The following is a 115,343-nucleotide window of genomic DNA, read 5'->3' on the forward strand; positions in this document are numbered from 1 at the left end:
GAAGTTCGCGAGATTCGCGAGAAGTGCGATGTCGATTTGGAAATGTTTATGCATGGCGCAATGTGCATTTCGTATTCGGGGCGGTGCCTGTTGTCGAATTACTTCACGGGCAGGGATTCGAACCGCGGCAGCTGCGCGCAATCCTGCCGTTGGAAATATGCGCTGGTTGAGGAGACCCGTCCGGGACAGTATTTCCCGATTGAGGAGGACGAGCGCGGCACGTATATCATGAATTCCAAGGATATGTGCCTGATGCCGAATATCCGCGATGTCATCGAAAGCGGTGTCGACAGCCTGAAAATCGAAGGGCGCATGAAGAGCGTTCATTATGCGGCCAGCGTCGTCAAAGCTTACCGCCTAGCGATTGACGCTTATTTTGCTGACCCGGAACATTTTACGGTTAAGCAGGAATGGCTCGACGAGTTAGAAAAAGTTTCCCATAGAACCTATACGACGGGATTTTATTATCATCAGCCGACTGCGGAGGATCAGATCTATGGCAAGACGTCCTATGATCAAACGTCGGAGTTCGTTGGTCTTGTCCGCTCCTATGATGCTGCGACTGGCTGGGCCGTAGTGGAACAGCGCAACAATATGAAACTCGGGCAGGAGATCGAAGTCTTCCAGCCAACGGGGCCGCTTTACCGCCAGACCATTACGGCAATGGAAAATGAGGACGGCGAAGCAATTGAGGTGGCGCCGCATCCGCAGATGATTCTGCGCATGAAGATGGAGCAGCCGGTAGAACCTTATACGATTTTGCGCCGCGATGTAACATCTGTGAAGCAGTGACCCACATTTTTTAAAAATTATTGTAAAGTTCAATACGTTTATGATATGATGAAGTAGATGTTGTTTATACTATGAAAAAATGAGAAAGTGGTGTTGATTTTGGCTATTCGTTATTTTGGTACCGCTGCCGGACGCGTTCAGGGCGTCGGCTTTCGTATGTTTGTTCAACAGCATGCTATGGATCTTCATGTTACCGGCTGGATAAGAAACATGGAAGATGGAACGGTTCAAATGGAGCTTCAGGGAGAACCGGAAGCAATTGACAAGCTGGAAGGTTTCATTCGTGAAGGTAATTACTTCATCAAAGTGGAGAGCTTCAGCCTCGAAGAACGGCCGGTTGTCGACGGTGAGAAGCGTTTTGATGTCCGCTACTAAAACGGACGGGAGGAAATCAGATGGCAAAAGTCCTTGTGCTCAATGGCCCCAATCTCAATCTGCTGGGGACGCGTGAGCCGGAAATCTATGGCAGCACGACGCTCAAAGACATCGAGCAGATGATGGCTGCCCGTGCGAAGGAAGCCGGCATTGGGATTGACTTTTATCAGTCCAATCATGAAGGCTGCCTTGTCGATAAGGTGCAGGAAGCCAATCATCATTACGATTACATCATTTTTAATGCGGCTGCTTTTACGCATTACAGCATCGCGCTGCGTGATGCGATTGCTGCGATTGATGTTCCGCTTATTGAGGTTCATATATCCAATATCCATAAGCGGGAGGAGTTCCGCCATTCGTCAGTATTGGCGCCCGTTGCCATGGGGCAGATATGCGGACTGGGCATCGAGAGTTATATGGCCGCCCTTGAGGCCATTATTTACAAGTTGAAAAAGTAAGACCTTAGCCTTTCTCTAAGGAGGAGGGCTAATTTTATTGTTAGGAGTTGACCCATTATGAAAGAGAGCCGATTACAGGCAATCCGTGCGCTTATGGAAGAAAAGGGACTGGACGCGATGGTGGTGACGAAGTATGTGAACCTGCATTACTTCAGCGGCTTCCGTGGCGATGATACAACGTTGGTCATCAGCCGGGATAAGGCAATGCTCATTACGGACAACCGTTATACCGAGCAGGCCAGCCAGCAGGCACCATTGTTTGAGATTGTGGAGCAGCATGACGGCCTCTGGAAAAAGACGGCGGAATGCGTGAAAAAAGTCGGGGCAAAGAAAGCCGGCTTTGAAGGCAACGCCATGATTTATGCAGATTTTGTGACGCTGACGAAACTCTTGGATGGCGTGGATTTCACGACGGCTGTTTCGCTTGATGCCCTGCGTCAGGTAAAGGACGAAGAGGAAATCGCCTATATCCGCAAGGCGTGCGAAATTGCCGACATTGGCTTTAAAGATATCCTGACGTATGTGCGTCCGGGCATGACTGAAGTGCAGGTAGCCGCTCATCTGGAAAACTGCATGCGGGAAAATGGTTCGGAAGGTCCGTCGTTTACGACGATTATGGCTTCGGGCATCCGCGGCGTTCTGCCCCATGGCATTGCCACCGATAAAGTCATCGAAGAAGGCGAGTTCTTGACGATGGATTACGGTGCTATTTACGCCGGCTACGATTCGGATATTACGCGCACGATTTGCGTGGGACAGGCCGATGAAAAACAGCGCCGTATCTACAATGCTGTGCTCGAATCGCAAAAGCTGGCGCTCACTTTGATCAAGCCTGGCGTTTCCGGCAAAGCTGTCCACATTGCGGTACAGGATAATCTTGCCAGATATGATTTAAAACAGTATTTTGGCCACGGCCTTGGCCACAGCCTTGGCCTTGAGATTCACGAGGAACCGCGTATGTCGCCGAAAAAGGATTACACCCTTGCGGAAAATATGCTGATTACCGATGAGCCGGGCGTTTATATTCCGGGATGGGGCGGCCTGCGCATCGAAGATACGGTCCTCGTCACGAAAAATGGCTGCGAGCCGCTGACAAAATCCAGCAAAGAATTCATTGAGGTAATCTGACCGCATAAAGATAGCAACGAACCCTTTTCAAAAAGTAGAAAATATGCTATTATAGATTCGTTACATTGAAATTAATGCCGTAAAGGCAATATATTGGAGGGCGTAAGTTAATGATTAATAGTACTGATTTCCGCACGGGTCTCACGATTGAGATTGATGGTGGCGTATGGCAGATTGTTGATTTCCAGCATGTAAAACCGGGTAAAGGCGCTGCATTCGTTCGCACGAAAATCAAAAACGTTGAGACGGGTGCTGTTGTTGAGCGCACGTTCAACCCGAACGAGAAGATGCCGGCAGCACATCTTGAGACGCAGAACATGCAGTTCCTTTATGAGGCTGATGGCATGTACACGTTCATGAATACGGAAACGTACGAGCAGGTTGAGCTGAACAAAGAGCAGCTTGGTGATGCGCTGAACTACCTGATGGAGAACATGGAAGTATCCATCCAGATGTTCAAGGGCCGTATCATTGGCATTCAGCTCCCGAACTCCGTTAACCTCAAAGTTATCGAGTGCGAGCCGAGCGTTAAAGGCAACACGGCTACGGGCGCTACGAAGATGGCTAAGGTTGAGACGGGCTATGAAGTTCGCGTACCGCTGTTCATCAACGAAGGCGAAGTTCTGCGCATCGATACCCGCACGGGCAACTACATCGAGCGTGCTTGATTCTGTTGGGATTTGATGCTTTGGACTGCCGCATCATGGAAAAATGGTGCGGCAGTTTTTTGATGATTTTTTCGTAATTATTTCCGGGTTGGCAGGAATCCCAGAGCTGTTTCGCGAAAGTATATACAAATATAACAATTCGAGTAAGGGCATCTGTCATAAAAATGGAGGGATTCGTAATGGAAAAAGAAAAAGAAATCAAACAGGCTGGTACGTTGGGGTCTATCCGCATTGCCGATGAAGTCGTCAGTATCATCGCAGGACTTGCCGCTACGGAGGTAGATGGCATTGCCGGCATGAGTGGCGGCATTGCTGGCGGTATTGCGGAAATGCTTGGCCGTAAGAATTTTGCAAAGGGCGTAAAAGTCGAAGTTGGCGAGAAAGAAGCTGCGGTCGACCTTTATATTATTGTAAAATACGGCGTACGCATTCCGGATATTGCCCTGGCTGCTCAGGAAAATGTCAAGCAGGCAATTGAGACGATGACCGGACTTTCGGTTGTTGAGGTCAATGTTCATGTTCAGGGCGTTGGTTTCCCCGAAGATGATAAGCATGAAGATGAGGTTCGTGTCCGTTAAAAGAGGCTGATGATATGGGAATAATCAATCGATTTCTTCTCTTATTGCTGTCTCTTTTGACGTTGGCGCTGTCCATTTCGGTTTTGGGTGCAGTCTTTGGATGGCTGCCTGAGTCCGTATGGTTGGATTCCCTTCACTATGCGATGGCGCGGCAGGAAACGATTGCCGCTTCCGTTGTGGTGTTTTTGGTGAGTTTGAAACTGCTCGGGCAGGTTTTTTGCTGTTCGAAAGATAAGACGACCAGCAAGGGCGAATACGTCATCGAAAGCGGTCCGCGGGGAGAAGTACGTGTGGCACTGGATGCAGTGCGCAATTTTACTGACAGGCTGGCACGCGAGGCGCACGGAGTCCGTGATGTCCGCGTGGTGGTAAAAGCCAGGAACCGCAAGGAAGGCGCAACACTGGCCTTGCAGCTTGAGCTGGTGGTCGGCCGTGAGGCTGAAGTGACGAAGCTGTCGGAGAAACTCACGACAACAATCCAGCAGCAGCTTGAGCAGACGATGGCACTGACGGAAGTGCCGGTTAATATTGTGATAAAAGATGTCTCCGATGCGCAGCCGTCGAAAAAGCATCGTGTCGTGTAAGGCGGTGACTAGTTGATGAAAGAGGAATTTAAGTCAATTTGTCAGGCGTTGTGGCAGGAGCATCGCGGGAAGACCGTGGGGGCTGTGGCAGGAATCGTCCTCGGCACAGCTATCCTCTGTTTTGGCTTTTGGCATACATTCTTTGTGCTCTGCTGCGGGTTGATAGGCCTTTATATTGGCGCGCAGATGGACCAGGGGGAGAATGTTCTCGGAACCATTGGGGACAGAGTCCTGCATTTGTCGGAGCGTTTTCGGAACTAAGATTGGAATAAGAGGAAGGTAAGTAATGAGTCGTAGACAAGCAAGGGAAGCTGCCCTGCAGGCGCTTTTCCAGTTGGATTTGAATCAGGCAGATACGGAAGAGCAGCAGGGGATGTTTGAAACCCTGGCTATTGATACCGCACTAGGCGAGGGGGAGAAAATGTCCGCCCGCGACCGTTCGTATGTGCAGACGCTTGTTCGTGGCACTCGTGAGAATCTCGAGGCTATCGATGCCTTGATTACGGAGAGCTCGAAGGATTGGAAGATTGAGCGTATGGCAGCTGTTGACCGCAATTTGGTCCGCATTGCCATCTACGAGATTCATTTCTCGGAGGAGAAGCTTACGCCAAATATCGCAATCAACGAGGCTGTGGAACTGGCGAAGAAGTACGGTACGGATGATTCCAGCCGCTATGTCAATGGAATCCTGGGCGCGATGATGAAGCTTTCGCGCTAATGAAACGAACTGCCAGACCCAAAGAATGGTCTGGCTTTTTCGTATGTCTGGAGGGAATTGCGTGGCAATACATTCTGTCAGTCAGGTAAACAAATTCATAAAGAGTATGTTTGAGCGGGAAAATGTGCTGCGCGGCATTATGATTCGCGGAGAAATCTCGAACTTTAAATGCTATCCGTCCGGCCATTGTTATTTTACCTTGAAGGATGCCGGTGGCGCCTTAAAGGCGGTAATGTTTAAAAGCCGTGCGCAGCATTTGCGGTTTCAGCCCGTCAACGGATTGAAAGTGGTGGCGTCAGGAACGATTTCCGTTTATGAGCGGGACGGGGCCTATCAGCTTTATGTGGATTCGCTGGCCCCAGAGGGAACTGGCGATTTGCAATTGGCTTTTGAACAGTTAAAGGCAAAACTCACTGAGGAAGGTTTGTTTGACCAGTCCTGGAAAAAGCCATTGCCGGTGTTCCCAAAGCGCATTGGTATCGTTACCTCGCTGGCGGGGGCCGTATTGCGCGATATCTATCACGTGTCGAAACATCGCTGGCCGCATATCCAGCTGCTGCTTCATCCCGTGCAGGTACAGGGCGAGGGGTCAGCCGAGCAGATCGCAGCTGCCATTGCGTTTTTCAACGAAAAATGTCCGGTCGATGTTTTGATTGTTGGCCGTGGCGGTGGTTCGATGGAGGACCTTTGGTCGTTTAATGAAGAATGTGTCGTTCGGGCAATTTTTGCCTCTAAGATTCCGGTCATTTCGGCCGTGGGGCATGAGACGGATTTTACGCTGGCGGATTTTGCGGCCGATGTCCGGGCGGCAACGCCGTCGAATGCCGCAGAACTTGCCGTACCCGACTGCCGTGAAGTGGCACGTCATATCGTAAATCTTAAGGCGCGTTTGACAAGTCAGGTGAAAAAAGGCATCGAAAGCCGCAGGCTGCGGCTTAATGCCTGCCTTAAAAGTCCGGTCCTTGCCAGTCCCCAGACTATGCTGGCGGCACGGCGTCAGCGGCTGGATTATTTGCTGGGCGATTTGCAACGATTGACGGAAAAAAGCGTTACCACCAAAAAACACCGCCTGAATCTTTTGCTCGAGCGGCTCGATGGTATGAATCCTGCGGGGGTACTCCGCCGTGGCTATGCTGTGGCGGAAAAGCGCGGCAAGCTGGTGACTCGTGTGGCGGAGGTAAAACCAAAGGACAAACTGCAGCTTATCCTTCAGGATGGACGGGTTCCCGTTGAGGTCCTGAGTGTGCCGGAAGCTGAGGCAGTCAAGGCGGGAAAGGAAGGACAATAAGATGCCAAGAAAAAAGGAATTATCGTTTGAAGAATCGCTGGAGAAGCTGGAGCAGATTGTTGCTTCCATGGAATCGGGCGACAGCAGCTTGAAAGACCTTATGGCAAATTATTCCGAAGGAGTCCAGCTGGGAAATAATTGCCTCAAGGCACTTGAAGATGCCGAAAAGACTATGGACCTTTTGGTTCGCGAAGACAACAAGAAAGTAATCAAACAAGAATTGCAGATAGAGGGAGAATAAACGATGAAGCTCAAGGAACTCTGGAAAGAAAGACAGCAAATGGTTGAGTCTGCTTTGGCTGGCGAACTCAATAAGAAATCGCCAATTGACAAGACGCTGACAGAATCCATGGAGTACAGTCTGATGGCTGGCGGCAAGCGCCTGCGTCCCGTACTTTTGATGGCGGCCGCCGATGCCCTGGGCGCTGATGGCACGAAATTCCTCAAAACGGGAATTGCCATTGAGATGATTCATACGTATTCTCTGATTCACGATGATTTGCCGGCTATGGATGATGATGACTATCGCCGTGGCAAACTCACCAATCACAAAGTTTACGGTGCTGGTATGGCAACATTGGCCGGTGATGCGCTGCTGACGCTTGCCTTTGAGGTAATGCTTCGTCAGGATGGTGTTGATGCGGATACGCTGGTTAAGGTTGTGCGCGAAATGAGCGTTGCCGCTGGTCCGGATGGCATGGTTGGCGGTCAGGCCCTTGACGTGGAGTCGGAAAACAAACAGATTGATATGGACACCATGCGGCTCGTTCACATGGGAAAAACCGGTGCGTTATTCCGCGCCGCCATTCGCAGTGGTGCGACCCTGGCCGGAGCAACGGAAGCCCAGCTGGCCGCGCTGACGGAATATGCGGATAAATTCGGGTTGGCCTTCCAGATTACCGATGACATATTGGACGTCATTGGCGATGAAGCCGTAATTGGCAAGCCGGTTGGCAGTGATGAGAAAAATCATAAATCCACTTATGTAACCCTGACTTCCCTCGAAGAAGCCAAGAAACTGGCCCAGGAAACGGCTGATGAAGCGGTGGCCGCTCTGAAGGATTTTGGTCCGGAGGCAGACTTCCTGCGTGAACTGGTTTCTTATCTGGTAGACCGTAATAAATGATTGGGAGTGCTTGGCATGAATGCATATCCACTGCTGGATAAAATCAATAATCCGGAAGACATAAAGAAGTATAGTCTCTCGGAACTCGAAGAACTGGCGCGTGAGCTGCGCAGTTTTATCATCGATACCGTAGCGGCCAATGGCGGGCATCTGGCACCAAGCCTCGGAACCGTGGAACTCACTCTGGCCCTATATAGTGTATTCCGCTTTCCGCAGGATAAGCTGGTTTGGGATGTAGGCCATCAGGCGTATTCCCATAAAATCCTGACGGGCCGCCGGGAACGCTTTCATACCCTGCGCCAGCTCGGGGGCATAACGGGGTTCCCAAACCGCTTTGAGTCAAAATACGATGCGTTTGGTGTTGGTCATGCCAGCACCTCAATTTCGGCGGCGCTTGGCATGGCGGTTTCCCGTGACCTCTGTGGCCGCAACAATGAAGTCATTGCGGTTATCGGCGACGGTGCTTTGACCGGCGGCGAGTCCTTTGAAGCCTTGAATCAGGCCGGCGACCTTGGGAAAAAACTCATTGTAATCTTAAACGACAATGAGATGTCCATCGACAAGAATGTCGGCGGCATGAGCGAGTATCTTTCCCGTATCCGCATGGCGCCGCAGTATAACAAGGCCAAAAAAGATGTGGGCAATCTGCTCATGAGTATTCCGCACATTGGCGACAAGGCCTATCGGACGGCGCAGATTGTGAAAGACAGCGTTCGCTCGGCCTTGGTGCCGGGCAGCGTGTTTGAGGAAATCGGCTTCCACTACATCGGACCGATTGATGGCCACGATATATCCTTATTGCAGGAAATGTTCTGCCGGGCTAAAGAGCTCGAAGGGCCGGTGCTCATTCACATTCATACGAAAAAGGGCAAGGGCTTCCTGCCAGCTGAGAAGAACCCCAACAAGTTCCATGGTATTGGCGTTTTTGACCGCCATACCGGCGAATGTCCGAAAAAGCAGGGCGGTGCACCGAGCTATACGTCGGTGTTCAGCAAGGCTTTAATCGAATTGGCCGATAAGAATACCGATATTACGGCCATCACGGCGGCCATGCCGTCGGGAACCGGACTTAAAGCCTTTGGCGAAGTCTATCCGGCCCGCTTCTTTGATGTGGGCATTGCCGAGGAGCATGCCGTAACGCTAGCGGCAGGCATGGCGGCCGATGGGCGTCATCCGGTAGTGGCGCTGTATTCGACGTTTGCCCAGCGGGCTTATGACCAGTTGATGCACGATGTCTGCCTGCAGAATCTGCCGGTGACGCTTTGTCTTGACCGTGCCGGTCTTGTCGGTGCCGATGGCCCGACGCATCACGGTGCTTTTGACTTGTCCTATCTTCGTCATATGCCGAATATGACAATCTTTGTGCCTAAAGACGAAGCGGAACTCCGGGATATGCTGGCAACCGCTGTGTCGATGGATTCGCCAACGGCAGTCCGTTATCCGCGCGGCGCTGGCTTTGGCGTGCCAATGAGGGAAGAGTTTTCTGAGGTTCCTGTTGGTAAAGCGGAGATTCTCAAGGCTTCGGACGAAGATACCGTAGCCTTTTTGGCCGTCGGTCCGATGGTTCATCGGGCAGAACAGGCAGCTGCTATTTTAACTGATGAGGGAATTTCAGCATCGGTTGTCAACATGCGCTTTGTCAAACCGCTCGATACCGGAGTTATTGAGCAGATGGCTTCCCGCTGTCTGCTGGTTACCGTTGAAGAAAACTCACTGGTTGGCGGTTTTGGCTCAGGTGTCGCAGAATATCTGATGGATAAGGGGCTTTCGGATAAAGTGAAGCTTCTTCGCCTGGGGATTCCGGATAAATTTATTGAACAGGGGACGCCAAACGAACTGCTCGAGCTCTGTGGCCTTACCCCGGAGCAGATGGCAGCAGCAGTAAAGGAACGATTGAAATAATGGCAAAACAACGATTAGATATTTTATTAGTGGAAAAGGGATTAGCCGGCAGCCGGGAGCGTGCGAAACGCATGATTATGGCTGGTGAGGTCCTGGTCGATAATCAGAAAGTTGATAAGGCAGGGGCCACGGTAAAACCGGAAGCGGAAATCCGCCTGCTCGGCAACGATATTCCTTATGTCAGCCGTGGCGGCTTGAAGCTGGAAAAAGCGATGAAGGAATTTGGCGTTGCCCTCGAAGGCCGCCGTTGTGCCGATATCGGTGCATCGACTGGCGGTTTTACGGACTGCATGCTGCAAAATGGTGCGGTTCAGGTGTTTGCCATCGATGTTGGGTACGGTCAGCTGGCTTGGAAGCTCCGCACCGATGACCGCGTTGTCAATATGGAACGGACGAACATCCGCAACGTTACCTCGGATGATATCGGAACGCTCCTGGATTTTGCTTCGATTGACGTTGCGTTCATTTCGCTTGAGAAAGTCCTGCCCGTGGCGTTTTCTCTGCTAAAACCCGAGGGAGAGCTCGTGGCCCTTATCAAGCCGCAGTTTGAAGCCGGCCGTGAATTTGTCGGCAAGAAGGGCGTCGTCCGCGATGCGTCGGTTCACGAATCGGTTATCCGGAAAGTCACGGCCTTTGCCCGTGACCTCGGTTTTGTGCCGATGGCGCTTACCTTTTCACCGGTAAAGGGGCCGGAGGGAAACATTGAGTATCTTATCCGGCTGACAAAAGACAAGGACCAGCGGGATACCGTGACCGAAGAACGGCTCGTAACGGTTGTAGCCGAGGCGCATGGGGCGCTGGATAAATAAGGAGTATGTGATGTAATGCTGACGATCGCCATTTTTCCGAATGTGGATAAACCTCAGGCTCCTGAAGTACTGAGCCGTATTATGGATTTTTACCGGGATAAGGACGTGAAGCTCGTCATGCCGATTGATGAGTCGCGTTTCTTTGGCTTCGAAGAATACGGTGTACCGAATATTGAGCAAATTGACGCCGACATTGCGCTGAGTATTGGCGGCGATGGGACATTGCTCGGGGTGTGCCGCCGTTACGGAGCCAGGTCCGTGCCGGTTTGCGGCATTAATATTGGCACGCTTGGCTTTATGGCCGATATTGAGCTAAGCGAGCTGGAGACGAAACTCCAGAAAATCCTCGAGGGAGATTACCAGATTGAACATCGCCTGCTGCTAGCTGGTTTTGTGAAATCGAGTGGACAGGAACGCTTCCTTGGCCATGCCATCAACGATGTCGTTGTGACCAAGGGCGGGGTAGCCCGCATGCTTCATTTGGGGCTCAGCATTAACGAATCACATTTAATTGATTACAAGGCCGATGGAGTTATTGTATCATCGCCAACGGGGTCAACGGCTTATTCGCTTTCGGCCGGCGGCCCGATTATGAATCCGAATATTCGGGCCTTGCTGATTACACCGATTTGTGCGCATACGTTTAATATGCGGCCGTTGGTGGTTGGCGAGGATGATGTGGTTCACATTCAGATTGCGGCAATCCATCAGGATATCATCGTGACATTCGATGGACAGGAAAGTTTCCGCCTGCTGCCGGGAGATGAAGTGACCGTTATGAAATCAAATGTACAGGCTGGCATTGTGAAGTTTGAAGACAAGGATTATTACCAAATTCTGCGGACGAAACTTTGGAAAGACGCCTGATATCGTTAGACAAGGAGAGGTGGACAGATGAAAAGTGTACGTCATGCCGTAATCAAAAATATCATTGACAATCAAGTTATCGAGACGCAGGAGGATTTGGCCGAAGCGCTGCGGGAACGCCGCATTCAGGTAACCCAGGCTACGGTTTCCCGTGATATCAAAGAATTGATGCTCATTAAGGTGCCGACTGGTGACGGACGCTACCGGTATGCGTCGCCGATGCAGAACGCCATTTTGTTCACGGAAGAGCGCATGCATCGGCTGTTTGCTGATACGGTTACCGCTTGCGATTACAGTGAGAACATCATTGTGGTCAAAACGCTGCCGGGCGGAGCTAATACTGTAGCATCGGCCTTGGATCATGCCAATTGGACGGAAGTCATCGGCACGGTTGCCGGCGACGATAACATCATCATGGTCATCAAACCAAAAGAGGCTACGGAAAAAATTCTGCACCGTCTGCAGTCTTATTTGAAATGATGCACACTAAAGGAGATTTTCTTCGATGCTGAAAACTTTGACCGTTTGGAATTTTGCTTTGCTGGAACATGTTCAGGTGGAGTTTGGTCCAGGGCTCAATATCCTGACCGGTGAGACCGGTGCAGGTAAATCCATATTGATTGATTCTTTGGGCGCAATCTTAGGACAGCGCATCTCGTCGGATTCCATCCGCACGGGGTGTGATTGGCTGCGCGTCGAGGCTGTTTTTTCACTGGAACAGGAATTGCCGGAACTGCACGCGTTTCTAACGTCACAGGCGATTGATGATTCTGAGGGGATGCTCATTATCACGCGTCAGGTGACCCGCGGCGGCCGCAGTATGGTTCTCGTAAATGGCTGCCATGTTACGCTGGCGGTTTTAAAGCAGATTGGTTCTTTTTTAGTGGATGTCCATGGTCAAAATGAAAATCTGGCCTTGTTAAAGGAAGAAAGCCAGTTTAATTTGCTGGATGGTTACGACCCAAAACTTTCGGAAGCGCTGGCCGCTTACCGGCAGGTCTATGACAATTGGCGCAGCTGTTCCCAGCAGTACGCCGAAAAGGAGCAGGCTTCGCGTGAATACGCGCAGCGTCTTGACATGCTTCGCTGGCAGGATAAGGAAATCGAAGGCGCTCAGTTAAAAGCGCGGGAAGATGAAGAGCTCGAGGCACAGATTCGGAAGCTTTCGCATGCCGAAAAGATTGCGGGCTTTGTCGAAGAATCGTACAACCTGCTCGAAAATGGTTCCAAAGAAGGCGGAAGCGTTCTGGCCGCACTTTCGCGGGTCAAGAAGAATCTCATGGATATGAGCCGTTTTGACGAGTCAATGGCTAACGCGCAGAAGATGGTCGAAGAGGCATTTATTTCCCTGCAGGAAGCTGCCTATGAGCTTCGCGACTATGGCGAGGGCATGGAGTTCAGCCCCGAAAAACTGGACAAGCTTCAGCGCCGCATGGATGTCATCTACAAGCTTCGCAAAAAGTATGGGGCTACGATTGAAGATATCCTGGCCCATCAGGAAAAAGTCCGGCAGGAGCTGCAGGATATCGAAAACTATGACGACGACATGCAGGAACTGGCCAAGCAAATTGAAAAACTGCAACAGGAGCTTGAGGCAAAGGCCGAAGCCGTGACGAAGCTTCGCGTCCAGGCAGCCAAAGAGCTCGGAACAGCTATTGGGAAACAGCTTTTGGCATTGGGGATGCCCAAGGCAGTATTTCGCATTGCCGTCACGCGGGCGGGCAAGTTCCAGCCGAGAGGGGCGGATGCCGTCGCTATGTACTTTTCCGCTAACCCTGGCGAAGCGGAAAAGCCCTTGCAGAAAGTTGCTTCGGGCGGTGAGCTCTCGCGTATTGCCTTGGCCATCAAAACGGTGGCTGCCGCACGCGATGCGTCGGTTCCGAGTATGGTATTTGATGAGATTGACACAGGAATCGGCGGCCGCACAGCCCAGATGGTTGCCGAGCGCATTGCGCTGGTGGCCAAGAATAAACAGGTCCTTTGTATTACGCATCTGCCGCAGATTGCCTGCATGGCCGATATTCATCTCTACATTTCCAAATCGACAACAGATGGGGCGACAAATACGCAGGTGCATCAGCTTACCGAACGGGAGCGCATCAGCGAAGTGGCCCGCATGGCTTCTGGTGTCGATGTCACGACCGCATCCCTTGACAATGCCAAAGAAATGGTAAGTCATGCGATGGTATTCAAGAACAATTTACGCTGATATTTTTGTAAAAAATTATATGGACTTTTTTTCAAAGCATGATATCCTTATAAAGGATTGTAAAGGATTTGGAAAGAAGGAAAAAAGTGAAAGAATATGTACCAACTGGTCATCGCGTATTCCGTGGTGGCTGGAGCATCAGCTACGAAGTCGTAGCAGTGGAAGTGACCGAGGATTCGATGCCGGTGTCTGAGATGGTCGTGGAGGACCACTCGGATATCGAAATGGAGAATGTAGCCATAATCCGGGTATAAGATTTCGGATGAAATGAGAGAAGAGCCTTTTGTTTTGCGACAAGAGGCTCTTCTTTTGTAAAAAAGAACTTATGATGGCAGGAGTTTGCCGATTGAAGTAGAAATATAATAAAGTGGATTGTTGATTGAAGTCCTCGATAGGGAGGAGAACTGGATTTTGGACAAGCAGTTTGGAAAGATTACCGTTTTGGAATCGACCGGGCGCAAGGATAAATTCGGCAGCGAGTACTATTGGTGCCGTTGTGCCTGTGGTAATTTCACGATTTTTTCCCAGGAAGAACTCGAAAGCAATTACATCCAGGATTGTGGTTGTGGCTGTGCCAAAGTTTCGGAGCAGGAAGAAAAACAAGTGGTAAATGTATCGAACCTTGTAGTGGTTGATTCCCGGAATGGCAAAACGAAAAAAAGGAAAGCATCTATCGAATCGTTTTCGTCTCGATGGTGTGGACTCGACGGAGTAGCTACGAATCCAAAACATATTCATCCATGGCCGGAAGTCAAACGCCGCCGTTAAATGGAGGAAGGAGTGCCTCATTGCAGTTGCAATGGGGCGCTTTGCTTTGTATACTTATGGATGGATATCAGTAACAGGAGGAGTATAATATGTTAGGAATTCAATGTTATGCGATTTTTTGGCTGCTGATAAGCGGCTATGCTTTGCAGACATTGCTGGCCCATACCGGCCCCGATATCGATGAAGAAGAGCGGAAGCAGTGGCAGGATGAGATTGAGTCCATGGGAAAATTTTTCTCGGGAAAAAGCATTGGCCGGGTGTTTTTGCTGATGTCTGTGACGCTGCTGGCAATTGACGGGCTCGGATTCTTTTTCACGTATCAATACGCGGAGCTTCGCCCTTGGCAGCAGTGGGCGTTTTATTTTGTGGCCGGGGCGCTGATTGTCGATTCGCTGGTGGATTTTTATCGCATGCGCAAAATCATGGCGGCAGATGAGCCGGACGAAATCGCGGACCGCATGACCGAATATATGGATGCAACATCGGCCTGGATGAGTTTGTCGATGATTGTTGTCAGCGGGAAGTGCCTGCTTGCCGTGGTGCTGGTTTTGTGGACCGTTTTCCGCTAAGCACTGGGAAGGCTTGAAATCATTGAAATCCCATAGTAAAATAAATAAGATATGAACAAATAGGGGGCGCTATGATGGGCGAAGAATTAATCGAGAAGAAAGTCAGCAGTGAAGATATTTTTGATGGTACGTTGCTTCATGTCAAGCGCGACACGGTTACGCTTCCCAATGGCAATCAAGCAACGCGCGAATGGATTTCGCATCCGGGAGCATCGTCGATACTTCCGCTTACACCGGAGGGCGAAGTGATTCTGGTTCGTCAGTATCGTTATCCTATCGGCAAGATTACGTTGGAGGTTCCGGCAGGGAAACTTGATGCGCCGGACGAAGATCCGTTAGTTTGTGCCAAGCGCGAGCTTTCGGAGGAAACCGGCTACGAAGCCAAAACGATTACTAAGCTTTCGACGATTGCGACGACGGTTGGTTTTTCGAATGAATACATTCACATGTATATGGCTGAAGGTCTTACGCCGGGAAAACAGCATCCCGATGAAGATGAGTTCATCAATGTGGTGAAGATGCCCCTCAAAGAGGCTGTGGCGATGGTGCTTGACGGAAGGATTTGTGATGCCAAGTCGGCCGCATCAATTCTATTGGTGGAACGCCGCCTGCGAGAGAAACAGGAAAAATAAAACCCATAATTATGGAGGAATGAGATGTTTGATTTTAATCTGATGTATATTGTGGCTGGACTGCCAGGTCTGATTATTGCCATGGTCGTTCATGAGTATGCTCATGCGCAGGTAGCCGTTTGGTTGGGCGATTTTACGCCGCGTATGATGGGACGGTTGACGCTTGACCCGCGTGCCCATGTCGATCCAATCGGTATGATTATGTTGTTAGTAGCTCATTTTGGCTGGGCTAAGCCGGTTATGATAAACCCTCATAATTTTAAAGAGCCGCGCCGTGATGATATCTTGGTGTCATTGGCTGGCCCGGTGGCTAATCTTATAACAGCGTTTATAGCTTTGCTTTTTTTGTGTATTTTGAGCAGTCAGATACATGACAAAGGGGGGATACTCGTCTTCAAGCTTATAACTGAGTATAACATCTGTTTTGCCATTTTCAATCTGATCCCGCTGCCACCGCTGGATGGTTCCCATGTTTTAAAACAGCTTTTGCCTCGTGACTTAGCTTATCATTTTGAATCTTTGGAACGATATAGTTTTATCCTATTGATTCTAATTTTGATACTGCCAATACCTAGGTTGATTTTGCTACCTATGATGCAATATATATTGGATTTCTTCTATTCCATTATAGTTTTTTTATTTTAAGGATTTATTTTGGATATGGAGGATTACAAAGTAAAGATAGATGCCTTTGAAGGCCCGATGGACCTTTTGATGCATCTGATTGAAAAGAATAAGATTGATATTTATGACATACCGATTGCCGAGCTTACGCGGCAGTATGTTGAATATCTTGATCGTTTCCGCGAATTCAATATCGAGATTGCCAGTTCATTTTTGGTCATGGCCGCAACGCTTCTGCAGATCAAGTCGCGGATGATGCTGCCAAAACCGGAGAAAAACGAGGAAGGGGAAGAAGAAGACCCGCGCCTCGAACTGGTTGCGCGCATTTTGGAATACCGCAAGTTTAAACAGGTCAGCGGTGTCTTAGGCGATATGGCAGGCGTACAGGAGCGATTTGTGAGCCGTGAGCCCATGGAGCTTCCGGTTCATCATCTGCCGCCCGGAAATCTGTCGCTAAAACTTTTAGTCGAAGCGTTTCACACGGTTTTATCGGTCAAACAGGAATTATCGATTCCGAAGGCTTTGGTAACACCGGAGACGTTTAGCATCAAGGACAAGATGGCCGATATCCTGTCCTTGCTTGCGCGAAGCCATGGCCGGCTGTTATTTTCCGAAGCGTTTGAGACGGGCACGCGCAATGAACTCATCGTAACGTTTTTGGCACTGCTTGAGCTTATGAAGTTAAAGACTGTTACCGTGAAACAGCAGCGCGCGTTTGCGGAAATCTATATATGTACCCGGGAGGAAAAAGAAGATGACTGAACCGGCACAGCGGCTGGATATTACGGAACTCGGCATGCTTGAGGCCGTTCTTTTTGCCGCAGGCAATCCGATGTCGGCGGCGGAACTTGCCCGCATCCTGCAGCTTGATGTTTTGGGAACGCAAAATCTGCTGCAGGAGCTTTCGCAGGCACTCGATGCCAGACGAAGCGGACTGACCATACGGCAGGTCGCCGGCGGCTATCAGATGGCGACGCGTCCCGAAGCGTTTACCGTAGTAGAACGCCTGACCGAAGTCGTGGACCGTAAAATTTCGGCACCGACGATGGAGACACTTTCCATCATCGCGTTCAAGCAGCCGATAACCAAGGCCGAAGTCGAGCAGATCCGCGGCGTTCGCGTCGAACGTGCCCTGCAAAAGCTCATGGAACTTGAGCTCATTGCCGAAGTGGGGCGCAAGGCGGTAATCGGCCGGCCTATCCTGTATGGAACGACGGATACATTCCTTCGTTGTTTCGGCATTAATTCCCTGGAGGATTTGCCGGACCTGCCTACGACCGAAGAGGCAGCAGCTGGCCTTGATGCCGAGCAGATGGAATTATTTAACGAAGTCCGTCAGCTGCAGGAAACAGAGCAGACAGAAGACAGCGATTCAACAGAGAATCAGGAAGAGTCCTAAACTCTTTTCAGGAGGAAATGGAATTGGTAGAATTATTGGCACCGGCAGGCAGCCGCGAAGCGCTTATTGCGGCTGTCGAAAGTGGTGCGAATGCAGTATATCTGGCGGGGAACATGTTTGGTGCCCGCGCCTATGCAAATAATTTTGATGAGGATGGCCTGCGCTGGGCCATCCGTTTTGCACACCTGCGGGGTGTGCTTATTAATGTTACCGTAAATACGATTGTCAGCGATGAAGAAATCCCGGCAGTTCGTGACTATCTGCGCTTCCTTTACGAAGCAGGGGCTGATGCGATACTGGTACAGGATTTGGGCGTGGCGAAACTCGCGCGGGAGACTGTGCCGGATTTGCCGCTTCATTCGAGCACACAAATGACCGTTCATAGTCTGGAAGGCGTTTTGGCGCTGCAAAGCCTGGGCTTTACGCGAGTCGTGCTGTCGCGTGAATTATCGCTCAAGGAAATACGTCACATCTGTGCGAACTGCAGCGTGGAGATTGAAGTCTTCATGCATGGCGCGCTCTGTGTCTGCTATTCTGGCCAGTGCCTCATGAGCAGCATGATTGGCGGCCGCAGCGGCAATCGTGGCCGTTGTGCGCAGCCCTGCCGTCTGCCCTATACGCTGGTCGACGAAAACGGAGACGATGTGCTCGGAAGCCAGGCGGGAAACTATCTGCTTTCGCCGCGTGACCTCAATACGATTGATATTATTCCCGAACTTATCGATGCCGGTGTGGCGTCGCTTAAAATCGAAGGCCGCATGAAGCGCCCCGAATATGTTGCGACTGTAGTCGGAACGTATCGCGGTGCCATCGACACCTATTATGCGGGCGAGGGCTATAAGGTATCGGAACAGTCGCGCGACAATCTGGCGCAGATTTTCAACCGCGACTTTACGACGGCGTTCTTGCTCAATCGTCCGGGCAAAAATATGATGAGCGACCGGCGTCCGAACAACCGCGGGCTGCTCATTGGCCGCGTCAGCGGTTATGATTGGGACAAACGGATTGTGACGGTAAAGCTCAGTGGCACGCTAAGCCTTGGCGACCAGGTGGATTTCTGGGTAAAAGTTGGCGGACGCGTTACGGCAACGATTCAGGAACTTTGGGATGCCAAAGGCAGGAATATCGAAAGCGGCGCAGCTGGCGATACGGTATCCTTTGCGATTCCTTCGGCAGTCCGTGACCACGACCGCGTATTTAAGGTCTATGATGCGAGTCTCATGGAAGCCGGCAAGGAAATGTATGCTTCGGGGGCGCCCGTGCGCCGCATTCCGATTTCGGCCACGGTTACCGCGGCGATTGGCAAACCGCTGACCATCCTGCTCGATGATGGCAAGGGGCACAAGACCAGTGCGTCAACAGAATTTATTGGTGAACTGGCGCGGAAACGGCCGCTTACGGAAGAGACGGTTCAAAAGCAAATCAATCGGCTCGGTACTTCGGTTTACGAGCTCGAATCGCTTACGATTACGATTGATGGCGAAGTCATGATTCCCATGAGTGAAATCAACGAAGCCCGCCGTAAAGCGGTGGAACAGCTTGACGAACTTCGCCTGGCGGAGTTCCGTTATCCAAAACGCCAGCTGGAAGCCTTACAGGAAACACGGCCGCTGCCGGCGAAAACGGCCAGCTTGATGGTTGCCGTTGATTCCGTCGCGAAGCTGAAAGCTGCGATTGACAGCGGTGCCGATGGCATTCTCTTTGGCGGTGAATCCTACGCGCATAAGGCGATTGCCCTTGAAGATTACCAGCAGGCCTGGAACCTTGCGAAAGCGGCCAAGGTGCGCATCGACTTTAACCTTCCGCGCATCATCAAAGAGAATCATCAAAAATCCATCGAAAAACTGCTTGTGGCATGGCAGGAGACGTGTCCGCCCGATGCGGTTCATGTTCATAATATCGGTGCATTGGCGCTGGTAAAACGCCTGACTAAGCTTCCGGTTCATGCGGATTATTCATTGATTTCCTATAATAAAAATACGCTGGCATTTCTCAGGGAATACGGAGTGGCGGAAGCTACGCTTTCGCCCGAGCTCAATCTCAAGCAAATCCAGGAGATTGCCAAGGAAAGTGCATTGCCGCTTACCTGCATTGTCCACGGACGGCTGGAACTTATGATTTCGGAATACTGTGTGACGGGCAGTTTCTTGGGCGGCGTCGATGGCGGCGCTTGCACTCAGCCATGCACGAAAGGGCATTACGCTTTAAAGGACCGCAAAGAAGCCAGATTCCCCTTAGTCATGGATCAGTACTGCCACATGCACGTACTGAACAGCAAGTGCCTGTCGATGTTGCCCCATGCCATGAAATTTGCGCCCATGGGCATAGCGATGCGCATAGAGGCCAAAGCCATGACTGAAGGCGAAATTCGCCATATCGTCAAAGCCTATCGCAAAGCCATGAAACTTCCGTCTGAACTTGACGAAGCGCAGGAGGCCTGGGTAAAAGAACAGGAAGGCAGCGAAATCACACGAGGTCACTATTACCGGGGAGTTCTTTGATAAATGGAAAACGAATCGTTTAAAATATTAGAATACGAAAAAATCACGGAGATGCTGGCGGAGCGGGCAGGGTCTTCGCTGGGGAAGGAAAAGGCACGGGATCTTTACCCGAGCTCGGATTTTAGCGAAATCAGCGAATGGCTGCAGGAGACGGAGGAAGCCGTTACGGTCTATGCGATGACGGCGCCGCCACTCGGCGGGATTCGTGATATCCGCCCCATGCTGGCGAAGTCGGGAAAAGGTGCCGTGCTGGATTTAGCCGAATTGCAGGAGGTCATGAGTACCCTTTATGCCATGCGCACGGTAAAGCGTTTCTTCCGCGACTTGGAGATGGAAGTACCCGTGCTCAAAGAATGGGCGCATTCCATCGAAATCCTCGGCCAGCTCGAGCGCAATCTTTCGCTGACAATTGATGAGCACGGCAATATGCGCGAAGATGCCAGTGTGGAACTTCGCCGCATCCGCCGGGAACTCAAGAGTTCGCAGGTGCGCATCAAAGACAAGATTAACGGCATTCTTCATGACGCGCAGTATCAGAAGATGTTTCAGGATGCGATTGTCACCGTTCGCGATGAGCGTTATGTAATTCCGGTTAAGGCGGAATACCGCACGCATTTCCCTGGCCTTATCCATGATCAGTCAGCCAGCGGGTCAACACTTTTCATCGAACCGATGGCTGTGGTCGAACTCAACAACGATGTAAAACAGCTGATGCTGGCTGAGCAGCAGGAAGTACAGCGCATCCTGCGCCAATTGTCGCAGGAAATCAGCCGCGAAAGCGAGCCGCTCACGGCCAATTGTGAAATTCTCCGCGATATTGACTTTGCCTTTGCCAAGGCAAAGCTTGCGCGTGATATGGAGGCGGTAAAGCCGCTTATCAATGAAGAGGGGCGCACGGTGCTGAAGAACGCGCGTCATCCGCTGATCCCGCGGGACAAGGTCGTGCCGACGAGCATTACGCTCGGCGAAGATTATCGCATGCTGCTCATAACGGGACCAAATACCGGCGGTAAGACCGTCAGCATGAAGACGCTCGGCCTCATGGTCCTGATGGCCCAATCAGGCTGTTATCTGCCAGTCGATGCGGATTCAGAGATTGCCGTTTACCAGAATCTTTATGCCGATATCGGCGATGAGCAGAGTATCGAGCAAAGTCTTTCGACGTTTTCAGCGCACATGACGCATATCGTCCGGATTCTCGATAAGGTCGAGAGCGACGATTTGCTGCTGCTCGATGAGCTTGGTGCTGGAACGGACCCGGAAGAAGGTGCGGCTCTGGCAATGTCGATATTGGAACGGCTGCTTGATGTCAAGGCAACGACCGTAGCTACGACGCATTACTCGGAACTCAAGACGTTTGCCTACACGCGGGAGGGGATTGAAAACGCCTGCGTGGAATTTGATGTTGAGACGCTGCGGCCCACATACCGGCTGCTCATCGGCATCCCAGGCGCCAGCAATGCCTTTGCCATCAGCCAGCGGTTGGGGCTTTCGGAGTCGCTCATCTTGCGGGCAAAGCAGCTCGTCAAGGCGGACCATGCGCAGTTTGAACATGTCATCAATCAGCTCGAAAGCGAAAAGATGATGTATGAGCAGATGAATGCCGAGATTCGCGAGCGCCAGCAGCGGGTTACGCAATTGGAACTGAAGCTGCAAAATGCCAAGAGTGAACTTTCAAAGCAAAAGGGCGAAATCATTCGCAAGGCCAAGGAAAAGAGTGCGGCGATGATCCGCCAGACGCGCCGCGAGTCGGAAGCAGTCATCAAGGACCTCAAGGAGCAGTTTGATGATCAGGGCATTCGCGCCCGTCAGCAGGCAATTGCCGAAGCCCGCGCGAAAATCAATGAGGCATCGGAGAAGGCAAGACCTGGCATTATGGCCCAGAAGGGCGTTGGCCAGAAAATTGATGTCAAAAAACTTCTGCCAGGGGATGTAATCTATGTCAAGAAGCTGGACCAGAAGGGAACGGTCATCGAAGTGCAGGGCAAAGAACTGACCGTTCAGCTCGGCAGCCTTCGCACTAAAGTCAAGGCTTCGGGCTGCACGTTCCTGTCTCATGCCGAAAAGGAAAAGCCGCAGCCGATGATGAGCGGCAAGAAGCGAAGCACACAGTCGGGGTCGTTTCTGCAGAAGACGCAGAACATCGGCCGGGATATTGACATCCGTGGCATGATGGTCGACGAAGCCGAAATGACGCTGGGAAAATTCATTGACGATGCGGTGATTGCGGGGCTTACTCAGGTTCTCATCATTCACGGCAAGGGAACGGGTGCCCTTCGCAAAGGGGTTCATGCGTATCTGAAACGTCATCGCAACGTTTCAAGTTTCCAGTTTGCCGATATTAATGAAGGCGGAACCGGTGCTACGGTGGTAGCGTTGAAATAAGGATATTTTTTCGGGCTGTTGATTTCATAGACGATGCATTCGTTTTGTGTTAAAATGAAACAGTATAAATTTAAGGAGGCAGCTCATGGATAGACATTCAAATACGAGCCGTCAAAAACGTCCCACACAAAAAGGCAGCAGCACCGCGAAACGCGTGTTTCTGGGATTAGGATTGGTTTTACTGGTCATGGTTACCGGAATTGGCTGTGGTTTTTTGACTGCCAGTATGAATACGAAGCCGGATTTAGCAAATGATATTCTGCCACCGGCATCATCGCAGATTTATGATATTAATGGCAACGAGATTGCCAATGTTCACGCGGCGGAGAACCGGCGCCCCGTTAAGATTCAGCAGGTTCCTAAGGACCTTCAGAATGCTTTCGTGGCCGTCGAGGACAATCGCTTCTATGAACATAATGGCGTAGACCCGCGCGGTATCTTGCGTGCACTTTACGCCAATATTCGCGGCCGCGGCGTATCAGAGGGTGGTTCGACAATCACCCAGCAGCTTGCGAAGAACGCGTACCTCACGCAGGAACGTACGATGACGCGCAAAATCCAGGAAGTATTTCTGGCAATCCAGCTCGAGCGTCAGTACACGAAACAGGAAATCCTGGAAATGTACATGAACCAGATTTACTTTGGTCAGGGTGCTTACGGCGTTCAGGCGGCGGCACAGACCTATTTCGGCAAAAATGTCGAAGACCTGACGCTTAGCGAATGCGCAATACTGGCTGGTATTCCGAAGAGCCCGAATTATTATTCGCCGATGAATAATATGGAGGCGGCTATGGAGCGCAAGGCAGTTGTACTCGACCAGCTCGAAAAATACGGCTATATCAATAGCAGCGCAGCCGCTAAAGCTAAAAAGGAAAAACTCAACATTGTCAAACCGGTCAAGAAGAAAGAGACTTCGGAGGCGTCCTATTTCATTGAATATGTGACGCAGGTTCTCATCGATAAATACGGTGCGGATGCAGTCTACAAAGAAGGTTTGAAAATCTATACGACCATCGACATGGATATGCAGCGGGCAGCGGAAGCCGCTATGAAGAACTTGCCGGATATCAAGGTCGATGCCAATAAGATTCAGCAGCCGCAGGGTGCATTGGTGGCAATTGACCCGCACAATGGTTATGTGAAGGCCATGGTGGGCGGCCGCGGTACGGATCAGTTCAATCGTGCGACGATGGCTGTCCGTCAGCCGGGTTCGGCCTTTAAACCGTTTGTCTTCGCTGCTGCGCTCGAGGATAAATTCACGCCGAGCACCATCATCGATGACAGCCCGATTAACATCGATGGCTGGCGTCCGCAGAATGACAGCGGCCATTTCAGTGGCAAAGTCACCATGCGTGATGTTGCCCGCTTCTCGATGAACGTACCGACGGTTAAGATTGCGCAGAAACTCGGTATCGATAAGCCGATTTACTATGCACAGGAAATGGGTATCTCGACGTTTGTACTTGATGGCCCGCAAAACGACCGCACGCTGTCGACGGCTTTGGGCGGTTTGACCAAGGGCGTAACGCCGATGGAGCTTACGAGCGCTTACTGCACGTTTGCCAATAAGGGCGTTCATGTCGACCCGGTTGTCATTGTCAAGGTATTGGACCGCAATGGCAAGGTGCTCGAGCAGGCTGAGGTAAAACAGCGCAGCGTAATCAGTGAAAGCAGTGCATCCGAACTTACGGATATGCTCGAAGGCGTTATCAAAAAGGGCGGTACGGGTTCTCGTGCCAATATCGGCCGCCCGGCAGCTGGTAAGACTGGTACGACCAGCAATTATCACGATGCCTGGTTCGTCGGCTACACGCCAGATTTGGTTTGCGGTGTCTGGGTCGGCAACGATGATAACACGGCCATGAACGGTGTTATGGGTGGCCAGCTGCCAGCGCAAATTTGGAAAAACTTTATGGAAAAGGCACTGGCACAGACCCCTGCCAAGAATTTTGACGGTTCGGCCGCTAGTAAACACGATAGCATCGGCGAACTGGAAAACGACAAGAAGACGGAAGTCAAGAAGAAAGGCGAGAACAAGAAAGACGCCAAGGATGCCAAGAATGGCAAGCAGAATCCGAGCAAAGCAGTCCCGGGACCGGGCGGTGCAAATGGCGGCGATTCGCAGTCGATGCCGGACGCAGTTGCTCCTGAGCCGGGCGGCGGCATCTCCAAATCCCGCAACTAATTGATATTTCGTTTACAGGTGACCTCAAAGGAGAGAGTTTGTTGGCAAATGTATTTGACACTTTAAAAGAACGTGGATTTATTGCGCAGTGCACGAACGAAGCAGAACTGCGTGAACTATTTGATAAAGAGAAGGTCACATTCTATATTGGTTTTGACCCGACGGCTGACAGCCTGCATGCCGGTCATTTTATCGCCTTGATGGCGATGGCCCACATGCAGCGTGCCGGACATCGTCCCATTTGTTTGGTCGGTGGCGGCACCGGCACGATTGGCGACCCGACGGGCCGCACGGATATGCGCAAAATGCTGACGGATGAAGACATCGAGCATAACTGCGAATGCTTTAAGAAGCAGATTGCCCGCTTCATCGACTTCAGCGATGGCAAGGCCATCATGGTCAACAATGGCGATTGGCTTCGCAAGCTCAACTACATCGACTTGCTTCGCGATGTCGGTGCCTGCTTTACGGTCAACCGCATGCTGGCAGCAGAATGCTATAAGCAGCGTTGGGAAAAGGGCCTGACGTTCCTCGAGTTCAACTATATGGTCATGCAGGGCTATGATTTCCTCGAACTCAACCGCCGTTATGGCTGCAAACTCGAGATGGGTGGCGATGACCAGTGGTCGAACATCATTGCCGGTGTCGAGCTCAACCGCCGCAAGAACAACACGGCTGTCTATGGCTTGACGAATAAGCTCTTAACCAAGAGCGATGGCAAGAAGATGGGCAAGACGGCTGGCGGTGCTCTCTGGCTTGATGCGGAAAAGACGAGCCCGTACGAGTTCTATCAGTACTGGCGCAATGTCGATGACGCTGACGTTGAAAAGTGCCTGTCACTTTTGACGTTCCTGCCGATGGACGAAGTACGCCGTCTCGGTGCACTGCAGGATTCGGCTATCAATGAAGCCAAGAAAGTCCTGGCCTATGAAGTCACAAAGATTGTTCATGGCGAACAGGCCGCAGAAGATGCCAAGAAAGCTGCTGAGGCTATGTTTGGTGGTTCGGGTGCTGGCGCCAACATTCCAGAAGTTCCGGCATCTGTTGGTACGAAACTGCTTGATGTCATGGCAGCTGGCAAAATCGTTGCTTCCAAGAGCGAGGGCCGCCGCCTGATTCAGCAGAATGGTGTGGCGCTCAACGATGTCAAAGTTTCCGATGTTGATTATGTATTGACAGATGAAGACTTTAAGGATGGCGAGGCTATTCTCAAGAAGGGCAAGAAAAAATATTATAAGCTCGTAAAATAATTCATATCCTGTCGGTTTAATGCAATTAATGCGCTAAGCCGGCAGGAATTTTTTTTCTGGCAGCGAATACGAAAGTAAGATGTTTTGACAACAGGTTGGCCAGACGGTTACATAAGTAACGGTTGTTGTCAAGAAAAATATTGCTTGTTTGCTTATTTTCATTTATAATATAAGTAGCAAGAGATATTCTAAAACTTAATAGCGGAATCGAAAGCGTTACAGTCATGCGATGGCTGAGCCAGCAAGGGAACACCTTAATCCTATCCAGGGATTAGGGATTCGCTGGTTTGTAGTGGATTTTGAATCTTCCCTGCCTATGGCAGGAGGGTGCGAAGCGTGGAAACTTGGTACTCATAAGAGGATAATGAAGCGACAAACGAAAGAGGCGAGAAAAATGAAAAGCTGGCGGCGGATGGTTTCCCTGCTGGCATTCGCGCTCCTCGTTTTCGCAGTTTCGCCGGCGTCGGCAGCAAATCTCGATAGCGAGATTTTGCATTATGTGAACGCAGTTCGCATCAGTGCAGGTGTAGCCCCGATGACGTTGGATAATGAGCTTACGGCAGCATCGGTTGTTCGTGCCGAAGAGTCGATGGTTCGTTTTGCTCATCAGCGTCCAGATGGCCGCGAAGTTAAATCGGTTTTAGAGAATAGCGCATCTTATTCCTGGTTCGGTGAGAACCTGGCAGTTAGCAAATCGGATGATGCAGAAGCAATCGTTCGTGCATGGATGAATTCGCCGACGCATCGTGCCAACTTACTCAATCGCCATTATACGAAAATGGGCGTTTCCTGCAAAAAAGCAGCCGATGGCCGCTATTATGTAGCACAGGAGATGGCATGCAATTAATGGGATGAGTTTGCTGACGAAATCTATATCTACGGGAATGTTTTGGCCAACGGCTGGGACATTCCTTTTTTGTTTACGTAAAGTGAGGGATGACTGATGGCAGGAAAAGTATTGACTGGCAGGAAAGCCGCTGTGGGAATAATAATAGCGCTCACTGCCTGGAGTGAGACGGCTATGGGAGCACCAGCCGTAGTTCCTCCGCTCGATGCGGGTACCTTGTCCAGCGACGAACGAAACAACGCGGTAGAACTCCCAGGTTTGGGCGATGGCAGTGCTGCGATAGCGGTCCCCGAACAGGAAAAGCCGGAGCTCTCCATGGCGGGCGAGGTAAAGATTAATGTCACTGGCTTTCGGATAACCGGCCAGGACATTTATGCGGAAAAGGATTTGCAGCAGCTGTTAAAAGAATATCAGGGACGCATGGTGGCGTTTAAAGAGCTGCAGGCGGGGGCCGACAAACTCACGGCGTATTTTCGCCAGCATGGTTATTTGATGGCGCGGGCCTATTTGCCCGCGCAAAAAATCAATAACGGCATTGTAGAGTACACAATTGTCGTGGGCAGGCTCGGAACGGTCAAAGTCGAGAACAAAACCAAAATTCACGATTACATCGTGAACCGGGAGCTTGGTTTCATGAAACCAGGCGAATATTTGAACCGGAAAAAATTGGAACGGGCGGTTTGGCTTTTATCGGATTTGGCGGGCGCTAATGCGCGCGCCAAATTATCTCCAGGCGAGCAGTACGGTACGGTCAACGTGCAGATTGAATTGGCGCCGCACAAAGGAAAATGCGGCGCAATAACTGGCGATAATTATGGCAATCGCTATACCAATTACAATACCTATGGCCTGTCGTATGATATTTTAAATCCCGAACACGAAGGCGGGCAGCTGGCAGTGGCTGGCAATATGACGGGTGAGGAATTGTACAGCTATAATGTCAACTATTCGCTGCCCGTGCTGCACGATGGCTGGAAAGCATCACTGGGGTATAACATGTTATCGTATCATCTGGGGGATATCTATCGCCCGCTGGAGGCCTATGGAACATCGCGGACGCTTACGGCGGGCTTGGAATATGCGATGGTGCGGAGCCAGTACCGGAATGTTTATGCCGGGCTTCATTATGAACATACTACGCTGGCCGATGAAATCCGGGTTACGGATTCCTGTGTCCGCAAGTACAGCCATGGCGTGGTGGCGTCGCTATACGGCGAGCAGCCAGTGAGCAGAGGCGTTTCCAGCTGGCGTATGGATTACAAATGGGGAACTTTGGGGTTCCGCGATGAAGCTGGACGGACGCAGGATAAGCTGGCACAAACTGCTGGGACATTCCATAAAATGCGGCTGAATTGGCAGCACTTTGAGCGGCTGCCCCATAAATTCAATTTGCTGTTATCGGCCCGGGGGCAAGTGGCAAGCCATAATCTCGATTCTTCGGAACACTTTTCGCTGGGCGGGGCAACGGGCGTGCGGGCTTATCCGGCCAGTGAAGCTTCTGGCGATACAGGGTATTTACTGCGGGCAGAACTTCGTTACCCGGTATGGCAAAAGGATAAAAATCAAGTTCAGCTGGCGGGATTCTTCGACCATGGCGGCGTAAAGATAGAACGTCATCATCAGGGCAATGGAGAAAATTACCGGTGCTTGCAGGGGGCTGGCATCGGCGCGTTGCTTACGCGTTCGGATGAGTGTTTCCTGCGGGTTGATTACGCTTGGCCAATCGGTGCTGAGCAGCCGCGTAACGACCGTCATAATTCCAGCGGTCATCTTTGGCTTCGCGGCGGTATTTATTTTTAAGAAAACTCTTATAATAGAATTAGAAAGAAATTAAAACGCTTCGATTTCAGAAAATAGACTTAACTTTTGGATGGTTTTTACGATATAATATATGTAGTAGGATACTTTATCGACTTATGGTGAAGGAGGGGAGGGCCTATGAAAACTTCACGGAGGAAGACATGGCATTTGGCATTAGCTGTGGGGCTTACGGTTTCTACTTTTTCGTTTGCTAATGTAGAAGCGGCTCCGGAAGGCGGTAAAGTTCGGTCGGGTAAGGCCGAAATCAGCAGGGATGATCACACATTAGTTGTGGACCAGCAGACGCGGCATGTGGCCTTGGATTGGCAGAAATTTGACATCGACCAAGGAGAAACGGTGGAATTTCGGCAGCAGGCCCATGATATTGCCGTAAATCGCGTGATAAGCAACAAGGCTTCGGAGATTTATGGCAACTTAAAAGCCGGTGGCAGTGTCTTTTTGATTAATCCCAACGGAATCCTATTTGGCCAAGGGGCACAAATTGACACGGGCAGTCTGGTGGCTTCAACGGCTAAGGTAGATGACCGTTTCATGACGAGCTTTGGTGAGGGCGTGGAGGCAATCACCTTGAAGCTCGATGAAACATCGACGGGACACATTGTTAATGCTGCGGATATCAAGGCCCAGGGTGGTTTAGTGGCCTTGCATGCATCCGTAGTGCAGAACACGGGAAGCATTGAAAATGCAGGCGGCCAGGTGGCATTAAGTGCGGTGAAAAATCTGGATCTTTCTATCGACACCGCGGGAAAACTGAACTTTACTGCTAGTGGGGAAGCAGCTCAGGCCCATGTCCTCAATAGTGGAACCATTAATGCTGCAGGTGGACGGGTGATTATGACGGCTAAGAGCGCTGGCGATATGCTCAGCGAAGTGGTCAATCATTCGGGAATTGTTGAGGCAAAGAACCTTAGTGTCAATGACCGCGGCGAGATAATCTTAGATGGTGGCAGCCATGGTCAGGTAAATGTTTCCGGTACCCTTGACGTGTCGGGATTGGAAAAAGGAGCAAACGGCGGCATCATTCGCGTACTTGGTGAGGATACCAATATCGAAGCTGCGGCTGTGCTGAAAGCTGTTGGTCAGGGCAATGGCGGCTTGATTGAAACCTCTGGCGATGTTTTGCGTGTGGATACGCAGGCGGTAATCGATGCGGCGGGCCTTACGGGAAAGGCAGGCGAGTGGTTTATTGATCCGGTAGATATCATTATCAGCAACGAGGCCCCAGCGGGTTACACCGATATCACCCCTGGAAGCAGTGACGTAGTTTCCACGGTGCAAAACTATAACAGCGAAAGTGAAGCGGATGAGGAAAAACACAGTTATCTTAGTGCCGATTATATCAGCTGGCGATTGAGCAATGGAACCAGTGTTAGAATTCAGGCCTTGGACGCCAATCATAATGATCCTAAGGGGCAGATTTATTCGCTGGGGATTTCCAATATTGCGGTAAATGCACCCATTGAGAAATCCGTTTCGAAAATGAATGGCATTGCGGCTGCCTATGGTTTGGAAAACAGTGAGGCAACCCTAACCTTGCAGGCACAGCAAAATGTCATAGTCAACGCTCCGATTACGGCGACGGCGGGCAAGCTGAATGTTAATCTGCATGCTGATACTGACGGTGATGCCAAAGGTATGGTTATCATTAACCGCGATATTACGACCAATGGCGGCGACTTCACTGCTGGCTGCGGCGAGACGATAGACGCTGGCCGCGTGGGAACTTATTTTGGACATGCCAATGATGAAAAAGATGCTGAGGGAAATTACCCCGTGGATGGGGACCGCAGAATCGTAACCAATGGCGGTAAAGCATCCCTTTATGGAGATGTGGCGCTAGGCCTTAACAAAGGAAAATTGGTAATCGACACGACTACCGTGGATGGCAGTGGTGGCGATATCCATATTGGCGGCAACGTGGATTCAGCAAATTCCTACCGGTTATTTGCCAACCCTATCGTAGGACCAACATTGCAAAATTCGGTGAAGAATGACCCGGAACTCAAGCGTATTGCAGGGATTTACTATGAAAATTACTTAAAGAGTTACGTTTGGAAATCCTTTGAACAGCTGACGCCTGAAGAACGCGCCGAAATCGAAGCAAGATGCTTTATGGATTATGAAAAAATCAATAATGCTCCCCTGCCTACAGGGGATGCTGCTACTGAATTGGTAAGGACATATTATAAAGATCACGTGAAACTTGGCCTGAATGGCGCGGTTAACGATATAACCTATGAAGCAAAAGATTTTAATCAGTTGAACGATAAAGAATATACTCAGTTAGCAAAGCATATTCTCACGAACTGGGCCTATAACAGAACGATAAATCATGAATCCATCCTGACGCGTTGGGAATTGGCGGAGATAGCTGCCCGCGAAGGCACTGCTGGTGGTTCGGCGATTGGCGATAAATATTTGGCGACGATTACCACCGAACTAGAAAACTGGATTGTTGGCTCGCTTATGGCGGGCAATCCAAATGAAGCATTAATCGGTGGCAAGACGGATGTCGTTGGCCAAGAGGTCACAGCAGGGCGAGAATTTTACTGGGTAACGGGGCCGGAAGGCGAAGCCAATGATGGAAAGGGTACGCTGTTCTTTACGACAACTGGTAAGGGACAGGGTATCGTAGCGGAAAATATGTACCAGGGCTGGTCCCACGATCCGAAGCATGGCAATAAACCCTTTAATGAACCGAATAACGATAGCGTTATTGACCAGCCGTTTGTGGGTGTAAACTGGAAAGCAGACGCCGGTTGGGCCGATGTCAACAATCAGTGCAGCAACGTCATCGGTTTCATTCAGGAAACCAATACGGAGCATTCGGCTATGTCGCTTCAGGGCGGCAGTGGCGCGGTAAATATTGGTGGCAATATCGGCAAATCGGTACATTTAAGCGATTTGCAGGTGACTACCGCGGGAAAAGTCACCGTTGGTGGTGGTGTCAACCTGTCGGCTGGTGCCAATGCGAACGCTGACCCGACACTAATAAATTCGGACCGTTATACGGGTTTGGTGAATACCGATAACACGGTAACCCTACAAGGCGGTGCGGGGGTGACCATCGGGGACCGCATTACGACAACCAGTGGCGATGTGCAGGTAGATTCGGCCGGTGTGGTTAAACTAGCTGGCATAACCGCTGGTGGAAAAGTCAAGGTAGCAACCGATGGGATTGCAAGCAGCATTAATCTTAGCCATAACATTCAGTCGGCATCGGCGGCAACGGATGCCGTAATCCTCGATGCAGGCAGTGGCAGCTTTGTGAACACATCTACGGAAGCTGCGGGCATTGTCACGGGAACAGGTGGTAAATGGAAGGTTTACTCTGGTTCGCCGGCAGCAAATGACTTTGGCAGCAACTTAAACAGCGATACCTATGCCCTTTGGAATCGCGGTTCTGATGCCTATAGTTACACTCAAGTGGAAGATGAAGCCGAGACGGGACGCTATATCTTCAAGTATCAGCCCACCGTTACCTTAACGGCGGCGAATATGGAGAAAATATATGGCGAGACCCTAAGTGGTGCTTCGGAGTGGCAGGCAGAGGCAGAGACGACGCAGTATGCAGCCTTCACAGAAAATGCCGTGATAAACACGGCCAAGGTTGCTGGCGTGGCTTCAAGTATCGGCTTTGCCGCCACGGCTGACCGCACGAGTGGTGTGGCCGCTGCTGCGGATGGCTATAACGCCATTTATGCCATTAACCTGGATGTGAATGACAGTTCCTTTGTCAATACCAATGCCTATCAAAATGGTTATCAGGCGGCTGCGGGAAATGGAGCAACGCTTACCATCAACAAGCGCAGTGTACCCATTTGGGTAAATCTTTCGACCACCTATGGTTCGGCGGATTATGCCGTTTCCCTTGAGGCGGTTGCCGATGATGGTCAGGGGCATGGTTTGGTGAATGGGGCATCCTTGAGCAATCCAACCTTTCACTTCGATGAGGATTACGCGGATCAAATTCCAGCAGGGGGCACGACTCCTGCTGTGGGGACTTATACGGATGTAGTCCATTTTACTGGCGCAGCCTATGAGAACCCCAACGATGCGGCCAATTATGAATTTGAACCAGAGCTTGGCAAGACCACCGTTGCTCCTCATGAAATCGTGTTGAATTTGACCGGTCAAGGAGAAAGTTTTGACTCGTCAAATGTTGAGGTACTAGGACAGGATTACAGCGGTCAGTGGGTAAATGGCGATACGGCAACTACCATGCCAACTTTGGCTTATTTGCTAGGGACAGCGAAAAGTGAAGATACCTATTCCATTTATCTTTCCGCAGATGATACGGTGCTCAATTCGGGGGATGTAGTGGGAAATTATCGCTTTAAGTATGACGGCGTATACAAAATCACGCCGCCAACGGTGATTAATTCCCAGCCAGCAGCCGAAGTCGATACGGTAGTCGTTGACCCCAATGAGACGCTGCCAATCGATTTAAACGGGCTTGATGAGATGAAGATGGTGGTAAATCCCCAAGTGATTCCTGAGGATGAAGTAACCAATCCACCGATTCTGCCAGATTTGGAGGAACTCGTAACGGAACCGGCGGATACCAAAGTAGAGCGGCCGCAGCTAGACTATGCAGAAGGCGCTTTGCAGGCGGGTACAGCAGGTTATGAGTCTGTACCAGCAAATAAAGCAAATCCGGTGGAGCAAGTCCTCGGTTTGACCACGGCCCAACTGCCGGTGGGAAAAGTCAAGAATGGACAAGTGATCCCGGACGGTACTTATGCCTTGGATGTACAACCGAATAGCGTAACCATGAGCCCGGTAGAGCGACAACTGGCAATTCCCAAGACTAGTGTTGCCAAACAGAAGCGTGAATATACCAAGGCGATTCCGCTAACCGATGATAGCGCAACCTTTACGATTTGCTATGATGGTTCGATTTTGGGAATCCATCCGGCTGACAGCCGCGCGGAGCAGGCAGTGCAGCGAGGCGAAGCAAGTCATAATGTGGATGTTATGGCAAAAGCTTTGCATGTTGCCTTTAGTGAAATGGGATTGGAACTTGAGGATTTGGATGCGATTTATGTGTATCTTTCCTAAATAGTACTGCTTTGCGTACGTAGAGCTCCACCAATGATGGTGGAGCTCTATTATTTGACGAAGACTTTGAAACGTAGTATACTAAACCAGTTAGTACAGAATCAATTCCTCCTGTACCCAGGAGGAAAAACATAAGAAAAAGGAGCGGTGTTCCTCATGTCAGGACATTCTAAATGGGCAAATATCAAACGTAAAAAGGGCGCAAACGACGCAATCCGCGGTGCACTCACGACGAAAATCGGCCGTGAGATCACGATTGCAGTTCGCATGGGCGGCAGCGACCCGACGGGCAACATGCGTCTGAAACTTGCTCTTTCGAAGGCAAAAGCCAACAACATCCCGAAAGACAACATCAAACGTGCTATCCAGAAGGGCGAGGGCACGACGGAAGGTGCAAACTACGAAGAGCTGACTTATGAGGGCTATGGCCCGGCTGGTACGGCTGTCATGCTCGATATCCTCACGGATAACCGCAACCGTACGGCTGCAGATGTCCGCCACCTGTTCTCGAAACACGGCGGCAACTTGGGCCAGGATGGCTGCGTTGGCTGGATGTTCCAGAAGAAGGCCATCTTCGTGGTGGAAAAAGAGACCTTTGCAGATGAAGATGCCTTGATGGAAATCGTTCTCGAGGCCGGCGCTGATGACATGAAGGACGAAGGCGAAGTCTTTGAGATTACGGCTGAGCCGGATGCTTACGATGATATTGAGGCAGCACTTGAGGCCAAAGGTATCGAGACGGCATCGTCGGAAATCACGATGGTTCCGGACAACACAGTCAAACTCTCGGGCGAAGATGCAGAGAAGATGCAGAAACTCGAGGATGCTCTCGAAGAGAATGACGACGTTCAGAACGTCTACAGCAACTACGAAATCGAAGAGTAATCGATACACGGATAAAAATGGGCTCAAACGATGAGCCCATTTTCTTATCGCGAGAGGAGAACTTATGTTAGCTTTAGGCATTGACCCGGGAACGGCAATCTGCGGTTATGGCTTTGTCGAATCAAAAGGCAGCCGCCTGATTCCGCACGCCTATGGTTCAATCTTTACAACGCCGAATATGAAGATGGAAGACCGGCTGCTCAAGATTCATACCGAACTTGATGCGTTGATAAAAAAATATAAACCGGACGTCATGGGCGTCGAGAAACTCTTCTTCAACCGCAACGTCACGACGGCAATCCCCGTCGGTCAGGCGCGCGGCGTGGTACTCTTGGCGGCGGCGCAGAACAACCTGCGGCTCGTCGAGCGGACGCCAATGCAAATCAAGCAGGACGTCACGGGCTATGGCAAAGCGACGAAACAGCAAGTCATCTACATGGTAACCAAGCTCCTGCATCTGCCCGAGCCGCCGAAACCAGATGACACGGCCGATGCCCTGGCCATCGCTATCTGTACGACCTATTGCATGAATGACGCCGTCTGGCGGAACCAGTTATAACGAAGCGGACAACATCATAATTCATAACGCGGAAGAAGATGTCTCCCACCTCTATAGGTGGCGAGTTCCTTGTTTACTAACAGGCGGTGAGCCAATATCTCCCGCCTCGTTGAAACGCCGTTGTTCCTTTTTATGATAAAATTACGGCAGGAGGTGCTGGCATGAAGAAGGTGCGGATAACTGTCATGCGGAAGGCTTGTTACCCGGATTTGATGGAGAAGTATGAAAATCCTATTGAGCATGCCTGCGATATTGAGGCAGGAGCCGTGTTCATTGCCAATGGCTGGCAAAGGCCCGAGGGGTTGTGTGTGAGTGCCTGGGAGACCATGTCTCCTTTTGTCATGGGATTGGCACATGGAGCGGAGAATTTATACGATGGCTGGATGAAGAATCCACGGTCAGCGATGATTTCCTGTAATGACGGCTTCCGGCCGGTAAGTTTTCTGCTTGAAACAATGGATGAGGATGCAAACTGAGCATTGGTTGGACGCGAATGGGAAACGCTGGATAAGTATGGGAGGAATAAAATGAAAGCAGCCATAGTTTTTGATTCGAGGACGCATACGACTGAGAAGGCCGCAGCCTTTATCGCTGAGGGACTGAAATCCATTGGCGAAATCGAGGTAAGATGCTTCAATATCGATGATGCAGATTTTGCGTATATCCAGCAGTCTCAGCTGGTAGTTTTTGGCTCGCCAACGTATATGGCTTCTGTTACCGCGAAAATGAAAAGCTGGCTGGAGAGCAATGCAGGCAAGCTGAAACTGGCAGGCAAGCTCGGTGGCGCTTATGCCACGGAGCAGTATATCCACGGAGGCGCGGAAAATGCCATCCAGGAAATGCTGGTATTCATGATGGTCATGGGGATGATGACCTACTCTGGCGGCTCTGCCTGCGGCAAGCCCGTAATTCATCTGGGGCCGGTGGGAATGAGCCAGGATATTGAGAGTTTCAAGGAATTGTTTATGACTTATGGTCAGCGGATGGGGGAGCAGTTGCTTAAACTATTATAAAACTAACGGCGTCTCGTACTTGTAGAAGTATGAGACGCCGTTTAGTTATCGTTTATTTAGTGAATGGCCTTTAAAATCCAAAGGATGAAGTAGGTAAGGCCGCCTGCAATCAACGGACCGACCGCTACGCCGTGAAATAATAGGACGCCTGCCATCGTGCCGATAATCAGCGCGGGGATGACATCGGGACTGTTCTGCAAAAGTTCAACGCCGCCGCCGCCAGCCACCGCTGCCAAAAGACCTGCTACGATAGCGATGATTCCCGCATGGGTGCGGAATGCATCGAGCATGGACTGAATCGTAATCGTACCATTGGCAATCGGCACCAGAATCGCCGCCGTCAAAATGATGATACCCCAGTTGAGTCCCTGCGAGCCCAAAGCGTTCAGTGCCGTTGTAAGACCGAGAATCTTCAGACCTAATACAATCGCTGTCGCATAAAATACCGTCATATTATGGCCGATATAACTAAGCAGCAGCACCGCGCCTAAGGTGATATATTCGATATACAAATCGTTCAGCTCCTTTTGTGAATTACTATATCATTATACACGGAGATGGGGGATATGGAAACCATTAGAGGAAACTTCCTAATTTGAAAATAAAATAGTATAATTAGTTTCAAGAGATGAGTGTGGAGGCAACAATTGTAAATGTATACGATAGATTATAGATTTTGGAAAGAAATACTGGAGAAGAAGATTATCATCGCGTTTTGACGCGTTTGCAAGCGGCACTTTCGAAAGAACCAGATGCTGATGATATGTATTTAGATGCTACGATTCAGCGGTTTGAGTTTTGTTTTGAACTAGCTTGGAAACTGATGAAGGCTTGTTTGGATTATGAAGGTATAGAAGTTAGCAGCCCTCGTTCTAGTATCCGCGAAGGCTGGAAACAGGGGATGATATCTGATGCGGAAGCTTGGCTGGATATGCAGGAGAAAAGAAATTTATCGTCGCATACCTACAATGAATCGACAGCTTTGGAGGTTTATCGGCTGATAAAAGATAAATATGTGGCGTTATTGCTGGCTTGGGATGAGGAGGCTCAGCGACGTTTGGAATTTGACATGTCAATTTGACTTGTCAAGAATGGGGCTGACCGGTCAAATTTGACTGGTCAGCTTCTTGCGTTTCGTGCTATACTAATAAGGTTACAAGTTTTCTTTTATTGGAGTGAACCTTTCGATGATTGGATTTTTGCGAGGGCAGGTGGCGGCGCTTAAGGCGGACTATTGCTTGCTCGATGTGAATGGCGTGGGGTACCGGGTCTTTGTGGCTGGTTCTACGCGCAGTAAGCTGCGGCTGAATGAGGAGACGCAGCTCTTTACCTATATGAATGTCTATCAGGATGGCATTACGCTCTATGGGTTTGCCAGCGAGGATGAGTACGATATTTTCCAGCTGCTCATCGGTGTGTCGGGCATTGGCCCGAAGGTGGCGCTCGGCATCTTGTCGTCCATCACGGTCGATGGCCTGTGCAAGGCGATCCAGAATAAGCAGGCGACGGTTTTGACGAAACTGCCGGGCATCGGCAAAAAATCGGCGGAGCGTTTGATTTTGGAGCTCAAGGATAAGGTCGGTTTTGCGACAAGTGCAGATGAGGAAATCCTGACGCTCGATATGGAGGGCGCGGTTGGCGACGATATCGTAAGTGAAGCGCAGGCGGCGCTCGTGGCCCTTGGCTACAGCCAGGCGGAAATCGCGCCGGTGCTCAAGCAGGCCGCCAAGTGCAAGACGACGGAAGAAATCATCAAGCTGGCACTCAAGCAGCTGAATAAATTTTAAAGGGGGGCTGAGGCTTGGCAGAAGAAGATTTTTACAATATGGATATTGACGATGGCCGCATCGTGGCAATGGATGAACAGCGCGCCGATGATTGGCAGTACAGCCTCCGCCCGCGCAAATTAAGTGAGTACATCGGCCAGGACAAGGCCAAGAAGAATCTCGACATCTTCATCAAAGCGGCGATGAACCGCGGCGATGCGCTGGACCATGTCCTGCTCTACGGCCCGCCAGGTCTTGGCAAGACGACGCTGGCGGGGATTATCGCCAACGAGATGGGCGTCAATTTCCGCCAGACTTCGGGGCCGGCGATTGAACGGCAGGGGGATTTGGCGGCGCTGCTCACGAATCTTCAGGAACACGATGTATTATTTATTGATGAGATTCATCGTTTGTCGCGCAGTGTCGAGGAGGTTCTCTACTCGGCGATGGAGGATTTTGCGCTCGATATCATCATCGGCAAGGGGCCCAGCGCGCGCTCGATTCGCCTGGACATTGCGCCGTTTACGCTGATTGGTGCGACGACGAAGGCGGGTTCCTTGGCGGCACCATTGCGCGACCGCTTTGGCATCATTTCGCGGCTCGAATACTATACGCCTGAGGCGCTTGTTAATATCATCAAGCGCGCGGCGGAGATTTTGGAAATCCCCATCGAGGATCGCGGGGCGCTCGAGATTGCGCGCCGTTCGCGCGGGACGCCGCGTATTGCCAACCGACTGCTAAAGCGCGTGCGTGACGTGGCGCAGTACGAGGGGCAGGATGTCATCACCGATGCGCTGGCCGACAAGGCGTTGTCGCTTTTAGAAGTCGATAAGGCTGGCCTTGACCATACGGATCGGCGCATGCTTTCGACGATGATCAAGAAGTTTGGTGGCGGGCCGGTGGGCCTTGATACGCTGGCGGCGGCTATCAGCGAGAGCACGGATACGATTGAGGACGTTTATGAGCCGTTCCTCATCCAGCTCGGCTTTGTCAACCGCACGCCGCGCGGCCGTGTTGTCACGCGCGCAGGTTATGAACATATGGGGATTGCTTATCCCGAATAATCGGGCTTTTTGCTAAAGGAGTAGGGAAATGAAACTGCTTTTACATATGTGCTGCGGGCCGTGTTCGTGTTATCCGGTCAAGAAATTACGGGAAGATGGCATTGAGCCGGTCGGGTACTTTTTCAATCCGAATATCCATCCGTATACGGAGTGGGACAACCGCCTAAAGACCGCGAAGGAATTTGCCGAAAAGGTCAAAATGGAATTCTATGCCGATGAAAACTACCGCCTGCGCGACTTTTTGAAAAAGGCTTTGCCAGCGGAAGCACTTCCCAATGGCCGCTGCACGATGTGCTACACCTGGCGGCTTGAGGAGGCGGCGCGCTTTGCGGCCGAACATGGCTTTGATGCGTTTACTTCGACGCTTTTTTACAGCATTTACCAGCAGCACGAGTTGATGAAGCGCACGGCCGAGCGTTTTGCCGAAACGTACGGTGTGCAGTTCTACTATGAGGACTTCCGCCCTGGCTGGCAGGAGGGCATCGACATTAGCCATGAGCTCGAGCTTTACCGCCAGCCGTACTGCGGCTGTATCTTCAGTGAGGAGGAGCGGTACAGCAAGGCAATCCGCAAACAGCGGCGCAAGGAGAACAAGGCCAAGAAGCGGGCCCGGCTTGAGGCTGAGGCCAAAAGAGAAAAGGAGCAGGAAAATGGGAAGTAAAAAATCGTTTCTGCGCTATTTGCTGCGCCAGCTCGTGCTCGTCATGCTGGCTTTTCCGCTGCTGGCTGTTGGTTCTTCGGCTGAAGCTGCCTGGCAGCCGGAGCTGCTGGTGGGCCTGCAAAAGGGCGCAGCGTCCGTACAGCTCTCTTCGGATTCGCCCCTCGTTATCCGCGATGTGGCCTCGGGCAAAATCCTGGCGAAAAAACCGGCCAGGGATAGTTTTTCCGTGACCTTTAGCCAGGGCGCGTTTCTCGTCGCCGGTAAAAAGGTGATGGCTGGCACGGCCGGCATTGATTTTGTCGTTGAGGATGCACGCCAGCTCGCCGCGCAGGTCAGCCGCATTGACGGCAAGGCTTATCGTGGTGCGGTGCGCCTTTTGCCTGGGGAAACTGGCTTTACCGTTATCAATCGCGTGACGACTGAGGAGTATCTAAAGGGCGTTGTACCCGAGGAAATGCCGCCCGAGTGGAATATGGAGGCCGTCAAGGCACAGGCCATTGCTGCTAGGAGTTTTGCACTCAGTCATCGCAAGCGCCACAGCAAGGATGGCTATGACCTTTGCGCGACGACGCACTGCCAGCAGTATCAGGGAATCCGCGCCGAGCGGGCCCGCAGTTCGGAAGCCATTAAGGCAACTTATGGCGAAGTGCTCACGTTCCAAGGCCGGCCCATTGAGGCCCTTTTCCATACGGATTCCGGTGGTATGACTGAAAACAGTGAAGATGTATGGGGGAGTAGGATTCCCTATCTGCGCTCCGTCAAGGAACTGCATGCTAAGTCGTATCCTTGGGATAAGAATATTTCGGCTGAACAGTTTACGGCAGTCCTGGCCAAGCATGGGAAAACGATTGGCACGCTCAAATCGATAACGCTGCCGCCAATTTCGTTTGGCAAGGCGTCGGCGGGCAGAACGTCAGCTGGACGCGCCGCGCAGGTGCGCTTTGCGGGCACGAAGGGGACGGCAGTTGTCAGCGGCAATGACCTTCGGAATTGGTTTGGCCTTAAAAGCACGTTGTTTGAAATGACGTATAAGGGCAATGTCGTAATGATTCACGGCTACGGCTGGGGGCATGGCTTAGGGCTTTCCCAGTGGGGCGCAAAGGCGCTGGCAGATGAGAAGGAGTATAAGTACCCGGCGATTCTGGCCCATTATTATCAAGGCACGGAGCGAAAGAAATTATATTAAGATAGATTGAAGGAAAAAGTTATGTTATTACTCTCAGATTTTGATTATGATTTACCAGAAGAACGCATCGCGCAGGTTCCTATCGAGCCGCGCAACGCTTCGCGGCTGATGGTGCTCGACCCGGTGGAAAAGACCATTGAGCACAAGCACTTTTATGACCTCAAGGAATATCTTGAGCCGGGCGATACGCTTATCTTCAACGATACGCGCGTTATGCCGGCCCGCCTTATCGGCCATCGCGACCAAACGGGCGGCAAGGTCGAAGTCTTCCTGCTGCGCCGTCTCGATGCTACGCATTGGGAGACGCTCGTAAAACCGGGCAAGAAGGCCAAGCCGGGCAATGTCATCAACTTCAGTGATGAGCTTTCCTGCACGGTCACGGACCACACGGATTTTGGCGGCCGTATCGTTGAGTTCAAGTTCGACGGCGTATTCGAGGAAATCCTCGACCGTCTCGGTGAGACGCCGCTGCCGCCGTACATCCATGAGAAACTCGAGGATAAGGAGCGCTATCAGACCGTCTACAACCGCGAGGAAGGTTCGGCCGCGGCGCCGACGGCTGGCCTGCATTTCACCAAGGAGCAGATGCAGGAACTCAAGGACATGGGCGTAAACCTCGGTTTTGTCACGCTGCATGTCGGCCTGGGCACTTTCCGTCCGGTAAACTGCGAGGACATCGAAAAGCACGATATGCACAAGGAGTTCTACCGCATTTCGGACGAGACGGCCAAGCTCATCCTCGATACGAAAAAAGCTGGCCATCGCGTCATTGCCGTCGGCACGACGAGCATCCGCACGCTGGAGTCGGCCGCAACGGGCAAAAATGAAATCAGCAGCAAGAGCGGCTGGACTCAGATTTTCATCTATCCGGGTTATGATTTCAAGATTGTCGATGGTATTGTGACGAATTTCCATCTGCCGAAATCGACGCTGATCATGCTGATCAGTGCGTTCGGCGGCCGCAATTTCGTACTCGATGCCTATAAGACGGCAGTGGAGCTGAAATACCGTTTCTTCAGCTTTGGCGACGCGATGTTCTTGTCGCGGCGTCAGCTGGATGCTGAACGGGATAAGGAATTGGCAGACCTTGAGGCCAGCCATCAAGCGGAAGAATAAAAAGGAAAGGCCCTGGCGTTGTGCTGGGGCCTTTTGAACAACAGAAGGGAGGTGCTGGTGATGGAGGCGTTTGAAATGGATACTTTGGCGGGGCTCAACAAGGCGCAGCTTGAGGCGGTTACCGAAACGGAAGGTTTTGTGCGGGTGCTGGCAGGGGCCGGTTCGGGCAAGACCCGCGCGCTTAGCCAGCGTTTTGCTTATCTTGTCAATGAGATTGGCATCATGCCGGGCAATATTCTCTGCGTGACGTTTACGAATAAATCGGCGACGGAGATGCGCAAGCGAATCCACTTGCTGACGGGCGACAATGATACGGGCTATATCAATACGTTCCATGGCTTTTGCGTGTCGGTGTTGCAGGAGGACAGCCATGCCGTACAGTATCCGAAAAGCTTTCTGGTGCTCGACAACAGCGATATCGATGCGATGCTCAAGATTATCTACGAGGAGCGGCACTTGTCCCTGCGCGATATGACCTTTGCCAAGGCCCGCGATATGATTGAGATGCGCAAAATCTTTACCGAGCCCGAATATTACGAGGATATGATTGCGATGTCGCTCGACGGCATCAAGGCCAAATACGAGCGCGCCGTTGAGCCTGCCGATATCATTTTCTATGGCTATTTGTACCAGGAAAAGAAATGCTTTGGCCTTGATTACAACGACCTCATCAAGTTTACGCTCTATATTTTCGAGCAAAAGGAAGAACTGCGGCTCAAATGGCAAAAACGACTCGAATACATCATGATTGATGAGTTTCAGGACATCGATGAGCTCCAATACCGGCTCATGAAGATACTCTGCGGTTATCATAAGAATCTCTTTGTCGTCGGCGATCCCGACCAGACCATCTACACCTGGCGCGGGGCCAACATCCGCTATCTGCTCGATTTTGACCAGAATTTCCCGCCGACAAAGACCATCTACATGATGGAAAACTATCGCTCGACGCCCGAAATCCTGGCCGTGGCCAATGACCTCATTGCGCATAACCGCAACCGCATTGAGAAAAATCTCTGTGCGATCTTGCCACATGGGGGAAACGTGCTCTGTGCGAGCAATGATTCGCCCGAACAGGAGGCAAAGTGGATTGCGCAGGAGATTGCAAAGCTCCACGAAAAGGGCGTGCCCTACCGGCAGATAGCCGTACTTTACCGCGCGCATTATCTGACGCGTTCGCTCGAAGAAGTCTTCTTGCAGGCGGAGCTTCCCTATACGCTTTATAGTGGCGTCCATTTTTTTGACCGCCGGGAAATCAAGGATGCGCTCTCATACTTGCGCATGATTGCCTACCGTGACGATTTGTCGTTCCTGCGCATTGCTAATGTCCCTAAGCGAAATCTTGGCGAGCGCCGTATGGCGTTCCTGCAGGAGTATGCGGCGCAAAATGGCTGCAGTCTCTACGAGGCGTTGAAGAAAAATCTTGACCACGAGCTTTTTAAGCGGACGAAGGCCGGGGCCTTTGTCGGGCTCGTCGAGGAGTTTTCGGCGTCATTTAGCGGCCGCCCTGTGTCAGAGGTGCTGGCGGCACTACTCGATGCGAGCGGCTATGAGGCCATGCTGCGCACCGAGGGCAGTCAGGAGCGGCTCGACAATCTGGCCGAGCTCAAGCAGGCCGTCTACGAATACGAGACGTCCTGCGGCGAAGAGGCAATGCTCGAAGATTATCTGTCGCGCGTGGCGCTCCTTACCAACAGCGATACGGCCGAGCAAGGCGATAAGGTAAAGCTTATGACCGTTCATGCGGCTAAGGGGCTGGAGTTTCCGTATGTGTTTCTCTGCGGGCTCAACGAAGGCATCTTCCCTTCGCGCAAGACGCGGACGCAGCCGGCGATGGAGGAGGAACGGCGGCTGGCGTTTGTTGCCGTGACGCGCGCGCAAAAGCGGCTCTATCTGTCGGCAGCTTCGGGCCTGAACTTTGATGCCTCGCTGCGGTATCCGTCGCGGTTCCTGCTCGAAATCGACGACAAACTGCTGGAATATGCGCGGCCCATTGCCGAGCATACGCGACAGGATGCCAGGGATTACATCCGCGATATGGATAGGCGCATGGCGCAGGCGAATGCCCCAAAACAGGCGGCCTTTGCCAAGGGCGACAAAGTCCTGCACCGCATCATGGGGGAAGGCGAAATCCTGGCCGTAAATGCGGACAAGGGGGCCTATTTGATAAAGTTTGCCGACATCGATACCCCGCGGGAAATCTCGTTTAAGGCTAAGCTGGAAAAGATTTCCTAAGCGCATTATAATAAATGTATGCAATAATAAGTGACTATAAGTGTTTACCAGCCGAAGGAGGAAATATTATGGCTATGTTGATTGGCGTGATGATTCTCAATCTGGTCATCAGCTTTTTGAATGCCCGCAACGTCGGGCGCATTTGGGCGGAGTCCAAGGCTGTGGGTGGTTGGGTCCGCCTGCTCGCTTGGTGCGGTGCGATTCAGTCGGCCGTTGGTTTTACGTTCGTCTATGCGATTGTCGTTTCGTACATCGCCGTATCGACGGGGTATCTGCCGGCCAGCATGCTCGGTGTATTGTCGAGCCTCATCTATCTGATGATTATCGTGCCGGCAATTGGTTCGGGCATCATCATCACGATTCAGTCGTGGATAAATTTCGCGCGCGAAAAATCGCTGATGAATCTTGGCGTTGCGGGTTGGAATACGTTCGCACAGGCTTACAACACGTATAACGCCATCCAGAGTTTTGGTCCGGCACTCGACACGGTGCAGGAAGGCTTGGGCGGCCTGTTCGATGGCGACAGCGATTCGGATAATTCGACGATGCGCGTTATCCTGCTCGCAGCCATCATCTTGCTCGCCGGTGTCATGACGACGACGGTTATCGTCCGCCGCTATGAGGCCAGCCTGCCGGTATCGGAAGCCGTCCGAAGCGGCAACCGCGATCTGGAATATCGCTAAAAAAACATCCAGCTCATACGGGCTGGATGCGGACAATATGGATAAGCTCGATGCGCGTATTATCCTGCAGCACTAGCTGCCGGCGCGCTGTATCGAGACGTTTGATGACGGCGGTTCGCGTTTCATAGCGGCCGCCGTCTTTGTATGCGTCGGCCACGAAATAAGTGATGGCGGCCTTACGCGTTGGCGAGGCAAGAATTTGCTGGAGCCTGCGGTTTAAAAGTTCCTGCTCGTCCTCGGCAAGGTTCGGCGGCGGCAGAGTGAGCCGGGCACTTTCGCGCACGGCTTCTTCGTAGCCCGTGAGCGCGGCAAAGGGCGAAAACTGCGCGGCCCGTTTGCTAAGCGGCATCGGCGGGTGGCGCTTGGATACGTGACGGGGCAGGTCGATGATATCATCATAGTTCATGATAGGATTCTCCTTTATGCGCGATGGCCGCCTATCTGATTGTTGCGGCTGATCGCCGTGGCACCTTCCTGTAAATTGGCGCCCTTTAAGATAGCATTTTTGCCAAAGCGTTTCTTGAGCGCGACGATGGTCTGCTGGATGGAGGCCTCTTTGCTATTTGACTTGTCAATTCCTGACATTTCCGGTTCGGCGAACAAGTCAAGTTCGGCAGGTGGCGGCGCGGCCTGATAGCTTTCCTGGGAAATCGTATCGCCAAAGGTGATGGTCAGACGCCGCACGAGCAGGTCTTTGTTGACAATTTCGGCAAACAACTCGCGGACGGCTTTTAGCAGCAGTGAGGATGAGGAGGTTGGCGCAGCAAATTGCCTGCTGCCATGGGCGGGCTTTGGCACCATGCGGCCATAGTGGTCGCGGTGGAGCGGTCCATGATAGCTTTGGTGCGTGTTTTCGATGTCATAGCCGACGTCGAGGATGAGCTGACTTGTCAATAATTTCTTATCGACGAGCTCCAGTGCCAGCAAATCCGTCATTTCCCAGGCTGCGAGCATGGCCTGGTCGTAGGGATAGGGGCATTGGAGCACCTGGCCGGAACCGATGCTCGTAGCCGCAGGCTTATAAGCTTTGATGGCGGCCATCGTGCAGGGCTCATAGCCCCAGGCGTGGTCGATAAGGAGTTCGGCATTGACGCCAAACAGGCGGTAGAGCAGTTCTTCGTTATGGAAATCCGTGGCTTTGCCCAGGGAGCAGCGCGCGATATCGCCCATCGTGTAGAGTCCGTGCTGTTCGAGTTTTTTCGCATAGCCGCGGCCGACGCGCCAGAAATCGGTCAGCGGGCGATGGGCCCAGAGCAGCTGGCGGTAGCTCATTTCGTCAAGCTCGGCAATGCGGACGCCGTTGCGGTCAGCTGGCAGGTGCTTGGCGACGATATCCATGGCTGCTTTGCAAAGATAGAGATTCGGGGCGATGCCAGCGGTGGCCGTGATGCCGGTTTCGGCATAGACTTCCCCAATTAGCTTTTGGATAAGTTCGCGGGCGGTCAGCCTATAGGTCTTCAAATAATGCGTTACGTCGATAAAAACTTCGTCGATGGAATAGACATGGATATCTTCGGGGGCGATGTAGCGCAGATAGATTTGATAGATTTTGGTGCTGATTTCCATATAACGGGCCATGCGCGGGACGGCGGTGTGATAGCCAATGGCAAGTTCCGGATGAGTGGCCAGTTCTTTGGCACTGGCCGACTGGCCGCAAAAGCGATGATGTGGCGCAAAGGCCAGCCGTTTTTGATTGGCCGCGGCTACGGCCTGAACGACTTCAAACAGCCGGGCCCGCCCGGGAATCCCGTAGGCTTTTAACGATGGCGATACGGCCAGACAAATGGTTTTATTCGTGCGCGCGGCATCGGCCACGACGAGATTCGTATCGAGCGGGTCGAGCTCGCGGTCATGACATTCTACCGATGCATAGAATGACTTGAGGTCAATGGCGGCAAAAGTCGATGGCGAAACCATACGAAGCCTCCTTTCTTTTTCTTTGCTCGTTACAATCTTAGCAGAAAAACAAATCGAATACAAGTTCTGTAAAACTGAACAGGAACCTATGTACTTGAAAAGTAGGATGAGCTGTGGTAATATCTAATACTTATAGGAGGGAATCGTATGAATCATCTAAAAAAAATCCTTGTCTTGAACGCCGTTGGCATCGCGCTGTTTTTGAGCTGGTATTTGCCGGGCAACAGCGGCTTTTGGTTTGAACTCGATAAAGGCGTGTTCTTTTTCTTTAATCACCTGCTCGGCCAGAGCCAGGCATTTCTCTATTTCGTCGCCTTTACCAATCTGCGTCCGTTTGATGTCGTGGCCTTTTTGTTCATGCTCGGCATTTTTTACAGCTATTACCGGAAGCAGGACATCAAAGGCAAGCGCTGGATGCTGGCCATGGGAGCGACGATGCTCGTTACGGCTGTAATCGCCAAGCAGTTTGACCTGTTCCTCAACATGGAGCGGCCGAGTGCCTCGAAATTCTTTACGCTGATGGGCGATAGTGTGCTGCGCGTATCGGAGCTTTCGGGCTGGCCGGCTAAGGACTGGTCGTCGTCGAGCTTCCCCGGAGACCACGGCATGTTTTTGCTTATCTTTTCGTTTTTCATGTTCCGCTATTTTGGCTGGCGGGCGTTTGCCAAGAGTGCGGCCGTCGTGCTGGTCTTTTCGCTGCCGCGCATCATGTCCGGCGCGCATTGGGTTACCGATATTGCGGTGGGAGCAGCTTCGGTCAACTTTATCGTGCTGAGCTGGATGCTTATGACGCCGGCATCGGATTATGTCATCCGCGTCATTTTGAATCATTGGCCCAAGAAGCTCTTGAAGGACGACGTTTCGATAAATTGTTAGAAAAATGTTGACAAGTCAAAAAAAGAGGCGTATAGTATTATTTGTCCTTGAGGGACGGGGCCAATTGGTCCATTCGTAGCGATGACTCACTAGCTCAACTGGCAGAGCAACTGACTCTTAATCAGTAGGTTCACGGTTCGATTCCGTGGTGGGTCACCATTGAGATTTATAGCTGTCCGGTTGGGCAGCTTTTTTGTTTTATAAGGGGGAAAGACTTTTGCGTATCCTTTTATCCAACGATGACGGCATTGAAGCTCAGGGCATTGAGGCTTTGGTGTGTGCCCTTCATAAAGACCATGAAGTAATCGTTTCGGCACCGATGTATCAGCAGAGCGGCATGGCCCATGCGCTGACTGTAGGCACCCCGATGGAAGTGAAACACAATAGCCGTCTCGAAGAGACTTATGGGATTACGGCCATCGCCGTAGATGGTACGCCCACCGACAGCGTCAAGATTTACCTTGAAGCGATGGCTGGCGATAATAAGCCGGATTTGGTGGTTTCGGGCATCAATCACGGGGCAAATCTGGCAACGGACATCCTCTACTCGGGAACGGTGGGCGCGGCGATGGAAGGCTTCCTGCATGATATTTCCGCCATTGCGTTGTCGCTCGATATTGACAGCAGCCTGTCCTATGATGAAGTCGCTGAGATTTTTGCCGCTGACTTGTCAAAGTTCTTCGGTCAAAACGACAAGCCGCTTTTTTACAATGTCAATTTCCCGAAGAAGCTTAAAGGCAATAAGCCGCAGTATGTATTCGGGCGCCAGGGTAAGCGCGATTACATCAACGCCTTCAACCGTGAGGAAAAGGACGGTCATGTTTTCTATACGATTTCGGGGGAAATCTACGACACTGATAAGGGGAATGCGACGGACCTTTTCGCCATTGAGTCGGGCTATATTTCCATCACGCCACTGATTACCGATCTCACCGATTATGTGAAGCTTGATGAACGGCTGGAAAAATAAGTAGCCGCAAACAGGTTTTCGTGATAAAATGAATTAGATTAACGTGCTATTTGGGGAGGTATTTCTATGGAATCCATGATTCGTGATATCAAGCTGGCTCCGTCGGGCCATGACAAGATTGAGTGGGTAAAGAATTTCATGCCGGTTATGGCGGCGATTGATGAAGAGTTTTCGAAATCGAAACCCTTTGCCGGTAAAAAGATGGTTATAACCCTGCACCTCGAAGCAAAGACGGCCTATATGGCAGAGATTTTCAAACATGCCGGCGCGGAAGTTGCCATCACGGGCAGCAATCCGCTGTCAACCCAGGATGACATTGCAGCGGCACTCGTGGAAGACGGCCTCAATGTCTTTGCCTGGCATGGATGTACTGAAGAGGAATACTTCACGTTTATCGATAAAGCCCTCGATATCGAGCCGGATATCATCATCGACGATGGCGGCGACCTCGTTCACCTGCTGCACACGAAGCGCCGCGAGCTCTTAGGCAACATCATCGGCGGTTCGGAGGAGACGACGACGGGTGTTCATCGCCTGCGCGGCTTGGCCAAGGAAGGGAAGCTCGAATTCCCGATGATTGCGGCCAACGATGCCTATATGAAGTTCCTGTTTGACAACCGCTATGGCACGGGCCAGAGCACCTGGGACGGCATCATGCGCACGACAAACCTCGTCATTGCGGGCAAGAACGTCGTCATTTCCGGTTATGGCTGGTGCGGCAAGGGCGGCGCTATGCGCGCCCGTGGTCTCGGTGCCAATGTTATCATCACGGAAGTTGACCCCATTAAGGCCATCGAGGCAGTCTTTGACGGCTTCCGCGTCATGCCAATGGATGAGGCCGCTAAGATTGGCGATATCTTTCTGACGCTGACTGGCGATAAAGACGTCATTCGCGACCGTCATTTTGCCGTTATGAAAAATGGCGCGATGATGGCAAATTCCGGTCATTTCGACTGCGAAATCAATATACCAGAGTTTGAGGCGGCTTCGGTATCGCGCCGCACGGTCCGCAACAACATCGAAGAGTTCACAATGGCCGATGGCCGCAAGCTCTATCTGCTGGCCGAAGGCCGTCTGGTCAATCTGGCCGCTGGCGACGGTCATCCGGCCGAAATCATGGACCTCTCGTTTGCCGTACAGTTCTTCTCGGCCATGCATCTGTTAACACATGGCAAAGAGATGAAACCCGATGTCTATCTGATGCCGGAGGAAATCAACACGAAGATTGCCGAGCTCAAGCTCAAGGCATTAGGCGTGACGATTGATGTCCTGACGCCTGAACAGCGGGCATATCTGAATTTGGAATAAGGCCTTGTCATAAGGATTATAGGAGTGGATAAGAGACATGAAGATGCTCATCAAAAATGTTACGGCGGTATTGCCTGATGGCAGCACGCCGGTAACCAACATCATGATTGATAAAAACAAGATTGCCGGTATCGGCGAAGTCCCTGAGGATTTTCGTCCGGCCAAGGTAATTGACGGAACGAATCATCTGGCAATTCCGGGATTTGTCAATGCGCATACTCACGCTTCGATGACGCTGCTGCGGAGCTATGCGGATGATATGGCACTGATGGACTGGCTCAACAAGGAAATTTGGCCAGCTGAAGCCAAGATGAATGATGAAGATATTTATTGGGGTGCGATGCTGGCCATGCTCGAAATGGTCCGCACGGGTACGACGACGTATGCCGATATGTATGGGCCTTGGATGGAACGCGTAGCTGAGGCCACGATTGACGCCGGCCTTCGCGGCGTTCTTTCGCGCGGAATTATCGGCGTTGCTCCCGATGGTGAGCAGAAAATCCAGGAAAACGCCGATCTGTTCCGTCAATTTAACGGTGCAGCAGACGGCCGCCTGAAGGTAATGTTTGGCCCGCACGCACCGTATACCTGCCCGCCGAAATTCCTCGAGAAGGTGGCCGCAGCCGCCCAGGACCTCGGCGCTGAAATCCATATTCACATGCATGAGACGATGGACGAAATCAACGGCTCGCTGAAGGAATATGGCGAGCGTCCGTTTACCTGGGTTGAGAAGACGGGCCTCTTTGATGGCAAAGGGACGCTTGCGGCTCATTGCGTCCATCTTGATGACAGCGATTTTGCTATCCTCAAGAAACACAACATCCGCGTAGCCCACAACCCAGGCAGCAACATGAAGCTAGCCAGCGGCGTGGCTCCGGTACCGCGGTTGTTGCAGGAGGGCATTGTAACGGCATTAGGCACTGACGGCACATCCTCCAACAACAATCTCGACATGCTCGAGGAAGTAAACTTAGCGGCTATGCTCCACAAGGTAAATGAGGCGGACCCGTTGGCGGTCCCGGCGTTTACGGCCCTTCAGATGGGGACGGAGTTCGGCGGCAAGGCTGTGGGTATCGAAGACATCGGCCGCCTCGAAAAGGGCTATAAGGCTGACATTACCCTCTTAAACATGCAGGGTCCGGCCTGGTGCCCACGCAATAATCCGGTGTCGCTGCTGGTTTATTCGGCCAATGCCAGCTCGGTGGATACGGTCATCGTCGATGGTAATGTTCTCATGGAAAAGAATGAGCTCAAAACCCTCGACGAGGAACGCATTCTCTTTGAAGCACAGCGCTGCGCTGACCGCATCACAAAATAATAATGTCAGGAGCTGCCTTCTCTTTTGGGAAGGCATTCCTTTTGTTTTTAGTTTCTCAAAGAAAGAGGTGATCCCTTGAAAAAGAAGACAACGGAACGGAAGACGACGCGCCGCCGTAAAACTGCGAGTAAAAAGCAGGCAGCTAGCGCCAATCCGGGCCGTAAGTACGAACTGGCGGGCCTTGCCTTTGTGGCGGTGGGCCTTATCTCTCTGTGTGGCCTGTTCGGGCTAAATGTCGGCTTTGTCGGGGTTTATTTTGCCAAAGTCCTGCATTACCTGTTTGGAGTGGGGGCAAGTATCATATCGCTGATAATCCTGCTTATCGGCTATCAGTACATGGCCAAGCATCATGGCCTCGTGTATTCGCCGCGCTTTTTTGGCCTGGGGCTCTTGTTTTTATCGCTGCTGGCAATTTGGCATCACTGTGTCATTCCCGTGGGGCAGGAAATCATGCCGGATAGTCTGACGCGTGGCGGCGGATTAGCTGGCGGCGGTTTCCTGTTTGTTCTGCGTAAATTTTTCGGCGTCGACGGCTCGATTATCCTGCTCGGCGCAGGTACTATAGGTTCGGTGCTGTTATCGACGACCTGGTCGCTGGCAACTGGCCTGCTCAAGACGCAGGAAACAGCGGCCAAAGGTGCCAATGCGGCAGGTGAAGCCGTATCGGTTGCCTACGAGAAGGTTGCCGACGTCAGCGGACGCGTGGAAGAACGCGTTGTCGATGCCGTAAAGGAAAAGGTAAAAAATTCCTTCTACAATCAGGAAAATGACAAGCGTTTTGCTGAGTTAAAGGAAGCGGCCCAGGCGCCAGAGTCGGCCCCAGAACCAGCTATGGAAGTTCGTTACGGGCTGGAACCAGAGGTGGTACCGGAGGTAAAAAACGCTGAGCCCGAGACAAAGCCAAGCTTTACGATTGAATACGGCCGTGCCAACGATGATGAACCAGAGGTACCGGCCAATCATGTGGTCGTACCGAAAACGGCTCCGGTGGTGGCGCCGTCGCCCAAGCCGATGAAGAAAAATCCCGTTGCCATGCCGGACTACGGCGAGATTGCGCCGATTATGCCGGCAGCTGCCGTTCTTGACGGGTCAGAAGCAGCGGCCAAAGCCGCGGCCGAGGCTGAAAAGCCCGCGGTAAAACCTTATGAAATGCCAAAGATTACCGAGCTGCTTTCCAAACATGCGAAGAAGAAGAACGCGGCGCTCGAGCGCGAGATTGCCGATAATGCTGTAACGCTTCAGCAGACGCTGGCCGACTTCAAGGTCAAGGCCAATATCATCAACGCCTGCCATGGCCCGGCCGTAACCCGCTATGAACTCGAGCCGGCGCCGGGCGTAAAAGTCAGCAAGATTACCAATCTGGCAGACGATATTGCCCTGCGGCTCGCGGCCTCGTCGGTCCGCATTGAGCAGATTCCGGGCAAATCGGCCATCGGCATTGAGGTGCCGAACAAGGAACTCGAGGGCGTACAGCTTCGCGAGGTACTCGAAAGCCCGAAGTTTGATTCGGCCAAATCCCGTCTGACGGTTGGCCTTGGCATGGACATCGGCGGGCAGGCGATTTTCGCCGACCTGGGCAAGATGCCCCATCTGCTGGTGGCTGGTGCCACGGGCTCTGGTAAATCGGTCTGCATCAATACGCTGATTACGAGTATCCTTTTCAAGGCGAAACCCGATGAGGTCAAATTTATCCTCGTCGATCCGAAGATGGTTGAGCTTTCGGGTTATAACGGCATTCCGCATCTGATGGTGCCCGTTGTCACCGACCCGAAAAAAGCGGCGTCGGTCCTCAACTGGTCCGTGCAGGAAATGGAAAAACGCTATTCGCGGTTCGCCGAAAACAACGTCCGCAATATGGAAACGTATAACAAAAAGTTCCCGGACGATAAAATGCCGGCCATTGTCATCATCATCGACGAGCTTGCGGACCTCATGATGGTCGCGCCTCATGACGTCGAGGACGCTATCTGCCGCTTGGCCCAGAAGGCCCGCGCGGCTGGTATCCACATGGTTCTCGCGACTCAGCGGCCTTCGGTCGATGTCATCACGGGCATTATCAAGGCCAATATCCCGTCGCGAATCTCGTTTGCCGTATCGAGCCAGATTGACTCGCGGACGATTCTTGACCGCAGCGGAGCCGAAAAACTGCTTGGCAAGGGCGATATGCTCTTTTTCCCGGTCGGTGCCTCAAAACCCCGCCGCGTACAGGGCGCCTTTGTCAGTGATGACGAAGTCGAAGGTCTCTTAGACTTTATCCGCTCCCAAGGGCAGGAAATGGAGACCAATGAAGAAATTGTCGCCTTTACGGAGAAGGCTATGGCTGAGCAGGCGGCTGAGGAAGAAGGCGGCGGCAACAAAGCGCCGAAAGTCGATGAATTGCTCATGGATGCCGTCAATCTCGTCATGTCGACGGGGCAGGCCTCATCTTCGAGCATCCAGCGCCGGTTCCATATCGGCTACACCCGGGCAGCCCGCCTTATCGATACGATGGAGGAACTCCATATCGTTGGGCCCAATATGGGCAGTAAGCCGCGGGAAATCCTCATGACGACGGAGCAGGCCAAAGAGGCGGCTGCCAGCCTGCAGTAAAACAATTAAAAGTAAGGAATGAATGGTAATACATGTTTTTTAAGGGAAACTATTCCAAACGGTTTCGAAACGTACTGATATTGACAGGCCTCGGTGCCAGCCTGTCGGCACCAATTGCCCTGGCTGCAGCAATCCCGGCCGATTCGCCCAATATTCAATACTTTGGGCGTTGGGATAAACAGGGTAATTCGGTCGTCACGGGGCAGGGGGCTGTCTACCTCAAGGCCAACTTTACGGGTACGAGTCTCAAGGCTGACCTTGGCGGCAGTCCGGATGTCTGGTGGCGTGTCAGTATTGACGATGGGGAATTTCGCCGCTTTAAGCCAGCGGGAAATGAAACCGTGCTGGCAGAGCATCTTTCGAAGGGAGACCATAAGGTGCTCTTGGTCCGCTCGACCGAAGGAGAGGCAGGGCTTAGCACCTTTGGCGGCTTTACGCTCGACAAAAAAGCCAAGCTGTTAAAACCGGACCGCCTGAAGACAAGGCGGCTTGAGTTCGTCGGCGATTCAATTACGGCCGGGGCTTTTAATGACCGCTGGCAGCCCGGGAAATATCACGACAAGGAAGATAACGACCAGGCCTATGGGCCGCTCTTGTCGCGGATGCTTGGGGCTGACTACAGTGTGCTCGCGCGCTCGGGAGAAGGCGTAGTCCTCAATTACCGGGAGCAGGACCACGCTGCCGAAATGCACACGGCCGACCGCTATTGGCGCACCTTCTGTGAGACTGAAAATCCCGCGGATTACAATCCCGTTTGGGATTCGCGGAAATTCCCGGTGGACGCTGTCATCGTTTCGATTGGCACCAACGATTTTTCGCTGAATCATGAGCCGCCAGGGCGGTATTATTTTGAAGCGGGCTTCCGGAATCTGCTGCAGGAGATTCGCAGCGTCAATCCCGGCAAGCCGATTATCTGTGTGGCGCCGATTCCATCGATTATTGGCACGAATTGTGCCAAATGGGAAGCCAATGCGGTTCGCGAGTTAAAGGAAAGCGGGGAAGAGGACCTCTATTTCATCCCTGTCAACGATAAAGAGCCGCTGCTTTCTTCCGATGATTTTGCCGGGGATGATACACATCCGATAGACAAAGGTCATCAAAAAATCGCCAGCTTTTTAAAGGATAAGGTTGCTGACATCCTTGGCTGGAAATAAATGTTTCACAACCGCTGAAAATTGTGCTAAAATATTTAGCTAGATATTGTTAAAATACAACAGTGAGCAATCACTGCTGAAAATACCTATATGGGGGTAGATTTTTTTGAAGTACATGAGTGGTAATGAACTGCGCGAAGCATATCTGCAGTTCTTTTCCGAGAAAAAAGGCCATCTGCGCCTGCCGAGCTTTTCGCTGATTCCGAAAGATGACCCGACGCTCCTGCTGATTGGTGCTGGTATGGCTCCGCTGAAGCCGTTCTTTACGGGCAAGATGAAACCGCCTCGCACCCGCGTCACGACGAGCCAGCGCTGCGTTCGCACGGGTGATATCGAAAACGTTGGCCGCACGGCACGTCACCAGACTTTCTTCGAAATGCTGGGTAACTTCTCGTTTGGCGATTACTTCAAAGGTGAAGCTATTCCTTGGGCTTGGGAGTTCCTGACCGAAGTTGTGGAACTGCCGAAAGACAAACTCTGGGTAACGGTTTATCCGGACGATGATGAAGCAATCGAAATCTGGAAATCCCAGCCGGGCTTCCCGCAGGATCACATCGTAAAACTCGATGACAACTTCTGGGAAATCGGCCCTGGTCCCTGCGGCCCGGACTCCGAGATTTACATTGACCTCGGCGAAGAGCGCGGCTGTGGCTCGCCGGACTGTGCTGTCGGCTGCGACTGCGACCGTTATCTTGAAATCTGGAACCTCGTATTCACGCAGTACGACAAACAGGAAGATGGTTCTTACGCTAACCTCGCGCATAAGAACATCGATACGGGCTGCGGTCTTGAGCGTCTCGCTTCGGTCGTTCAGAACAAGAAGACCAACTTCGAGACGGACCTTCTCTATCCGATTATCGAATACACGTCGAAGGTTTCCGGCGTTGCCTATGGCGACGATGCCGAAAAAGACGTATCTTTGAAGGTTATCGCTGACCATGCACGTTCCATGGCTATCATGATTATGGATGGCATCCTGCCGTCGAACGAGGGCCGTGGTTATGTCCTGCGCCGCATTCTGCGCCGTGCAATCCGTCATGGCCGCATGCTCGGTATCAAGGACAAATTCCTCGAAGGTGCCGTTGACGCCGCTGTCAACATTTATCGCGGTGCCAAAGACTTTGAGGAGCTCGTCAACAAAGCTGATTACATCAAAAAGGTCATCAGCATCGAGGAAGACCGCTTTGCCGCTACGCTGAACCAGGGTATGGAACTCCTCAATGGGGAGATTGAAACCGTTAAGGCTGCTGGCAAAAAAGAACTCGACGGCGAAGTTGTCTTCAAGCTTTACGATACGTTTGGTTTCCCGTGGGAACTCACGGAAGAAATTCTGCACGAAAATGGCCTCGACCTTGACAAAGACGGTTTCGAGAAGGCCATGGAAGAGCAGCGCACGCGTGCCCGCAACGCCCGTGCCGAAAATACGCGCGTTGCCGTACCAGACCTTTCGAGCATCGATGTCAGCAAGCTCGTAGTCGATGAAACGGCTACGGAAGGCAAAGTTGTCGCTATCTGGAAAGATGGCGTTCTCGTCGATGAGATTACCGATGGTCAGGAAGCTGGTATCATTCTCGACAAGACGCCGTTCTATGCGGAAGGTGGCGGACAGGTCGGCGACGAAGGCCTGTTTGTCAGCGAATTTGGCCGCATCAAGGCAGTCAATGCCAAGAAGCTGCCGGATGGCACGGTCTACCATGAAGCATATGTAGAAGAAGGCCAGCTTAAAGTCGGCGAAACGGTCAAGATTGAAGTCGACCAGGTGAAGAAACTGGCTTCGGCTCGCAACCATACGGCTACGCATCTTTTGCAGGCTGCCCTCAAACAGGTCGTCGGCGATCAGGTCAATCAGGCTGGTTCCTCCGTTACGCCGGAGCGCCTGCGCTTCGACTTCACGAACTTTGAACCGGTTACGGCTCAGCAGCTCGCCGATGTCGAAGAGCTCGTCAACAGCGTAATCCTCAAAGGCCAGGACGTTGAGATTTCCCACATGAGCATTGACGAAGCCAAAGAGGCTGGTGCAATGGCACTGTTCTCCGAGAAATACGGTGACGTCGTCCGCGTTGTCAAAGTTCCGGGCTTCTCGATGGAACTCTGCGCTGGTTCGCATGTCAAGAACGTCGGTCAGGTCGGCATGTTCAAGATTGTCAGTGAATCCGGTGTAGCTTCGGGCGTTCGCCGCATTGAGGCTATCACGGGTAAAGCTGCGCTTGACTATGTCAACGATAAGATGGCCATCCTGGCTAATGCTGCTTCGCTTCTCAAGACCAAAGAGGAAGAAGTACCGGCTCAGATTGAAAAGGTACAGGCTGAAGGCAAGGAAATGAGCAAACAGCTCGCCGAAGTTGCCGAAATGCGCGAAAAAGCCGATGCGCAGAATCTGCTGGCAGGCCTCAAGACGGTCAAAGGCGTCAATGTCGTCTGCGGTAAATCCAGCGTTTCCAGCATGGATGAACTCCGTGACGTTGCTGATATGACCAGCTCCAAGGTCGAATCGCCGAGTGTTGTCGTTCTGGCTTGCGCGAATGACGGCAAAGTCAACCTCGTTGTCAAAGCAGATAAAGCTGCTGTTGCCAAGGGCATCCATGCCGGCAAAATCATTAAGGAAGCTGCACAGACCGTCGGTGGCGGCGGTGGCGGCCGTCCGGATATGGCTCAGGCAGGCGGTAAGAATGCCGAGGCATTGCCGAAAGCTTTTGATAAAGCACTGGAAGTAATTGAGAGCCAGCTCGGTTAAACCAACATATAAGTGAACAGACTCCCTCATTATTGAGGGAGTCGTTCTTACTTTGCAAAGGAGGTTCCGGCAATGGAAGTCGATATTACAAACAAGGCGAATAAAATAATCCGTTATGGACTCATTGGCCTGGTGCTCTTGGCGCTTATCGTCAGCACTGGCGTTTACTTTTATCAGCATCACAACAAGACGCTGACCATTTACGATGCACAGGTTACGGGCGACATCGTACAGGCAAAGGCAAAATCGCCCGGCAAGATTACGGAAATCGTCGTAAGCGATGGCGACCATGTCGAAGCGGGCGATGTAATCGCCCGCATGGAATCGAGCATCACCGACGAACAGATCCAGCAGCTCGAGCAGAATGTCAAACTGGCCCAGCAAAGTCTGGAGCAGCTCAAAAAAGGGGCGACGATGACGCTGCCGGCCGCACCGCAGACGCAGGCACCAAGTGCACCGTCCTATAGTGCCAGTTCCCAGCGCGAGGTCGCAAGACTGCGCGCTAAGCTGGCGGCTATGCAGGCCAATCCTGATGCTTATGCGCGCAAAGAAATCCAAAGCGTACAAGCTGAGTTGAATGCCGCTCAGGCTGCGGCATCGGTGCCGGCAACGCCATCGGTTCCGGCACCATCACCAGCACCAACGGCTGCACCGACAGTACCGCAGAATCCCGATATCATCAAGCAGGCAGAAATGCAGGTACAGGTTGCCCAGGCAGCATTGGACAATGCCAAAGAGGCGCAGCAGGCAACCGACATTCTGGCCCCGACGGCAGGAACCGTTATGCTCATCGATGATATCGCCGAAGGCGCCGAGGTAAAAGCCGATCAGGTGGTTGTCAATCTGATGGACCCGGAAAATGCCTGGGTAGAAGCCAAGGTCACGCCGGAGCAGGCCAAGAACATCCGGCTCGGTCAGTTTGCCGCTTACGAACTCGATAAGCACAAGCTGCAAGGGTCGGTAAAAGATATTGTTGACCCGTCAAATGATGAAAGCGGGGAACAGGCTGATGCCGATGGTGACAGCCGCGTTACGGTTCGGATCTCTTTGCCGTCAGGTTTGAGTTTTACGCTTAAGCCCGGCATGACGACAACGCTGAAGTTTGCAATTGGCGGTTAATTGTCTTCAATAAAAAGACAAAATGATACAATATCTACAAAACTAAACGATATTTTGCCCTTTGTCATAAAATTGTAATGACAAAGGGCTTTCTTTTTTCCATGGCCTATGTTATAATGACAGGTAATTTCACGAACTAAAGGAATAAAGACGGAAAGAAAAACAGGAGGATACTATCATGGTTAATCCAAAACTGAAGGACAAGCTCAATGACCAGCTTTGTCAGGCAGTTCTGTCGCTGAACAATATGGATGAGTGCTATCAGTTTTTTGAAGATATTTGCACAATCAGCGAACTTAAATCAATGTCCCAGCGATTGGAAGTCGCAAGGATGCTCCAGGCAGGTCATACTTATGATGAAATCGTCGAGCAGACTGGAGCCAGCACGGCGACAATCAGCCGTGTCAAACGGTGTTTAAATTATGGTGCGGACGGTTACAAGACAGTCCTCGAACGGCTGCCGAAATCCGAGTAATCGCACAAAGCTATCAAATAAGGAGCGAAGAACCGATGGAAAAAGATAAGAACGTTTTGGAAATCCCTTATGGTACCCGCGACTTTCTGCCAAGCGAGGCAGCAGATAAGCGCGCAATTGAAACAAAACTTGCCGAACTCTTTGCCGAATGGGGGTACGAAGAAGTCGTTACACCGACGATTGAATACCTCGATAATCTTACGCTGGGCAGCAGCGTGAGCCTTCAGGACCATCTGTTCAAGCTCTTTGACAGGGATAACCGGACGCTGGCGCTTCGCCATGAAATGACCACGCCGATTGCACGCCTTGTGAGCAGCCGCTTAAAAGACTATCCGCTGCCGATGAAATTGTCGTATATCAGCAGCGTATTTCGTCAGGAACAAACGCAGATGGGACGCCAGTGCGAATTCCATCAGGCTGGTGTTGAACTCATGGGGAGCACGAGCGCCTTTGCCGATGCTGAGATTCTCGCGTTGGCCATTCAGGGGCTCTTGCGCTCCGGGCTCAAGGATTTCCAGATTTGCCTGGGGCAGGTAGAATTCCTTAACGGCATTATGGAGCAGTATCAACTGCCGGCTGAGGCAAAGGATAAGCTAAAGGCCGCCATGGAGCAGCGCAACCTCGTTGAGCTTGAAACGCTCGTTGACCAGTTGGGACTTTCGGATAATGCCAAAGCCGTGCTGAAAAAACTGCCGCTCTTGAATGGCGGTGAAGCGATGCTCAAGAGTGCCTATGATTTGGCCCTCAATGAGCAGAGCCGCCGCGCACTGGATAATCTGTCGGAAATCTATCGGCTGCTTAAATCCTATGGGGTCGAGCAGTATGTGCGTTTTGACCTCGGAATTATCCGCGATTTCAGTTACTACACGGGCATGGTGTTTGAAGCATACACGCCGGGGCTTGGCTTCCCGCTTTGTGGCGGCGGCCGCTACGACCATCTGCTGTCTGACTTTGGCAATGCCTGCCCGGCTACGGGCTTTGGCATGGGGATTGAGCGAATCCTTTTGGCCCTCGAGCGTCAGGGACTTGAAAAACCGAAACGGGCCCGCAATATCTATCTTTCCTATGCCGCTGGCAAGGAAGCACAGGCCGTTGAACGCGCCAGAGTGCTCCGCCAGGAAGGGAAGACGGTAGAACTTGCCTTGACACCGCAGGATAAAGCCGAAGCCGTAAAAATGCAGCAGGCCAAAGGCTATGCCGAACTGGTTTACCTCGCATGATTCAGCGTATCCGGCAATTTTACCGTGCGCTGACGGCGCATATCAGCGAAAAGGACCGCGAGTTTATTGACCGGTCAATTCCGGCCGCGGCCAGAGGCTTATTCTATCAAATGCATCCGGCGGACCAATACCATGCGCTTCATGTAGCTAAGACGGCCTTACAGCTTGTTGACAAGTCAAATTTGCCAATTGACCGGTCAATGCTTTTGCGCTGTGCCCTGCTCCATGATGTCGGCAGGGTAAAGGGCGACCTTGACATCTGGGGGAAAGTGCTGACGGTACTGCTCACGCATTATGCGCCAGCCTTTGCCCGCCGGATTGCCCGTAAAGATTGTGCGTCCTTCTGGGATAAGCCGGGCCATGCGCTGTATGTCTATTATCATCATCCAGAAATCGGCGCGGCAAAGCTTCGGGCCATCGGTCTTGCGGAGGAAGCGGCGATTGTATCCCGCCATCATCAGGCGGCCTCAAGCGGCGATAGTGCTGTTTTGACAATCCTGCGGCAGGCAGATGAAAAAAATTAACACATTTGCTTGACGTTTACAGGTTTACATGTTAGTATTGTAAACATATTAGCGCTTTAACAAGATAAAGAGTAGAAATCAGGAGGTCATATATGCAGTCAACTTCTATGGATTACCTGACAATTGCTCTGCCTAAAGGCAAGTTGTTTGGCCTGTCAGCAGATTTATTGGCAAAGATTGGTTATACAGCCGAAGGGCTTTCGGATAAATCGCGAAAACTCATCATCACCAACGAAGAGAAGAAAATCAAATTTATTGTTTCCAAGACTGCCGATGTTCCGACTTATGTCGAATACGGTGCTGCTGACCTCGGTGTCATTGGCAAAGATGTCCTCTTGGAGTCGGGCAAAGATGTCTATGAGCTCCTGGACCTTGGTTTTGGCCGCTGTCATTTGATGATGGCGGTGCCAAAAGACGAAAAGCGGGCAAAGCTTTTGGATTATAACCATACCCGTGTGGCAACGAAATTTCCGCATATCGCCGAGCAGTTCTTCAACCGCCACGGCATGCAGATGGAATACATCAAGCTCAACGGCTCCATTGAACTCGGGCCGATTGTTGGGCTGTCGGAAAGCATTGTCGATATTGTCGAGACTGGCACGACACTGCGGGAAAACGGTCTTGAGGAAATCGTCTCCATTCAAGATGCCACGGCCCGCCTAATCGCCAACCGCGTGAGCTTCAAGATGAAGTTTGACCGCATCCATACGATGATTTCCGATTTGCGTACGATTTTAGAAAGCGAGGCTGCTGCGAAATGAAGATTGTAAAAGCAAGCGAAGTTGGAGAATACGAAGTCGAGCGGCTGCTCACGAAAGCGGCGTTCGATGAAGTTGAGCTCAATCCCAAGATTCGTGAGGCCAATCGCAAGACCTTTGGCCGCGATATGAGCGCCGCTGAACTGGTCCGCCAGATTGTGGGCGATGTACGCAAGGACGGCGATAAAGCCGTTATCCATTATACGAAGCTCATCGACCGCGTGGAATTTACGCCAGCCGATTTTCTGGTATCGGAGGCTGAATTTGAAGCAGCCGAAAAAGAGGCTGATCCCAAAGTGGTCGAGTCGTTAAAAAAAGCGGCCGAAAATGTCCGGAAGTATCATCAGGAACAGAAACCAAATTCCTGGATGACGTATCGCGAGCAGGGCTCGATTCTCGGGCAGTCCATCGTACCGCTTGACCGCGTTGGCATCTATGTGCCTGGCGGTACGGCAGCTTACCCGTCGTCGGTTATCATGAACGCGGTTCCGGCAACGGTGGCCGGTGTTCGCGAAATCATCATGATGGTGCCGCCGAAAAATGGCAAAATCAATCCCTATGTCTTGATTGCCGCCCGCGCCGCTGGCGTAAAGAAAATCTATAAAATCGGCGGTGCCCAGGCAATTGCTGCGATGGCATTTGGCACCGAGACGATTCCACGTGTCGATAAGATTACGGGCCCGGGCAATATCTTTGTCACGTTGGCCAAAAAAGAAGTTTATGGCCACGTCGATATCGATATGCTCGCTGGCCCAAGTGAAATCCTCATCGTTGCCGATAAGACGGCTGACCCCGTTTATACGGCGGCGGATATGCTGAGCCAGGCCGAACATGACCCACTGGCATCCAGCATTGTCATCACCGACGATGAGGAACTGGCCCAGAAAGTAGCCAAGGAAGCCGAAAAACAGCTGGCTGAGCTGCCGCGCCGCGAAATTGCACAGGCATCGATTGACCGCAATGGCCTTATCGTCATTGCCGACGACATGATGCAGGCGATGCGCTTTGCCAATGTATCGGCACCAGAGCACATGGAAATCTTAACGGAGCAGCCATTCCAGCTGCTGCCCTATGTGCGCCATGCCGGCGCCGTATTCCTTGGTGCTTATTCGCCCGAACCGCTCGGCGACTATTTTGCCGGGCCAAATCATGTACTGCCGACTGGCGGTACCGCCCGCTATTACAGCGTCTTAAATGTTGAGACGTTTATGAAACGCACGAGTATTATCTCGTATACCCAGCCTGCGCTTCAGGATGTCAGTGAGGATATCATCCGTCTGGCTGAGACTGAAGGTTTGCAGGCACATGCAAATGCAATCCGTTTGAGGAGGAAGTAAAATCCTATGTTGAAATACCGTACTGGTTTAAAAGATATGCCGTCCTATGATGTGGTGGAGCGTGATTGGAAAATCAAAGTCAACGCCAATGAGTGCAACATGAATTTGCCGCCGATGGTCGAAGACCGCCTGATGGGCCGTCTGTCGCGCGTGGCTTTCAACCGCTATCCCAATGAGGAATACGATGCCCTGCGCGAGCAGATTGCCGACAATCACAAATTGGAAATTGAAAACGTCCTGCTTGGCAGCGGCTCAAGTGAAATCATCGAAAAGCTTTTCTACTGCTTTGGTGGAACGAAAGCCAAGAAAATCGTCTATCCAGAGCCGTCGTTTTCAATGTACCGCATCTATACCAAAGCTGCTCAGGCGCTTGGTGTGCCGGTATCCCTTGAGGCAGATTATTCGCTTGACGTCGCCAAATTTGTCGCAGCGGTCAACGACCATAAGGCCTCCCTGGCGGTTATCTGCAATCCGAATAATCCGACGGGAACGGGCTATTCGGTAAGTGATATCGAGTTTATCGCGCAGAACATTCCGAGCAACTGCGCTTTGCTCATCGACGAAGCCTATATGGAATTTTACGGGCGCACTTCCGTCGGCCTGCTGAAAAAATACCCGAATCTCATCATTGCCCGTACGTTCTCGAAGGCGTATGGGCTGGCATCGGCCCGCGTAGGTTACATGCTGGCCAGCAAGGTTATTGTCACGATGATTGAAAAATCCTATATGCCATATCATATGAATGTCCTGTCGCTGGCGACGGCTGACATCGTTTATCAGATGCGCCATGAATATGTACCGCGCATTCAGATGATGATTGCCGAGCGCAAGCGCATGAGCACGGAACTCGATAAGCTGCCGGGCGTTACGGTTTACCCATCGGAAACGAACTTTGTGCTGATAAAATACGCCAAGGCAAAGGAGCTTAACGAATACCTTGAAAGCAAAGGCATCGGCGTGCGCTGCTTCGGTGATGCACCGGGACTTAAAAACTGCCTGCGCATCTCGATGGGCCTGCGCGAGGAAAACGACCAGTGGTATGATGCCATCAAGCAATTTGTGGAGGGGAGAGCATGAGTATCCGTACGGCAACCCTGGAAAGAAAAACAGCGGAAACAGCCATCAAGCTCGTCTTAAATCTTGATGGCAAAGGCAAAGGCGTTATTGATTCAGGCATTGGTTTCTTTGACCACATGCTCAACCTCATGACAGCGCATGGCCTGTTCGATTTGACGCTGGTCTGTGATGGCGACCTTGAAGTCGATGGTCACCACTCGGTCGAAGACATCGGCATCGCCCTTGGCCAGGCCTTTAAACAGGCTATTGGCGATAAGAAAGGTATCCGCCGTTATGGCACGTTCTACCTGCCGATGGATGAAGCACTGGCCTTTGTCTCGCTCGACATCAGCGGGCGGCCGTTCCTCGTCTACGACGGCGGCGAAATGGCGCCGATGATTGGCGGCTATGACAGCGAGCTTACCGAGGAATTTTTGCGGGCGTTTGCCTTCAATGCCGGCATTACGCTGCACGTGAAGGTCCTCTATGGGACAAATTCCCATCATAAGGTCGAAGCCATCTTCAAGGGCTTAGGCCATGCACTGCGCGAGGCACTCAGCAAAGACCCGCGCGTCGAAGGAATCCCCTCGACGAAGGGAACCCTTTAAGGCGCTGTGGTAAAGATATTTGACGAGTTCACAATTGCGAGTACATAACGAATCAGACGTGGGGAGGGCATCCGATGATTTCTATCATAGATTATGGCGTAGGCAATCTGTTCAGCGTTGAGAAGGCTTTTGCGGCTCTCGGTGCTGAGGTGAAAATTAGCAGCGATTCCGAAGAAATCCTGGCAGCCGATAAAATCGTTTTGCCAGGCGTAGGTGCTTTTGGGGATTGCATGAAAAACCTTGAAGCGTCGGGGCTGATTCCCACGATTCGCGAGGCGGTGGATAAGGGAACCCCGCTGCTCGGAATCTGTGTCGGCCTGCAGATTCTCTTTGAGGGAAGCGAAGAATCCCCTGGCGTAAAGGGCTTGGGGTTCTTAAAAGGCACGGTACAAAAGATTCCAGCCGATAATCTTAAAGTTCCGCATATGGGCTGGAACAGTCTGGAAGTCGTAAGGCCGCGCCGGCCGGTTGACCTCTTTGAGGGGCTTTCAGAAAAACCTTATGTGTATTTTGTCCATAGTTATCATGCGGTTCCCGACAATCCCTCAATCATCACTTCGTATACCGAGTATGGGGGCAGGCTCACGGCGTCGATTGCCAGTGGCGATATTCAGGCCACGCAGTTTCATCCCGAAAAGTCCGGCGACGTCGGCCTGCAGATTCTGAAGAATTTTGTTGAAGGTTAAGGCCAAAGGAGTTGTAAGCTATGCTGATTTTTCCTGCAATCGATATCCGTGGCGGTAAATGCGTGCGCCTGTTTAAAGGCGACTTTGCGCAGGAGACCGTCTTTTCCGATAAGCCGGCAGAAATGGCCAAGAAGTGGGAGGAGCAGGGCGCACAGTTCCTGCATCTCGTTGACCTTGATGGCGCCCTGGCTGGCAAGTCCTGCAACCTTGAGACGGTCAAAGATATCCTGGCGGCTGTAACGATTCCCGTGGAACTTGGCGGCGGCATCCGCACGCTGGAAAACATCGACGAGGTGCTCGCGCTTGGCGTGCGCCGCGTCATCCTCGGTTCGGTGGCCGTTCGTAATCCGGAGCTTGTCAAGGAGGCTTGTGCCAAGTATGGCGACCGCATTGTCGTCGGCATCGATGCCAAAGATGGCATCGTCGCTGTCGATGGCTGGGGCGTCTCGGGTGATGTGGAAGTCACGGCACTGGCTAAGGAAATGAAGAAAGCTGGCGTCAAGACCATCATCTATACCGATATATCCCGTGACGGTACGCTTGAGGGGGTCAACGTCGAGGCTACGGCCAAACTCGCACGCGAGAGCGGCGTCAACATCGTTGCCTCGGGCGGCGTTAAATCTACAGCTGATATCGAGGCGCTCAAGCCTTACGAAAGAGATGGCATCGAGGGCGTAATCGTCGGCAAATCGATTTATATGGGCACGCTTGATTTACAGCAGGCTATTGAAATTGCCGCCAAGGAGGATTAAAATGTATACGAAACGGATAATTCCTTGTCTTGACGTCAAAGATGGCCGGGTGGTCAAGGGCACGAACTTTGTCGGCCTGCGCGATGCAGGCGACCCGGTGGAGCTGGCGGCGCGCTACGACGAAGAGCGTGCCGATGAGCTCGTTTTCCTCGACATCACGGCCTCCAACGAAGAACGCAATACGATGGTACAAGTCGCACAGGACTGCGCCTCGCAGGTATTTATTCCCTTTACCGTGGGCGGCGGCATCCGCTCGGTCGAGGACATGCGCCGCATGCTGAAGGCTGGCGCCGATAAGACATCCCTTAACACGGCGGCCATCAAGAATCCTGACCTCATCCGCGAGGGCGCCGAAAAGTTCGGCAGCCAATGTGTCGTGCTGGCTGTCGATGCCCGCCGCACAGGCGAGGATAAATGGGAAGTATTCATCAACGGCGGCCGCACGCCGACGGGCCTTGACTGCATCGAATGGGTCAAGAAGGCCGTGGCCCTCGGTGCTGGCGAAATCCTGCTCACCAGCATGGATGCCGATGGTACGAAGGATGGCTATGATATTGCTTTGACCCGGGCGGTTTCCGAGGCCGTAAACGTACCGGTTATCGCCTCAGGCGGCGCTGGCAAGCTGGAGCATTTCTACGATGTGCTGACCCTTGGCAAGGCAGATGCAGTGCTGGCGGCTTCGGTGTTTCACTATGGCCAGTTCACGGTGCGGCAGGTCAAGGATTATCTGAAATCTCGTGGCGTGGAGGTAAGATTCTGATGGATAAAAACATTGACATTTCCATGGTAAAATTTGACGAAAAGGGTCTGGTTCCGGCAATCATCCAGGAAGAGAACGGTCAGGTTCTCATGATGGCCTATATGAACGAAGAATCCCTCAAGAAGACGATTGAGACGGGCTATACCTGGTTCTTCAGCCGCAGCCGGCAGAAACTCTGGAACAAGGGGGAAGAGTCGGGCAACAAGCAGAAGGTTCGCGAAATCTCCTACGACTGTGATGGCGATACGCTCTTAGTGCGGGTCCATCAGACTGGTGTGGCCTGCCATACGGGCACTTATACCTGCTTTAGCGGGCGCAAGCTCGTCGGCGAGGAGGAAAAAGGCGTGGCTGTCGTTCCGCCCGAGCCGCAGGTATCGCTGGCGACGGTTTTAAATGACCTCTACAACGTCATTCAAGACCGCAAACTCAATCCGGTTGAAGGTTCTTATACGAATTACCTGTTTGATAAGGGGCAGGACAAGATCCTCAAGAAAGTTGGCGAAGAGGCCGTTGAGACGGTTATTGCCTCGAAAAATCAGGCCCCCGAGGAAGTCCTCTACGAGATGGGCGATCTCTGGTATCACTGCCTCGTGCTGCTGGCTTATCATAAACTCACGCCAGATCAGCTGCTCGACGAACTCATGAGCCGCCGCAAAGGTGGCAGCTATCATCAGTTCACGGGTAAGACTGGCGTCCGTCCGGATATGTAAGCGAGGTTTACGATGAACGATTATACGATTGCACAGGAATTTTTGGCCGCAACGACGATGGCAAAGAATCCCAGTGTTCCCAAGATGGAAGGCGCGGAGCCGCCAGCTCCTGAAAAGGCCGTGGCTCCGGGCACGAAAATCATCCCGCTGCCCGAGCCGGAACTGCTGCCCGATATGCCTGTCAACTTCCTTGAAGTTATTGAACTGCGCGCCTCCGTGCGCCAGTACAGCCAGGTACCGCTGACGATTAAGGAGTTTTCTTATCTGCTCTGGTGCACACAAGGCGTCAAAATGGGACTGCCAAAGGGCGCCAGCAAGCGCAACGTGCCGTCGGCTGGCGCACGTCATGCCTTTGAGACGTATCTCTTCATCCAGAATGTCAAGGGCATAAAGCCGGGACTTTATCGCTACCTCGCTTTTGAGCATGCCCTATTGCCGCTCAAAACGGCGGAGGAAATGGGCGAGGCCTTCTGCTCGTGTTTCCGCGCGCAGAACATGGCGAAGAACAATGCGGTGACCTTTGTCTGGAGTGCTGTGCCAGAGCGCATGACTTATCTCTTTGGCAGCCGCGCTTACCGTTATCTGTTCCTCGACGCCGGCCACGTCTGCCAGAACCTGTATCTGGCGGCGCAGACCGTCAAGATTGGCGTCTGCGCACTTGGCGCTTACGATGATGACAAGCTAAACGAAGTCTTGGGCCTCGACGGCAAAGACGAATTTGCCATCTACGGTGCTACTGTCGGTAAATTATAATAATGCCTATTGCATAGAAATACCCCCAGAGAACTATTTTGCTCTCTGGGGGTATTCGTTTAGGCGGCACAGCAGTAATTTGGGTATAATCCTCAGCGCCAGCGCGCATTTCTTAATTCGCTATTGTCAAATATGGAGAGCGTTCATGCAGTGCATCGTTAAGGATTTGGCCTCGTCGTTTTTATGTTTGACGAGGTAATCGAAGGTGTTAACATAAAAGAAGGAAGTAATCGGTACAAAGCGGTGACCTTTATGGAAATTGCCCCACTGCAAAAGCTTCTGGTAAATCTTTTCGATATCCGCCGTCGTGACGTCATTGGCTTTGATGATGCGGCGAAGCTTCCAGTCTTTTTGACAGTAGGCATAGATTTCCTCAATGAGCTTTTGGTTCTGCAAATCATCGCGGTACGTCTCAATGAGGCGGCAGGCCGCCGAGGAGCGTTTTAGCGAATGGTACATTTCCAGCAAAAAGACGAGACACAAAAGGATTAGCAGTGCCGAAAATACATAGTACATAGATAACACCTCAACTTTTTGTATAGGTTCAGTTTACCATAGAAATATTGCTTATGCTATAATATATAATAAACGTAGTTAAAGAGTTTTAGGATGAAAGGAAGCGATTTCATGCGTGATACCCGCTTGGCGGTCTGTATCCTATCCTTATCGTTGCTTTTTACTGGCTGCAATGGGCAGGCAAGTGATGCGGCAGCTTCAGCCGATAATGCTGCCACGGCAGAACAACAGCCGGTTATCGAAGAACCTGCTATTGTCGACACTCCGATTCAGCAAAACGAGTATCGCACGCAGCTCCAACGGGAATATGCCCTTCGCCATTACGGAAAAGCCATTACGGAAATTGTTCCGCAGGCTGTGGTTGTTCATTGGACGGGGGCCTCGACCGTAGAGAGCACGTATAACTGGTTTTATAAGCCAAACTATTCGGATGGAACGCTCAATGTTGCTTCGCAGTTTTTGGTTGGCCGCGATGGTACGATTTACCGCCTGGCACCGGAAACATCGCTTTGCCGCCATGCCATCGGTTATAACTGGTGCGCAATTGGTATCGAAAACGTAGGCGGTTCCAATGATGCGGAAAATTTAACCGAGGCACAGCTCGCGGCCAATATCAAGCTGATTCGCTATCTGCATCAGAAATATCCTACCATTGGCTATGTGTTTGGCCACTATCAGCAGGTGGCGGCCCGTGCCAGCGGACTTTATCATGAAAACGTAGCCGGATACCACTCGGTTAAAGCTGACCCCGGTCCGTGGTTTATGCGGGGCCTGCGTGAAAATCTCAGCAACGAGGGACTTGTATTTTATCCCGAATAACCAGGGAGTTGTATTCCCGGAAAGAAGCCGCTTATGAGTATGACAGAGGATAAACTGGCCGGCCGGACGGAACTTGAAAACTATCTGGCGGATCAGGTGGATACTGCGATCACTAATCATAATATTACCGTTTACTATCAGCCGATAATCCGTACCATCACGGGAAAGATTTGTGCGTTTGAAGCGTTAGCACGTTGGGATGACCCGGTATATGGCATGATTACCCCAAGTGTTTTTCTCGCGGTACTTGAAGCAACCCGGCAGACGCATAAGCTCGACGCAGCTATGGTAGACGAAGTCTGCCGCATGCTGGCAGGGAGGCAAAGAAACGAACAGCCGCTATTGCCTGTTTCCCTGAATTTGTCGCGCATGGATTTTCTGGCTGGTGATTTTTTTGACATTGTTGAAGCGGCGGCAATGCACTATCAATTGCCACGCCGGCTATTGCGGATTGAAGTAACCGAAAATTTGCTGGCTGCCGATACGCGCATTACGGCTTCCCTGCGGCGCTTTCACGAAGCAGGGTATTCCGTTTGGCTCGATGACTTCGGACAGGGAAATTCGTCGCTTAATGTCCTCAAAAACACGCAATTTGAAGCCTTGAAGATTGATTTACGCTTTTTAGCGCCGTTTTCCCCACGGGCCAAAAATATTATTGATTCTGTGGTTGGCATGGCAAAAAAGATGGGCATTCATACACTGGCCGAAGGCGTTGAAACGAAAGAACAAGTTGATTTTCTGACAGAAATTGGCTGTGAACAGGTACAGGGCTTTTATTTCGGCCGGCCGATGCCAATGGAACGAGTTTTGGCACATTGCGGAAAAAATGGCGTTTTGCCCGAACCGCTCGAGGCCGACGACTGCCTGAGTGCGGCGGGTATTTATGAATTCGATAATAAGGCGCCGATGATTCTTTATGAACTCCATAACGGCAGGCTTCGTTATCTAAAAGCAACGGCAGCTTTTGATGCGGCCCTTGGTAAACTGGGGATTACCTCGCGTAATGACTTGGTGCGGCAGACGAACCCTGCGGCACAGGATTGTCTGGCTGCTATAAGGCTTGGCAGTATGCAGGCCATGAAATCGGGGCGGAAAATCTCGCAGTCCTTTATCTTGCAAGAGGCATTATGCCTGCTCGAGATCGTTTCTATCAGCCAGTACCAACAAAATCGTATATTCCGCTGCCAGCTTACTGTGATTCCGAGAACCGAAGTAGTCGACAGCTTTTTGTTGGCGGATCCATAACTTTGGCAGGAAATTTTGTTTTTTCCCCGTATTTTATACTATAAATGTTTTGATAATTGGGGATGGTTGTTCATGGTTACCAATCAGTATCGGGGGCTTGGGGAATATCTAAAAATCTTTCAGCCTATTTACGCGCGGCGGCTCGAAGAAACCAGACTGGAAAACATGCGGTTTGCGTATTATACCAGCGCCAGTACCGGCATCAATATCCTAAAAGGCCGTCACCTCTGGATGCGGGCGGCGGCTTGTATGAATGACTATCGGGAAATCGACTATGGAATTCAGCTGCTAAACCATACGATTTATGATTCGGCGAAGCGCCGCCAGCGGATTCAGGAAATCAGCCAACAGCTTCATTGGGGCAGCAATATGCTCGAATCCATGCTCAGTGATTTAAACCGGAATGAGCAGCAGTACATCACGCATACCTATCTTGCCTGCGTTTCCGAACACGCGCCCGAGGAAAAAGGCCGGGGGCGGCTGTCCATGTGGCGCGCTTACGGGCGGAAGACAGGTGTGGCCTTTGTGCTGAATCCGAATGCCATCTTCCGGCCGCTGGCTCCACTGCCGTTGCTGCTTTCTCCTGTGGAATACCTGACGCAGGAAGAATTTACCGATGGCTTTGACTGGATGCTCGAAAATGTCGAGCGGAATTTATCGGCACTTCAGCAGCATCAGCCGACGATGGTGCTGAATTACTTCGTCGATATGCTTATGACCTCACTGTTTTCCATCAAGAATCCGGGCTTTATCGAAGAACGGGAATGGCGTTTCATCTACAACGAATCGTCGCAAGGGCGGCTGGCCTACGACATCGAAGTCGTAGATGGCATTCCGCAAATCATCTACAAACTGCCGATTTGCGGTCCCGGCGACGATTATCCGGGATTGCCGCTGCAGGAAGCCTTGGAAGAAATCATCATTGGCCCGAGCCAATATGCCGAAGTTATCCGCACGGCTTATATTAAGATGCTCGAAGAAATCGGCATCAAACATGCGGCAAGACTTGTCAGCAAGAGCAACATTCCGCTTCGCTGATAACGTAAAAAAAGGGTCCCCTGCCTGATTTTCAGGTGGGGGACCCTTTTTTTATAAACGAAAGCTTACCCAACAATATAATAATACAAAAGCAGGATGAGCAGCAGTGAGAGATTGGCGGCGGTAAAACTGAACAAATACCCGCGGGTAAAGGGGAAGCGCGTTCCAATATAGGCCTTGAATGAAATGACGCTGGCCATCGAGGCGATGATTGTGCCAAGACCGCCAATGTTGACGCCCAAAAGAAGCGGCGCCGATGCAGTGGTGTACTGTGCCAACATAACCGTAGTCGGCACATTGCTTAATATTTGGCTCAGCACTAACGAAACCATAAATTCATTGCCCGCCAAAAGCTGCGCCGGCCAGCTTTGGAAAAACGGGATACGGGCCAGACTGCCGACGCCGATAAATAAAAATGTAAAGAGCAGCAACAATTTGTAATCTACTTCGCGGAACAGCTGGCGATTTAATAAAGCGATAGCCGGAACGACGACAAGCATGAGCCAGCCAAACGGCATAATCCGCAGGACATTCAACAGGCAAAGCAGAAAAAGAATCAGCAGGGGAGCAACCGCTCTCCCTGTTATTTTATCTGCATCGTTTGGTGGCAAAATGACTTCCTTATCGGGAAGCAGGAACGTCGCCAAGTAAATTACGATACCACTGATGAGAACGATAGGGAATGTAATCAAAAGAAAATCATGAAGGGAAAGGCCGTAATAGGAATAGATAAAGAGATTTTGCGGATTGCCAATCGGTGTCAGCATACTGCCCATATTGGCGGCAATCGTCTGCCAGGTAACAACAGGAATCAGCAAGCGAATCGCGCGTACCTCGGTAAGAATCATAATGGCCAGCGGGACGAAGATAATCAGCGAAACGTCGTTGGTAATCAGCATGGAACTGAAAAAACAGCTGAAGATAAAAAAGCGCCCCAACGCGCGGCTCGTAGTATGCTCCCTAAAAATTAGCCGGTAGGCATAGGTAAAAAATCCGCTTTGCCGAAGCCCGGCAACAATGCTCATCAAACAAAACAACAATCCCAAAAGCGGCACATTGACGCTGTCTAACATCGCCGTTAGCGAAAATGGAACCAGTGAACTAACAACGACAGCAAACAGCATCGCCACCGTCAAATCGGGATTTTGACGCAGGTATGGTATTAACTTCATAAAAGATGCTCCTAAATTTTTAAATCATTACCATATTGTATTTCTTTAAAGCTGAGCTGTCAAATGTCAATTATCCGCTAGTGCCGAAAAAACGGCCTCACAGAATCGCCTCTAAGCCTGTTAAAATCATTTTTAGGTATAAACATATGCGCAGAGCAGAAAATGCCGCCAAATGGCGTTATATTGCCTATGACAGTAAAATGACTAAAATTGTTGCTCAATGAGAACACTTTGTAGTACCATATACTTAGAAAATACAAAAAGAGATAAAGAGAGATGAGGAATCAAGATGAAAAAGAAACTAGCTGTAATGTTTGCGTTGTTCGCCCTGTTGTTTTTCAGCGGCCAAGCAGATGTCAGTGCCCGAAAATTTATTACTGTAGTACCAAGTTCAGAAATAACATTTAGCGGCATCGGCAAATATGCAACGATTGAAGAAGTAAAACGGATTTACGGAGAACCGGAAACGTTAAGCAGACGCGATGATGGCCTGATATATTTTGTTTACGGCAATAGCTGGCGTTTCCTGTGCAAACCGGTAAATGGGCAGTATTATGTCTATCAGATGGAAGTAACAAAGAATAATGGGATAACAACACCGTCTGGGATTCATGTAGGTTCAACTACGGATGAAGTATATGCTGCTTATGGTGATTATAACGACGCATCGTCTAATGGCTCTTATAATTGGAACTTATCAAGTGTACAGCCGGGACAGCCTGATGATAGATCACTCTTTATTACGGTCAAAGATAATAAAGTGGTAAATATGGTAATTTTATATTCTTATTAAACAACAAAAACGGCCATTAGAGAAATCTAGTGGTCGTTTTTATGATTAGTAGCTTTTTGCCCCATAACTTCCGATAAGTATAAATTATCGGAAGTTATGAAAATATCCTTTTATAGACGTTTATTTTGCTCTTCTAACGGCATAATATGATTAGTCAAGTTGGGCTTTATCAATCTGTTTACCAACACCGCCATCTTGCAGACACGTTTATTGTGACTGAGTTCCTTGACAGAAATATTTCTATATCGTACGATGTGAGCGAGTGTTTTATTAAGGAGACGAATGTTATGACTGTTTCTGTTAAAAGACGGCGCGCGAAGATTTTGCCGCAACAATGTGTTGCCTGTGGCACTTGTCTCGATGTGTGCCCACGCGGTGCGCTTTCGATTTTCCATGGAAGTTTTGCACAGGTTGATATAACGCGCTGTGTTGGCTGCGGGCTCTGCGCCCGTGAATGCCCGGCAGGTATTATTAAGCTGGAGGTAATCGAATGAAAATTCAGCAGCATTGGTATCACAATCTCTGGCTATGGTCTATCCTCTACTTTTCCCTGGGCTTTGTAAATATCCTGTTTGCCTTGCTTGGCCTCATCAGTTTTTGCCTTCCCCTGCTGTTTGCTATCTTCGGCGGCAATAAACTGTTTTGCAATCGCTACTGTGACCGCGGGCAATTCTTGCGCTTTTTTGGCAGCAAGCTGGGTCTTTCACGGCGTCACGATATTCCCGATTGGATGCATAGTAATATCTTCCGCTATGGATTTATGATATTTTTCTTTGCCATGTTTGGCGGCATCCTCTATACCACTTGGCTGGTTTATATGGAGATTAATTCGCTTAGCGAAGTCGTTACGCTGTTTTGGTGCTTGGAATTTCCGTGGTCTTGGGCCGGAACCACAGCTGTTTCGCCAGCGGTCGCTCAATTTGCCTTTGGCCTTTATAGCTTGATGCTGACTTCTGAACTCATTGCTTTAGCCGCGATGCTTTATTACCGTCCGCGTGCCTGGTGTACGTTTTGTCCTATGGGAACGCTGACGCAGATGATCTGCAAACGAAAGATTGCCACAAAAGGATAGCAAAAAAACTCCGGTACTACCGGAGTTTTTTATTTATCGGTCAGGCTTGGCAATTGGTGTTGCCTTAGCCGTTTCCTGTTTTTCGTTTGCTGCTTTTTCCTGGCGGTCAACATAGTCGCCAATTTCATTTAAGAACGCCCGGGCGGAGGTTTCTGCGATAATAGCTTCTTTATCGTGCTGCTGTACCTGTTCGCGCTGGCGGAGGAATTTTTGCTTTAACTTCTCATCATTAGGATTTTTTAACCATTCCATTCCGGTCAGGTCAGCGTTGGTGATGCGCATTAACTGCTGCAATTGCGGCGAACATTCCGCAAGGATTTCTTTTGGCAGTTGTGCCATAAGAGTGACTGCCGATTGATGGAGGCCCTGCAATTGTTCCTGTAAAGCCGTCTCGGCAGCGCGGGAACGGTTTGACTCCCAATAGCGGTTGATTGCTTCCCGAAGTTCCTGACCATCTGGCCGGCCAATCTTGGCCCAATTGTTTTCAAGATGTTGTGACTGATCGGCTACGCGCTGCATATCTTTGGCAAGTGGGCCAAACTGTTCGGCGATTGCCTTTTCCCAGGATTTCTGTGCCCGATAGCGATGCGGGTCCTTGGCGTAGTCAGCGCCAGTAGCCAGCGTTATTTTCGATAACTGTTCATATTTCATCGGATTGAAAAAAATCGCAGGAATCGTTGAATTTTCCGGGAGTTTTTCTACCGGTCCCAGAGCCAGTTTATTTTCCATATAGTCCGTAACTGGATAATTCCACCAGATGCCAAGCGTCCGGTCATACAGTTTATTGGCAGCCGCGAGCTGCTCATCCGACAAGCCGTCGGGCACGACACCGTCGCCCGTATAAAGGACGAGAATCTCCGGATTGAGGTTCTTGGTAAACGCCTCGGTATAAGGTTTCTTTACACCATCGGTGTGCATGTCGGCACGGAAGTATTCCGTGGGAACCGTAATCAGCGGATTGACCCCATAATGGGTGGCAATGAATTTTTCGGACAGCCAGTTTAGGAAAAGTGCCTGCCCCTCCCCATCTTTTTCCTGGATGTCATCAAAGAAGATGGCAAAATCCCGGACGCCGAGGTCATACATCGCCTGAAGTTTTTTATACATGGCGATTCGGTCCTGAAAGCCCTTAAAGCCGGTGAACTTGATGTCAAGCCCCGGCGAAACAGCAAAGACAAAGCGAACCTTTTGTTTTTTGGCCGCAGAAATCAAAGACGAAAGCTCCTTCATCTTGTCGTCCGGATACGGCTCCCGCCATTTTGCCCGATGATATGGGTCGTCTTTGGGCGCATAAATATAAGCATTGAGATCGTGCTTGTTGCAAAAGGTCAGGATATCGAGCCGGTCGGCCTGCTGCCAGGGCGTGCCGTAGAATCCTTCCACAATCCCACGCAGCGGAATCGGTGCGGTTTCCGCATGACAAAAATCGGTGGCTGCTCCCAAGAGGAAAAGACTGCTGACCGCCGCCAGAGTAAAGGTCTTCTTTGCTATTGGGAAAATATTTTTAATCATTATACACTCCTGTCTGTACTAAACCTATTGTCCTATTATAGCACAGAATGAGGGGAAAAATCTTGTTTGCCATATTGGCCGGATTAATGATTTTTCGAAAAAATCTCAGCAAAATTACGAAAATCAGTTCCATATCGAACATATATGTGCTACAATAGAACAAAGGATATATTATTCGTTATGAGGAGGCAGAAAATCATGCGCAAAACGCAGACTTCCAGTGAGCGCCAGAAAGAAATCTTCCAATACATCAAATCGTTCCTGCTTGAAAAGGGCTACCCACCTTCGGTGCGTGAAATCGGCAAGGCCGTAGGCCTTAAGTCCAGCTCGACCGTTCATGGTTACCTCTCCCGCTTAGAGGAAAACGGCATGATTAAGCGCGACCCGACCAAGCCGCGTGCTATTGATATCTTAGATGAGAAACCATGGGGAAAGAACGTTGCTGTTCCGCTCGTTGGTACTGTTACGGCTGGCATGCCGATTTTCGCAGAAGATAACGTGCAGGATGTCTATTCGTTCCCGCAGAACCTTCTCGGCACGTCGGATAAGACTTTCATGCTCAAGGTATCGGGCGAAAGCATGATTAATGCTGGCATCTACGATGGCGATTTCGTCATGGTCCGCCAGCAGGATTCCGCCAACGACGGCGATATCGTCGTCGCCCTTGTCGACAAGGAAGGTGCTACGGTAAAACGCATCTATCGCGAAAAAGACTGCTTCCGCCTGCAGCCAGAGAATGATACGATGAAACCGTTCTACGAAAAAGACGTCAACGTGCTCGGCAAAGTCATCGGCGTATACCGTCAGATGTAAGTTGACCTGTCAACCTATTGTCAAAAGTCAAATGTCAAAAATGACCAGTCAAATCACTTCCGATTTTGACTGGTCATTTTTTTGTTGAAGCAATCGTTGTTTATTTGTCAACGTCAAGCACTGCCTGAGCGGCGCCCATTACGCCAATAACGGCGTGTTCAAAGGTCAGGCCACCCTGGAGGTAGACGTTGTACGGTGCGCGCATCGGGCCATCGGCGCTGAATTCAATCGAAGCACCCTGGACAAACGTGCCAGCTGCCATGATGATCTGGTCGGCATAGCCTGGCATATCCCACGGCTCGGGAGCTGCGTACGAATCAACCGGCGAATATTTCTGAATGCCGCCGCAGAAAGCGATAAGTTTTTCAGCGGAGCCAAGCTCGATGGCCTGGATGATGTCGCCGCGAACATCGGTTGGCAGTGGCAGCGTCTTGTAGCCGAGTTTGGCAAACATGCCAGCGGCAAAGAGTGCCCCCTTGATGGCCTGCGAAACGACATGTGGCGCGAGGAAGAGTCCCTGGAACAGCAGGCGGTTGTTGGCGAGGCTCGCGCCGAGTTCATCGCCCATGCCCGGTGCCGTCAGGCGATACGATGCGAGCTCTACGAGCTTGTCCTTGCCGACGATGTAGCCGCCCGTCGGAGCGATGCCGCCGCCCGGGTTCTTGATCAGCGAACCGGCCATGATGTCAGCCCCGACCTGCGTCGGCTCGAGCGTGTCAACGAACTCGCCGTAGCAGTTATCGACAAAGCAGATGCAGTCCGGCTTGATGCGATGGACTTCGGCCGTGATGGCGCGGATGTCATCAATCGAGAGCGGATTGCGCATGCTGTAACCGCGTGAACGCTGAATCTCGACCATCTTGGTCTTGTCGGTGATGACGTTTTTAATGCCATCCATATCGACTTTGCCGTCAATCATCGGCAGTTCGTTATAGAGCACGCCAAATTCCTTGAGCGAGCCCGGGCTCGGATTGTCATACCCGATGACGGTCTGCATCGTATCGTACGGCTTGCCCGTCAGCGAGACGAGCTCATCGCCCGGACGCAGGATGCCGAAGAGAACCGTCGCGAGAGCATGGGTGCCCGAGACGAACTGCGTGCGCACCAAAGCGCGTTCCGCGCCAAAGATTTTCGCATAGAGTTCTTCGAGTTTGCCGCGGCCGATGTCATCGTAAGCATAGCCCGAGGTCGTGTTAAAGTGTGCATCCGATACTTTGCATTCACGCATCGCATCGAGGATTTTCAAGGTGTTTGCTTCAGCGACTTCCTCGACATGCTGGAAAAGTGGCTGCGTTTCTTTGAGAACTTCTTTTTTTAAGTCGAGAATTTTTTTGGAAAAGGACACTACAATTACTCCTTACTATATGGTAAATATTTATCTTTTTCAGATACAGGCAGACTGACTTCCAAGAGAGTCCCCTGCTCCATGTATTCGGTAGAACGGACAGCATTTAAAGCATGAAGGGCCGTGATGAGGTTTCCCTTATCATAGGGAATCAGCAGCGTGAGTTTTATCTGGCTTTCCTGGAAAAAGCTTTCGATTTTTTGCTGCAGGGCCTCGAGGTTTTCCCCCGTTCGCGCGGAGATACAGATTCCCTCGCGGTCATGAAGCATTTGCTGGCGAAGGTTGTCGTTATCGATGCGGTCGGATTTATTGAACACATAAAGCGTCGGCTTTGTCTCCGCGTCGAGTTCTTTTAACACCTCGATTACGGCCGCAATCTGCTGCTCAAAGTTTTCGTTGCTGCAGTCTACCACATGCAGCAGCATATCGGCTTCCTGGACTTCCTCAAGGGTGGCCCGGAATGCAGTTACGAGCGTATGCGGCAGCTTTTGAATAAAACCGACGGTATCGGTAAGCAGGATTTCCTGCTTCTCGGGCAAGACGAGATGGCGCGTAGTCGGGTCAAGCGTGGCGAACAGCTTGTCTTCGGCAAAGACCTCTGAGCCGGTTAATTTATTCAACAACGTCGATTTGCCCGCATTGGTATAGCCGACGAGCGCGACGAGCGGAATCCTTGATTCCTTGCGGCGCACGCGGTGCAGGCTGCGGCTTTTCTTTAGCCCCTCGATCTGCTTTTCGATGTCGTGAATCTTTGTATAGATGCGGCGGCGGTCGACTTCGAGTTTCGTCTCACCGGGGCCGCGCGTGCCAATGCCGCCGCCGAGACGCGAGAGTACGAGTCCCTGCCCGCCCAGACGTGGCAGATTGTACTTGAGCTGGGCGAGTTCAACTTGCAGTTTGCCTTCCTTGGAGCGGGCGCGCTGAGCGAAAATATCGAGAATCAGCGCGGTGCGGTCAATGACTTTGATGCCGAGTGTCTGCTCTAAGTTATGCTGCTGTGACGGCGTAAGTTCATCGTCTAGGATCAAAAGATTCGCATCATTGTTTTGAATCTCCATGGCAATCTCAGAAACTTTGCCCTTGCCGAGGAAGAAGGCCGCATCGGGCTTTTCTTTGCGTTGGGTGAACTGACCGACAATCTTGGCACCGGCTGTATCGGCAAGCCGCGCAAGCTCGGCCATTGATTCTTCGATGGACCATAGCTGTTTGCCCGGACGTTCGACACCGGCAAGGATTGCCCGCTCGATGTCGTCGTCGGTGTTCTTGAGATTCTGCGCGCCCAGTTTTTTATTGATAACCGTAACGAGCATACTGAGGTTGATTTGGTCAAGCGTTTTTTCTTTTACGGGGCCATAGGTCTGAAGTTCCTCGGTGCCATCTTCGGTCATATCGCCAGTAAAAAATCCCATGGTGCCAATGATGCCTTCTTTATGATGGCGCCCGATGGCTGCCATGCAGTCGAAGCGAAGACGGCGCAGGGAAGAAAGATCCGGATCGCTTAATCGCACGTCGCCGCTCGGATGCGTGTGAACGCAGCGAATCCCGGAGAGCCGCTTATCGCCGCGCACCTGGCGCTGAAATTCCGGCAAATCGACGGTACCCGTATCCCCCAGCGATACCTGTAGGATTTTGCCCTGACGATTGATATATACGGCCACTTCACGGTCGAGAATATCCGTGATTTCGAGCATGGCAGCATTTAATTCTTTCGTCGAGAGCTGGCCGATGGGTACGGTGAGTGCATAGAGTGCCTTGAGTTTTTCGAGCACATAGGTCTTGATATTTGCTAAATCCCCATTTACCTGCATAAAAGCTCCTTATCCACGATTGACGATATTGGAGATGTGCTTGAGCGTAATCGACAGCGTGCCGTCGTCATTGTTGTTGAACTCGACAAATTCGGTGTTGTCAAAGTAATCGGTCGGAATCGTAAGCTCGATGCCCGTATCGGTCTTGAGCTTGTGCTTGCACATCTTTTTGAGCGTTGCCTCCTGGTCCATCTTGACAGGCTCAGTGAAGCCGGCGTCTTTGATGGCCGTATCGAAATCCGATTGCATCGAAGGATTGTCCTTAAAGATTTCCTTGCCGGCCTCGACGAGGTCGAGTTCATCGGTTTCCTGCATGTTTTCGGCTACATAGCTTTTGACGGCTGCTTCGGTGGCAACTTTATCCTGGCCATAGGCCTCGGCGACTTTGGCCGCTGTCTTGCTGAGGTTCTTGATGGCTTCCTTCGGCGATGGTGTCAGACTGCATTCCAAAAGAATCTCCGGGAATACCTGAATACTGTTGCCATCAATCGTATATTTCTTGGCACAGACGGAAATCGCCTTGCTCTCCACATCGATAAAGGCGAACTCCTCCATCTTCTGCGTGAGGTTTGGCATAATCGAATAGTGGTTGATGATTTCATTCTTGATGCCGTTTTCCGTCTGATTGACCTGATGGGTATAGCCAATATGACTATTGGACTTGAACACAACGATTTGACGCCGGTCGTCAATGCGGACATCGGCGACAATCACATCGGCAGAAGCCATTTCCTCCGCATGGGTAAATGCTTCTTCAAGTGTTTTGGTAATCTCTTTGGAAAACGGCACAAAGCTCATTTCGCCGGCAAGATAGGCATTTAGTTTTTCCTGAAACGCACTGTCATCGTAAAAAGTGCCTGGTTTCGCGTCCTGGCTGCCCCAGGATTTTTCGATGTGCTTATAAAGGAAGGTTTCGATGCTGTCCTGCACCGTGAGCTCCTCATCAGAATAAACGGTCATGCCGGAATTGAAATCCAAAATATGCAGGATTGCTTTATCAATAATAATCATACTGGCTGTTCATCCTCCGCTTGTTTTGACTCTGTAGCGGCTCTAGCAGCCGCTTCCTTTTCTGCCCGGGTACGAATATCGATAAGCCGCGGGATAAAGTGTTGATGCATCTTCGCCTCAAGTTCTGATAACTCATTGGAATCAAAATCGTAATTAACGTCCGGAATATTCCAAATACGAGCTTCTGCGAAAAATTCGTCGCGATAAATGTTGTAATAAACCGTAAAACTGCTCTCCAACGAAAAATCGACATAGTCGATGACAATATAAGAACCATTGTTTATCTTCACCGGCTGAGCAGGCGAAATAAACAGATGAAATCCCTCGACGGTTTCTGGCAGCTTGTTGCCGGTCTCCCATGTCGTGATTTTTTTATCCAAGACAATCGAGCTAAGACTCTTCGGATTAAATTCCACCATATCCATGAGCACTTGCTCGAATTGGTTTTTTAGTAGCTTTTCAAATACTTCGATGTTGGCTGTGATAAATTCAATCCGGCAAAACTCGATAAGGCCGATTTTTAAGCGCACTTTATACTCATGGGTTTCTTCATGAAAATAAATGGTTGCACTCTTATGAAGTTCTTCATTCACATAACGATAGAGGTCATAACTGTCCTTGGAAATCTTGGTGTTGCGGTCGAGCCGAAAGTCATGCCACTTCTCCGGCAGTTCTTTTAGGTATTGCCAGTCGGCAATTTCCGCATTGACCTTTTCAATCGTTTCATCCTTCATAGTTTTCACCAACCTTTACAGGAGTTTACAAAAATTTATTATACCATGAAATCATAGGAAAAGCACTCGCTTTTCCCTGTCAGCGAGTGCTCTAAGTTGCATTTGCTTTGTGCTGTTATCAGAACCCTAAGTCATCATTGACAAGGATTACCTGAATGCGGCCCTTGTGCAGCGAATAGCGCGTAATGAGGAACTGGCAGCAGATAGTGTCCGGGCTCTTGCAGTCAAAGCAGGCGCCGGTCTTGGCACACGGCGTGCTCAGGCCGAAACGCTGGGCATTGATGGGAGCCGCCACGTTGCGGGCGCGCTTCATAGCGCCGTCGAGGTCGCCGCAGACCTTGTTGAGGCCGACGATGAAAAGAACCTTCTTCGGTCCCTGGGCGATGGCCGATACGCGATTGGCATTGCCGTCGATGTTGACGAGCACGCCGTCATTGGTCATTGCGTTCGTGCTGGTCAGGAATACATCGGCATCATAGGCCAGCAGCATCGCCTGCCGCCGGTCCTCGAACTTATCGCGGTCGATAAAGTTGTAGTTGCCGGACTCCAGCGCCGCAGGCAGACCGATTTCATGCACGCTCATGCCGCCGCCCATCGTGACAGTACTGCCCTCGGGAATAAGCTCCAGCGCAAGTTTCAGTGCCTCTTCCTTGCTCGCGGCATAAAAACCTTCCATGTTGCGTGACGCCAGCCCCTTGATTACGGTCTGGGCCAGCAGCTCGTTGCGCTTTACAATGTTTTCGTTCATTTGCTCTCCTCCATTATTTTGACTTATTTTGCTCCTTCGAGAATCTTTCGGCAAAACTGCGCCAAATCCTTCAGGTTACACAAGAAACTTATAAACCAGCACTTCTTCGCGGCCATCGGATTCTTTGAATAAATCGCCACAGGGGATGGTCTCAACTGGTATAAGCCGTTCCTCGGCCGCAAGATAATCGCAGTAATAGGCCGAAGGGTAGTAGAAAAACAGCAGGATTTCGCGCGGCGTTTGCTCATAAGATGCTGCTAAATGCTCCATGACCAGGCGCAGGATTTCCACCGAAAACGGATTGAAGAAAAACACGCGGTCCACTTCTGCTGGCACCGTATAGTCGGCTGCATCAATAAGCGTAAAGGCAACACGGCCGCCCGCGACGGCCTGCTGTTTATTCTGTTTGGCACGCGCAAAAAGGCGCTCGTTGTACTCAATGCCAATGGCCCGGCATTTGGTCTGATATGCGAGAAAAAAATCCACGCGGCCCTTGCCGCAGCCGTAGTCGAGCAAAGTGTTGCGCTTCGTAAAATAGCCGCTGTTTGCGAGCCGCTCGAGGACACAATAATCGGTCGGCTCATAGGGAAAGCGCACCAGATCGGCGATGCTGTCATCCCTGCCCGTCGTTCGTATGCCAAGGATATTATCCCATTCAGAATCTATTGTCATGCCAGCTCCTTTCGTTCGTAAAAAAGAACCGCCCCTGTCCTAAGAGACGGTTCATCCATTCATCGTTTATGAATTGCCTGCCGGAGGAATCGTTACTTCGCCGGCGGCACCAATCTGCGGTACATCACCGCTCATATCGATAGCGACCTGCGTTTCATACGTCGGATAATCGCTGAGCGGTTTGGTCGAGTAATCCTTAGGCTCCTGCTCCTCGGCCCGCTGGCGGGCGTTGTCCTCGGAAATCTTGCGGTCGCGCTCACGGCTTTCGCGGTCCTCCCGGATTCTTTCCAGCGCCCCGGCAGATTTAGCCATGGCATAAAGCTCAGACGAAAATTCAGCCAGTTCCTTTTCATCCGCTGGCGAGACATGGCGTCCATGCATGAGCCGTATGGCTGTCTGCGTCACGCGGGACTGCTGCTGGGCAGCTTTCTTCCAGCCATCGGCAGATTGCCGCGCACTAGATAGCTGCTGCTCCATCATGAACTGGTTCATGACGTTCTGGCGGTCTTTTTCCATCTGCTTGCCCGCCGCCATGAGTTCCTTTTGCTGCTGTTTATCCAGCGTGACTTTCTGGCCATTAACCATCATGTAGCCGAGCTTTACAACGCGGCTGATTTCGGCGGTACTGCGAAACCGCGCGGTAAACTTGCCATTGCCACGGTCGATGACGTCGAGCCAGTCCATCGTTTCTTCGGGCTCTTTCGTTGCTTTTGCCTGTGCCTTTTCCTGCAGCGCCCGTGCAGCCTCCGATATCTCGGCAGAATCGGAAGTTTCGCCTCGGCCGGTCTTTTGTGTATTCCCCTTCGCCGATAAAGCTTTTGCCAAACTACCCGTAAGACTTATCACGGAATCATTCAAAACACGCATGATTTATTCCTCCATGAATAAAAACACAACCATAATATTTCGAACGTCTTCTGCTTTGATTATAGCATACTTGGCTAAGGGATAATAACAAAATAAAATATGTTATCGTTTAATCCGTAAGTAAAAAGGCCCGACCATACGGCCGAGCCCTGGCTCCGGTAGCTATTCAGAGCAATTGTGCTGTTGCTGCGTCACTGCCGATCCAGCCACTTGCAGATGTAGTAGCTGATTACACCTGCTACGACCGACAAAAAAAGGTAATAAATATCTTCGAACAACGAGCTCACCTCCCTTCACTACGGTAAGGGATATGATCCGCAGCATGCTTTATTTTATATTATCCTTGCTAAATTATCAAGATATGATATAATAAGCATAGCTAAAGGTAATAAATATCGAGCAATGAGCAAAGCCCCTCGGAGTAGCTACCGAGGGGCTTTTCCTATAGCTGTTTTAGGCGAATAGGTATGATTTGTTTATAAAACGCCCCCATAAGCTAGATTTTTAGTCTAACTTATGGGGGCGTTTTATACTAGATAGCGTTTCGCTCGTTTTTTAGATAGTTATTTCTTGCCCGTGCTCCCGCGTTTAGTCATCGGGATTCCCTGTTTGCAGAGCGGGCATTCTTCTGGTTTATAGGTTTCGACGTTCATGTGAAGGAGTGCTTCGCAGGGGACGTCGCCGAAGTTGGCTTTGCCGCCGCTGCGGTCGACGAGCATGCTGACGGCTACCGGGATGCCGCCGTGGGCTTTGACGACTTCGATGACTTCCTTGATGGAGCCGCCAGTCGTTACGATGTCCTCAACAATCAGGCAGCGTTCGCCTTCATGCAGGGAGAAGCCGCGGCGGAAGGTCATCTTGCCATCGACGCGCTCGGTGAAGATGGCACGCGTGCCAAGGGCCTTGCCCGTCTCATGGGCGAGCAGGATGCCGCCGGTCATCGGGCCGACAACAGTCTCGATGTTGGCATCCTTGAATTTTTCAGCCATGGCCTTGCAGAGTTTTTCGGTGCATTCCGGTTTCTGGAGTACATTGAATTTCTCCACATAATGCGGGCTATGCAGGCCCGAGGTCAGCAGGAAATGGCCATCCATGATGGCGTTGCTTTCAACGAGTAATTCTTTAACTTCTGCTTCTGTCATTTATCTTACACTCTCCATTTCTTTGAGGATGGCCTCGGCTGCGGCCTTGGGGTCTTTAGCGGCGCGAATCGGGCGGCCGATGACGAGATGGCTGGCACCTGCTTCAAGGGCTTTGGCCGGCGTGGCGATGCGGCTCTGGTCGTCGGCGCTGGCACCGGCTGGCCGTACGCCAGGCGTCACGATCAGGAAATCGGGGCCGCAGGCCTCGCGGATAAGGGCGGCCTCCTGCGGCGAGGCCACAACGCCATCAAGACCAGCTTTTTTCGCAAGTTTTGCATAGCGTACGACGGCGCTCTTGATCTGCAGCTCATGGCCAAGCCCTTCCCAATCTTCCTGATTGATGCTCGTGAGCACGGTTACAGCAATCAGTTTGGGGCAGGCAATGCCGCGCTTAGCGGCCTCTTCATGTAGCCGGTCAGCTGCGGTTTTCATCATCGTATAGCCGCCGCTCGCATGAACATTGAGGATGGATGCCCCGAGGTCCATCAGCGAGCAAAGGCCGCTGGCTACGGTGTTTGGTATATCGTGGAGCTTGAGGTCGAGGAAAACCTCCTTGCCCTCTCCGCGCAGCCAGGTTACGACCTCACTGCCGACACTGTAGAAAAGCTCCATGCCGACTTTATAGTAAGATACGCTGTCACCGAGCGTATTGACGAGCTCTTTGACATCTTCCAGCGTATGGAAGTCAAGCGCTGCAATCAGACGTTCATCTGCCATAACGTGCTCCTTTCGGGTTCTCTTGGTTCATATCAGTCAATCTGTACTTTGCCGACAAGCTGCTCGATACTATCCAGCTTATGCTCGGCAAGGTAGTTATCAATTCCATCGCAAATCTTCATCGTGACATTCGGGTCGGCAAAGTTAGCCGTTCCGACAGCCACGGCGCTGGCACCTGCGAGGAAGAACTCAATGGCGTCTTCAAAGCTTGAAATGCCGCCCATGCCGATGATTGGTACATTTACGGCTTGAGCAACCTGCCAGACCATGCGCACGGCGACAGGCTTTATGCAGGGGCCCGACAGGCCACCCGTAATGTTGCCAAGCGTCGGCCGCTGGGTATGGATGTTGATTTCCATGCCCATAAGCGTATTGATAAGCGATAAGATATCAGCACCGGCATCTTCGCAGGCTTTGGCCATCGTCACGATATCCGTGACATTTGGCGACAGCTTCAGGATGACCGGTTTTTTTGTATGTTTCTTGGCTTCACGCACGACAGCGGCCGCCGCTTTAGGGTCCGTGCCGAAGACGATGCCGCCCTCTTTGACATTTGGGCACGAGACGTTGAGCTCGATGGCGGCTACGCCAGGAACATCAAGCATTTCGGCCAGGATGCCGTACTCTTCGACAGTTCCGCCCGAAATATTGACGATGGTGTTCATGCCATACTGCTCAATGCGCGGCAGTGTTTCTTTGAGGAAAACATCGACACCGGGATTTTCAAGGCCGATGCAGTTCATCATGCCCATCGGCGACTCGGTGATGCGCACGCCATCGTTGCCGCGGCGCGGCTTTAGCGTTGTACCTTTGACCATGACGCCGCCGAGGCGCGAGAGGTCGACAAAGTCGGCAAACTCCTCGCCAAAACCGAAGGTGCCCGAGGCTGTAAGAACCGGGGTATTCATCGATATGCCGGCGATATTCGTATGCAGGCGCTGGTCTTTTTCCTGTAAGACGTGACTCATGCGAACACCTCCCCTGCCTCAAATACCGGGCCGTCCTTGCAGACTTTCTTGCGCTGGCCATCGGTCGTATCAATCGAGCACGACAGGCAGGCGCCAAGGCCGCAGCCCATGCGCTTTTCGAGCGACACCTGACAGCGTACGCCATGTTCTTTGGCGATTTTTGCGATGCCTTTCATCATGATTTCGGGGCCGCAGGCTACGACCAAGTCGTAGTCTTTCTTTGCCAAAAGCTCGGGCAAAAGCGTTGTCGTAAAGCCTTTCGTTCCGAGGCTGCCATCATCGGTCGTGCAGAAGATGTCCTGCACCTTGCCGGTAAATAAATCCTGCCAGAACAGTTCGCCAGCAGTCTTGCCGCCCATCAGCACATCGGCTTTGCCCTCCATGGCTGCGGCATAAAACAGCACCGGCGAGAGCCCCATGCCGCCGCCGACAATCAGCGGTTTCTTGGCTTTGATATCAAAGCCGTGGCCGAGCGGGCCTAAGACATTTATGGTATCGCCAGCTTTCAGCTGGGACAAAGCCGTAGTTCCCTTGCCGACGACGCGGTAAATAAAGGCAACCGTGCCTTTATCCTTATCCGCGGCGGCAATGCCGACCGGGCGGCGCAGCAGGCAGCTGCCATTTAAGATGCGCAGTTGCACGAACTGGCCGGCCTCGGCCCGCTCGGCTACTTCAGGGGCCTCTACGACCAGTTTAAATACGTGGTCGTAAAGCGCCTGCTGGCTGATGACTTTGGCGTCGATGGCTACTTTCTTTTTAGGCAAGGCCATCACCACCACCGACATAATCCTGGATAGCCAGGCTGTAAACGAGGCGGCGCTCACGCATGAACGAGAGCACGCGCAGGACTTCCCAGGCCGTATCGAGCGAGGTCAGGCAGGCAATATCGTGCTCGACCGTCGCGCGGCGGATCTTGAACCCATCCTTCAAGGAGTGCTTGCCCTGGGTCAGCGTATTGATGACCATGTTAATCTTGCCGCTCTTGATGCGTTCGATAATATCGCTGCTGCGCTCGTGAACTTTGCCGACAATCTCAACATCGATGCCCATTGACTGGATGGTCTTGGCTGTACCTTCGGTAGCGGCAATCTGGAAGTCGAGTTCCGAGAAAGCCTTGGCGAGCTGTTTCATCTCTTCTTTATCCTTATCGGCCACCGTAAAGAGCACGCAGCCTTTGGTCGGTACGTTCGTACCCGAACCGATGATGGCCTTGTAGAGCGCGCGGGCATAGTGGTAATCGATACCCATGACCTCACCCGTCGATTTCATCTCAGGTCCGAGGGCGATATCGACATCGGTCATCTTAGCAAACGAGAAGACCGGCGCCTTGACGGCGACATACGGTTTCGGCGGTACAAGACCCGATTTATAGCCGAGTTCCTTGAGCGTGCTGCCCATGGCGATGCGCGTCGCAAGGTTTACCATCTTGACATCCGTGACCTTCGAGAGGAACGGCACCGTACGCGAGGAGCGCGGGTTGACCTCGATGATGTAGACCTCGCCGTCAGCGACGACGAACTGGATGTTCAGCAGGCCTTTGACGTGCAGCGCAACGGCCAGGCGTTTCGTGTAGTCGATAATCGTGTAGATGACCTTCGACGGCAGCGTCTGCGGCGGATAGACCGCAATCGAGTCGCCCGAGTGGACGCCAGCGCGCTCGACGTGTTCCATGATGCCCGGGATGACGACGTCGACACCATCGGAGATACCGTCAACCTCGACCTCGGTGCCCTGCATGTAGCGGTCGACGAGAACCGGATGGTCCGGCGTGACTTTTACGGCACGGCTCATGTAGTCGCGCAGCTCGTCTTCATTGTAGACGATTTCCATGGCGCGGCCGCCTAATACATACGACGGGCGGACCATGACCGGATAGCCGATGTTAGCGGCACCCGTGATGGCATCTTCGAGGTTCGTGACGCTGATGCCCTGCGGACGCGGAATCTGCGTCTGCGTGAGGACTTCGTCAAAGCGCTCGCGGTCCTCGGCGCGGTCGATATCGTCAACCGATGTGCCGAATACCTTGACGCCAGCTTTTTGGAGTGATGCGGCAAGGTTGATGGCCGTCTGGCCGCCGAACTGGACGATGACGCCCTCCGGTTTTTCCTTGTCGATGATGTTTAGTACATCTTCGGTCGTCAGCGGCTCGAAGTACAGGCGGTCGGAAATATCAAAGTCCGTCGATACCGTCTCCGGGTTGTTGTTGATGATGATGGCTTCGATGCCCATCTCACGCAGTGCCCAGACCGAGTGAACCGAGCAGTAGTCGAACTCGACACCCTGACCGATACGGATTGGGCCCGAGCCGAGAACGATGACCTTGCGGGCATTGGAGGTCTGGACCTCATCCTGCTCGGCGCGGAACGTCGAGTAGTAGTACGGGGTAGCAGCCTCGAACTCAGCGGCGCAGGTATCAACCATCTTGTAGGACGGCAGGATACCCATGCTCTTGCGCGTCGTGCGGATTTCGTCGACCGATTTGCCCGTGATTTCAGCAATCGAAACATCGGCAAGGCCGACGTTCTTGGCAGCCAGCATGTGCTTCGGCGTCAGCGGCTCGCTTGTAAGCGTCGTCTCGACGTCCGTGATGTTCTTGATTTTATGGATGAACCATTTGTCGATTTTCGTAATCGCATGGATTTCATCGACTGTTGCGATACCGCGGCGCAGGGCCTCGGCGATGACAAAGATGCGCTCGTCGTTGATGCGCGCAAGGTTCTTCTTGACGCGGTCGTCATCCCAGGCATCCATCTTGTCCATGTGCAGGCGGTGTACGCCGATTTCAAGCGAACGAACGGCCTTTAAAATGGCGCCTTCGAAGTGGCGGTCGATGCTCATGACCTCGCCCGTTGCCTTCATCTGCGTGCCGAGCGTGCGGTCCGCGTAGACGAACTTGTCAAACGGCCAGCGCGGGAATTTGACGACGCAGTAGTCAAGCGCCGGCTCAAAGCAGGCTTTCGTCTTCTGCGTGACGGCATTCGTGATTTCATCGAGCGTGTAGCCGATGGCAATCTTGGCCGAAACCTTGGCAATCGGATAACCCGTAGCTTTCGATGCCAGTGCTGACGAACGGCTGACACGCGGGTTTACCTCGATGACATAATATTTGTTGCTGTTCGGGTCGAGAGCATACTGCGCGTTGCAGCCGCCCTCGATGCCGAGCTCGCGGATAATGCGCAGCGAGGCACTGCGGAGCATCTGGTACTCGTGGTCCGTCAGCGTCTGCGACGGTGCGACGACAATCGAGTCGCCCGTATGGACGCCTACCGGGTCGAAGTTTTCCATATTGCAGACGGTGATGCAGTTGTCATTGCCGTCGCGCATGACTTCGTACTCGATTTCCTTCCAGCCGGCTACGCTGCGCTCGATGAGGACCTGGCCAATCATCGAGTAGTTGAGGCCCTTGATGACGATATCGATGAGCTCTTCTTCGTTCTCCGCGATACCGCCGCCCGTGCCGCCCATCGTATAAGCCGGGCGCACGATGACCGGATAGCCGATTTCATTGGCAAATTCCACAGCCGACGGCACATCTTCGACGATGGTCGATTCCGGGATAGGCTCGCCGAGTTTCTGCATCGTCTCTTTGAACATTTCGCGGTCTTCTGCCTTTTCGATCGCCTCAAGCGGCGTACCTAAAAGCTCTACCCCGTATTTTTCGAGCACCCCGCGCTCAGCGAGCTGCACCGCAAGGTTCAGGCCAGCCTGGCCGCCAAGCGTGGCGAGCAAGCCATCCGGACGTTCCTTCGAGATGATTTCCTCGAGAAATTCCGGCGTCAGCGGCTCGATGTAGACGCGGTCGGCGATATGTGAATCCGTCATGATAGTTGCCGGGTTCGAGTTTACGAGTACGACTTCAAGGCCTTCTTCTTTGAGCGAGCGGCAGGCCTGCGAGCCTGCATAGTCAAACTCTGCGGCCTGACCAATGATGATTGGGCCCGAGCCGACGACCATGACTTTTTTGAGATTTTCTTTCTTTGGCACAGTTTATTCCCCCTTGAGCATCGTCCAGAACTGATCGAAAAGATACATATTGTCATCCGGTCCCGGCGATGCCTCCGGGTGGTACTGTACCGAGAAAATCGGCAGGTCTTTGTGGCGCATGCCTTCGACCGTGCCATCGTTGACATTGATATGCGTGACTTCAAGCGGCAGGTCCTTTAGCGACTCCTCGTCAACGGCATAGCCGTGGTTCTGCGAGGAAATCTGCACGCGGCCCGTCAACAGGTTCTTGACCGGCTGGTTGCAGCCGCGATGGCCGAACTTGAGCTTGTAGGTCTTAGCGCCGAACGAGCGCGCGAGCAGCTGATGGCCAAGGCAGATGCCAAAGATTGGCTTCTTGCCGATAAGTTTCTTGATTTCTTCGACGATTTCGGGAACGTCGGCCGGGTCGCCAGGACCGTTCGAGAGGAAGATGCCATCTGGGCTTAAGGCCAGGACTTCTTCTGCCGTCGTATGCGCCGGCACGACCGTGAGCTTGCAGCCAAGGTCATGCAAGGATTTTAAGATATTCTGCTTGACGCCAAAGTCCATGGCGACAACGTGCGGTGCATCCGCGGACTCTGCCTCCATCGTATAGGTTTCGGGCGTCGTGACTTCCATAACGACATCCTTCTTGATGGGCACGGCAAAGAGTTCATCGATTTCAGTCTTGGCAGCGTCTTCGGGGACGATAATGCCCTTCATGGTGCCGGCCGAGCGGATTTTGCGCGTTACGGCGCGCGTATCGACATCATAAAGACACGGTACGCCCTGTTTCGTCAAAAAGTCCGCGAGGCTCGTCTCGTAGTGCCAGTTGCTGCCGACTTCGCAGAGCTCGCCAATGATAAAGCCGTTGACAAAGGATTTGCGCGACTGCATGAAAAGGTCCGCGATACCGTAGTTGCCAACCATCGGATACGTGAGCGTCAGAATCTGACGGCAGTACGACGGGTCCGTCAGGCTTTCCTGATAGCCCGTCATGCCTGTATTGAATACAACCTCGCCGGTTGCCTTGATATTATTCAAAAGTTTGCCGTGGAAAACGGTACCGTCCTCCAGGATCAATTTACCTTTCATGAAATCACCTCATATAGTTTCAAGGACTGCCTTCTTAGCGTACTTTTCCATCCTGCATGACAATCTTGCCATCGACGATGGTAAGTACGGCCTTGCCTTTAAGCTCGCGGCCAATAAACGGACTGTGGCTGCCCTTCGTGTAGAATTTCTTTTCGTCAACCGTCCAGGAAAGTTCCGGGTCGATGACCGTGATGTCGGCGCTCTTGCCAACCGTAAGCGTACCCGCGTCCATGCCGAACACTTTAGCCGGTTCAGAGGTCATCTTGGCGATGATGGTCGGCAGGTCGAGTTTATCGGCATGGTAAAGGTCGGTCAGCATGATGCCAAGTGACGTCTCAAGACCTGGGAAACCGCTCGGTGCGTAGATGTACTCGCGGTCCTTGTCCTCCTGTGCATGCGGGGAGTGGTCGGTGACGATAGCATCAATCGTACCGTCTTTCAGGCCCTCAAGCAGAGCGTCACAATCTTTCTGTGCGCGCAGCGGCGGATTGATTTTCGTCGACGTGTCAAACAGGTTGACGCATTCGTCAGTCATCGTCAGATGCTGCGGCGTGACTTCACAAGTTACGCGTACGCCGCGTTTCTTGGCCTGGCGCACGATATCAACGGCGCGGGCCGAGCTGATATGGGCGACGTGGACGCGGGAGCCTGCGTACTCAGCGAGCATGATGTCGCGGGCTACGGCGATATCCTCAGCGACCGTCGGGCGGCCCTTGAGGCCGAGCATCGCACTGCGATGGCCTTCGTTCATGACGCCGTCTTCGACGAGCGACGTCTCTTCGTCATGGTTGACGATGACCTTGTCAAACGTGTGCAGGTAATCAAACGCATTCAAGAGGACTTTGGCTTTCTGGTCGTAATGGCCATCGTCGGAGAAAGCAACGGCACCGGCTTCAATCATATCGCCGAGCTCAGCCAGTTCCTTGCCCTGCTGCCCTTTCGTTACGGCACCGATGATCTTCACATGGACTTTGGCGACGTCTTCGGCGCGCTTTTCGAGGCTGCGGACCATTGCGGCATCATCGACAGCCGGCTTCGTATTCGGCATCGTGCAGACCGTTGTGAAACCGCCAGCTGCGGCGGCGTTAGCACCCGACTCGAAGTCCTCCTTGGCCTCCTGGCCCGGCTCGCGGAAGTGGACGTGCAGGTCGATAAGGCCCGGCGTCACGACTTTGCCCGTGGCATCGTAGACCTCTGCCCCATCGGCGGCAAGGTTTTCGCCGATTTCCTTGATCTTGCCATCCTCGACGAGCACATCGGCGATTTTATCGAATTTCTCGGCCGGATTGATGACACGGCCGCCTTTTAACAAAAGTTTCATTCCTGTTTTCCTCCCGTCAATACCAAGGTAAAGAGTGCCATGCGGACTGCGACACCATTCTGGACCTGTTCCTGAATGGCGGAGTTATCGCCGTAGGCAGTGAACGGAGAGATTTCCCAGCCCTTGTTCATCGGGCCCGGATGCAGGATGAGTACATCATCTTTGGCAAGCTTCAGGCGCATGTCGTTAAGGCCAAAGATGCGGGCGTACTCGCGCGTCGTCGGGAACAGGCCGCCCTTCATGCGCTCGAGCTGGATGCGCAGGACCTCGATGACATCGGCGTTAGCGATGGCATCTTCGATGCGCTCGTGGACGACGACGCCCGGCTCCTGATAGAGGAAACGCGGAATCAGCGTCTTCGGGCCGGCGATATGGACTTCCATGCCCATCTTGCGCATGCCGTAGATATCCGAGCGCGCAACGCGGCTGTGCAGCACGTCACCGATGATGGCGACCTTGAGGCCTTCGAGATGGCCCTTGTGCTCCTGAATCGTAAAGAGGTTCAACAGGCCCTGCGACGGATGCGCATGGGCACCGTCACCGGCATTCAAGATGACCGGGCTTACGATGCGGGAGGCGTACTCAGCAGCACCCTCAGCCTTGTGGCGCATGACGATGGCGTCGACCCCCATGGCCTCGACCGTGTAGAGCGTATCGCGCAGGCTCTCGCCCTTGACGATGGAACTCGTGCCGGCCGTGATATTTACGACATCGGCACCGAGGTATTTACCAGCAAGCTCGAACGACGTGCGCGTGCGCGTGCTCGGCTCGTAAAACAGCGTGACAATGGATTTTCCGCGCAGTGTCGGTACCTTCTTGATATCACGATGGATGATGTTCTTCATTTCCTTCGCGGTCTCAAGTACGAGACGAATCTCTTCCGGGCTGAAATCCTCCAGGCCCAGGACGTTCTTTCCTCGCAAGGATACATTAGTTTTTCCCAAGTCAATCACTCCTTAACATGTTGACAGTCATAATTGTACATTACTTATGTATAAAGTTTCAAGGAGAAATCCATTGCCTTTTGCTATTTATTCATCAAAAAAGAGCTTTCCTATGCGTATGCATAAGAAAGCCCAAGCTTTACGATAAACTTATAGCGTTGTTCATTGCTTCCCTTATGCGCATCGCGGTACGCATTTTAAAAGGTAATGTATTTGTATGTCCTTGAGCAGCTCTCGTCTGCTTTGCACTTATTATACCCTCCCCACGGACAAAATGCAAGGGAGTATTTTTATTTTTTCAAGGACACATGACATCTTTTCCTTTCTGAATTATATAGAAAAAGTACGCATTCATCCCGAAATGCGTACTCTGCTTTTAAACGGCCGACGGAACAAACTCTTCCTCGGCATATCCATATCTTGCCGTAACACGGTATATCAGGCGGTCATCCTCGGCACTGCGAATCGTGATGTGATCAAGATCCCTCAGCATCGCCTTAATATCCATGACAGCTGCCATGCTGCTGATATAATCGATAGCCCTCGCCATACTGATTTTATGCCGCTCTGGTTCTATGGCTCCCTCATGATAGATATCCATATTGACTTTGGCCTCTCGGTTCACCGGATAGCGGCACAATTCCGGCTCCCAAGCGTTCGTTATCTTTTTGATACGCTCGATTTGTTCCATACCATCGCTTCTCCCCATTACTTACATCATGATATAACTTGAAACAACATACATCATAATAGCAGGCTGGGCGGTGAGCGTCAAGGCCTAAAGTCCCATAACATGATTTTTAATTTTTATCAAATATTGAACGGTGTCAAAAGTTTTTTCAAATAGTTGAACCCCTTGGTAATCGCCTTAACCAGCGGCTCCATTGTCTTGGGCTGGCGGATGACCAGCTGCATAACCTTGTGGCGCAGATTCCGGTACTCCGCATCGAATTCACGCAGCTGTTCTTCCATTTCCTTTTCCACCGAAACCTCGGGGATATTGGAAAGCTGAACTTCCGAGGCGCGGCCGCTGATTTTTACCGCATCGCCGCGGAAAGGAATGTATACTTCTTCGCCGCACTCTTTTTGAATCCGGCTCTTTAGTGCCTCCTGCCCTTGGGCTTCGCCGTGAACGATGAATACCTTGGCCGGCTTCGGGTCCTGGAAATTGCTAATCCAATCCATCAGCTGATTGGCGTCAGCATGAGCCGAAAAACCATCGAGCATCTGAATTTGTGCTTTTACGGCCACTTCTTCACCGAGAACGCGGACACGCTTGATACCCTCAATCAGACGGCGGCCCAAACTCCCTTCGGCCTGGTAGCCGACAAAGAGAATCGTAGACTCCGGGCGCCAGAGATTGTGTTTTAGATGATGCAAAATACGTCCGGCATCGGCCATTCCCGATGCTGAGATAATGATTTGCGAACTTTCCGAGCTGTTAAGGGCCCGCGAATCTTCCGGCGTTTCACAGATGCGGACTTGCGGGAACTCAATCATTTTGCCGCTTTGGCCAAACATCTTAATCGTCTCTTCGTCAAAGTCCTGGAAATTCCGCATGAATATACGCGTGGCATTAATGGCCAGCGGACTGTCAATGACAATGGGAATATCGCTGTCCAAGCGCCCGGCTTTCCAAAGGTTGTAGAGATAATACAAAAGCGTCTGGGTACGTCCGACCGCAAAGGAGGGAATGATTACATTGCCTCCGCGGTCCATGGTATCGTTGATGATTTCGAGCAGAGCCGTTTCTTTGTCGTAGATTTGATGGAGCCGGTCACCATAAGTGGATTCGACGATGAGGAAATCGGCGCCCGTCAGGACCGTAGGGTCTTTGATGATCGGCTGGTTTGGCTGCCCCAAATCGCCCGAAAAGACGAGTTTGGTTGTCTTCGTATCTTCCGTAACCAGAATCTCTACAATCGCCGAGCCTAAAATATGACCAGCATCATAAAAAGTAACTTCTACGTTATCGCCAAGCTGAAATTTTGTTTCGTAGGGCATTGGCACGAAATGTTCCAACGCATCGGTGGCATCTTGTAACGAATAGATCGGCTGAATGGGTTCTTCCCCACGGCGCCGGTTCTTGCGGTTGGATAACTCCGCATCCGATTCCTGGATGTGCGCAGAATCCGGCAGCATGATTTGGGCCAAATCGCAGGTGGCCTTGGTAGCATAAACCGTTCCTTGGAAGCCCTCATGCACGAGTTTCGGAATGAGACCGCAGTGGTCAACATGGGCATGCGTAAGGATAACGCTGTCGATATTGGCCGGGTTAAACGGAAATTCCTCATAATTGTGCTCCCGTATCCGGCGCGAGCCTTGGAACATTCCACAATCAATCAGGTAGTAACGCTCCAGTGTTTCCAGCAAATAGCACGAGCCTGTAACCGTATGTGCTGCTCCTAAGAATTCCAACCGCATAAGAATCCACTCCTTTGCTATTTCTTTGTTAATAATATTCGCAAAATAGCATTGTTTTTCCTGCTAAGACAAGAAAAAACTACTGTCCCAACGGCTAATGCCGAGACAGTAGTTTTAATGAATTCTTTTTAAAGATTGCGTGCGATTCCCCACAAGCAAAGGACGAGCACACAAAACCAGGTCAATATCTTTGCTGGCACAAACGACCAGTTTTTCGGATTATGCTGATGAAGCACCAGCAGGATAATCAGCGGTGACAACCACACGACAACCGGATTCGCCGCATAAGCGCCAGCAAAATCCCCATAGGACAGCCTGACAAACAACGTGGTAATCCCACAGCCCGGGCAAAGATAACCCGTAAGCATCCGGAATGGACAATGCAGGGAAAACAGCTGATAGCGTGCACTCAGCAGATAAAGCAGGGCCGCTATCAGCCACCAACCTTTTGACATGTCAGGCAATTTCTTAAGCATTCGGGTACATCTGCTGCGGCAGCTGGCTGCCATTTTGCGCATCAAAGTCGATAACATCGTTGATATTGCTCTGGATTAACGCATACGAAACAAGTCCAAGGGCAAATACAGCCAAGACGATGTATAAGAGTCCGCTGTTGTTATCGGCATGCATTCCACGCATCAGCTTTGCCTCTGTCATGGTCTCACCCATTTTATACATCCAGTAAAAACTATAAATGCCGCAGGTTAAAAGCGTATATATAATCACCATTCCGCCCGAGGCCGTTGTCTGGCGTCCTAGCAGCATGTGCGCTTCTTCGGTCATCTTATACATCCAATAGATGCCATAAATTCCGCAAGTGATTAAGGTGAATACGATTGCGAGTCCAATACTTCTTTTTTCCATAAGAATCTCCTCTTTTACTATAAATTTGATAAATTCCTACGTAAGTATACGACGCAAAATTAGTAAACCCTTTAAAATTTAATAAAAAATTACTAAAGAATATTCACCCTATATAAAACCATTTATTCCGGCTGCGGTGCCAAAGAACCTTCCACGGGCTGTTCTTCCGGGAAAGGTTCTTTTTCCTTGTGCTCGTTAAGCGCAAAACGGCGGACGATTCCCTCGGCCATGCCTTTATAATAACCAGCGGTTTCCGCTTCACTTCGCACACTGTCGCCAACGATGTTGGCAATGGCAAGAGAAATCAAGATTCCGATTATCGCGCCAAGGATGCCGCCAAAATAATCGGCTACGGCAATGAGAATCAGGCAGGAGATAAGCAGTAACATGCCATCGCCCGCTGCATTCGCCACGCCAAAACTGCCAGTATATTTCTTCCGCGCCTTTAACGACTGCTGATTATAATAATGCTGGAAGCACCATGGAATCGCGTAATTATTCAGTTCGTCAAGCGTTGCCGGGTGAAGTTCCTGATGCACGCGGCTCTCCTCTCGCAGCTGCACGAGAAACGCATTATGCAGGTAATCGCAGCTGATGACAATCTTCCACCCCTTGCCAATAAAAAAGGAACAAACGGGAATCTCATCCTCGTATAAGTATTTCGGCGTATTATCCCGCGCTGACCGCTTGATAAAAATTCCTTTATCGTCTTGATAGACCTTTGTTTCAATATCGTAATACAATTCACAATCACTCCTAGGGGACTATTATATCATACCTTTTTCGGCGAAGCTATGACGGATTGCCTTTCTTTGTATTTGTTTTAATTATATTTATTATTTTTTTATCTAATAAAGGCGGCTGCGATCATGCAGCCGCCTTTGGCGTCTCATTTATTCTTCTCCAATCATGCGGACTTCCGGCTGTAATTCCACACCGTGTTTTTCTTTGACCCGGCGCTGTACCTCATGAATGAGATTTACTACATCCGCAGCCGTAGCACCACCCGCATTGACTACAAAGCCGGCATGCTTCGTCGAGACCTGTGCTCCACCGACGGAGAAGCCCTTTAGTCCCGTCTGATCAATCAGCGTTCCAGCAAAGTATCCCTCCGGACGTTTAAACGTACTGCCAGCGCTCGGCATCTCAAGGGGCTGTTTGCTCTCACGGCGCTGCGTATAGTCGGCAATCTTGGCACGGATTTCCTGTTCATCACCGCGCTCGAGCTGAAGCTCGACTTCACAGATTGCCTCGCCATTGCTCTGGAACACGCTGTGACGGTAGCCAAGTTCCATTTCTTCATGAGAAAACGTGTGCAGATTGCCCTGAGCATCGACAGCACGGACAATATCGGCAACATTTTTCGTTTCGCCGTCATAGGCACCGGCGTTCATGAAGATGGCACCGCCAATGCTGCCGGGAATGCCGCAGGCATACTCAAGGCCCGTGAGACCATTAGCGGCTGCACATTCCGATACATCTTTTAACAGAGCACCAGCCCCGGCAATAATTCGCGTACCCTCGCAGCGAATCGCAGACATCGGTTTGGCAAATTTTATCACGACACCGCGAATCCCCTTATCGCGCACGAGCATGTTTGAACCATTGCCAAGCATTGTCAGCGGAAGTTCATATTCTTTTACAAGGCTCAGCACTTTCTGAACTTCTTCAAGCGACGCCGGAAAAATCAAGCAGTCCGCCGGGCCGCCAATTTCAAACGTCGTATGTTTACTCATGGGCTCGTCAAGCAGCAGCTGTTCCGGCTGCAAAAAAGCCTGGCAAGCCTTGACAAAGTTTTCATTGATTTTCATGCTATATCATCCTATCTATTATTTCGACCACATGCGAAGTCCCGGACCTGCCTCGGCAAGATTGGCATAATCCATCTGGCGCATGGCTTCATACGCAACGATTGCTACGGAATTGGAAAGGTTAAGCGAACGCGCCTCGGCAATCATCGGAATGCGAACGGTATTCTCCCAATTGGCATTGAGGATTTCCTCGGGAATACCGGCCGACTCCTTGCCAAATACCAGCATATCATCGTTCGTGTAATTTACTTCGGTGTGTGCGCGCGGTGCTTTCGTGGACAGATAATAAAAATTATGTCCATGATACATCGCGAGGACTTCGTCGAAATTCTCATGATAATGTACCTTTACCAAATGCCAGTAATCAAGTCCGGCCCGTTTCAGGTATTTATCATCGGTCGAAAAGCCAAGCGGCTTGACCAAATGCAGCTCAATGCCCGTAGCTGCACAAAGCCGAGCAATGTTGCCCGTGTTGCCGGGAATCTCCGGCTCTATTAAAACTATATGCAAAATCTACACCTCAAATCGTATTTCAACGTTCCTTATTATAGCGAATTCCCCAAATAAATACAAGCCTTCCCGCTTTGGGAAGGCTTGCGCATAATGACAAGTCATTGACTTGTCAAGCTGACATGTCAAATTGACATGTCAATTCATTTAAGTACTGCACCCGTGCTGGCCGAGGTGGTGAGTTTTGCATAACGGGACAAATAGCCATGCTTGATTTTGGGTTCCGGCTGTTTCCAGGCTGCTTTGCGTTTGGCAAGCTCTTCGTCGCTTACCTTGAGCTCGAGTTTACGGTTCGGGATATCGATGAGGATGGTATCGCCATCTTCGATAAGGGCGATCGGACCGCCCTCCATTGCCTCAGGCGAGACATGGCCAACGCAGGCGCCCTGGCTGGCACCGCTGAAACGGCCATCGGTGATGAGGCCGACCTTTAAGCCACGGCCCGTAATAACAGCCGTAGGATTGAGCATTTCCTGCATGCCTGGGCCGCCCTTCGGGCCCTCGTAACGGATGACGACGACATCACCATCAACGATGTCACCGGCCATGATGGCATCACAGGCGGCTGTTTCTGAATCATAACATTTGGCCGTGCCCTCATAGGTCAGCATATCGTCTTTTACGGCCGAAGCTTTGACAACGGCATAGTCCGGTGCCAGATTGCCTTTGAGGATGGCAATACCACCCTCCTTGCGATAAGGCTCCTCAACACTATGGATGACATTGCGGTCTAAGACTTTCGCATCTTTGATGCGATCGCCCATCGGGCCAGTTACGGTCAGTGCGTCAAGATGAATGAGATCTTTCTTGGAAAGTTCATTCATAACGGCCGAAATGCCGCCTGCCTCATCGAGGTCAACCATGTGATGGGTTCCGCCCGGGCTGAGTTTCGTGATATACGGCGTGCGGCGTGAAATCTCATCAAACAACGGTGCCGGAATTTCAATGCCGGCCTCATGGGCAATAGCCGTCAAATGAAGAACGGTATTTGAAGAACCACCGATTCCCATATCCACGGTGATGGCGTTTTCAAAGGCCTTGCGCGTCAAAATGTCACGTGGCTTGATGTCGTTCTTGACCAAATCCATGATGACGGCACCGGCACGTTTCGCGAGCAGGCGGCGGGCACCCGTATAAGCTGCCGGAATCGTGCCGTTGCCTGGCAGAGCCATGCCGAGAACTTCCGACAACGAGTTCATCGTATTGGCGGTAAACAGGCCGGCGCAGGAACCACAGCCTGGGCAGCATTTTGCTTCAAGCTCGCGCATCTCGTCTTCAGACATTTCCCCCGCAGCATATTTTCCTGCCGCCTCGAAAGCCTGGCTGACACTGACATCGCGTCCATGGAAACGGCCGGGAAGCATCGGGCCGCCCGACACGACGACACACGGAATGTTGAGACGAGCCGCTGCCATCAGCATGCCCGGTACGACTTTGTCACAGTTAGGAATCAGTACGAGTCCATCGAATCCAGAGGCCATTGCCACGGCTTCAACCGAATCCGCGATAAGCTCGCGGCTGGCCAGCGAGTATTTCATGCCCTGATGGCCCATGGCAATGCCGTCACAAACACCGATTGCCGGAAATTCCACCGGCGTACCGCCGGCTGCGGCTACGCCCAGCTTGGCTGCCTCAGCAATTTCGCGCAGGTGAATATGACCAGGAATGATTTCATTGAAGGAATTGCAAATGCCAATCAACGGCTTTTTCAAATCCTCCGGCCCATAGCCATTGGCATGGAATAACGAACGATGTGCGCAGCGGGTAGCGCCCTTCTTAACGATGTCACTTCTCATTTTTCAACTCTCCTAATCCTGAGACATAAACTTCATCGCGAGGGATTGTCTATCCCATTCAGACATTTGATGATAAAATCTCATTACATAGTTACAATTCTACTTCATTCAGTCGCGAAAAACAAGTAATCCAACGAAAAATATTTACACTGTTACAGCAAAATCAGAATTCAATTCCCTGCTGCGCCTTGATGCCTTGTTCATAAGGATGCTTGATCTGTACCATTTCGGTGACCAAATCAGCTTTTTCAATGACTTCCGGCTTTGCCTCGCGGCCGGTCAGAACTACGTGCACATTCTTCGGGCGGCAGGCTAAAAGTTCCATTACATCGGCCACGGTAATCAATCCAAACTTCACCGCATAGTTGATTTCATCGAGAATGACCAAGTCCCAGCTTCCACTTGCTATAGCTTCACGGGCCATGGCCAGTGCTTTAGCAGCTGCTTCTTTATGCTCGCGTTCCTCATGTTCATCGGTATTGGTAAACCCCAACCCGCACTGTTTGATTTCAATGCGGCCATCCGCAGCCGCCAAAGTCTCAATTGTCTTTAGTTCACCGTATTTCCAGCCGCCTTTTATGAATTGGAGAATACAGACGCGAAGTCCATCTCCCCAGGCTCTGGCCGCCAGTCCCAAGGCCGCGGTTGTCTTGCCCTTTCCGTTTCCTGTATGAACAATAACCAATCCATGCTTTTCCAATACCTATCACCTCTAAAATATGTTATACTTAGTGATATACAATATTTTAAATAAAATTCCTGCAATTTGGTGTTTATATATGAAGAAATTTTTACTTTTTGTTTTTATTATTGCTTGTTTCACGACATTTTCTGCCTACGTCGCCGAAAAAACGGACATTCTTGGACTTCAGGGAATGACGCTTCAGACTTCGTTTGACGAACAGGATGGCCATATGGTTCTCTCGTGGGATCCGCTCCCTTACCCTTGTTTTTATAAAGTCGATACGTATTCGCATACGACGGGACTTGTGGAAGGTGAACCGGAATACCATTTCTTTACGAGCGGTTTTACGCATAACGCTTCTTATGAAGTACCGCGCAGCGGTATTCCGACCTGTTACCGCGTTACGGCTTATGGCCTTTTTGGCCCGCTCACGCCACCCTCGGAACCAATCGAAAATCCAATCTACAACAAAAATATACCGTCGCCAGCGACGATTACGCATTATACCGAAGAAAAACCTGCCAGCCTGATGCCCTTTCTCGTCTGGCATGCAGTTCCGAACGCTGTCTGCTATGAGGTGGAGCTTTTGGCAGGCAAACCGGCGCAGGAAGGCGGCACTACCCCCGATAAGGCCAATCACCTGGAAAGCACCCAGCTGATTTTTACCAATGGCTGGCAGGCCGACCTGAAAAAATACGCGCACCGGAAATTCATTTACTGGCGTGTCCGTGCTTTGGACATCCATCACAATCCGATTGGCGAATTTTCCAAGGCCGAAGAATTGCATATAAATCCCGATCTCCCTCAGCCCGACCATCCCCTGCTCAATACCGTTGACCAGATGCCAAACTTCCAAATGCCAGTTTATCCGGTCTATCAGTGGATTCCGCTAAATAAAGCCACACGCTATGAGGTGGAACTCATGATTCATCCGCCAGCAGAAGAAAACGGTACCGAACCGGAAGACGATGCCGTTTGGCGCAAAACGGTCGATGCGACATCGGCCTGCTACGATGAATATCCCCGTCCCTATGCCGGCGATTACTATTGGCGCGTCCGGGCTGTAGATGCACAGGGCAAAACGATTGGCAGCTGGTCCGATACCGCCCACTTTACGATGCCACAGCTCCCGGAGCGCGTGCCGGTTGCCGTTCTTGGCGACAGCATTACCCATGGCGGCGGTGCGGTTTCCAATTCGCCAGCAGCCTTAGAGTACAGCTACACCACGTATTTTGATTTCCCCTGTCTGAACCTTGGACGAAGCGGCGATACGTCAAAGACTTCGATGGAACGCTTTGACCAGGATGTACTTCCCGTTCATCCCATCAATCTGCTGATCCTTACAGGAACTAACAGCCTGCGGGCTTCCGATATATCTCCGGAAAGCGTGGTAAACGATTTAAAAATCATCCGCGATAAATGTCTGGCCAATGACATTCGCCCCATCTTTATGACGCTGATGCCTGTCAATCCACCAAACATCAAGTTTGCGTTCCAGGCTCCTACGGACCCAAAGTGGGAAACTAAGCTCAAGATTATCAACGGCTGGATTCGCCAGCAGGATTACTACATCGATTTGGAGCCGTATTTCTACGACCCCACGCATAAAATAATGGACAATAAATTTTCTGTGGACGGCCTTCATCCCGATGTCTATGGCAAAATGCTCATGGGCGAAATCATCAATATGAATCAGGATAAGCTGCTGCGCTAATACAAAGCACTGGATTCGAAAAGACTCCAGTGCTTTTTGTATTGAACCTAATTGATTGGAATTTATTCACAAATATCATTGACACTGCGCAAAAACTTGCGTATACTTGGTACCGTATTCATGAAATCGAAACAAGGGAATTTCGATTTTCTAATATATTTGGGATAAAAAGATGTTAAGGATTTTGGATTGGGATTGCTCACAATCCCCAAGGAGGATATTATGAAGAATCTTGAATGGTGCGAACTCGCGAATAAATTCTATGCGTTTAAGAGCATTGCGGATCAGCTCGGTTTTTATGTACCGGAACTGCAGGGCATGGAGCACAGCCTTGAGCTTTGTCGTCCGTTTGCTTTTGACGCTGCGGTTGAGACGAAGGTTCGCAACCTCTCCGAAACGCAGCTTCCGAAAATCGACTTCTCGAAGCTGGCTGTCGCACATCCGCCGGTTTACGACGAAAACGACGAATTGGCTCAGGCCTGACATAAAAAAGGAGCACTTCCAAAGGAAGTGCTCTTTTTTTGTCTCAATCCAGATACTCATGCAGCTTCTGGAACAGGCTTGGCAAGTCTATCGGCTTTAAGATGTAGTCATTCATGCCGCTTTCCTTGGCGGCTTTGCGGTCTTCATCAAACGCATTGGCCGTCATCGCAACAATCGGTACAGTCTTCGTCCATTCGGTTTTCATGGAACGAATCATCTTTGTAGCCTCGAGCCCATTCATGACCGGCATTTGCAAATCCATAAGGATCAGGCCGTAGCCATGGTCACCAGCTTTAGCCACCATATCTATAGCTTCCGCGCCATTTCCAGCCAATTCCAGCTCAATCCCGGTTCCCTCCAGGAGCGCAAAGACAATCTCCGCGTTGATTTCATTGTCTTCGACGAGCAGCACACGTCCCTGAATCTTTTCCCGATTCAGGACTTCACTGCTGTTATCGAGCTTGCTGTTCCCCGTCGCAGGCATTTCAATATAGGCATCGTTGATTTTGCTTCCCACCGGCACGATAATTTCATCGTCGCTAGCGTTTTTCTTCTCCGTTTGTTCCGTCTCATCGACAATGCGGAACAAGAAATTCATGGTGATTTCGGTGCCGGTTCCCAGTTCGCTCCAAACCGAAATGTCACCGCCCATCATATCCACGATGTTTTTGACGATGGCCATGCCGAGGCCGGTTCCTTCTGTTTTGCTGACGGTACTTGTCCGCTCCCGCGTAAACGGTTCGAATAGATGCGAGAGGAATTTCGGATCCATGCCAATGCCCGTATCGCGAACGGAGAACGTAAAGCTTGCATAGCCGGCCGGTGCTTGGGCATGCTGCGAAATCTCCAGGGCGACTTTGCCGCCGGGCTTCGTGAACTTGACTGAATTGGAAAGACAGTTTAAGAGAACTTGTTTAAGACGCAGGTAATCGCACATGATCCGCGTATTCGTTATCGCGTCCATATCCACGGTAAATTCCAGCTGATGCGCCTGCACATCGAGCTGCAGGATATTGTGAATCTCCTTTACGACATCGCCTAAATCCGTCTCGGTTTCCCCAAGATTCATGCGCCCGCTTTCGATGCGGCTCATGTCGAGCACATCGTTGATAAGCGACAGCAAATGATTGCTGGCCGTAGCAATCTTATCGAGGTATTCCCGCACGCGGCCGACTTCTTCGATATGGGCAGCGGCCAAAGCGGTATAGCCCATGATGGCATTCATCGGCGTCCGGATATCGTGGGACATATTGGTCAAAAAATCCGTCTTGGCCTGATTGGCGGCATTGGCCTGCTGCAGGGCAAGTTCCAACTGCTCATGCTGCAGGGCAAGCTCCTGATTCTGCTCGTTGATGAGTTTTGTCATCTCAAGTTCTTTGGCCTGGTTATAATCAATGCCGATAAACGAAAGAATGATGCGCGTAGCCTTGCCGTCTTCGCCACGGTCGTGGACTTGAAACAGTGCCCGGCGCCAAGTGTTATCCTTGCCAATTAGTTCATACATATACTCGCGCCGCGGGCTGCCACCGATAAAGTCCTTTACAAACAGCGGATTGGCAAGATTCTTCCAGACCTTCTGGTATTTTTCTTTTACCCGCGGAATAATCCTGCCGATGACATCCGCATAGGGAACCGTCATGCCCGTTTGATCTTCGAGTCCTTCGGTCGCCCAGAAGATGCGGATTCTGCCGGCGTTTAAATCGCAGAGGTAAACCGCATCGTATTCTTTAATCAATTGTTTGTTGACTATAGCTGCCGCAATGTCCTGGTCGCGCAGGCGTATTCCGAGGACAACGGTGCCGGACTCATGACCGGCCATATCAACCCCTACGAATTTCATTTCGCCAAAGCGGACTTGTCCATCGAGCAACAGGGAAAACCGAAGCGTATAAGAGTGTTCGTCCGTCAACTTTTTCCGGACAACACTTAGCGACGTCATGGCCCGGACGCGCAATTTTTCGAGCGGATGAACCTTTTCCTCTACATAATCCTTGATGGTGTCTTCATACCCTGTTATCTCCCCCACCTTGCTGGTGTTGCAGAGAATATTGGATTGCGACAGGCATTCCATCGTCCCATCGGCTAAATTGATGCGATAGGCAGCCGCAAATTCTTCGGCTAATGCCAACAAAGCATCAATGTATTCACGTTTCATTGCTGCTGCAAGCTGCTTTTCATTATTTATATCGTTCATTGTTAAGCTCCTTATGACACCCGCCTAGTCAGCCGGCAGTACGGCAGATTGCCTCGATTTTCGCGGCAATCTTCTCTAGCGGAACCTGTTCTTCGACTGCGCCCAAATCATAGGCGGCCTTTGGCATTCCATAAACCACTGAGGAGGCCTTGTCCTGGCCGATTGTACGGGCACCGCATCGGAGCATATCCAGCATCCCTTCGGCACCGTCACACCCCATGCCGGTCAGGATAACCCCCAGTGCGATATCACCAGCGGCCTGCGCTACCGAATGGAATAACACATCAGCCGATGGGCAGACGCCATGAACGGGACGTCCGGCCCGGCATTCAATCTTAAAACGCCCTTCGGCCCGGTGAATCGTCATGTGCTTATGTCCAGGTGCAATATAAACCGTATTGGGCTTTACGATATCACCATCTTCAGCTTCCTTGACGGTCAGCGCACATTCGCGGTCAAGTCGCTCGGCCAGCCTGGTCGAAAAAACCGGCGGAATGTGCTGCGCAATCATAATCGCTGGCAAAGGTGGCTTTAACAGCGGCAAGATATCCGACAATGCCTTGGTTCCGCCCGTGGAGGAACCAATGGCAATAATCTGGATGCTCGTGCCCTCCCGCGAGGATACAGGCTTGATAACCGGTGCCTGTACGCGGAAAGGCCGTGGCGAAACCGGCGCCTCAATCGGAGCCTCAACGGGCGCTGGCTTTTCCTTGCGGGTTTCATTCCAGACATCCCGCGTAACCATCGTACTTTGACCGATGGTCTTATTCCCCTGTTTACTTTCGTTATATCCGTCTTTCACGGCTTTTACCAAATCCGTATAGAAGGATATCTTATCGGTTCCTGGCTTTGGCTTAACGAGATATTCGAATACCCCCATTGCCTGTGCACGGCTGCGGGTGCGTTCTAACATTCCATAAGCGATGATTGGTGCCTTGGTTGTACGCGACAGCACATCCAGAAAATGCTGGCTTTCGATTTCCTGGATTCCCATGAAGAAATTTAAAACGATAACATTGGGATTAAATATGCGGATTTTTAGTACGGCCTCATCGGCATCTGTAGCGCTTTCCAGCTGCACATCATCGATACGCGATCTCAATCCACCAAATAGCGTGTCCCGATAAAAAGATGATGATTCAATCACCAGAACACGTATCGTATCCATGTCTTTACTCCTTCTGCCCTTATACCCTCATGCTTTATCGTATTACTCGGCGGCTATCCCCTGATACCAGCTCCGGACTTTCTCGGTGGCCACTGTCGTTACCCCGGAATGGCCGCTAAGCAGTGCCGTTGTATCCGGCAGCGAGAATATTTTGCCAACGATGCTTTTCATCAGCGTTTCCTCATCACCGCCGGGCATATCCGTGCGGCCATAGCTTCCCGCAAAGATCGAATCGCCCACGAAAGCGGTGTGGTCGCGCAGGTTGTAATACATACAGCCATCCGTCGTATGTCCGGGAACCGGAATCATGTGAAGGCGGAAGTCCGGATTTGCCTGCAATACGATATCGGTATTGTCTTCAAGATACGTAACATCATGAAGCGTTATCGGTTCCTCAGTCTGAGCGGATAAATTCCACACGGGATTTTCGGCATAGCTTCGGCCATTTTTTTGCATAAGCACCGGAATCTTTAACGTGCGCTGCAAGTCATTTACTGCACCAATGTGGTCAAAATGACCATGCGTCAAAAGAATCTTTTCCAGCACAAAGCCGCGTTGTTCTATGATCGCGAGCAGCTTATCCGCCTCCGCACCGGGGTCGATAAGAAAACCATGTTTTGTATCTTCATCAATATAGAAATACGCGTTAGTAGGAATATAACGCGCAACGGGAACTTGTAATATCATATTTCTCCTTTTGCCTGCAGCTGACAGGCTAATCCATTATCATTAACTTGATAAAACTATTCGTGAACCGCCAAGCAAAATCCTGCCTGCGGCGTAAAATACCACGCATACAAAAAGACTTTCGCAAAGGCTGCGCTTCATTGCGAAAGTCTTTTTTTCTCCACGCTTGTTATCGTACCTTCAAATCCAAGCCAACTTTATCGGTCTCCCACGGCGAGATAACCGTATAAGGAATCTGCCATTTTTCCAGCATTGCTACGACCTGCGCATCTTTTTCCTTAGCCTGTTCCAGATTGGTTTCCTTGCGGTCATCAATAGTCAGGAAATCATCATTGCGCCGAAGCAAATAATTATAATTTTCATAGCGGTTGAATTCCTGCATGACCAGCGTATCGAAGGCATCGCTGGGCTCGCGGTTGTAGATGATATTGAGTGGCAGCGGCGAATCACAAACGGCAAATTCCACGCCGTATTTCTCGAGGGTCCGCGTACGATGCGCCTGCTCGGCAAACAGGTACAATTGGTCTTCCACGATATCCGTAGCATTCTGATACCACAGCCACTTGGCATATTCGCCGACGAGTTCCGTCTTGTAGCCCTTGCGTTTCAGCTTGGAAAATACGTCAGCAGCAATCGTGCTTTTGCCAATGCCTGCACCGCCATAAAAATTAATTACCTTCAAATCGTCATCTCCAAAATTTTGATAGTTACTTCCCTATTTTACCACAAATCCCCTCATCTGTCCGTTCTCTGCTGCAACCGCGGGACCAGCATGGCGACAAAGATATCCACACCTAACAACACCGCCAGGACCATGAATGCCCCCGAAAAGCCGAAATAGTCATGCAAGAGACCAAACGAGGCCGATATAATCGTTGCGCCGACGCCCGTAGCGACAGTAATGGCCGCCGTAACCGTTGCCGTTTTGCCACCGGCAAAGTCAGCCACATAGGTGAGCACATTGGGGTAAACTCCGCCGCAAAAGAATCCCAGGACAAAGACGACGAGAAAAGCCAGCGTCTCCTGCGAGGTCAGGCTTAGCATGGCCAGTAGAAGTGCCGCACCAAACGGCGCTGCCACAATGAGGCGGCTGCGATATTTGGCTAAAAAGCCACAGAGGAACCGCGACGGAATCATGGCGAGCCAGAACAGGGAAAGCGCCAGATAGCCGCGGGTCGAGTTCATCGTATCCAGCATGAAATTATTCAGAAAAAAGCATACGCCATTTTCTACGCCAACGTAGATGAACATGATAAAGCAGAGCAGTGCCACGCCCTTGACGTAAATGCCACTTTGCGCGGCCCTCTTTTCCTCTTCTCTTGCCGGTTCTCTTGGCTCAAAGCCAGTTCGCGCGAGCAGCACCGTCAGAGCCAAAAAGATTATGCCACTGATGAGGAAAAATCCCTGCCAGCCCCAGCGCGTGGACAGCGACCAGCCGACGAGCAATGGCGCGATAACCGCTCCAAGCGCAAACATCGCCGTGATGAATCCCATGCGGCGGTTTCGCGTAAGCGGATACGCATCCTGCATGCTGGCAATGGCAACGTATTGGACAATGCTGCAAGAAAAGCCGAGCACGAAAATACCAACGGCAAAAACCAGCGAATCTGTCGCCAGCAGAATAATCGCCGCTGACAACACGCGGACAGCTGTAAATACCACCAGCATGATTTTCTTGCCAATGCGGTCAGCTAATGCCCCTAATAGCAGCGGAGCTATCATCGTCGCAAAGAGTTGGACAGAGGCTAAGATTCCCTGCTGGCCAATTGACAAGTCAAATTCCTGTCCGACATAAAGAAGAGCTGCCTGATAGCCGCCAGTTTCGAATCCGTTCATAAAAATCGAAAGCAAAAGGAGCGCCGATAAATCATTTCGCTTCCAAAAGGATAAAGACTCCATTTCTCTCACCTCCTAATTCGTATTCCCAAAATAATTCTCTACTATTAATTGGACAAAGGAGGTTATTTTCCCTGTTGACAGACAAAAAAAGACCGCCCTCAGGCGGCCCTTCTTATTTCTTTATTTTACAGCAACGATTGAACCATCTTCGGCCAGCGTAACCTCGCCATGCTGCAAATGACTGTCAACATAGGCTACGGCAAAAGTATGCCCGACCTGTTCCGCTTCACAGACAACAGCATCCGGATGGGCAGCAATAACTGCTTCTTCGGCAATCGTTGCATCAATTGCCGGTGTTCCCTGCAGCGTGAGCAAAGCGCCCCACACGGCAAGGCTCAGAGTGATTCCCAAAAGTTTTTTCATATGAATCAGTCCTTTCTCATAACCTACGAGTAGTATACAACATTACAGTAGTAATGTGGATAGATTCGCGAGAAGTATTCTGTATTCATACTACAATTGTGTAATTAAGCTTCGGTATCTTCCTGGCTGTTTTCCTTTAACAGTTCCTGTATCTTGACCTTGATGACATCAAACGCGATGTTGTTCAGGCCGCTGTTGATGACGATATCGGCCACGTTCTTCGTCGGCGCAACGTAGAGATAGTGCATTGGCTTAACGGTTTCCAAATACTGCTCAATGATGTTTTCCAGGTCACGGCCGCGCTCATTGATATCGCGGAGCACGCGGCGAAGGATGCGTTCATCGGCATCGGCCTCGACGAAAATCTTGATGTCAAACAGGTCGCGCAAGCGCTCATCCTGAAGAATTAAAATACCCTCGACAATGATAACACGGCTGGGCTTGATGATCGTTGTAGCCGACGAACGCGTGTGATGCGCAAAGTCGTAGACCGGACATTCGACGCTTTTCCCCTCTTTGAGCTGCTGCAGCTGTTCAATCAGCAGGTCCGTCTCGAGGGATTTGGGATGGTCGTAGTTGATGTGCTGACGTTCCTGGAACGACAGGTCGTCATGCGGACGGTAATAATTGTCGTGATAAATTACCGTTACATCATCACCAAAATATTTTTTGAGCCGGTTCGTAAAGGTCGATTTTCCCGAACCAGTACCACCAGCAATACCAATAATGGTAGTTTTCATAGTAATGGAGCATCTCCTTGCAGAAATTTGTCCTTACTATAGTATCATAAAAGCTTGCGTTTGTCTGCTCTATCTGGGCAAAACATTGAAAATCCGGAAAAAGGATTCCTTCCTTCCATAACGAATAAATAAAACATCATAGTCTGACAGAAAGGAAGTGCACTCATGCCTAAGGTTACCCGCGATGATATCCCCAACTGGTTTCAACGCAAAACCGGCTTCGACGTCGATGTCGAGGAATTAAAAAAGGCCGCCACCCTCGACCGCATTGCCTGTGCCGACGAGCCCATGAAGCTCATGCGGGAATTATGGGGCATTACCCCACGCGACTGTGAGCGCCTCTTAGGAGCTCCCAGCCGCACCGTCGAGCAATGGTTCCACACCAAATCGACCCGGCCGGCCTCCTGGGTCGTTCGGCTCATTGTCGAAAAATGCTCCATTCTCCACGAGGAACGGCTGCGAAAAAATTCACCGTAAGCGAGGTTTAATGCCGCCAAAAGCTTAAGCCCAAGTCATTCTAAGCCGATATACAGATTAGGAAGTATTCTTTGCCGAAATGGATTTCATAGGCTAATCAAAGGAGGATAACGCCATGGCAAACAGCATTAATCCTATGAATCAAAATGTCCCCCTAAAAAATGCGGAACCCGTGGGGAAAAAGCGCTTGGGCAGTGCAGTTAAAGCTGACCACGCCAGCAAAACGCCCAGCCCCATGAACACCACCGAGAAAGATTTTGACTTGTCAATTTCGGGAAGCGGCATCAATCTGTCCACGAAAGCCAATGCTAAAAAACAGGTCCAATCCGCAGAACCATGGAACACGACGCCCGATGAACAAAAACTTTCGGACAAGGCGAAAAAGTTTCTGGCCAATCTTCGCGAGCAGTACGGCGACTACGATTTTCTCATCGCCAACGATGTAGAAAATCCCCTCGACATTGCCGGGCCGAGCCACAAGAAATACTTTGTCATGCTTTCGACCGAAGAAATCGAGCGGATGGCAAGTGATGAATCGTATGCCAACGAAGTCATGGCCAAAGTCGAAGAATCGACCAATACGCTCAATCAAATCGAAGAAAACGGTCTGCTCGGCGAAGGCGTACGCTTCAAACGGCTGGCGATTTCCTTTGACGATGACGGCAACACCAAACTGTTTGCTGAACTCGAGCGAATGACCGAAGAACAGCAGCAGCGGATGGAAGAAGCGATGAAAAAACGCGCCGAAGCCAAGCGCGAACTGGCTAAGTCCCCGCCTAAGCGGCCGGTTGTCCCCACCTATCAGGAACTAACGCTGGCCATCAAAGCCAGCATCCAGCAGTATTCCTTCTCGACCGAAAAGGTCATGAATCTTTTGTATGCCGGACTCGATAATGGCAATAACCACAACATCAGTGGTCATGCCGTTACGGCCCAATCGGCTGCCTCCATTAATATCGAAATCGAAGCCAAACTGACTACGACAACACAGCAGGAGGCTCCGCGAGCTGGCCGACGCCCGCCCCATGCACATCATGGACATCATGGTCATGCCGTACAACATGACCATGTCGGTGAGGCGCAGCCGCCGCAAAAGCCAAATCCAGCTAACACCGTGCGGATTGAAGCATCCTCGGCAGACGAATTACTGGAAAAAGCAAAAAACATAAACTGGGATAACAAATAAAAGATACCCTTGCGCTATCACGATCGATAACGCAAGGGTATCTTTCTGCCAGGGAGATTTATTTCCCCAAGGATTTTGCCAATTCAATCTCCAGCTGCGAATGCGGGCGGCTGCAAAGACGGCGCACATCGCTGATAAACTTTGCAAAGGCCTTTGAAAGCTCGGCTTCATCGAACTCAATCTCACCGTTTACGTTCTCGGTGAAATGGCTCGTGAAATCCTGCCAGCCCTCGCCAGCAATCTTGCCAGCCTCTGCAGCCTTCTCGGCAAAGAGCTCGGCCCGGATGGCCTTTCCTTCTGCGGCCAGCTTTTCATTAAAACGGATAAACTCCGCAAAATGATGGAGGCGCGACTCGGCCTCGTCGGAAATATATCCTTCCTCCGTCGGGTCATACGCCGGAGATTTCTTGGGATGAAGCGTCAAATAAAGATGCATGAACGCATAGCCTGATTTCGTATCAAATTTCATGAGAATCCACTCCATTATTCGTATTTCCAGCTTGCAAACCATCAAGCCGTCGCACCTTCACATCATCTGGTGCTGTTACTCCGAGCTTTATTTTGCCAGCTGCAACTTTAACAATTGTCACGACGACGTTTTCGCCAATCATGATTTCCTGTTGTTCTTTCCTGGATAATACCAGCAAAATACAGTCCCCCTCTATTTATAGCACCATATTATCTTATCATAAAAAGGGGCGTTAATTCAAACCTTCTTTTTCTTCAAACTGTTTCATTTCGTCGTCGGCCTGCTTTTTAACCTCAGTCCAGGAACTGTTTACCGTTTCGCCCATGAGCTTTTTGCCAGCGACATCGGGATGGAGGCCATCCATGGCAAACGGCGTCGGCAATACCCCATCGGTACGCGGAAAAGCCGCTGCCGTATCAATATGAACCTGCGTGCGAATATACGCATTCACCTCACCGAAGCGTTCGGTCCAATCGTCGGCCGTCGGCTCATGGAATACATGGGCAATGTTATCGGGATTAACATCGGGAAGCGTGAGCAAAATCGGCCGGATGTTGTTTTCGCGGCAGCGTTCCTGGATTTTCTTCAGCCCCTCGATAACAACCTTCGGGTCCTCGCCGCCGCGAAGGCTGTTCGTGCCGGTGAGAATCAGCAGATATTTCGGCTTAAACGGCAGCACATCCCGATCGAACCGCTTTACCGTCATCTGGATCGTATCGCCACTCTCGGAAAGATTGATGGTTGGAAAATCCAGATACCGCAGCCAGCTGAATTCAAAATCCTCGGGCCCATACGAATAGTGGCCGCCGCCATGGGAAATGCTGTCACCTAACACACCGACCTCCCAACGGTCAGCTGGAGCCGTCCGGAACCGCTTCGGAAGTGACCAGCGGCTCGTCGGAACATCTTTTTCATCGGTGGCCCGTACGCGCCAGTAAAAATCGCGGTTGCTGTAACGCGGGTTGGCATCATAGAGCTCGGCCACATCTGTATGCAGCGTATCAACGAGTTTAGCATCCTTGTCAGTTAGCGGATTGCCCTCGTAAAGTTCAATCTCATAGCGAACCATGCCCGTCATTGGAATCCAATGATAGACGGGATAAAGCAGCACCGAACCATTGCCATTGTTGTAATCGGTGAGGGGTTCTGGCGCCCCCATCGCCTCCTTATCGCCGCTGGTCCAAAGCTCCGCGAGCGAACTAAACGGCGTATAGGGCATGCC

General features: G+C 51.3%; 114 protein-coding genes and 1 tRNA gene (2 of these 115 running past the window's edge). 75 read left to right on the plus strand and 40 right to left on the minus strand.

The window, feature by feature from the left end; translation table 11 throughout:
* The 35 genes from FZ040_RS01430 to FZ040_RS01595 all read left to right on the plus strand — a co-directional run.
* On the plus strand, nucleotides 1-792 hold the 3' portion of the coding sequence (locus tag FZ040_RS01430) for a peptidase U32 family protein (protein WP_149170358.1). It extends 444 nt beyond the left edge of the window; 792 of the gene's 1,236 nt are visible here — the last part of the coding sequence; its start codon lies off the left edge, out of view; the stop codon is at nucleotides 790-792.
* Nucleotides 793-882: 90 nt separating this feature from the next.
* Nucleotides 883-1,167, plus strand: coding sequence for an acylphosphatase (locus FZ040_RS01435; protein ID WP_081823352.1), 285 nt, complete (start codon nucleotides 883-885; stop codon nucleotides 1,165-1,167).
* A gap of 20 nt (nucleotides 1,168-1,187) precedes the next feature.
* A complete protein-coding gene (gene aroQ, locus FZ040_RS01440) occupies nucleotides 1,188-1,625 on the plus strand; it encodes a type II 3-dehydroquinate dehydratase (protein WP_149170359.1) in 438 nt (145 codons plus the stop codon).
* 57 nt (nucleotides 1,626-1,682) lie between these two features.
* On the plus strand, nucleotides 1,683-2,753 hold the full coding sequence (locus tag FZ040_RS01445; RefSeq protein WP_365689766.1) for a M24 family metallopeptidase: 1,071 nt from the start codon (nucleotides 1,683-1,685) through the stop codon (nucleotides 2,751-2,753).
* A gap of 110 nt (nucleotides 2,754-2,863) precedes the next feature.
* The gene (efp, locus tag FZ040_RS01450; protein ID WP_033169387.1) at nucleotides 2,864-3,421 is read left to right on the plus strand and encodes an elongation factor P; all 558 of its coding nucleotides are present in this window, start codon (nucleotides 2,864-2,866) and stop codon (nucleotides 3,419-3,421) included.
* A gap of 164 nt (nucleotides 3,422-3,585) precedes the next feature.
* Nucleotides 3,586-3,999: an Asp23/Gls24 family envelope stress response protein gene (locus tag FZ040_RS01455; protein ID WP_439653898.1), complete on the plus strand. Its 414-nt coding sequence runs from the start codon at nucleotides 3,586-3,588 to the stop codon at nucleotides 3,997-3,999.
* 14 nt (nucleotides 4,000-4,013) lie between these two features.
* On the plus strand, nucleotides 4,014-4,583 hold the full coding sequence (amaP, locus tag FZ040_RS01460) for an alkaline shock response membrane anchor protein AmaP (RefSeq protein WP_149170362.1): 570 nt from the start codon (nucleotides 4,014-4,016) through the stop codon (nucleotides 4,581-4,583).
* 15 nt (nucleotides 4,584-4,598) lie between these two features.
* Complete coding sequence (locus FZ040_RS01465; RefSeq protein WP_255448693.1) at nucleotides 4,599-4,844, plus strand: DUF2273 domain-containing protein; 246 nt, start codon at nucleotides 4,599-4,601, stop codon at nucleotides 4,842-4,844.
* A 25-nt stretch (nucleotides 4,845-4,869) separates the two neighbouring features.
* Nucleotides 4,870-5,301: a transcription antitermination factor NusB gene (nusB, locus tag FZ040_RS01470; protein ID WP_149170364.1), complete on the plus strand. Its 432-nt coding sequence runs from the start codon at nucleotides 4,870-4,872 to the stop codon at nucleotides 5,299-5,301.
* Nucleotides 5,302-5,362: 61 nt separating this feature from the next.
* The gene (gene xseA / locus FZ040_RS01475) at nucleotides 5,363-6,589 is read left to right on the plus strand and encodes an exodeoxyribonuclease VII large subunit (protein WP_149170365.1); all 1,227 of its coding nucleotides are present in this window, start codon (nucleotides 5,363-5,365) and stop codon (nucleotides 6,587-6,589) included.
* A 1-nt stretch (nucleotide 6,590) separates the two neighbouring features.
* A complete protein-coding gene (gene xseB / locus FZ040_RS01480) occupies nucleotides 6,591-6,830 on the plus strand; it encodes an exodeoxyribonuclease VII small subunit (protein ID WP_149170366.1) in 240 nt (79 codons plus the stop codon).
* A 3-nt stretch (nucleotides 6,831-6,833) separates the two neighbouring features.
* Complete coding sequence (locus FZ040_RS01485; protein ID WP_149170367.1) at nucleotides 6,834-7,715, plus strand: polyprenyl synthetase family protein; 882 nt, start codon at nucleotides 6,834-6,836, stop codon at nucleotides 7,713-7,715.
* A gap of 15 nt (nucleotides 7,716-7,730) precedes the next feature.
* A complete protein-coding gene (gene dxs, locus FZ040_RS01490) occupies nucleotides 7,731-9,617 on the plus strand; it encodes a 1-deoxy-D-xylulose-5-phosphate synthase (RefSeq protein WP_149170368.1) in 1,887 nt (628 codons plus the stop codon).
* Nucleotides 9,617-10,426, plus strand: a complete 810-nt coding sequence (locus tag FZ040_RS01495) for a TlyA family RNA methyltransferase (protein WP_149170369.1) — start codon at nucleotides 9,617-9,619, stop codon at nucleotides 10,424-10,426. Before dxs ends, FZ040_RS01495 begins: the two co-directional genes overlap by 1 nt.
* A 15-nt stretch (nucleotides 10,427-10,441) precedes the next feature.
* Complete coding sequence (locus FZ040_RS01500; protein ID WP_149170370.1) at nucleotides 10,442-11,293, plus strand: NAD(+)/NADH kinase; 852 nt, start codon at nucleotides 10,442-10,444, stop codon at nucleotides 11,291-11,293.
* A gap of 27 nt (nucleotides 11,294-11,320) precedes the next feature.
* Nucleotides 11,321-11,773, plus strand: coding sequence for an arginine repressor (gene argR, locus FZ040_RS01505; protein ID WP_033169398.1), 453 nt, complete (start codon nucleotides 11,321-11,323; stop codon nucleotides 11,771-11,773).
* Nucleotides 11,774-11,798: 25 nt separating this feature from the next.
* Nucleotides 11,799-13,502, plus strand: coding sequence for a DNA repair protein RecN (gene recN / locus FZ040_RS01510; protein ID WP_149170371.1), 1,704 nt, complete (start codon nucleotides 11,799-11,801; stop codon nucleotides 13,500-13,502).
* Between the two features lie 86 nt (nucleotides 13,503-13,588).
* Nucleotides 13,589-13,756, plus strand: coding sequence for a hypothetical protein (locus FZ040_RS13915; RefSeq protein ID WP_187620201.1), 168 nt, complete (start codon nucleotides 13,589-13,591; stop codon nucleotides 13,754-13,756).
* A 157-nt stretch (nucleotides 13,757-13,913) separates the two neighbouring features.
* Nucleotides 13,914-14,270, plus strand: coding sequence for a hypothetical protein (locus FZ040_RS01515; RefSeq protein ID WP_149170372.1), 357 nt, complete (start codon nucleotides 13,914-13,916; stop codon nucleotides 14,268-14,270).
* 89 nt (nucleotides 14,271-14,359) lie between these two features.
* The gene (locus FZ040_RS01520) at nucleotides 14,360-14,839 is read left to right on the plus strand and encodes a hypothetical protein (protein WP_149170373.1); all 480 of its coding nucleotides are present in this window, start codon (nucleotides 14,360-14,362) and stop codon (nucleotides 14,837-14,839) included.
* Between the two features lie 74 nt (nucleotides 14,840-14,913).
* Nucleotides 14,914-15,471 (plus strand): NUDIX domain-containing protein, encoded by a 558-nt coding sequence (locus tag FZ040_RS01525; protein WP_149170374.1) that lies wholly within the window; start codon nucleotides 14,914-14,916, stop codon nucleotides 15,469-15,471.
* Between the two features lie 24 nt (nucleotides 15,472-15,495).
* The gene (locus tag FZ040_RS01530) at nucleotides 15,496-16,116 is read left to right on the plus strand and encodes a site-2 protease family protein (RefSeq protein ID WP_149170375.1); all 621 of its coding nucleotides are present in this window, start codon (nucleotides 15,496-15,498) and stop codon (nucleotides 16,114-16,116) included.
* Between the two features lie 15 nt (nucleotides 16,117-16,131).
* Complete coding sequence (locus FZ040_RS01535) at nucleotides 16,132-16,857, plus strand: segregation and condensation protein A (protein ID WP_149170376.1); 726 nt, start codon at nucleotides 16,132-16,134, stop codon at nucleotides 16,855-16,857.
* Complete coding sequence (gene scpB, locus FZ040_RS01540) at nucleotides 16,850-17,494, plus strand: SMC-Scp complex subunit ScpB (RefSeq protein WP_149170377.1); 645 nt, start codon at nucleotides 16,850-16,852, stop codon at nucleotides 17,492-17,494. Before FZ040_RS01535 ends, scpB begins: the two co-directional genes overlap by 8 nt.
* Nucleotides 17,495-17,511: 17 nt before the next feature.
* Nucleotides 17,512-19,995, plus strand: coding sequence for a U32 family peptidase (locus FZ040_RS01545; RefSeq protein ID WP_187620202.1), 2,484 nt, complete (start codon nucleotides 17,512-17,514; stop codon nucleotides 19,993-19,995).
* A 3-nt stretch (nucleotides 19,996-19,998) separates the two neighbouring features.
* Complete coding sequence (locus tag FZ040_RS01550) at nucleotides 19,999-22,380, plus strand: endonuclease MutS2 (RefSeq protein WP_149170379.1); 2,382 nt, start codon at nucleotides 19,999-20,001, stop codon at nucleotides 22,378-22,380.
* An 85-nt stretch (nucleotides 22,381-22,465) separates the two neighbouring features.
* Nucleotides 22,466-24,565 carry a transglycosylase domain-containing protein gene (locus FZ040_RS01555; protein WP_149170380.1) on the plus strand — a complete coding sequence of 700 codons (2,100 nt, stop codon included), beginning with the start codon at nucleotides 22,466-22,468 and terminating at the stop codon, nucleotides 24,563-24,565.
* 41 nt (nucleotides 24,566-24,606) lie between these two features.
* A complete protein-coding gene (tyrS, locus tag FZ040_RS01560; RefSeq protein WP_149170381.1) occupies nucleotides 24,607-25,815 on the plus strand; it encodes a tyrosine--tRNA ligase in 1,209 nt (402 codons plus the stop codon).
* A 394-nt stretch (nucleotides 25,816-26,209) separates the two neighbouring features.
* On the plus strand, nucleotides 26,210-26,662 hold the full coding sequence (locus FZ040_RS01565; RefSeq protein ID WP_187620203.1) for a CAP domain-containing protein: 453 nt from the start codon (nucleotides 26,210-26,212) through the stop codon (nucleotides 26,660-26,662).
* A gap of 96 nt (nucleotides 26,663-26,758) precedes the next feature.
* Nucleotides 26,759-28,462: a ShlB/FhaC/HecB family hemolysin secretion/activation protein gene (locus FZ040_RS01570; RefSeq protein WP_149170383.1), complete on the plus strand. Its 1,704-nt coding sequence runs from the start codon at nucleotides 26,759-26,761 to the stop codon at nucleotides 28,460-28,462.
* 138 nt (nucleotides 28,463-28,600) lie between these two features.
* Nucleotides 28,601-33,544: a two-partner secretion domain-containing protein gene (locus FZ040_RS01575; RefSeq protein WP_149170384.1), complete on the plus strand. Its 4,944-nt coding sequence runs from the start codon at nucleotides 28,601-28,603 to the stop codon at nucleotides 33,542-33,544.
* A gap of 156 nt (nucleotides 33,545-33,700) precedes the next feature.
* Nucleotides 33,701-34,429: a YebC/PmpR family DNA-binding transcriptional regulator gene (locus tag FZ040_RS01580; protein ID WP_033169410.1), complete on the plus strand. Its 729-nt coding sequence runs from the start codon at nucleotides 33,701-33,703 to the stop codon at nucleotides 34,427-34,429.
* Between the two features lie 64 nt (nucleotides 34,430-34,493).
* Nucleotides 34,494-34,988, plus strand: coding sequence for a crossover junction endodeoxyribonuclease RuvC (gene ruvC / locus FZ040_RS01585; RefSeq protein WP_074514909.1), 495 nt, complete (start codon nucleotides 34,494-34,496; stop codon nucleotides 34,986-34,988).
* 161 nt (nucleotides 34,989-35,149) lie between these two features.
* Nucleotides 35,150-35,464: a TIGR04076 family protein gene (locus FZ040_RS01590; RefSeq protein ID WP_149170385.1), complete on the plus strand. Its 315-nt coding sequence runs from the start codon at nucleotides 35,150-35,152 to the stop codon at nucleotides 35,462-35,464.
* Nucleotides 35,465-35,515: 51 nt separating this feature from the next.
* Nucleotides 35,516-36,001, plus strand: a complete 486-nt coding sequence (locus FZ040_RS01595; protein ID WP_149170386.1) for a flavodoxin family protein — start codon at nucleotides 35,516-35,518, stop codon at nucleotides 35,999-36,001.
* 56 nt (nucleotides 36,002-36,057) lie between these two features.
* Here the strand turns inward: FZ040_RS01595 and FZ040_RS01600 are convergent, their stop codons facing one another.
* Complete coding sequence (locus FZ040_RS01600) at nucleotides 36,058-36,513, minus strand: DUF441 domain-containing protein (protein WP_149170387.1); 456 nt, start codon at nucleotides 36,511-36,513, stop codon at nucleotides 36,058-36,060.
* A gap of 164 nt (nucleotides 36,514-36,677) precedes the next feature.
* On the opposite strand from FZ040_RS01600, the gene FZ040_RS01605 reads away from it, so the two are divergent.
* The 8 genes from FZ040_RS01605 to FZ040_RS01640 all read left to right on the plus strand — a co-directional run bounded on the left by FZ040_RS01605 (nucleotide 36,678) and on the right by FZ040_RS01640 (nucleotide 44,712).
* A complete protein-coding gene (locus tag FZ040_RS01605) occupies nucleotides 36,678-37,082 on the plus strand; it encodes a nucleotidyltransferase substrate binding protein (protein ID WP_149170388.1) in 405 nt (134 codons plus the stop codon).
* Nucleotides 37,083-37,188: 106 nt separating this feature from the next.
* Nucleotides 37,189-37,788 carry a Holliday junction branch migration protein RuvA gene (gene ruvA, locus FZ040_RS01610; RefSeq protein ID WP_149170389.1) on the plus strand — a complete coding sequence of 200 codons (600 nt, stop codon included), beginning with the start codon at nucleotides 37,189-37,191 and terminating at the stop codon, nucleotides 37,786-37,788.
* A gap of 38 nt (nucleotides 37,789-37,826) precedes the next feature.
* Nucleotides 37,827-38,831 (plus strand): Holliday junction branch migration DNA helicase RuvB, encoded by a 1,005-nt coding sequence (gene ruvB / locus FZ040_RS01615; RefSeq protein WP_149170753.1) that lies wholly within the window; start codon nucleotides 37,827-37,829, stop codon nucleotides 38,829-38,831.
* A gap of 28 nt (nucleotides 38,832-38,859) precedes the next feature.
* Nucleotides 38,860-39,492, plus strand: a complete 633-nt coding sequence (locus FZ040_RS01620; protein WP_149170390.1) for an epoxyqueuosine reductase QueH — start codon at nucleotides 38,860-38,862, stop codon at nucleotides 39,490-39,492.
* On the plus strand, nucleotides 39,482-40,678 hold the full coding sequence (locus FZ040_RS01625; protein WP_149170391.1) for a SpoIID/LytB domain-containing protein: 1,197 nt from the start codon (nucleotides 39,482-39,484) through the stop codon (nucleotides 40,676-40,678). Before FZ040_RS01620 ends, FZ040_RS01625 begins: the two co-directional genes overlap by 11 nt.
* A gap of 21 nt (nucleotides 40,679-40,699) precedes the next feature.
* Nucleotides 40,700-41,794 (plus strand): tRNA preQ1(34) S-adenosylmethionine ribosyltransferase-isomerase QueA, encoded by a 1,095-nt coding sequence (gene queA, locus FZ040_RS01630; protein ID WP_149170392.1) that lies wholly within the window; start codon nucleotides 40,700-40,702, stop codon nucleotides 41,792-41,794.
* Between the two features lie 60 nt (nucleotides 41,795-41,854).
* On the plus strand, nucleotides 41,855-44,029 hold the full coding sequence (locus FZ040_RS01635; protein WP_222930926.1) for an ATP-dependent helicase: 2,175 nt from the start codon (nucleotides 41,855-41,857) through the stop codon (nucleotides 44,027-44,029).
* Nucleotides 44,030-44,097: 68 nt separating this feature from the next.
* Nucleotides 44,098-44,712 (plus strand): hypothetical protein, encoded by a 615-nt coding sequence (locus tag FZ040_RS01640; protein ID WP_149170393.1) that lies wholly within the window; start codon nucleotides 44,098-44,100, stop codon nucleotides 44,710-44,712.
* Nucleotides 44,713-44,725: 13 nt separating this feature from the next.
* On the opposite strand, the gene FZ040_RS01645 is transcribed toward FZ040_RS01640, so the two are convergent.
* Both FZ040_RS01645 and FZ040_RS01650 read right to left on the minus strand, forming a co-directional pair.
* Nucleotides 44,726-45,118, minus strand: a complete 393-nt coding sequence (locus FZ040_RS01645) for a YolD-like family protein (RefSeq protein ID WP_149170394.1) — start codon at nucleotides 45,116-45,118, stop codon at nucleotides 44,726-44,728.
* 14 nt (nucleotides 45,119-45,132) lie between these two features.
* The gene (locus FZ040_RS01650) at nucleotides 45,133-46,629 is read right to left on the minus strand and encodes a Y-family DNA polymerase (RefSeq protein WP_149170395.1); all 1,497 of its coding nucleotides are present in this window, start codon (nucleotides 46,627-46,629) and stop codon (nucleotides 45,133-45,135) included.
* 147 nt (nucleotides 46,630-46,776) lie between these two features.
* On the opposite strand from FZ040_RS01650, the gene FZ040_RS01655 reads away from it, so the two are divergent.
* From FZ040_RS01655 to FZ040_RS01755, 21 genes are all read left to right on the plus strand, one after another.
* A complete protein-coding gene (locus FZ040_RS01655) occupies nucleotides 46,777-47,505 on the plus strand; it encodes a phosphatase PAP2 family protein (protein WP_149170396.1) in 729 nt (242 codons plus the stop codon).
* An 83-nt stretch (nucleotides 47,506-47,588) separates the two neighbouring features.
* Nucleotides 47,589-47,664, plus strand: a tRNA-Lys gene (locus FZ040_RS01660).
* A 58-nt stretch (nucleotides 47,665-47,722) separates the two neighbouring features.
* Nucleotides 47,723-48,475, plus strand: a complete 753-nt coding sequence (gene surE / locus FZ040_RS01665; protein WP_149170397.1) for a 5'/3'-nucleotidase SurE — start codon at nucleotides 47,723-47,725, stop codon at nucleotides 48,473-48,475.
* Nucleotides 48,476-48,541: 66 nt separating this feature from the next.
* Nucleotides 48,542-49,783, plus strand: coding sequence for an adenosylhomocysteinase (locus tag FZ040_RS01670; RefSeq protein WP_149170398.1), 1,242 nt, complete (start codon nucleotides 48,542-48,544; stop codon nucleotides 49,781-49,783).
* 37 nt (nucleotides 49,784-49,820) lie between these two features.
* Nucleotides 49,821-51,101: an amidohydrolase gene (locus FZ040_RS01675; RefSeq protein ID WP_149170399.1), complete on the plus strand. Its 1,281-nt coding sequence runs from the start codon at nucleotides 49,821-49,823 to the stop codon at nucleotides 51,099-51,101.
* Nucleotides 51,102-51,176: 75 nt separating this feature from the next.
* Nucleotides 51,177-53,690 carry a DNA translocase FtsK gene (locus tag FZ040_RS01680; protein ID WP_149170400.1) on the plus strand — a complete coding sequence of 838 codons (2,514 nt, stop codon included), beginning with the start codon at nucleotides 51,177-51,179 and terminating at the stop codon, nucleotides 53,688-53,690.
* Nucleotides 53,691-53,722: 32 nt separating this feature from the next.
* Nucleotides 53,723-54,844, plus strand: a complete 1,122-nt coding sequence (locus tag FZ040_RS01685) for an SGNH/GDSL hydrolase family protein (protein WP_149170401.1) — start codon at nucleotides 53,723-53,725, stop codon at nucleotides 54,842-54,844.
* A 115-nt stretch (nucleotides 54,845-54,959) separates the two neighbouring features.
* Nucleotides 54,960-57,578 carry an alanine--tRNA ligase gene (gene alaS, locus FZ040_RS01690; protein WP_187620229.1) on the plus strand — a complete coding sequence of 873 codons (2,619 nt, stop codon included), beginning with the start codon at nucleotides 54,960-54,962 and terminating at the stop codon, nucleotides 57,576-57,578.
* A 72-nt stretch (nucleotides 57,579-57,650) separates the two neighbouring features.
* Nucleotides 57,651-58,697, plus strand: coding sequence for an HlyD family secretion protein (locus FZ040_RS01695; protein ID WP_149170403.1), 1,047 nt, complete (start codon nucleotides 57,651-57,653; stop codon nucleotides 58,695-58,697).
* Nucleotides 58,698-58,875: 178 nt separating this feature from the next.
* Complete coding sequence (locus tag FZ040_RS01700) at nucleotides 58,876-59,172, plus strand: YerC/YecD family TrpR-related protein (protein ID WP_149170404.1); 297 nt, start codon at nucleotides 58,876-58,878, stop codon at nucleotides 59,170-59,172.
* 35 nt (nucleotides 59,173-59,207) lie between these two features.
* Nucleotides 59,208-60,392 carry an ATP phosphoribosyltransferase regulatory subunit gene (gene hisZ / locus FZ040_RS01705; RefSeq protein ID WP_149170405.1) on the plus strand — a complete coding sequence of 395 codons (1,185 nt, stop codon included), beginning with the start codon at nucleotides 59,208-59,210 and terminating at the stop codon, nucleotides 60,390-60,392.
* Nucleotides 60,389-60,916 (plus strand): HDIG domain-containing metalloprotein, encoded by a 528-nt coding sequence (locus FZ040_RS01710; protein WP_149170406.1) that lies wholly within the window; start codon nucleotides 60,389-60,391, stop codon nucleotides 60,914-60,916. The genes hisZ and FZ040_RS01710 overlap by 4 nt, the downstream gene beginning before the upstream one ends.
* Before the next feature lie 92 nt (nucleotides 60,917-61,008).
* Complete coding sequence (hisG, locus tag FZ040_RS01715; protein ID WP_149170407.1) at nucleotides 61,009-61,677, plus strand: ATP phosphoribosyltransferase; 669 nt, start codon at nucleotides 61,009-61,011, stop codon at nucleotides 61,675-61,677.
* The gene (gene hisD, locus FZ040_RS01720) at nucleotides 61,674-63,011 is read left to right on the plus strand and encodes a histidinol dehydrogenase (RefSeq protein ID WP_149170408.1); all 1,338 of its coding nucleotides are present in this window, start codon (nucleotides 61,674-61,676) and stop codon (nucleotides 63,009-63,011) included. Before hisG ends, hisD begins: the two co-directional genes overlap by 4 nt.
* A gap of 6 nt (nucleotides 63,012-63,017) precedes the next feature.
* Nucleotides 63,018-64,088: a histidinol-phosphate transaminase gene (gene hisC / locus FZ040_RS01725; RefSeq protein ID WP_149170409.1), complete on the plus strand. Its 1,071-nt coding sequence runs from the start codon at nucleotides 63,018-63,020 to the stop codon at nucleotides 64,086-64,088.
* Nucleotides 64,085-64,675, plus strand: a complete 591-nt coding sequence (gene hisB / locus FZ040_RS01730) for an imidazoleglycerol-phosphate dehydratase HisB (RefSeq protein ID WP_149170410.1) — start codon at nucleotides 64,085-64,087, stop codon at nucleotides 64,673-64,675. The genes hisC and hisB overlap by 4 nt, the downstream gene beginning before the upstream one ends.
* 74 nt (nucleotides 64,676-64,749) lie before the next feature.
* The gene (gene hisH / locus FZ040_RS01735; protein WP_149170411.1) at nucleotides 64,750-65,361 is read left to right on the plus strand and encodes an imidazole glycerol phosphate synthase subunit HisH; all 612 of its coding nucleotides are present in this window, start codon (nucleotides 64,750-64,752) and stop codon (nucleotides 65,359-65,361) included.
* Between the two features lie 20 nt (nucleotides 65,362-65,381).
* A complete protein-coding gene (gene hisA, locus FZ040_RS01740; RefSeq protein WP_149170412.1) occupies nucleotides 65,382-66,113 on the plus strand; it encodes a 1-(5-phosphoribosyl)-5-[(5-phosphoribosylamino)methylideneamino]imidazole-4-carboxamide isomerase in 732 nt (243 codons plus the stop codon).
* Nucleotide 66,114: 1 nt separating this feature from the next.
* Nucleotides 66,115-66,873, plus strand: coding sequence for an imidazole glycerol phosphate synthase subunit HisF (gene hisF, locus FZ040_RS01745; protein ID WP_074514860.1), 759 nt, complete (start codon nucleotides 66,115-66,117; stop codon nucleotides 66,871-66,873).
* Nucleotides 66,873-67,583 carry a bifunctional phosphoribosyl-AMP cyclohydrolase/phosphoribosyl-ATP diphosphatase HisIE gene (gene hisIE, locus FZ040_RS01750; protein WP_149170413.1) on the plus strand — a complete coding sequence of 237 codons (711 nt, stop codon included), beginning with the start codon at nucleotides 66,873-66,875 and terminating at the stop codon, nucleotides 67,581-67,583. The genes hisF and hisIE overlap by 1 nt, the downstream gene beginning before the upstream one ends.
* 12 nt (nucleotides 67,584-67,595) lie before the next feature.
* A complete protein-coding gene (locus tag FZ040_RS01755; RefSeq protein WP_255448694.1) occupies nucleotides 67,596-68,336 on the plus strand; it encodes a SagB/ThcOx family dehydrogenase in 741 nt (246 codons plus the stop codon).
* Between the two features lie 126 nt (nucleotides 68,337-68,462).
* Here the strand turns inward: FZ040_RS01755 and FZ040_RS01760 are convergent, their stop codons facing one another.
* Complete coding sequence (locus FZ040_RS01760; protein WP_149170414.1) at nucleotides 68,463-68,852, minus strand: hypothetical protein; 390 nt, start codon at nucleotides 68,850-68,852, stop codon at nucleotides 68,463-68,465.
* A 111-nt stretch (nucleotides 68,853-68,963) separates the two neighbouring features.
* Between FZ040_RS01760 and FZ040_RS01765 the strand changes: the two genes are divergently transcribed.
* From FZ040_RS01765 to FZ040_RS01775, 3 genes are all read left to right on the plus strand, one after another.
* Nucleotides 68,964-69,671: a peptidoglycan recognition protein family protein gene (locus tag FZ040_RS01765; protein ID WP_149170415.1), complete on the plus strand. Its 708-nt coding sequence runs from the start codon at nucleotides 68,964-68,966 to the stop codon at nucleotides 69,669-69,671.
* 33 nt (nucleotides 69,672-69,704) lie between these two features.
* Nucleotides 69,705-70,916: an EAL domain-containing protein gene (locus FZ040_RS01770; protein WP_149170416.1), complete on the plus strand. Its 1,212-nt coding sequence runs from the start codon at nucleotides 69,705-69,707 to the stop codon at nucleotides 70,914-70,916.
* A 72-nt stretch (nucleotides 70,917-70,988) separates the two neighbouring features.
* Complete coding sequence (locus FZ040_RS01775) at nucleotides 70,989-71,954, plus strand: DUF2971 domain-containing protein (RefSeq protein WP_149170417.1); 966 nt, start codon at nucleotides 70,989-70,991, stop codon at nucleotides 71,952-71,954.
* A gap of 65 nt (nucleotides 71,955-72,019) precedes the next feature.
* Here the strand turns inward: FZ040_RS01775 and FZ040_RS01780 are convergent, their stop codons facing one another.
* On the minus strand, nucleotides 72,020-73,126 hold the full coding sequence (locus tag FZ040_RS01780) for an SLC13 family permease (RefSeq protein ID WP_149170418.1): 1,107 nt from the start codon (nucleotides 73,124-73,126) through the stop codon (nucleotides 72,020-72,022).
* Nucleotides 73,127-73,415: 289 nt separating this feature from the next.
* Between FZ040_RS01780 and FZ040_RS01785 the strand changes: the two genes are divergently transcribed.
* The 3 genes from FZ040_RS01785 to FZ040_RS01795 all read left to right on the plus strand — a co-directional run bounded on the left by FZ040_RS01785 (nucleotide 73,416) and on the right by FZ040_RS01795 (nucleotide 74,991).
* A complete protein-coding gene (locus FZ040_RS01785) occupies nucleotides 73,416-73,919 on the plus strand; it encodes a hypothetical protein (RefSeq protein WP_149170419.1) in 504 nt (167 codons plus the stop codon).
* A 287-nt stretch (nucleotides 73,920-74,206) separates the two neighbouring features.
* On the plus strand, nucleotides 74,207-74,413 hold the full coding sequence (locus FZ040_RS01790) for a 4Fe-4S binding protein (protein WP_149170420.1): 207 nt from the start codon (nucleotides 74,207-74,209) through the stop codon (nucleotides 74,411-74,413).
* A complete protein-coding gene (locus FZ040_RS01795; protein WP_222930927.1) occupies nucleotides 74,410-74,991 on the plus strand; it encodes a 4Fe-4S binding protein in 582 nt (193 codons plus the stop codon). The genes FZ040_RS01790 and FZ040_RS01795 overlap by 4 nt, the downstream gene beginning before the upstream one ends.
* Nucleotides 74,992-75,024: 33 nt before the next feature.
* Here the strand turns inward: FZ040_RS01795 and FZ040_RS01800 are convergent, their stop codons facing one another.
* Complete coding sequence (locus FZ040_RS01800; RefSeq protein ID WP_149170421.1) at nucleotides 75,025-76,503, minus strand: protein O-GlcNAcase; 1,479 nt, start codon at nucleotides 76,501-76,503, stop codon at nucleotides 75,025-75,027.
* A 198-nt stretch (nucleotides 76,504-76,701) separates the two neighbouring features.
* On the opposite strand from FZ040_RS01800, the gene lexA reads away from it, so the two are divergent.
* A complete protein-coding gene (gene lexA, locus FZ040_RS01805) occupies nucleotides 76,702-77,316 on the plus strand; it encodes a transcriptional repressor LexA (protein ID WP_149170422.1) in 615 nt (204 codons plus the stop codon).
* A 100-nt stretch (nucleotides 77,317-77,416) separates the two neighbouring features.
* Here the strand turns inward: lexA and FZ040_RS01810 are convergent, their stop codons facing one another.
* From FZ040_RS01810 to cobO, 24 genes are all read right to left on the minus strand, one after another.
* On the minus strand, nucleotides 77,417-78,661 hold the full coding sequence (locus FZ040_RS01810; RefSeq protein ID WP_149170423.1) for a methionine gamma-lyase family protein: 1,245 nt from the start codon (nucleotides 78,659-78,661) through the stop codon (nucleotides 77,417-77,419).
* A gap of 5 nt (nucleotides 78,662-78,666) precedes the next feature.
* Entirely contained in the window at nucleotides 78,667-80,469 is a 1,803-nt protein-coding gene (gene hflX, locus FZ040_RS01815; protein ID WP_149170424.1) for a GTPase HflX, read from the minus strand.
* A gap of 9 nt (nucleotides 80,470-80,478) precedes the next feature.
* Nucleotides 80,479-81,480, minus strand: a complete 1,002-nt coding sequence (locus tag FZ040_RS01820) for a nucleoid-associated protein (protein ID WP_149170425.1) — start codon at nucleotides 81,478-81,480, stop codon at nucleotides 80,479-80,481.
* On the minus strand, nucleotides 81,477-82,214 hold the full coding sequence (locus FZ040_RS01825; protein ID WP_149170426.1) for a hypothetical protein: 738 nt from the start codon (nucleotides 82,212-82,214) through the stop codon (nucleotides 81,477-81,479). The genes FZ040_RS01820 and FZ040_RS01825 overlap by 4 nt, the downstream gene beginning before the upstream one ends.
* Nucleotides 82,215-82,332: 118 nt before the next feature.
* Complete coding sequence (locus FZ040_RS01830) at nucleotides 82,333-82,962, minus strand: lactate utilization protein (protein WP_149170427.1); 630 nt, start codon at nucleotides 82,960-82,962, stop codon at nucleotides 82,333-82,335.
* Between the two features lie 75 nt (nucleotides 82,963-83,037).
* On the minus strand, nucleotides 83,038-83,634 hold the full coding sequence (locus tag FZ040_RS01835) for an SAM-dependent methyltransferase (RefSeq protein WP_149170428.1): 597 nt from the start codon (nucleotides 83,632-83,634) through the stop codon (nucleotides 83,038-83,040).
* 66 nt (nucleotides 83,635-83,700) lie between these two features.
* Complete coding sequence (locus FZ040_RS01840; protein ID WP_149170429.1) at nucleotides 83,701-84,501, minus strand: hypothetical protein; 801 nt, start codon at nucleotides 84,499-84,501, stop codon at nucleotides 83,701-83,703.
* A 563-nt stretch (nucleotides 84,502-85,064) separates the two neighbouring features.
* Nucleotides 85,065-85,643 (minus strand): orotate phosphoribosyltransferase, encoded by a 579-nt coding sequence (gene pyrE, locus FZ040_RS01845; RefSeq protein WP_149170430.1) that lies wholly within the window; start codon nucleotides 85,641-85,643, stop codon nucleotides 85,065-85,067.
* Nucleotides 85,644-86,360: an orotidine-5'-phosphate decarboxylase gene (gene pyrF / locus FZ040_RS01850; RefSeq protein WP_149170431.1), complete on the minus strand. Its 717-nt coding sequence runs from the start codon at nucleotides 86,358-86,360 to the stop codon at nucleotides 85,644-85,646.
* A 32-nt stretch (nucleotides 86,361-86,392) separates the two neighbouring features.
* Complete coding sequence (locus tag FZ040_RS01855; RefSeq protein ID WP_149170432.1) at nucleotides 86,393-87,328, minus strand: dihydroorotate dehydrogenase; 936 nt, start codon at nucleotides 87,326-87,328, stop codon at nucleotides 86,393-86,395.
* Nucleotides 87,325-88,098, minus strand: a complete 774-nt coding sequence (locus FZ040_RS01860) for a dihydroorotate dehydrogenase electron transfer subunit (protein WP_149170757.1) — start codon at nucleotides 88,096-88,098, stop codon at nucleotides 87,325-87,327. The genes FZ040_RS01855 and FZ040_RS01860 overlap by 4 nt, the downstream gene beginning before the upstream one ends.
* Entirely contained in the window at nucleotides 88,085-91,312 is a 3,228-nt protein-coding gene (gene carB, locus FZ040_RS01865; protein ID WP_149170433.1) for a carbamoyl-phosphate synthase large subunit, read from the minus strand. The genes FZ040_RS01860 and carB overlap by 14 nt, the downstream gene beginning before the upstream one ends.
* A gap of 3 nt (nucleotides 91,313-91,315) precedes the next feature.
* Complete coding sequence (gene carA, locus FZ040_RS01870; protein WP_149170434.1) at nucleotides 91,316-92,386, minus strand: glutamine-hydrolyzing carbamoyl-phosphate synthase small subunit; 1,071 nt, start codon at nucleotides 92,384-92,386, stop codon at nucleotides 91,316-91,318.
* 34 nt (nucleotides 92,387-92,420) lie between these two features.
* Nucleotides 92,421-93,707, minus strand: coding sequence for a dihydroorotase (locus FZ040_RS01875; protein WP_149170435.1), 1,287 nt, complete (start codon nucleotides 93,705-93,707; stop codon nucleotides 92,421-92,423).
* Complete coding sequence (locus tag FZ040_RS01880) at nucleotides 93,704-94,651, minus strand: aspartate carbamoyltransferase catalytic subunit (RefSeq protein ID WP_149170436.1); 948 nt, start codon at nucleotides 94,649-94,651, stop codon at nucleotides 93,704-93,706. Before FZ040_RS01880 ends, FZ040_RS01875 begins: the two co-directional genes overlap by 4 nt.
* Before the next feature lie 376 nt (nucleotides 94,652-95,027).
* Nucleotides 95,028-95,342, minus strand: a complete 315-nt coding sequence (locus tag FZ040_RS01885) for a hypothetical protein (RefSeq protein ID WP_149170437.1) — start codon at nucleotides 95,340-95,342, stop codon at nucleotides 95,028-95,030.
* Between the two features lie 119 nt (nucleotides 95,343-95,461).
* Nucleotides 95,462-97,075 carry an MBL fold metallo-hydrolase RNA specificity domain-containing protein gene (locus FZ040_RS01890; protein WP_149170438.1) on the minus strand — a complete coding sequence of 538 codons (1,614 nt, stop codon included), beginning with the start codon at nucleotides 97,073-97,075 and terminating at the stop codon, nucleotides 95,462-95,464.
* A 128-nt stretch (nucleotides 97,076-97,203) separates the two neighbouring features.
* Complete coding sequence (locus FZ040_RS01895; RefSeq protein ID WP_187620204.1) at nucleotides 97,204-97,551, minus strand: DUF2752 domain-containing protein; 348 nt, start codon at nucleotides 97,549-97,551, stop codon at nucleotides 97,204-97,206.
* On the minus strand, nucleotides 97,544-97,939 hold the full coding sequence (locus tag FZ040_RS01900) for a DUF4234 domain-containing protein (RefSeq protein WP_149170440.1): 396 nt from the start codon (nucleotides 97,937-97,939) through the stop codon (nucleotides 97,544-97,546). Before FZ040_RS01900 ends, FZ040_RS01895 begins: the two co-directional genes overlap by 8 nt.
* 122 nt (nucleotides 97,940-98,061) lie before the next feature.
* On the minus strand, nucleotides 98,062-98,682 hold the full coding sequence (locus tag FZ040_RS01905) for a hypothetical protein (protein WP_149170441.1): 621 nt from the start codon (nucleotides 98,680-98,682) through the stop codon (nucleotides 98,062-98,064).
* 150 nt (nucleotides 98,683-98,832) lie between these two features.
* A complete protein-coding gene (gene murB, locus FZ040_RS01910; RefSeq protein ID WP_149170442.1) occupies nucleotides 98,833-99,750 on the minus strand; it encodes a UDP-N-acetylmuramate dehydrogenase in 918 nt (305 codons plus the stop codon).
* An 18-nt stretch (nucleotides 99,751-99,768) separates the two neighbouring features.
* A complete protein-coding gene (gene trmL, locus FZ040_RS01915; RefSeq protein WP_149170443.1) occupies nucleotides 99,769-100,260 on the minus strand; it encodes a tRNA (uridine(34)/cytosine(34)/5-carboxymethylaminomethyluridine(34)-2'-O)-methyltransferase TrmL in 492 nt (163 codons plus the stop codon).
* A 143-nt stretch (nucleotides 100,261-100,403) separates the two neighbouring features.
* Nucleotides 100,404-102,056 (minus strand): dihydroxy-acid dehydratase, encoded by a 1,653-nt coding sequence (gene ilvD, locus FZ040_RS01920; RefSeq protein ID WP_149170444.1) that lies wholly within the window; start codon nucleotides 102,054-102,056, stop codon nucleotides 100,404-100,406.
* Between the two features lie 163 nt (nucleotides 102,057-102,219).
* Entirely contained in the window at nucleotides 102,220-102,756 is a 537-nt protein-coding gene (gene cobO / locus FZ040_RS01925; protein WP_149170445.1) for a cob(I)yrinic acid a,c-diamide adenosyltransferase, read from the minus strand.
* A 79-nt stretch (nucleotides 102,757-102,835) separates the two neighbouring features.
* Here cobO and FZ040_RS01930 point away from each other — a divergent pair, with 79 nt between their 5' ends.
* Complete coding sequence (locus tag FZ040_RS01930) at nucleotides 102,836-104,455, plus strand: SGNH/GDSL hydrolase family protein (RefSeq protein WP_149170446.1); 1,620 nt, start codon at nucleotides 102,836-102,838, stop codon at nucleotides 104,453-104,455.
* Nucleotides 104,456-104,677: 222 nt separating this feature from the next.
* Nucleotides 104,678-104,938 (plus strand): hypothetical protein, encoded by a 261-nt coding sequence (locus tag FZ040_RS01935; RefSeq protein WP_149170447.1) that lies wholly within the window; start codon nucleotides 104,678-104,680, stop codon nucleotides 104,936-104,938.
* A 43-nt stretch (nucleotides 104,939-104,981) separates the two neighbouring features.
* Here the strand turns inward: FZ040_RS01935 and FZ040_RS01940 are convergent, their stop codons facing one another.
* The 7 genes from FZ040_RS01940 to udk all read right to left on the minus strand — a co-directional run bounded on the left by FZ040_RS01940 (nucleotide 104,982) and on the right by udk (nucleotide 111,989).
* Entirely contained in the window at nucleotides 104,982-107,132 is a 2,151-nt protein-coding gene (locus FZ040_RS01940) for a hybrid sensor histidine kinase/response regulator (protein ID WP_149170448.1), read from the minus strand.
* A gap of 28 nt (nucleotides 107,133-107,160) precedes the next feature.
* On the minus strand, nucleotides 107,161-108,300 hold the full coding sequence (locus tag FZ040_RS14180) for a chemotaxis protein CheB (protein ID WP_255448695.1): 1,140 nt from the start codon (nucleotides 108,298-108,300) through the stop codon (nucleotides 107,161-107,163).
* Between the two features lie 42 nt (nucleotides 108,301-108,342).
* The gene (locus tag FZ040_RS01950; protein WP_149170449.1) at nucleotides 108,343-108,987 is read right to left on the minus strand and encodes an MBL fold metallo-hydrolase; all 645 of its coding nucleotides are present in this window, start codon (nucleotides 108,985-108,987) and stop codon (nucleotides 108,343-108,345) included.
* A 169-nt stretch (nucleotides 108,988-109,156) separates the two neighbouring features.
* Nucleotides 109,157-109,669, minus strand: a complete 513-nt coding sequence (locus FZ040_RS01955) for an AAA family ATPase (RefSeq protein ID WP_149170450.1) — start codon at nucleotides 109,667-109,669, stop codon at nucleotides 109,157-109,159.
* 53 nt (nucleotides 109,670-109,722) lie between these two features.
* On the minus strand, nucleotides 109,723-110,886 hold the full coding sequence (locus FZ040_RS01960; RefSeq protein ID WP_149170451.1) for an MFS transporter: 1,164 nt from the start codon (nucleotides 110,884-110,886) through the stop codon (nucleotides 109,723-109,725).
* Between the two features lie 120 nt (nucleotides 110,887-111,006).
* Nucleotides 111,007-111,249, minus strand: a complete 243-nt coding sequence (locus tag FZ040_RS01965; protein WP_149170452.1) for a hypothetical protein — start codon at nucleotides 111,247-111,249, stop codon at nucleotides 111,007-111,009.
* 104 nt (nucleotides 111,250-111,353) lie between these two features.
* Complete coding sequence (gene udk / locus FZ040_RS01970) at nucleotides 111,354-111,989, minus strand: uridine kinase (RefSeq protein WP_149170453.1); 636 nt, start codon at nucleotides 111,987-111,989, stop codon at nucleotides 111,354-111,356.
* A 165-nt stretch (nucleotides 111,990-112,154) separates the two neighbouring features.
* On the opposite strand from udk, the gene FZ040_RS01975 reads away from it, so the two are divergent.
* Both FZ040_RS01975 and FZ040_RS01980 read left to right on the plus strand, forming a co-directional pair.
* Nucleotides 112,155-112,466 carry a hypothetical protein gene (locus FZ040_RS01975; protein WP_149170454.1) on the plus strand — a complete coding sequence of 104 codons (312 nt, stop codon included), beginning with the start codon at nucleotides 112,155-112,157 and terminating at the stop codon, nucleotides 112,464-112,466.
* A gap of 115 nt (nucleotides 112,467-112,581) precedes the next feature.
* On the plus strand, nucleotides 112,582-113,652 hold the full coding sequence (locus tag FZ040_RS01980) for a DUF6033 family protein (protein WP_149170455.1): 1,071 nt from the start codon (nucleotides 112,582-112,584) through the stop codon (nucleotides 113,650-113,652).
* 58 nt (nucleotides 113,653-113,710) lie between these two features.
* Here FZ040_RS01980 and FZ040_RS01985 read toward each other — a convergent pair whose 3' ends face one another.
* The 3 genes in view from FZ040_RS01985 to FZ040_RS01995 are tightly spaced (at most 54 nt apart) and all read right to left on the minus strand, a layout consistent with a single transcriptional unit that may run on beyond the window.
* The gene (locus FZ040_RS01985) at nucleotides 113,711-114,121 is read right to left on the minus strand and encodes a hypothetical protein (protein WP_149170456.1); all 411 of its coding nucleotides are present in this window, start codon (nucleotides 114,119-114,121) and stop codon (nucleotides 113,711-113,713) included.
* Nucleotides 114,111-114,299 (minus strand): carbon storage regulator, encoded by a 189-nt coding sequence (locus FZ040_RS01990; protein WP_149170457.1) that lies wholly within the window; start codon nucleotides 114,297-114,299, stop codon nucleotides 114,111-114,113. Before FZ040_RS01990 ends, FZ040_RS01985 begins: the two co-directional genes overlap by 11 nt.
* Nucleotides 114,300-114,353: 54 nt before the next feature.
* On the minus strand, nucleotides 114,354-115,343 hold the 3' portion of the coding sequence (locus tag FZ040_RS01995; RefSeq protein WP_255448697.1) for an SGNH/GDSL hydrolase family protein. 390 nt of this gene lie beyond the right edge of the window; only the last 990 of its 1,380 coding nucleotides appear in the window; its start codon lies off the right edge, out of view; it ends in the stop codon at nucleotides 114,354-114,356.

The organism is Pseudoselenomonas ruminis, from assembly GCF_008271295.1.
Classification (GTDB): Bacteria; Bacillota; Negativicutes; order Selenomonadales; family Selenomonadaceae; genus Selenomonas_A; species Selenomonas_A ruminis.

Bases quoted from the DNA above. Each gene is read 5' to 3' on its own strand.
- FZ040_RS01860 (WP_149170757.1), bottom strand. From the start codon at position 88,098: ATGGCCTTGCCTAAAAAGAAAGTAGCCATCGACGCCAAAGTCATCAGC.
- dxs (WP_149170368.1), top strand. From the start codon at position 7,731: ATGAATGCATATCCACTGCTGGATAAAATCAATAATCCGGAAGACATA.
- FZ040_RS01645 (WP_149170394.1), bottom strand. From the start codon at position 45,118: ATGAACTATGATGATATCATCGACCTGCCCCGTCACGTATCCAAGCGC.
- hisB (WP_149170410.1), top strand. From the start codon at position 64,085: ATGAGTATCCGTACGGCAACCCTGGAAAGAAAAACAGCGGAAACAGCC.
- FZ040_RS01975 (WP_149170454.1), top strand. From the start codon at position 112,155: ATGCCTAAGGTTACCCGCGATGATATCCCCAACTGGTTTCAACGCAAA.
- pyrF (WP_149170431.1), bottom strand. From the start codon at position 86,360: ATGGCAGATGAACGTCTGATTGCAGCGCTTGACTTCCATACGCTGGAA.
- hisH (WP_149170411.1), top strand. From the start codon at position 64,750: ATGATTTCTATCATAGATTATGGCGTAGGCAATCTGTTCAGCGTTGAG.
- FZ040_RS01780 (WP_149170418.1), bottom strand. From the start codon at position 73,126: ATGAAGTTAATACCATACCTGCGTCAAAATCCCGATTTGACGGTGGCG.
- FZ040_RS01565 (WP_187620203.1), top strand. From the start codon at position 26,210: ATGAAAAGCTGGCGGCGGATGGTTTCCCTGCTGGCATTCGCGCTCCTC.
- FZ040_RS01890 (WP_149170438.1), bottom strand. From the start codon at position 97,075: ATGCGGTTGGAATTCTTAGGAGCAGCACATACGGTTACAGGCTCGTGC.
- FZ040_RS01465 (WP_255448693.1), top strand. From the start codon at position 4,599: ATGAAAGAGGAATTTAAGTCAATTTGTCAGGCGTTGTGGCAGGAGCAT.
- scpB (WP_149170377.1), top strand. From the start codon at position 16,850: ATGACTGAACCGGCACAGCGGCTGGATATTACGGAACTCGGCATGCTT.
- FZ040_RS01555 (WP_149170380.1), top strand. From the start codon at position 22,466: ATGGATAGACATTCAAATACGAGCCGTCAAAAACGTCCCACACAAAAA.
- FZ040_RS01590 (WP_149170385.1), top strand. From the start codon at position 35,150: ATGAAGAAGGTGCGGATAACTGTCATGCGGAAGGCTTGTTACCCGGAT.
- FZ040_RS01775 (WP_149170417.1), top strand. From the start codon at position 70,989: ATGGTTACCAATCAGTATCGGGGGCTTGGGGAATATCTAAAAATCTTT.
- hisG (WP_149170407.1), top strand. From the start codon at position 61,009: ATGCAGTCAACTTCTATGGATTACCTGACAATTGCTCTGCCTAAAGGC.
- FZ040_RS01575 (WP_149170384.1), top strand. From the start codon at position 28,601: ATGAAAACTTCACGGAGGAAGACATGGCATTTGGCATTAGCTGTGGGG.
- FZ040_RS01980 (WP_149170455.1), top strand. From the start codon at position 112,582: ATGGCAAACAGCATTAATCCTATGAATCAAAATGTCCCCCTAAAAAAT.
- FZ040_RS01770 (WP_149170416.1), top strand. From the start codon at position 69,705: ATGAGTATGACAGAGGATAAACTGGCCGGCCGGACGGAACTTGAAAAC.
- FZ040_RS01525 (WP_149170374.1), top strand. From the start codon at position 14,914: ATGGGCGAAGAATTAATCGAGAAGAAAGTCAGCAGTGAAGATATTTTT.
- aroQ (WP_149170359.1), top strand. From the start codon at position 1,188: ATGGCAAAAGTCCTTGTGCTCAATGGCCCCAATCTCAATCTGCTGGGG.
- FZ040_RS01650 (WP_149170395.1), bottom strand. From the start codon at position 46,629: ATGGTTTCGCCATCGACTTTTGCCGCCATTGACCTCAAGTCATTCTAT.
- FZ040_RS01790 (WP_149170420.1), top strand. From the start codon at position 74,207: ATGACTGTTTCTGTTAAAAGACGGCGCGCGAAGATTTTGCCGCAACAA.
- FZ040_RS01620 (WP_149170390.1), top strand. From the start codon at position 38,860: ATGAAACTGCTTTTACATATGTGCTGCGGGCCGTGTTCGTGTTATCCG.
- FZ040_RS01670 (WP_149170398.1), top strand. From the start codon at position 48,542: ATGGAATCCATGATTCGTGATATCAAGCTGGCTCCGTCGGGCCATGAC.
- FZ040_RS01765 (WP_149170415.1), top strand. From the start codon at position 68,964: ATGCGTGATACCCGCTTGGCGGTCTGTATCCTATCCTTATCGTTGCTT.
- FZ040_RS01485 (WP_149170367.1), top strand. From the start codon at position 6,834: ATGAAGCTCAAGGAACTCTGGAAAGAAAGACAGCAAATGGTTGAGTCT.
- argR (WP_033169398.1), top strand. From the start codon at position 11,321: ATGAAAAGTGTACGTCATGCCGTAATCAAAAATATCATTGACAATCAA.
- nusB (WP_149170364.1), top strand. From the start codon at position 4,870: ATGAGTCGTAGACAAGCAAGGGAAGCTGCCCTGCAGGCGCTTTTCCAG.
- carA (WP_149170434.1), bottom strand. From the start codon at position 92,386: ATGAAAGGTAAATTGATCCTGGAGGACGGTACCGTTTTCCACGGCAAA.
- FZ040_RS01710 (WP_149170406.1), top strand. From the start codon at position 60,389: ATGATTCAGCGTATCCGGCAATTTTACCGTGCGCTGACGGCGCATATC.
- FZ040_RS01675 (WP_149170399.1), top strand. From the start codon at position 49,821: ATGAAGATGCTCATCAAAAATGTTACGGCGGTATTGCCTGATGGCAGC.
- FZ040_RS01640 (WP_149170393.1), top strand. From the start codon at position 44,098: ATGGCTATGTTGATTGGCGTGATGATTCTCAATCTGGTCATCAGCTTT.
- FZ040_RS01755 (WP_255448694.1), top strand. From the start codon at position 67,596: ATGAACGATTATACGATTGCACAGGAATTTTTGGCCGCAACGACGATG.
- FZ040_RS01830 (WP_149170427.1), bottom strand. From the start codon at position 82,962: ATGAACGAAAACATTGTAAAGCGCAACGAGCTGCTGGCCCAGACCGTA.
- FZ040_RS01900 (WP_149170440.1), bottom strand. From the start codon at position 97,939: ATGGAAAAAAGAAGTATTGGACTCGCAATCGTATTCACCTTAATCACT.
- FZ040_RS01950 (WP_149170449.1), bottom strand. From the start codon at position 108,987: ATGATATTACAAGTTCCCGTTGCGCGTTATATTCCTACTAACGCGTAT.
- FZ040_RS01895 (WP_187620204.1), bottom strand. From the start codon at position 97,551: ATGCTTAAGAAATTGCCTGACATGTCAAAAGGTTGGTGGCTGATAGCG.
- FZ040_RS01550 (WP_149170379.1), top strand. From the start codon at position 19,999: ATGGAAAACGAATCGTTTAAAATATTAGAATACGAAAAAATCACGGAG.
- FZ040_RS01635 (WP_222930926.1), top strand. From the start codon at position 41,855: ATGGAGGCGTTTGAAATGGATACTTTGGCGGGGCTCAACAAGGCGCAG.
- FZ040_RS01825 (WP_149170426.1), bottom strand. From the start codon at position 82,214: ATGAAGGATGAAACGATTGAAAAGGTCAATGCGGAAATTGCCGACTGG.
- FZ040_RS01445 (WP_365689766.1), top strand. From the start codon at position 1,683: ATGAAAGAGAGCCGATTACAGGCAATCCGTGCGCTTATGGAAGAAAAG.
- FZ040_RS01655 (WP_149170396.1), top strand. From the start codon at position 46,777: ATGAATCATCTAAAAAAAATCCTTGTCTTGAACGCCGTTGGCATCGCG.
- FZ040_RS01930 (WP_149170446.1), top strand. From the start codon at position 102,836: ATGAAGAAATTTTTACTTTTTGTTTTTATTATTGCTTGTTTCACGACA.
- xseB (WP_149170366.1), top strand. From the start codon at position 6,591: ATGCCAAGAAAAAAGGAATTATCGTTTGAAGAATCGCTGGAGAAGCTG.
- amaP (WP_149170362.1), top strand. From the start codon at position 4,014: ATGGGAATAATCAATCGATTTCTTCTCTTATTGCTGTCTCTTTTGACG.
- FZ040_RS01960 (WP_149170451.1), bottom strand. From the start codon at position 110,886: ATGGAGTCTTTATCCTTTTGGAAGCGAAATGATTTATCGGCGCTCCTT.
- ilvD (WP_149170444.1), bottom strand. From the start codon at position 102,056: ATGAGAAGTGACATCGTTAAGAAGGGCGCTACCCGCTGCGCACATCGT.
- FZ040_RS01530 (WP_149170375.1), top strand. From the start codon at position 15,496: ATGTTTGATTTTAATCTGATGTATATTGTGGCTGGACTGCCAGGTCTG.
- hisC (WP_149170409.1), top strand. From the start codon at position 63,018: ATGTTGAAATACCGTACTGGTTTAAAAGATATGCCGTCCTATGATGTG.
- FZ040_RS14180 (WP_255448695.1), bottom strand. From the start codon at position 108,300: ATGGATACGATACGTGTTCTGGTGATTGAATCATCATCTTTTTATCGG.
- efp (WP_033169387.1), top strand. From the start codon at position 2,864: ATGATTAATAGTACTGATTTCCGCACGGGTCTCACGATTGAGATTGAT.
- FZ040_RS01595 (WP_149170386.1), top strand. From the start codon at position 35,516: ATGAAAGCAGCCATAGTTTTTGATTCGAGGACGCATACGACTGAGAAG.
- FZ040_RS01520 (WP_149170373.1), top strand. From the start codon at position 14,360: ATGTTAGGAATTCAATGTTATGCGATTTTTTGGCTGCTGATAAGCGGC.
- ruvB (WP_149170753.1), top strand. From the start codon at position 37,827: ATGGATATTGACGATGGCCGCATCGTGGCAATGGATGAACAGCGCGCC.
- hflX (WP_149170424.1), bottom strand. From the start codon at position 80,469: ATGCAGGTAAATGGGGATTTAGCAAATATCAAGACCTATGTGCTCGAA.
- FZ040_RS01800 (WP_149170421.1), bottom strand. From the start codon at position 76,503: ATGATTAAAAATATTTTCCCAATAGCAAAGAAGACCTTTACTCTGGCG.
- FZ040_RS01785 (WP_149170419.1), top strand. From the start codon at position 73,416: ATGAAAAAGAAACTAGCTGTAATGTTTGCGTTGTTCGCCCTGTTGTTT.
- FZ040_RS01700 (WP_149170404.1), top strand. From the start codon at position 58,876: ATGGTTAATCCAAAACTGAAGGACAAGCTCAATGACCAGCTTTGTCAG.
- FZ040_RS01855 (WP_149170432.1), bottom strand. From the start codon at position 87,328: ATGAGTCACGTCTTACAGGAAAAAGACCAGCGCCTGCATACGAATATC.
- FZ040_RS01965 (WP_149170452.1), bottom strand. From the start codon at position 111,249: ATGAAAAAACTTTTGGGAATCACTCTGAGCCTTGCCGTGTGGGGCGCT.
- FZ040_RS01455 (WP_439653898.1), top strand. From the start codon at position 3,586: ATGGAGGGATTCGTAATGGAAAAAGAAAAAGAAATCAAACAGGCTGGT.
- hisZ (WP_149170405.1), top strand. From the start codon at position 59,208: ATGGAAAAAGATAAGAACGTTTTGGAAATCCCTTATGGTACCCGCGAC.
- FZ040_RS01545 (WP_187620202.1), top strand. From the start codon at position 17,512: ATGGAATTGGTAGAATTATTGGCACCGGCAGGCAGCCGCGAAGCGCTT.
- udk (WP_149170453.1), bottom strand. From the start codon at position 111,989: ATGAAAACTACCATTATTGGTATTGCTGGTGGTACTGGTTCGGGAAAA.
- FZ040_RS01875 (WP_149170435.1), bottom strand. From the start codon at position 93,707: ATGAAACTTTTGTTAAAAGGCGGCCGTGTCATCAATCCGGCCGAGAAA.
- FZ040_RS01500 (WP_149170370.1), top strand. From the start codon at position 10,442: ATGCTGACGATCGCCATTTTTCCGAATGTGGATAAACCTCAGGCTCCT.
- FZ040_RS01625 (WP_149170391.1), top strand. From the start codon at position 39,482: ATGGGAAGTAAAAAATCGTTTCTGCGCTATTTGCTGCGCCAGCTCGTG.
- hisD (WP_149170408.1), top strand. From the start codon at position 61,674: ATGAAGATTGTAAAAGCAAGCGAAGTTGGAGAATACGAAGTCGAGCGG.
- queA (WP_149170392.1), top strand. From the start codon at position 40,700: ATGTTATTACTCTCAGATTTTGATTATGATTTACCAGAAGAACGCATC.
- pyrE (WP_149170430.1), bottom strand. From the start codon at position 85,643: ATGACAGAAGCAGAAGTTAAAGAATTACTCGTTGAAAGCAACGCCATC.
- ruvA (WP_149170389.1), top strand. From the start codon at position 37,189: ATGATTGGATTTTTGCGAGGGCAGGTGGCGGCGCTTAAGGCGGACTAT.
- FZ040_RS01535 (WP_149170376.1), top strand. From the start codon at position 16,132: ATGGAGGATTACAAAGTAAAGATAGATGCCTTTGAAGGCCCGATGGAC.
- FZ040_RS01935 (WP_149170447.1), top strand. From the start codon at position 104,678: ATGAAGAATCTTGAATGGTGCGAACTCGCGAATAAATTCTATGCGTTT.
- FZ040_RS01795 (WP_222930927.1), top strand. From the start codon at position 74,410: ATGAAAATTCAGCAGCATTGGTATCACAATCTCTGGCTATGGTCTATC.
- FZ040_RS01580 (WP_033169410.1), top strand. From the start codon at position 33,701: ATGTCAGGACATTCTAAATGGGCAAATATCAAACGTAAAAAGGGCGCA.
- FZ040_RS01835 (WP_149170428.1), bottom strand. From the start codon at position 83,634: ATGACAATAGATTCTGAATGGGATAATATCCTTGGCATACGAACGACG.
- FZ040_RS01695 (WP_149170403.1), top strand. From the start codon at position 57,651: ATGGAAGTCGATATTACAAACAAGGCGAATAAAATAATCCGTTATGGA.
- lexA (WP_149170422.1), top strand. From the start codon at position 76,702: ATGCGCAAAACGCAGACTTCCAGTGAGCGCCAGAAAGAAATCTTCCAA.
- FZ040_RS01885 (WP_149170437.1), bottom strand. From the start codon at position 95,342: ATGGAACAAATCGAGCGTATCAAAAAGATAACGAACGCTTGGGAGCCG.
- FZ040_RS01570 (WP_149170383.1), top strand. From the start codon at position 26,759: ATGGCAGGAAAAGTATTGACTGGCAGGAAAGCCGCTGTGGGAATAATA.
- hisF (WP_074514860.1), top strand. From the start codon at position 66,115: ATGTATACGAAACGGATAATTCCTTGTCTTGACGTCAAAGATGGCCGG.
- FZ040_RS01685 (WP_149170401.1), top strand. From the start codon at position 53,723: ATGTTTTTTAAGGGAAACTATTCCAAACGGTTTCGAAACGTACTGATA.
- alaS (WP_187620229.1), top strand. From the start codon at position 54,960: ATGAGTGGTAATGAACTGCGCGAAGCATATCTGCAGTTCTTTTCCGAG.
- hisIE (WP_149170413.1), top strand. From the start codon at position 66,873: ATGGATAAAAACATTGACATTTCCATGGTAAAATTTGACGAAAAGGGT.
- FZ040_RS01940 (WP_149170448.1), bottom strand. From the start codon at position 107,132: ATGAACGATATAAATAATGAAAAGCAGCTTGCAGCAGCAATGAAACGT.
- murB (WP_149170442.1), bottom strand. From the start codon at position 99,750: ATGAAAATCAATGAAAACTTTGTCAAGGCTTGCCAGGCTTTTTTGCAG.
- FZ040_RS01760 (WP_149170414.1), bottom strand. From the start codon at position 68,852: ATGTACTATGTATTTTCGGCACTGCTAATCCTTTTGTGTCTCGTCTTT.
- hisA (WP_149170412.1), top strand. From the start codon at position 65,382: ATGCTGATTTTTCCTGCAATCGATATCCGTGGCGGTAAATGCGTGCGC.
- recN (WP_149170371.1), top strand. From the start codon at position 11,799: ATGCTGAAAACTTTGACCGTTTGGAATTTTGCTTTGCTGGAACATGTT.
- ruvC (WP_074514909.1), top strand. From the start codon at position 34,494: ATGTTAGCTTTAGGCATTGACCCGGGAACGGCAATCTGCGGTTATGGC.
- FZ040_RS01820 (WP_149170425.1), bottom strand. From the start codon at position 81,480: ATGATTATTATTGATAAAGCAATCCTGCATATTTTGGATTTCAATTCC.
- FZ040_RS01985 (WP_149170456.1), bottom strand. From the start codon at position 114,121: ATGAAATTTGATACGAAATCAGGCTATGCGTTCATGCATCTTTATTTG.
- FZ040_RS01840 (WP_149170429.1), bottom strand. From the start codon at position 84,501: ATGCGTGTTTTGAATGATTCCGTGATAAGTCTTACGGGTAGTTTGGCA.
- FZ040_RS01495 (WP_149170369.1), top strand. From the start codon at position 9,617: ATGGCAAAACAACGATTAGATATTTTATTAGTGGAAAAGGGATTAGCC.